The sequence below is a fragment of the Pseudarthrobacter sp. DSP2-3-2b1 genome (assembly GCF_049895945.1).
Taxonomy (GTDB): domain Bacteria; phylum Actinomycetota; class Actinomycetes; order Actinomycetales; family Micrococcaceae; genus Arthrobacter.
Genome location: NZ_JAFCTI010000013.1, coordinates 1 through 111,628 on the forward strand (window position 1 = coordinate 1; position 111,628 = coordinate 111,628).

Below are 111,628 nucleotides of genomic sequence, written 5' to 3' on the forward strand. Positions count from 1 at the left end.
CGGCTCCCACGTCTCGCTTCGCTTCGCCGCGGGGCCCTCGCCGCCGTGGGCCCACCCACCGGCTCCCACGTCTCGCTTCGCTTCGCCGCGGGGCCCTCGCCGCCGTGGGGGCCCCCCCCCCCGCCCCCCCCCCGGGGGGGGGGTTTATTTTATAACCCCCCCCCCCCCCCGCTTCTTGGTGCGCGCCTACCGGCTTGTGTAGCCAGCGTCCGCGTGGATGGTGGTCCCGGTGACGTAGGAGGACTGATCGGAGGCCAGCCACAGGCTTGCCTGGGCAATCTCGTCTGCCTGCCCGAACCGGTTCAGCAGGCTCAGCTGCGGCGCAAACTCTTCCGGATCGATGCCTGTTGCTTCGAGGGCTCCCCGGAGCATCGGGGTATCGATGGCTCCTGGCGCGACAGAGTTCACCCGGATGTTCTCAGCACCGTTTTCCAGTGCAGCCACCTTGGTCAGGCCCACTACGCCGTGCTTTGCGGCGACGTAGGCGGCGTTGTTTGGCTGCGGACGGAAACCGCTGACCGAGGAGATGTTGATGATCGATCCGCCGGTGCCCTGCTTCCGGAGCTGGATGAGCTCGTACTTGAGCGAGAGGGCAGTGCCCTTGAGGTCAACACCCATCAGCCGGTCCCAGTACTCCTCGTCGAGTTCATGCAACGGGGCGTTGTCCGGGGTCAGGGCGGCGTTGTTCACCGCAACGTCCAGGCGGCCATACTTCTCAACGGTCGCCTCCACCATGGCCTTGACCTGATCGCCCTTGGAGATGTCCACCTTCACGAAGAACGCAGTGCCGCCGGCAGCCTCGATGGCCTGGACAGTCTCCCGGCCCTTTTCCTCGTTGAAGTCAGCAACAACCACCTTGGCGCCGGCTTCGGCGAAGAGCTTGGCAGTCGCCTCCCCCATGCCCATGGCTGCACCGGTAACAATCGCGACCTTGTCCTGAAGAACTGGGAACGTCATGTTGGCTCTGCTTTCTCTCGGCAAATGTGGCTGTCTGGTTGGGCAGCTACTAACTTCAACCTACTCCCAACAGCCCAAATTCCATGCATTTGCATATTTCTGCGCAGCAGAATCTGCTTGCAACTGGCCGGGCCCCGCGGAAGTGTCAGCGCAGACTCACCGTCCTGCCGCCGTCGGGCATTACCCGTTCCTAGCTTTCCCGCAATGCCTTCTCACGCCCAGCTGCCCGCTCCTCTGCCGCCACCTGCTCGCCGGCGAGGTCCCGCTGGAACTCGGCGTAGCGGGTCAGGTGGGACGGGCGCTTGCGGATGATGAACCAAGCGACGCCGAGCATCACGAACCAGAGGGGCGTGACCAGGAGTGCCAGGAGCGTGTCCGGCTGCGTGGTCAGCGCCCAGAGCACAAACGCGAAGAACGCGAACACCAGCCACACCATGGGGATGCCGCCGGGCATCTTGAACTTGGAGGCCTCGTGCAGGTGCGGGCGGCGGGTCCGGAATTTGAGGTAGCTGGCCAGGATGATGGACCAGACAAACACGAAGCAGACAGCGGCCACGGTGGTGACCATGTCGAACGCCTTGCCGATGTCCGAGCCCGCGTACATGAGGATCACGCCGGAGAGCAGCAGGATGCACGAGAGGAACAGGGCGTTCTGCGGGACCTTGCGGCGGGACAGGCGGTTGAAGACTGACGGGGCGTCGCCCTCCTGGGCCAGGCCGTAGACCATGCGCGAGGTGGAGTAAATCCCGGAGTTGGCCGAGGACATGGCCGAGCTGAGCACCACCAGGTTCACCACGGTGGCTGCGGCGCCGAGGCCGGCCAGGGAGAACATGGCGATGAACGGGCTCTGGCCGGCCTGGAACTGGGTCCACGGCGTGACCGACATGAGGATGATCAGGGCGCCCACGTAGAACAGCAGCACGCGGATGGGGATGGAGTTGATGGCCTTGGGCAGGTTCTTCTCCGGATCCTTGGCCTCCGCGGCGGTGGTGCCCACCAGTTCGATCCCCACGAACGCGAACACGGCGATCTGGAAGCCGGCCACAAAACCCATGAACTCATTAGGGAAGAATCCGCCGTGGCTCCACAGGTTCGTGAAGGTGGCAGGGCCGGCGTCGGACTGGAAACCGCTGAAGATCATGAACAGGCCCACGATGATCAGCGCCGCGATGGCAATGATCTTGATCAGCGCGAACCAGAACTCGGTCTCTCCGAACGCCCGCACCGTTGCGAGGTTCAGGACCAGGAGGATGATCACGGTGGCGATGCCCGGGATCCACAGCGGCACGCCCGGCCACAGTTCCTCGGAGTAGGCGGCGATGGCGATCACGTCCGCGATACCGGTGATGACCCAGCAGAACCAGTAGGTCCAGCCGGTGAAGAAGCCGGCCCAGGGGCCCAGCAGGTCCGCGGCGAAATCGCTGAAGGACTTGTAGTGCAGGTTGGACAGGAGCAGTTCGCCCATGGCCCGCATGACGAAAAACAGCATAAAGCCGATGATCATGTAGACGAAGATGACGGACGGGCCGGCCGCGGAAATGGTTTTGCCGGAGCCCATGAACAGGCCCGTGCCGATGGCGCCGCCAATGGCGATCAGCTGGATGTGGCGGTTGCTGAGCTGCCGTTCAAGGTGCGGCGCCTCGGCGGTGGTGGTTTTACTGCTCACGTGCTTGCTCCTCGGGTTAATGCTGCTGGAGTGCTGCGGGGGAAGATGCGGGGCCCGCTTCATTGGGGACCGCATCGAGGTTGTTGAAGCTGTAAAGATGGATGCCGGCGATGGTGCCGGCTTGGTTGTTATTGCTTTTCAGCTCGGCCACCAGGGTGGCGGGCGAGTAGCGGTCACCGCTGAGCAGCTTGCGCGCCAGTGGTCCCTTCCCGCTGAGGAACTTCAGGGAACTTCCGACACCGATCTGCGTGGCCAGTGAGACCAGTTTGGTCCGCGGGACGGACCCCGCCACGCCCGCCCAGACGGGCAGCTGGACGCCTTCACGGCGCAGAAGCGCCGCATAGTCGCTGATTTTGGGCGCGGCAAAGCACATCTGGGTGACGATGGACGTGGCCAGGTGCTGCTTGGCCAGCAGGGCATCGAGCAGGTCCAGGGGCTGCACCTTCGGGTGGCCTTCCGGGTATCCGGCGATGCCCGCGCGCATCCGGCCGCCGGTGTACTGCGCGATGTCCTCGAGCAGCGGGAGGGCCTCTTCGTAGGTGCCGGCGGGCTGTTTCCTGTCGCCGCCGATCACGAACACCTCGCGGATGCCGGCGGAATCGCACTCGCGCATGATCCGGGTCATCTCGGCGCGGTCGTGGATGCTGCGGGCCGCGAGGTGCGGGATGACGGTGTACCCGAGGTCTGCCAGCTCCACCGCCTTCCTGACGGTCCGCTCGACGCCGTGGTGCGGCAGGCAGGTCACGGTGAGCGTGGTGCTCAACGGAACGTGGGCGCGGACCTGCTCAACGATCCCTGTTGACGGGACGATTTCGATTCTCGTGGGGAACATCTTTGGTCCTTTCTGGGTATCGCTTGGTGGCCGGCCGCTTAGCTGGCCCGGGCTGCGAGCAGTGAGCTGGCTTCCTGGCGGGTGCTGCCGGAGGACTCGATGTGGGCGAGCTCGGCCGGGATTTCCCAGCCCTTCTTCCGCATCGCGGTGGCCCACAGCCGGCCCGCCCGGTACGAGGACCGGACCAACGGGCCGGACATGACGCCGAGGAAGCCGAGCTCGGTGGCCTCGTCCTGGAGGTCCACGAACTCCTGCGGCTTGACCCAGCGGTCCACCGGCAGGTGCCGCTCACTTGGGCGGAGATACTGGGTGATGGTGATCAGGTCACACCCCGCCTCATGCAGGTCCCGCAACGCTTCGGAGATTTCCTCGCGGGTCTCACCCATGCCCAGGATCAGGTTGGACTTGGTCACCATCCCCAGGGCCCGGCCCTGGGTGATCACATCAAGGGACCGCTCATACCGGAACGCCGGCCGGATCCGCTTGAAAATCCGCGGGACCGTCTCCACGTTGTGCGCGAACACCTCAGGCTTTGAATCGCAGATCGCCGCGATGTGCTCGGGTTTGCCGGAGAAGTCAGGGATCAGCAGCTCCACACCGGTGCCCGGGTTCAGCTCATGGATCTTCCCCACCGTCTCCGCGTACAGCCAGACACCCTCATCGGCGAGGTCATCCCGGGCCACCCCCGTGACCGTGGCGTAGCGCAGCTGCATCGCCAGGACCGAGCGGGCCACCTTCGTGGGCTCGAACATGTCCACCGGGGACGGCTTGCCCGTATCAATCTGGCAGAAATCACACCGCCGGGTGCACTCGGACCCGCCAATCAGGAACGTGGCCTCCTTGTCCTCCCAGCACTCAAAAATGTTGGGACAGCCGGCCTCCTCACACACCGTGTGCAGGCCCTCCTTCTTGACCAGGTTCTTCAGCTGCACATACTCCGGCCCCATCTGGACCTTCGCCTTGATCCACTCAGGCTTCCGCTCCACGGGAACCGCCGAGTTACGCTGCTCAACCCGGAGCAGCTTGCGGCCTTCTGGTGCCAGTGTCATTTAGTTCTCTTCCCTTAGCATTGCGGCTAGCATTCGACCACGTTGACGGCGAGGCCGCCCATGGCCGTTTCCTTGTACTTGGAGGACATGTCCTTGCCGGTTTCGCGCATGGTCACAATGACCTCGTCCAGCGATACCCGGTGTGTCCCGTCGCCCCAGAGCGCCATCTTCGCGGCGTTGATGGCCTTGGCCGCGGCGATCGCGTTCCGTTCGATGCACGGGACCTGGACCAGCCCGCCGATCGGATCGCACGTCAGGCCCAGGTTGTGTTCCATCGCGATTTCGGCCGCGTTTTCCACCTGCTGAGGCGTGCCGCCCATGACCTCGGCGAGTGCTCCGGCCGCCATCGACGACGCCGATCCCACCTCGCCCTGGCAGCCCACCTCGGCCCCGGAAATGGACGCCTGTTCCTTGTACAGCACCCCGATGGCGGCGGCGGTGAGCAGGAACTTGACCACCACGTCGTCGCGGTCTTCCTGCGTTGCCTTGTCCATGCCGGGCGCGAAGTGCAGCGCGTAGTACAGGACTGCCGGGATGATTCCGGCCGCACCGTTAGTGGGCGCGGTGACCACGCGGCCGCCGGACGCGTTCTCCTCGTTCACGGCCAGGGCGATCAGGTTCACCCATTCCTGCCAGTACTTGGGGTCCCGGTCCTTGTCTTCCTTTTCGAGCCGCTCATGCCAGTCTGGCGCACGACGGCGGACCTTCAGTCCCCCGGGCAGCAAACCTTCGCGCTTGAGGGAGACCTGCACGCACTCCTCCATGACGGAGTAGATGTGCAGCAGGCCTTCGCGGATCTCCTCCTCCGAGCGGGAGGCGCGCTCGTTCACGAACATCACCTCACCGATGGACAGGCCCTTGGACTGGCACCGGCCCAGCAGCTCGGCAGCGGTCCGGAACGGCAGCGGCAGCTCCTTCTTGGACTCGTCGAGCTCCTGCAGGGCCGCGTCCTCCTCGCCCTCGCGGACAATGAAGCCGCCACCCACGGAGAAGAACGTGGCCTTGTGGAGGGGTTCGCCGTCTTTGTCCGTGACAGTGAACGTCATGCCGTTGGTGTGGCGCGGCAGGATGGTCAGCGGGCGCAGGATGATGTCCGTGACGCCGTACGGCAGCGGCACACCCTCCCCGCCGGCGCCGGCCAGGTTGAGGGTCCCGGTCTCCGCGATTGTGGCCAACCGCTCCTCCACCTCCGCCGGCAGGATCTTCTCGGGGTGGAACCCCTCCAGGCCGAGCAGGATGGCCGTCATGGTGCCGTGGCCATGGCCCGTGGCCGCGAGCGACCCGTACAGGTCAACCCGCAGCCCGGCCACCTTCGGCAGCGCACCCGAGGACTTCAGCTCCTCGGCGAACACCGCAGCAGCACGCATCGGGCCCACAGTGTGCGAGCTCGACGGTCCGATCCCGATCGAAAACAGATCAAAGACACCAACGGCCATTTGAGGTTCCTAACTAGGTCAAGCAGTGGTTCCGGCAGATGGTCCTGCCGGAAGGGGCTACAGCCCCGGGTACAGCGGGTGCGCAGCGGCGAGTGCCTCTACGCGGTGACGCAGCCCCGAAAGGTCCGCGCCGGCGTCGGCCGTCAATGCCTCGGCGATGATGTCCGCAACTTCACGGAAGGCAGCCTCGCCGAACCCGCGGGTGGCCAGCGCCGGGGTGCCGATGCGGAGACCGGAGGTCACCATCGGCGGGCGCGGATCGAACGGGACGGCGTTGCGGTTTACGGTGATGTCGATCGCGGCGAGGCGGTCCTCGGCCTGCTGGCCGTTCAGCTCGCAGTTGCGCAGGTCAACCAGGACCAGGTGCACATCGGTGCCGCCGGAAATCACGTTGATCCCCTTGGCCGTGACGTCCGGCTGGACCAGGCGCTCGGCCAGGACGCGGGCACCGAGCAGCACACGCTCCTGGCGCTCCTTGAACTCCGGCGATGCGGCGATCTTGAAGGCCACGGCCTTGCCGGCGATGACGTGCTCCAGCGGCCCGCCCTGCTGGCCCGGGAACACTGCCGAGTTGATCTTCTTGGCGATGGCGGGATCGTTGGAGAGGATGATGCCGCCGCGCGGACCGGCGAGGGTCTTGTGCGTGGTGGAGGTGGTGACGTGGGCGTGCGGCACCGGGCTCGGGTGCAGGCCTGCTGCCACCAGACCGGCGAAGTGCGCCATGTCCACCATCAGGTACGCATCGACGAGGTCCGCGATGCGGCGGAACTCGGCGAAGTCCAGCTGCCGGGCGTACGCGGACCAGCCGGCCACGATCAGCTGTGGCTTGTGCTCCAGCGCCAGGCGCTCCACCTCGGCCATGTCCACCGTGTGGGTGTCCTCGCGGACCTGGTACGGGACCACGTTGTAGAGCTTGCCGGAGAAGTTGATCTTCATGCCGTGGGTCAGGTGCCCGCCGTGGGCCAGGTTCAGGCCCATGATGGTATCGCCCGGCTTGATCAGCGCGTGCATCACCGAGGCGTTGGCCTGGGCGCCGGAGTGCGGCTGCACGTTCGCGAACTCGGCGCCGAACAGGGCCTTGACCCGGTCGATGGCCAGCTGCTCGGTGACGTCCACGTGCTCGCAGCCGCCGTAGTATCGCTTGCCCGGGTAACCCTCGGCGTACTTGTTGGTCAGCACCGAGCCCTGCGCCTGCATAACGGCGACGGCGGTGTGGTTCTCCGAGGCGATCATCTCAAGGCCGTTGCGCTGGCGGGTGAGTTCGTCGTCGAGCTTGACGGCGATCTCCGGGTCCAGCTCGCTCAGGTCCGCGTCCAGGGACGGGGAGATGACCTGCTCGAAGGTTTTGGTTGTTGCTGCCGCCGCGCTCACAGTTCGCCGCCGTTTGCTTCGGCGTATTCCTGGGCGGACAGCAGCGGGCCCTCTTCAGTCACGGAGACCTTGAAGAGCCAGCCTGCGCCGTAGGGGTCGCTGTTGATCAGCGCGGGATCGGCGGCGGCGTCGTCATTGATCTCCGTGACCTCGCCGGTGACCGGGGAGTACAGGTCCGAAACCGACTTGGTGGACTCAATCTCGCCGCAGGTCTCCCCCGCAGTCACAGTGGAGCCAACCTCGGGCAGGTCAACGTACACGATGTCCCCCAATGCCTCAGCGGCCACAGCGGACACGCCAATCACGGACGGACCGTCGCCATCCGTGGAGATCCACTCGTGTTCGACGGAGTACTTCAGTTCAGCGGCAACCTTAGCCATGTGTGTGTTTCCTTAAGTTTGGTGGGTGGTCGGTAAGTAAGTGAGAGAGCGTCCGTTCGAACCCCACATCAAGTGAGAGAGCGTCGGGTTGGTTCCCACATCAAGTGAGAGAGCGTCGGCCTAAAACGTGCATCAAGTGAGAGAGCGTCCGGGGTGGTGGGCCCCTTCGGGTCCGGCCTCCGGCAGCATGCGTCTAAGGGAGCGTCACGTCCGCCCAGCGGGCGTCTTCGCGACCGAGCATGCAGAGGAGGTCGGACCCGACGGGCCAACGGAACCGGACGTTACTTTGCGCGCTTGTAGAACGGGAGGGCGACGACTTCGAACGGCTCTGCCTTGCCGCGCAGATCGATGTCCAGGGCGGTGCCGATTTCGGTGTGCTCGATGTCGACGTAGGCCAAGGCCACCGGGTAGCCAAGCGTGGGTGAGGGCTGGCCGGAGGTCACTTCGCCCACCTGGACGCCGTCCTTGAGGACCGGGTAGTGGCCGCGGCCGGCACGCCGTCCGAGGCCCTTGAGTCCCACGAGTTTCTGCTTGGGACCGGCCTCCTTGACGGCTTCGAGCGCGGCGCGGCCCACGAAGTCGCCTTCTTTGGACTTGAGCGCGACGACGGGGCCGAGGCCGGCGTCGAATGGTGAACGCTCGAGCGAAAGCTCGTTGCCGTAGAGCGGCATGCCGGCTTCGAGGCGGAGCGAGTCGCGGGAGGCAAGGCCGCACGGGACGATGCCGAACTCTTCCCCTGCCTCGGCGACCTTCGCCCACAGGTCAGCGGCGGCGTCGTTCGGGATGAACAGCTCAAAGCCGTCCTCGCCGGTGTAGCCGGTGCGGGCCAGGATGACGTCATGACCGGCGATGGTGGGCTCGTTGAACGCGTAGTACTTCAGGTCCGTGATCAACGCGTGCTGGGCCTCCGCCGTCAGCTTCAGCAGGATGGCCTCGGCCTTCGGACCCTGGACGGCAACCAGCGACGTCTCAGCGGAAACGTCCTTGACGGTGACGTCGAAGTTGGCTGCGCGCTCGGCCAGGGCAGCGGCCACGGTGGGTGCGTTGCCCGCGTTGGGGACCACCAAGTACTTCTCGTCCCCAAAACGGTAGACGATCAGGTCATCGATGATGCCGCCGTCGGGGTTGCAGATCAGCGAGTACTTGGCCTTGCCGTCCGCCACCGCGGAGAGCTTGCCCACCAGGGCGTAGTCCAGGAAGGCGCCGGCCTCGGGGCCGGTGACCCAGACTTCGCCCATGTGGGAGAGGTCGAACAGGCCTGCCGCCTTGCGGACCGCGTGGTGCTCGGCCAGCTCGGAGCTGTACTTAAGCGGCATCTGCCAGCCACCGAAGTCGGTGAAGGAAGCGCCGAGCTTCTTGTGCTCTTCGTAGAGAGCGGTGTACTTCTCAGTCATGACGGGACCCTTCAGTTTTCGAATTCGGAGAGCGGCGGGCAGGAGCAGACAAGGTTACGGTCTCCAGCCGCGCCGTCGATGCGGCCAACGGGCGGGAAGTACTTGTCCTGACGGAGCGTGTGCACCGGGAAGGCGGCCTGCTCGCGGGGGTAGGAACGGTCCCAGTCGGAAGTCACGACGGCGGCTGCCGTGTGGGGTGCGTGGCGCAGCGGGGAATCAGCCACCGCAAAGTCGCCGGCGGCGACCTGGTCGATTTCCTTGCGGATGGTGATCATCGCCTCGATGAACCTATCGATCTCGGCGACGTCCTCGGATTCGGTGGGCTCCACCATCAGCGTCCCGGCGACCGGGAAGGACAGCGTGGGGGCGTGGAAACCGAAGTCGATGAGGCGTTTGGCCACATCCTCAGCCGTGACACCGGTTTTCGCGGTCAGCTCGCGGAGGTCCAGGATGCACTCGTGCGCCACGAGCCCGCCCTCGCCGGTGTAGAGGACCGGGAAGTACTCGTTGAGGCGGGCGGCGATGTAGTTGGCTGCGAGCAGCGCGGACTTGGTGGCTTCGGTGAGGCCCTCGCCGCCCATCATCTTCACATAGGCCCAGGAGATCGGGAGCACTCCTGCAGAGCCGAACCGCGATGCGGAAATCGCGACGCCGTGGCCTTCCTCGTGCGCTGCCTTGTTTGCATCGCCCGGCATAAACGGTGCCAGGTGTGCCTTCGCTGCCACCGGGCCCACGCCGGGTCCGCCGCCGCCGTGCGGGATGCAGAAGGTCTTGTGCAGGTTAAGGTGCGAGACGTCACCGCCGAACTTGCCCGGCTGGGCCAGGCCCACCAGCGCGTTGAGGTTGGCACCGTCAACGTAGACCTGGCCGCCCGCGGCGTGGATGGCGTCGCAGACTTCCCGGACATCGGCGTCATACACGCCGTGGGTGGACGGGTAGGTGATCATGATGGCCGAGAGGACGTCCTTGTGCGTCTCGATCTTGGCCTGCAGGTCTGCGTGGTCGATGGTGCCGTCAGCGGCCGTGGCCACCACAACAACCTTCATTCCCGCCAGGACGGCTGAGGCGGCGTTGGTGCCGTGCGCCGAGGCCGGGATCAGGCAGACGTTGCGCTGCTGGTCTCCGCGGGAGTGGTGGTAGCCGCGGATCGCCAGCAGGCCCGCGAGTTCGCCCTGGGAGCCGGCGTTCGGCTGGATGGACACGTGGTCGTACCCGGTGATCTCGGCGAGGTCGGCTTCGAGGCCGCTGATGAGTTCGCGCCAGCCCTCGGTCTGGGAGTCCGGGGCGAAGGGGTGGATGGAGGCGAACTCCGGCCAGGAGATGGCTTCCATTTCCGCGGTGGCGTTGAGCTTCATGGTGCAGGAGCCCAGCGGGATCATGGTGCGGTCCAGTGCCAGGTCCCGGTCCGAGAGCTTCCGGATGTAGCGGAGCAACTGGGTCTCGGAGCGGTGGGTGTTGAACACCGGATGCTGCAGGTACTCGGAGGTGCGCAGTACCGATTCGGGCAGTTCGAAGCCCTGCGCTTCTACAACAGGACCGGCGCCAAAGGCGACGACAACCGCTGAGAGGACCTCCGGCGTCGTGGTTTCATCAACGGACACGCCGACTGTGTCCGCATCGATAAGGCGCAGGTTGATGCCCCGGGCCTCGGCTGCAGAGATGACCTTGGCGGCCTTGCCCGGCACGCGGACCGTGATGGTGTCGAAGAAGGTGTCGCTGACCAGCTCGCGGCCTGCTTTGACCAGCGTGGCTGCGAGGGTGCGGGTGTTGTTGTGGACGGTTTCGGCGATTGCCTTCAGGCCGTCGGGGCCGTGGTAGACGGCGTAGAACGAGGAGACGATGGCCAGCAGTGCCTGCGCGGTGCAGATGTTGGAGGTGGCCTTCTCGCGGCGGATGTGCTGCTCGCGGGTCTGGAGGGCCAGTCGGTAGGCGGGGACGCCGGCGTTGTCCTTGGAGACGCCCACGATGCGGCCGGGGAGGGTGCGCTCCATGCCTTCGCGGACGGCCATGTAGGCAGCGTGCGGGCCGCCGAAGAACAGCGGCACGCCCAGGCGCTGGGTGGAGCCGACGGCTACGTCTGCGCCCTGCTCGCCGGGAGGGGTGATGAGGGTGAGGGCAAGGAGGTCGGCGGCGACGGTGACAAGGGCACCGCGTTCCTTGGCTTCTGCGATGACTGCGGACTGGTCCCAGACCCGGCCGGAGACGCCGGGCTGCTGGAGGACGATGCCGTTGATGTCGCCGGCGGGCAGTCCGTTGGAGAGGTCGGCGATTTCGACCTCGAAGCCGAGGGCTTCCGCGCGGCCCAGCACGATGGCGATGGTCTGCGGGAGGAGATCGGCGTCCAGGACCGTCTTGCCGTCCTTGGCGGTCTTGTTCTTGTTGGCGCGGCGCATCAGGAGCACTGCTTCGGCGACGGCGGTGGCTTCGTCCAGCAGGGAGGCGTTGGCTACCGGGAGGCCGGTGAGGTCCTGGACCATGGTCTGGAAGTTCAGCAGCGCCTCGAGGCGGCCTTGGGAGATTTCGGGCTGGTACGGGGTGTAGGCGGTGTACCAGGCGGGAGCCTCGAGGATGTTGCGGCGGATCACGGCGGGAGTGACGGTGTCGTAGTAGCCCTGGCCGATCATCTGCACAGCCGTCTTGTTCTTGCCCGCGAGCTTACGGAGCTCGGTGAGGACCTGGACTTCGCTCAGCGCGCTGTCCAGGCTGAGGGGGGACTCCTGGCGGATGGAATCGGGAACAGCGACGTCCACCAGGCCGTCAACACTGTCATAGCCAACGGCCTTGAGCATGGTGTCGATATCGGCCTGGCGGCGGGCACCGATATGCCGATCGGCAAAGGTGGTGGGGGACGACTGGACTGTCATGAAGGAACTCCATAATTCAGGTGGCGTGCTGGGTACGCCACATTGATTCGGGTTCCTCCCCGCTCTGTATTGGACCTGAGAGTTTCCGCGGCACCTGCCGTTCGCAGGGTGCTGCTTGCACCGTCGGTGAGCCCGTTGCCGGACTGCTTTCCAGAGTTGCCTAACCGCGGCGGTACGTGGGCCTGAGAGATTCCTGGGGAGGATTTGCTCCTACGGCGCCTGCTGAACGTACCGGCAGAACTCTCCCGCCGCAGATCAAAAGCATGCATCACGTCATCCGTGACACGCCTCACAGCTTAGCTTGGTTCCGGGCCGCCCGCAATTTTCCGGGCCGGGATCATCGTCACACCCCCCTCAATCCCCATCCCACCCCACCCTCTCTCCCACACACGCTCTCTCACTCGATGTACGTTTTTGGTGGACCCTCTCTCACTCCCCGTCGCTTCTCCCCCGACGCTCTGGCACTTGTTGTCGTTCTTTCCTGAACGCTCTGGCACTATCCGCCGCCTATCCCCTCACGCTCTGGCACCTTTCGTCGTTCTTTCCCGAACGCTCTGGCACTTGAGGCAGTGGGCGCTCATGCCTTGTTCCAGTGCGAGGGCATTGCAAGATCCGCGGGCAGAAGAGTTCCCCCGCTGCCCAAAGCGGCATTGAGCTGAGGCTGCGTCAGATACAAGGCTTTCGATAGATCGGCACCTTCAAGCCGGGCATCCCGCAAATCCGCTCCGAGCAGGTCTGCACCCGCGAGATCACTGCCGCGCAGATCGGCGGCAATGAGATAGGCACCTCTGAGGTCTGCCCCGCACAAGCGGCGGGACCTGAGATTCTTGCCCATAAGGTCCGCTCCCGGCTTCAGCGCGGAGTCCAGATGGTCGTCGCCGGTGGCAAAGTACGCAGCCCGCACCTCTTCGCTGACCTCCATCAGCATCGACCTCACCTGTGAGTGAAGCTCCGGAATATCGAGTGCAAGTAGTTCCGAAAGCTCGCCGCCGAGGGCTTGCTCGATCCTGTTCCTGAGCTGCGCCGCACGGCTTGAGGTGTCTTGATCGAAGGTCCGGGCCTGAGCCTCGGCCAGATACCAGAGCATTTCATGAAGCTGGCGGGCGGCCTTGAATGCAGAGAACATCTCGTCCCGGGTCTGAGGGCGCTCAAGCCAACTCTTTCCGTCGAAGAGTCCTTGGGAGACGTTTTGGCCTGCCCCGAAGCAGTCAAATACCGTGCAGCCGCGAAATCCCCGTGGTCGCAGACTGTCGTGGATGGTGCAGGAGAAATCCGGCGCCAGGTTCCGGCATGGCGAACCGGCTGGCTTGTCGAGGGCGAAATCTGCGGAACGGGAGAATCCAAAGGCCGTACAGCAGAGGGCAAAGCAGTTACCGCAGTCAGGGCGCAGGGACTGACGGTCGAGGGCAGGACCGGCAGGGTTGGCTGATGTTGTGTGCATTTTGTTCTTCCAGTGGTGAGTTCGATGTAGGGCCGGCGAGAGGGGAACTCCCTTTCGGGGTCCCCAATCCGGGCGCACAGAATCACCGCTCCTCTAAGGAGCGACGCGGAATCGCTGAAAGAGCTCTGGGTCACAGAGAACAATAAAATGTCACTGCCGTCAGATTACTCTGCAACAGCGTTGTTTCAAAAGGGACCGTAAGTGAGAGAGCGTTCCTCAGAGGCCCCGGGAACTGCCAGAGCGTTGCTCCTAAAGGGCCCTAAAGTGATAGAGCGTTTGGGACGGACGACGGCGGCACTCTCGGCACGCTTTTGGCTCGCCTCAGGCGCCGGGCGCGTACTCCCATGTCAGCGTGCCGTTCACCACTGAGTGTTTGGAGGAGAACACAGGCCGCCCGGTTTTGAGGCTGGTCAGTGTGTCCTCCAGGAGCACGTCAACTGACGGCCAGATCGCGGGGCGCCAGTCCGCCTCGCCCTTGAAGTACTCGCCCACGCAGCCGTGCTGGGACCCGCCCCTGAGATCCACAAACAAAAAGTCGCCGGAACCGTCTTCGGCGATGGGCAGGAAGGGCGGGATGAAAAAGGAAGCCCGGGTGCCGGCGTCGTCCGCTTCAGCCTTTGCCGGGTCGTAGGGCTTTTGAGGTTCAGGCAGAGGGACACCGCCGCCGGGCTGGTGGACCGCGCGCAAATTCCGGTAGAGGGGGGAGTTCTGTTCCCGCTCGAACTCGGCATTCGCGGCAGCACCGACCTGCGCCTCGATGCCCAGCAGCATGTGGCGCGTTCGCTCGGCTTCTTCGAGCGGAAGTGGCCGATACCGCGGGTAGATATAGCCCGCCGGCGAACGTTCCGCGCCGTCAGCAAGCCGGTAGAGGATGGACAGCCCGGCGGGCCAGCCGTTAGGCGCGTCCCCTTCCAGCAAGCGGATCAAGGGCTCGGCGGCCGGCGGCCGTACAGCGCCCGCCGTCTCCGGTGCGTTGGCACTTAGCCAGCGAGCGAGGCCCGCCCAGCTCTCCTCCACGCCCATCAGGGCAGGCTCAGGTCCGGGCTTTGCGCTTCACCCAGCCCCAGGCAGCCGTAGCCACCAGGAGCACCAGCCCGATGACGGCGAGCCAGAGCAGGCCCTCAATGACGAAGCCGAGGACCGACAGAACAAGCCAGATGACCAGCAGTGTGATGATTATTCCCATTCCGAAAGCCTATTACTTCAGCGGGGACCCGGCTCGTCGCCGCTCCGCACGCTTGGGATAACGGTGACGGAGCCGACGTTGCGCAGGGAGCGGCGGGCCCTCGCTTCCAGGGAATGCGCGACGGCGGCGAACTCCGCCAGATGCGCAGCGCCGTCGGCCGGGACCGTGATTTCGGCGTGCAGGCGGTGGCCGCTCCACCGCAGCCGGGAGGAACTTCCCGAGGGCGCGTACTCGCTGACCAGCGCGGCGAGCCGGTCCGACAGCGCGGGATCGACGCCGTCCAGTAGCCGGCGGCCGACGTCGCGGACGGTGCCCCACAGGAGCACGCCGATGGCAGCGGAAATGAGGAGGCCCACAATCGGGTCAGCGAGCGGGAAACCCAGCCAGATGCCGATGACGCCCGCGACGACGGCGAGCGATGTGAAGCCGCCGGTCCGCGCGTGGATCCCGTCCGCCAGAAGGGCGGCCGAGCCGATCCGGCGGCCCACCCGGATCCGGTAGATGGCCACGATCTCGTTGCCGGCAAAGCCCACCAGGCCGGCTGCCAGCACCCAGCCCAGGTTGTGAACGGGCTGCGGTTCGAAGAAGCGTCTGATGGATTCGACGGCGGCCACCACCGCTGAGAGGGCGATCATGGCCACGATGAACAGGCCCGCCAGGTCCTCGGCCTTGCCCAGGCCGTAGGTGAAGGTCCGGGAGGCCGGCCTGCGCCCGAGCACAAACGCGATCCACAGCGGAACCGCGGTAAGGGCATCGGAAAAGTTGTGGACCGTATCGGCCAGCAGCGCCACCGAGCCGCTGATCAGGACGATGGCCAGCTGGAAAAGCGATGTGGCGCCGAGCCCGATCAAGGAGATCTTGACGGCGCGGATGCCCTGGGCGCTGCTCTGCAAGGCATCGTCCACGGAGTCTGCGGCATCGTGGGAATGCGGAACGAAGAGCTGCTGGAGCCAGCCCTTGAACCCGGTGGCGTGGTGATGGTGTCCGTCGTGGTGCGGCTCATGGTGATCGTGGCTGTGGTCCCCCTGGTTGTGGTGGGCATCCTCACCGTGGTGATGGCCGCCGTCGTCCGTTTCCGCATGAACGGGGTGGCTCATTTGCCGGCCTCCGGCCGCGCGTGGGGCGCCATCCCGTGGGGCACCATCCCGTGCCCGGGCGCGTTTCCCAGCGCGTGCTCGGCCTGGTGAATGGCATCGGCCACCAGTTGCCAGGCATGGCCGTCCTCCAGCCGGTAGAACACCCTGGTCCCCTCCTGGCGGGTGGATACCATCCGCGCCAGCCGCATTTTGGCCAGGTGCTGGGACACGGCCGGGCCCGATTTTCCTGCGATCCCTGCGAGCGCGTTGACGGAGAGTTCACCCTCGCGGAGGGCCAGGATCAGGCGCACCCGGGTGGCGTCGGCGAGCATCGCGAAGACTTCGACGGCGAGCTCGACGTACTGGCTATCGGGTGCCAGGTCGGAAGCCTGCATATCTGCGTTCATACGCAGATACTGTCACTTCAGGGCAGGTGATTCAAGATGGTGGTGCCGGCGGCCACGATGTTTGGCCTTGGCGGTCCTTGCCCGGGCTTGCATTTCCTGCATGGCCGCGTCCAGTTCCGCAGGCCCTTCGGGCAGTTCGGCCAGGCGCAGGATCTCGGCCGCCACCGCCGCGAGCTTCACGTTGCGGTGACTGCTGTGCGTGACGAGCAGCTGGAAGGCCTCCTCGGAACCGACCAGCAGCCTGCCCATCAGGATGCCGCGGGCCTGGTCGATGATGCTGCGGGTGGCGGTGGCCGCGACCACCGCATCGCGGGCTATCTGATCTGTCTCGCGCCGCAGTGTGGAGGACAGGTCCAGCAGGATGCCCTCCAGCGCAATCACGTTGCCAGCCTCATCCTGGATCGCATCGCCGGAGGTGAGGACATGGCGGATCTGGCCTTTCGCGTCAGTGATCCGGTGGTACATGCAGAAATAACCGCCGGTCTGCAGGACTTTCGCCACGATCTCCTGGCACCGCTGCCTGTCGTCGGGATGCTTGTGGGAAAACAGGAGCTCCAGCGTAGGCACCACCTCACCGCGCTGGTAGCCGTGGATCTGGAACATCGTGTCTGACCAATGCAAGGTCTGCGATGGGAACTCCGCGCGGAAAGTGCCTGCCAGGCACGGGCCGTCGCCGAGGGCACTGGAATAGGTCATAGGGCTGTCGAGCCTTGCCATAAGGACGCCTCCAAACAGTATCCGGCCACCGCCATTGGCGGCTGAAATGCAACAATCCCCCAGTATGGACACGAAGCCGGCCGCATTGATAGCCAGCCCGGCCTCATTTGCGGATCCCGGGGCGCCAGGAGAGGCTTAAGGTCCTTGACTTGCATACCCCCTGGGGGTATCTTCAAAGTGTTGTCAGTGACGTGGTATGTCCCGGCAGGCGCCCAAGCACCAGCCTTCACAGCCGTTCAACCCCAGCACCCATTGATCCTCTCCGAAGGAATGGAACTGACATGCAAGAAACCCAGCACCACGCCCACGCCGGGATCCCCGCTGAGGGAGGCACCGCCGTCGGGCGCGCAGGGCACGGGCACGGCCCCGACGACGACCACGCCGTCCACACCCACGGCCAGCACGCCGGCCACAGCACGGCCATGTTCAAGAACCGGTTCTGGCTGACGCTGGTCCTGTCCGTCCCGGTGGTCTACTTCAGCCCCATGGTGGGCCACATCCTCGGCTACATGGCGCCCATGTTCCCGGGTTCGGCCTGGATCCCGCCCGTGCTCGGAACGGTCATCTTCCTTTATGGCGGCCAGCCATTCCTGAAGGGCGGCGTCCGCGAACTGAAGGACCGCCAGCCGGGCATGATGCTGCTGATCGCCATGGCCATCACGGTGGCGTTTGTGGCGTCGTGGATCACCAGCCTGGGCATCGGCGGCTTTGACCTGGACTTCTGGTGGGAACTGGCGCTGCTGGTGGCCATCATGCTGCTGGGGCACTGGATTGAAATGCGGGCTCTCGGCTCGGCACAGGGCGCCCTGGATGCCCTCGCCGCGCTGCTGCCCGACGAAGCCGACCGCATCACCGCCGACGGCACCGAGACCGTCCCGGTGTCCGAACTGCGCGAAGGCGATAACGTCCTGGTCCGCTCCGGCGCCCGCATGCCGGCCGACGGAACCGTGGTGGACGGGCAGGCCGAATTCGACGAGTCCATGATCACCGGTGAGTCCAAAACCGTCCCCCGCACCGTGGGCGATTCCGTGGTGGCCGGGACCGTCGCCACCGACAACAGCGTCCGCGTCCGGGTCACCGCCGTCGGCGAAAACACCGCACTGGCCGGGATCCAGCGGTTGGTGGCCGAAGCGCAGGCCTCATCCTCGAAAGCCCAGGCCCTGGCCGACCGCGCCGCAGCGTTCCTGTTCTACTTCGCCGCCGGGGCCGGCGTCATCACCTTCATCGTGTGGACCCTGCTGGGCAGCGTGCCGGATGCCGTGACCCGGACCGTCACCGTGCTGGTGATCGCCTGCCCGCACGCGCTGGGCCTGGCCATCCCGCTGGTCATCGCCATCTCCACCGAGCAGGCCGCCCGCGCCGGCGTCCTGATCAAGAACCGGATGGCCCTGGAACGCATGCGCACCATCGACGTGGTGCTCTTCGACAAGACGGGCACCCTGACCACCGGCGCGCCCGACCTGAAAGACATCGCGGTTGCACCGGGCACGGACCCGGACGCCCTGCTGGCCCTCGCCGCCGCCGTCGAATCGGACAGCGAACACCCCGTGGCCCGGGCGATCGTCCGCGCCGCGAGCCAGCGGAACCTTCCGCTTCCTCGCGCCACGGGCTTCAGCTCGCTGACCGGGCGTGGCGTCCTCGCCAGCGTGGACGGACGCACGGTGCACGTCGGCGGGCCCGCGCTCCTGCGGGAGCTCGGCGTCGTCGTGCCTTCAGCGCTGGCGGCCACGACGCGCGGTTGGATGGACCGCGGTGCCGCGGTGCTGCATGTAATTGACGACGGCGGCCGGGTACTTGGGGCGGTCAGTCTCGAGGATGCTGTGCGGGCTGAGTCGCGGCAGGCGGTGGCGGCCCTGCAGAACCGCGGCGTGAAGGTGGCCATGATCACCGGCGACGCCCGCCAGGTTGCCCAGGCGGTCGCGGAAGAGCTGCAGATCGACGAGGTGTTCGCCGAGGTCCTCCCCGCGGACAAGGACAAGAAGGTCGCTGAGCTGCAGGCCCGCGGCCTGAAGGTGGCCATGGTGGGCGACGGCGTCAACGACTCCCCCGCCTTGGCCCGGGCCGAGGTGGGCATCGCCATCGGCGCCGGGACCGATGTGGCCATGGAATCGGCCGGCGTGGTGCTGGCCGGGAACGACCCGCGCGCCGTCCTGTCCATGCTGGATCTTTCCCGTGCCAGCTACCGGAAGATGTGGCAGAACCTGGTGTGGGCCACCGGCTACAACGTCCTGGCCGTGCCGCTCGCCGCGGGCGTCCTGACGTTCGCCGGCGTGGTGCTCTCCCCCGCCGCCGGTGCTGTCCTGATGTCCGCTTCCACGATTGTGGTGGCCCTCAACGCCCAGCTGCTGCGGCGCATCAAACTCAACCCGGCGGAGCTCCGTTGACCACCATCAGACGCTCTCTCACATCCTGCAGGTTTTTCCCGGACGCTCTCTCACATCCTGCGGGTTTTTCCCGGACGCTCTCTCAGGGCGCCCGCGGGCACTATGCCGCAGCAGTGGCACTGGATCACGTTCATCTCGATGCGGCCGGGCATTCGGATCATTCCGTCGCCAGCGCGCCCCCTTGCACCTTGAAGGAGCTTTCAAATGAACACGAAGTTTAGAAGCATTTCGATCGCCGCCGCCCTGGCAGCCTCCCTCGGCCTGGCCGGCTGCACACCCGCCTCCGGCCCCGCCGGCGGGAACACCATGCCCGGCATGCATCACGGCAGCTCGAGCCCGATGGCAAGCATGATGCCGGACGCCAACGCCGACCATAACCAGGCGGACATCATGTTCGCCCGGATGATGATCCCGCACCATGCCCAGGCGGTGGAGATGAGCGACATCATGCACGCCAAACCGGACATCCCGGCCGAGGTCACCAGCCTGGCCACCCGGATCAAGGCCGCCCAGGCACCCGAAATCGAGCTGATGACGGGCTGGCTGAAGACGTGGAACCAGCCCACCGGGATGATGGACGGAAGCGGCATGCCCGGCCACTCAATGGGTGGAATGGTGGACGCGGAAGGCATCAGCAAGCTCAAGGCCGCCGCCGGGACTGACGCGGTCCGGCTCTTCCTGACCCAGATGATCGGCCACCACGAAGGAGCCATCATCATGGCGGAGCAGGAGATCTCGGGGGGCAAGTTCCCGGCAGCCATCGAGCTGTGCCGGGACATCGTCACCTCCCAGGCGGCGGAGATCGTGGAGATGAAGGAGCTGCTCGCCGGCCTCTGACCACCGGGACGCTCTCTCACTCGATGCACCGTTTTGCCGGACCCTCTCTCACTTGATGCGCGCGGTCCGGTAAATTTCTTGGCGTGATAACCATCGATCGGGATGACCCTGCCCGCGACGACGTCCACCAACTCCTGAGCCAACACTTGGCAGAAATGTTCGCCACCTCGCCGGCCGAAAGCGTGCATGCGCTGGACCCTTCGGCGCTGTCCGGACCCTCCATAAAGTTCTGGACAGCGCGGGAGGACGGCGAGCTCCTGGGCTGCGGCGCGCTCAAACTCCTCGGCACCCAAGCAGGGTCGGCCAAACTCGGCGAGATCAAGTCCATGCGCACCGCGGAAAATGCGCGCGGCCGCGGGGTCGCCACCCTGATGCTCACGCACATCCTCGCGGAAGCCCGGCGCGCGGGCTACGGGCACATCTATCTGGAGACCGGGACGGAAGACTATTTCGCTCCGGCGCGGAGGCTTTACGCCCGGAACGGATTCGCCGAGTGCCCGCCCTTCGCCGACTACGTGCTGGATCCGAACAGCGTGTTCATGGAGCTCCGCCTGTAAGAGGGGTGAGAGAGCGTCCGGGGAAAACCGACATCGAGTGAGAGAGCGTCGCCAAAACCCCACATCGAGTGAGAGAGCGTCGAGGTGGGGGGAGGGAGGGGCGCGGGCGTGTTAAGTTGAAAGATACGTCTGGCCGCACCGGTCCGGCGTCCCGGCTGGAAAGAGAAGCTCCGTGGCATCCCCCGCAACTGCCCCCGCACCAGTAAGGATCCTGACCGTCTGCACCGGCAACATCTGCCGCTCCCCTGTGGCCGAGCGGCTGCTCCAGGCGGGCCTGGACCAGGTGATGCCCGGCGGCTTCGTGGTGACCAGCGCCGGAACCCGGGCCATGGTGGGCGATCCCATGCAGCCCCTCTCCGGCGACATCGTCCGCACGTACGGCGGGAACCCGGACGGCTTTATCTCACGGCAGCTCACCAGCAAGATTCTGCGCGGCGTGGACCTGGTGCTCACCATGACCTCCGGCCACCGCGGGGAGGTCCTCCAGCTGGACGCCTCCCTGCTCAAACGCACCTTCACCATCCGCGAGTTCGCCCGCATGCTCGACGTCCTGGACGGCCGTACGGACAGTGCCGCGCAGCACCCTGAAGCGGACGACGGCGGCAGTCCCCTCAGTGCCAACACCGCCTTCTGGCGCGGGTTGCCTGCCCGAGCCGCCGCCGTCCGGCATCTCTCACTCCCGGCCGATTCCGCGGAGAACGACATCATTGACCCCTACCGGCGCAGCCCGGACATTTACCGCCAGATGGAGGACGAACTGGCACCCGCAATCGTGTCCGTCCTGCGCCATGCCCGCGTGAACCTCCCCGCCTGAACCCAGCCTCACTCTCCCTCCGTGAATCTCCCGCCGGACCGTCCTACCAAACCCGCGCGGCCGCCGTCGTACTTTCTTGCGGAAACGTTGCGGAAACGACACAGTCCGTGATGTAGCCAGAACCAGCCCCGTGGGCGGACACTAAGTCATGGTGAGCACCCCGGGCGGTCATGATCCCATCGGTCCAGGACGGTCTGGTCCCGATCCAGCGGTACCTGGCGGGCCAAAAGCCGGGCTGATACTGGGGCTGAAACGCCGGCAGATCCTCGCCCTGGTGCTGACGCTGGCACTCGTGGCCGTGGTGGCCGTATCCACCCTGATCTTCACCCGTCCGGCGCCGGAGGTTGCGGCCCCCGTTCCTGCTGTCACTGAAACCCCGTCCGCCACGCCAACGCCGTCGGAGCCGCCGCCCCCGCCGGCCCCCGCGGCTCCGCCGCCGCCTGAACCAATCCCCGAACTCCCGGCGGCGGCGATGAACATACTGGTGATCGGCAGCGACAGCAGGGCCAGCGCCCGCGATATGGAAGCCCACACCGCAGCCACCGGCGAGCCGCAGGACCAGCGCGCGGATGTGCTGATGGTGGTTCACGTCCCTGCTGACCGCCGAACCCTTTACGTCGTCTCGATCATGCGTGACACGTGGGTGGAAATCCCCGGGTACGGCGGCGCAAAGGTCAACACTGCCCTGCAGATCGGCGGCATCGACATGACGGCACGGACCGTGGAATCGCTGCTGGGCATCCGCCTTGACCACACGCTGATGCTGGACTTCAACGGTCTCAAGGCCCTCACGGACGGGCTGGGCGGAATCGATGTGAACGTGCCCTTCCCGTTCCAGTCCACGCACGATACCGGGCACGTCTTTTCCGCCGGCGTGAACCACCTGGACGGCCAGGCTGCGCTGGAGTTCAGCCGCGAGCGCTACGCCTTCGTGGACGGCGACTACCAGCGGGTGCAGAACCAGCGGATCCTGCTCCGGGCCATCCTGGCCAAACTGACCGCCGGCGGGGCGCTGAACGATGTCAACGCGGTCCGTTCGCTCGCAGGCTTCGCCGCCTGCTGCCTCACGGTCAACCGGGGTTTCGATCCCGTCCAGGTGGCCATCCTCGCGTACAGCCTGCGGAACCTCGACGTGAACGCCATCGGCACCATGACCCTGCCCACCGCCGGGCCGGGCTTCGTAGCCGGCCAGTCCGTCCTGTTCCCGGATTACGGCGGCGTCAACGCTGTGGGCGCCGCCCTGCGGGACGGCACGATCGGCCAGTACGCCGTGCCGTAACGGCGCTCCCGCGTGAGGTGCCGCCGTCGTCCGTTATTTTGCCGGTGCAGGTGGGTAACCCACTAAGTAATGCTTCCGCGCCCGCAACTGGACACGGAACGTGGACAAAGGGGTAAACGCGCATGGAAAACGATGGGATGACCCAGGCGGTCCGGGAGCCCGGGGCGGTGGAACTCATCCTGATCCGCCACGGCGAAAGCCAGGGAAATGTGGCGGCTACCGAGGCGTCGCTGGCGGGCGTCGAGGTGATTCCGGTGCCCGCCCGGGACGCCGACGTCACGCTGTCCCACACCGGGCAGGACCAGGCTCTGGCGCTGGGCAAGGCGTTGGCTGCGATCGCCGAAGAGTTAAGGCCCGACGCCGTGGTGTCGTCCCCGTATGTCCGCGCCCGCCAGACGGCGGAGATAGCCGTGGAAACCGCGCGCTGGCCGGTCACCGTGCGGACGGATGAGCGGCTGCGGGACCGTGAACTCGGCATTCTGGACATGCTCACCCGGCACGGCGTGGAGCAGAGACTGCCCGAAGAAGCCGAACGACGGCGGTGGCTGGGTAAGTTCTATTACCGGCCGCCGGGCGGCGAATCGTGGGCGGACGTGGTGCTCCGGCTGCGTTCGGTGCTCAACGAACTGAACAGCCTGGACAGTGGCCACCGCGTGATGCTGGTCTGCCACGACGCGCTGATCCTGCTGTGCCGGTACGTGCTGGAAGGGATGAGCGAAAAGGAGCTGCTGGACCTCGCCGCGGGCACCACCATCCTGAACGCCTCCATCACCAGGTACGTGCGCCCCGACGGCGCGGGCCCGTGGAAACTGGACAGCTTCAACGTGGCGGACCATTTGAGGGAGCATGGTGTGGAGGTTACGGAGCATGCCGGGGATGCCAGTGTCCATCCGCAGTGACGCCACCCCGGTCACCCCGTCCCTGCTGCGCGGTTGGCCGCTGCCTGCACCTGGGGAGGACAAGTACTCCCGCGGGTCCGTCCTGGTGATCGGCGGCGCCCGGTCCACCCCCGGCGCCGCCCTGCTTGCCGGCACCGCAGCCCTCCGCGCCGGGGCAGGAAAGCTGGTCCTTGCTGTGCCGGAATCGGTGGCCGTGCAGCTGGCCGTGGCCCTGCCCGAAGCTGGGGTGAAGGGGCTCCCGGAAAATGCCCAGGGCTCGTTGCGGCCTGACGGCCTGGACCGGCTTGCTGATGACCTTGAGAACTGCGATGCCCTGCTGATCGGGCCGGGCCTGGACGACATCGACCTCACCGAGGAACTGCTGGCAGCCCTGCTGGGAAACGGGTCCGCGCCGGTCTCCGTCCCGGTCTCTGGCGATGCCGCGATCATCCTCGACGCCTTCGCCCTGGGCTGCCTGCCCAGGCTCGAGGACCGGCTGGACCCGTGGCGGGGCCGGCTGGTCCTCACCCCCAACCCCACGGAAACGGGGGTGCTGCTCGGGCGGGACGTTGATGACCTCACGGCCGACGTCGTCGAGGTCGCCCGCCGCTATGACGCCGTGGTGAGCTGCCAGGGGCTGGTCGCGAGGCCGCCGGGCTCGGGGGCGCCGGGCTCGGGGGCGCCGCGCAGCGGGCCGGGCAGCGCGTCTGGCAGCGGGGCGCCGGAAGACGCCTCCCTCTGGGAGATCACCACGGGCTATGGCGGGCTGGGGACCTCCGGCAGTGGCGACGTGCTGGCCGGTGCGATCGCAGGGCTCCGAGCCCGCGGCACCACCAATGCGCAGGCCGCGTGCTGGGGCAGCCACCTCCATGCCGCGGCCGCCGACCGGCTGGCGAGCAGGCTCGGCCCCATGGGGTTTCTGGCCCGCGAACTGGCCGACCAACTGCCTGCCCTGATGCTGGAACTAAGTACCTGAGCCACTCCGACGTCTACTTGTGGTGTGCCGAGTGCTGGCGAGTTGAAATTAGAGTACTCACTACTCATGCATGCCGTCGCCCCTGCCACGTAGCGTCATTGAGTACTGCGGTACTCAGTCCGCAACGGCTTTTCGGGGGGCGGGTCAATGAGCTTGGAACTACACGCGGGCCAACCGCGCCAGCAGACCGGCGCCGGCGGACAATCCGTTGATGTGCTGCCACGCCGGGGCGTTAGTGTGCATTGGAGCAACGCCGCCCGGGGCCGCTCGGAGTTCCTGCTGGACTTCCGTGCCGACAGCGAGCGCGAATCGCTCCGCCTCCTTGCCTCCGCAGCAGTTGCAGAATTGGCCCGGGGTGCAGGCCGTGCCCTCGATTGCGCAGTGTCGCTGGTCCGGCCGGGACGGACACCACTGACGTCTGGTACCACCAACGCTGCAGCAAGCCTCGCCAGGTGGGATCAAAGCCACGGTGATGGCCCCGTGTCCCAGGCGATGCGTGGCCGGCTGGCGATCATCGCCAACGACTTTTCCAGGGATCCGCGGTGGCCCGCGTACTGGCTGCCGCTCAGGAACGCCGGCTACCGGTCCGTGGTTTCCGTTCCCCTGGCCCTGGGGCAGGGATGCTCCGCAGCGCTGACGCTGCTGGCCGCCAACACCAACCGCTTCACTCCCTTAGTCCTTGCGGATGTGGTGGCCTTCAGCAGCCTTGCCGGCAGGAGTTTCCTGATGGCGGCAGAGGTCAGGGCAGCCCTTTCCACGGCTGGCCACCTGCGCGCGGCCATGGAGGGCCGGACCTCCATCGACATCGCGTGCGGCGTCATCATGGGGCAGAACCGGTGCTCGTATGAGGACGCCTTCAACATCCTTGCCAAGGCATCCAGCCACCGGAACGTCAAGGCCAGGGTAGTGGCCGACGCCATCCTCAAGGACCTTCCAGGCGGACCTCCCGCCACCCATTTCAAGGGTTGAGCGGTAATGGGTCACGGGGAGGGACGGCCATGACGCAGCATGACGGCAACGTCGCGCCCCTCCTCGACCAGTCAGTGCTGAGCAGGCTGCGTGCCGAGCTCGACGACGATGAAGGCGTCTGGAAGGTGTTCGTGCAGAACTTCATCGCAGCCCTCCCTCAGCGGACTGAACGGCTGCGCCTGACGCTGACCACCGGTGACCTGACCGGTGCACTCGATGCCACGCTGAGCCTCAAGACTTCCAGTCAGATGGTCGGCGCGGAACGCCTCGCAGGACTGGCCTTGGACCTCGAGCGGGCCCTCCGTGATGAAGCCCGGGAGAACGAACCCGGCATAGTTTTGCCCCGGCTGGCCACAGAGCACCTGGGCACGATCAAGAAGTGCGCGCGGCAGACCACATATCTCCTGCAGGATTACCTGCATCCCAAAAAAGACAGGAAGTGAACGGGGAAACCCGGAACCTTCTAATACGCTTCTGTGATGCCTCTCCTTATCGCTCCAGACGCACGCTTCCATTCTTCGTGGCTGGAAGGAGCCGCAGAATTTGACGGCGCGCGGCAGGACGGCGCCGGCGCCGAGGACTGGCCGTTGGAGGAGCTCAACGATGGCGGCTCGTTCCGCCGTTTCGTCGACGCGCTCCTGGCCGACGCGTTGCCGGCGAGCCCGCGGAAGCCGGGGTACGTACCCTGCACCTATTTGTGGATCGTGGAGGGTGGAACGTTCCTTGGCTCGCTGGCCATCAGGCACAAGCTGAACGAATTCCTCCTCGAGCAGGGCGGGCACATCGGCTACAGCGTGAGGCCCTCGGCGCGGCGTCGTGGCCACGCGTCAGCCGCGCTGGCCGCAGCCCTGCCGGTGGCCCAGACGTTGGGCATCTCCCGGGTGCTGCTTACCTGCGATGAGGACAACGCAGGTTCCCGGGCCACCATCGAAAAGAACGGCGGGGTCCACGAGGACACACGCAGGGGCAAACGGCGCTACTGGATCGAGTGAATCAGTTGGCCGGTTCGCAGGACCTGGCCGGAGCGTAACGGAGCCAGTCCGGCAGGGCGGCCTTAAAGACGCTGCGGATCGCGGGGGTGCTGACAACGGCCCAGTCCACCTTGCCCTTGATCTCCGGCTCTTCCCTTTCCCACTCGAACCAGTTGAGCATTTTCAGCTGCGGGAACCGCGCGGCCGTTGCGGGGTCGAAGACCTGGCCCCACCAGGCCTGCTTGATGGCAAGCTCGTCCGCTCCCCCGGCTCCCGGGACAAAGAATGCGGCGGTCTCGGGGATGGCGACTGGCTTGCCGTGCGCCACGCCGTAGACCTGGTAAAAGTCCGGAAGCAGGGTTTCCTCACCGGTGTCTCCGGCGTAGTTGCCGGTGAGCTGATCCGCGAACTTCGTGGGTTCAGGAAGCTCGTTTTCACCCCAGGGGTAGACGGCACCCCAGTGGTACAGGGACATGCCCACCCAGTCCACGGCGTCGTCACCCGGGTAGTACGGGGCGTAGGGATCGTCGTTCATGGTCAGGGCCCCGTCCGCGTCGGTATCCAGGGCGGCGAATTCGGGGGTCCCGGCTTTGGCTTCGTACTGCCCCCCGGCGAACGGATACCCTGCGCCGTAGCCCGGCGCCCACATCATTGCCGAGCCCGGTGCACCCTTGTGGACGGCGTCGGCGAGCGTCCGGAAAGCCTGGACATACTGTCCGGGCTGCTGGGACCACAGATTCCAGGAGCCGTTCATTTCCGGCGCGAACCGCACGAGGACAGGGACGCCGTCGTTATTGAACTCTGCAAGATCCGCTGCCAGGGCAGCCGCGGATTCCGGGGTGACATCGACGAGGCCGCCCGAGGGCTCCAAGGTCAGCAGCATAATCTGCGAGTGGGCGCGGATCTGCACCACAACCCGCTGGAGTTCGGTCTTCCCGTCCGCGTTGTAGGGGAAAGCGGCGGAAGTTACGTTCACAGCAGGTTTATGCCCCAGTTCGTAGGCGTAACTGCCCAGTGACTTGGCGTGCCAGTCCAGATTCACGCCGAACAAAGCACCGCTTGCGGGCACCAACGCCGCCCGAGCGGGTACCTCACACACTGGTGCAATAGCCGCGTTTTGCCCGGCCTGGCCTTGCTGGTTCCGCGCCTCCGACCTGGCGGACAGGCTGTTGAAGATCGTGATCCCGCCAACAAGGGCAGCCACGAGGCCTATGATCACCAAGCCCTGCCGGATCTTCGGGGAACCCGTCCGGCCGCCGGGGCCGTTACCTTGTTCCGGAGCCGTCCCTGACATGCACGCCACCCCCATCTGGCCGCCGCTCCCCAACCTCATTGTCGGAAATGCTCGGCATTCCGCAGAATACGCCAGACCTGCCCGGCTTTCCAGTGTCTTTTGCCGCTGGCGGCTCGATGAGCATCTGCCTTCTAGCCATTTCCGGCCCGGATCTGCTGTTTGTCTGCCCCTGACGCTACACTGAATGAATCGAACATATATTCGAATAAAGGTGTGTTGTGGGCGTAACCGTAGGTCCCCGTGTGATAGATGCGGGCATGTCGTTGTTGTCAGTGCTGATCTCCCCTGTCCCCGTCGCCGCGGGGTTTCCCTCGCCGGCGCAGGACTACTTTGACGGCCGGATCGACCTGAATGAGCACCTGATCAAGGACATCACCAGCACGTACGTGGTGCGGGTTTCCGGGGACTCAATGGAGGGTGCAGGCATCAGCGACGGCGACGAACTGATCGTCAACCGCGCCCTCGAACCGCGCGACGGTTGCGTCGTCGTCGCGGTCCTTGACGGGGAGCTCACGGTGAAGCGGCTGCGGATTACGGGCACCGGCGTCGTGCTTCAGGCCGAGAACCCCGCCTACCCGGACATCCGGGTCCCGGCCCTGGCGGACCTGGTCATCTGGGGCGTCGCTACGCGGTGCCTTCATCATGTCTAGGCGGCTGGGCGGCAGGGTCCGGCGCGGGCGCGGCGGAAAGCCGCACCATGCGGAGCTCGCGCACCCCGTCCTCCACATTCACGGTACCGTCAGCCACGAACCCGTGCTTGCGGTAGAAGGCCTGCGCCCTCGGATTCGGATCGGCTACCCAGAGCGCCGCAGAATCCTCCGGCCCGACGACGGCATCCAGGAGGGCCGCGCCGGCGCCGGTCCCGTGCGCAGCAGCAACGACGTACAGCACATACAGGTGCGTGGCCCACGGCGAGCCCGGGGTTTGCGGGGGCCCGGCCATCGCGACCCCGATCATGACTCCGTCACGCTCGGCCACCGCCACCCGGTTGGCGCGGTAGCGCTCATCGCTGAGCGCGGCGGTCCAGAACCGTTCCCGGACGGCGGGCAGCTCAGGATCATCCAGCACACTGTCCGCCATCACACCGCGGTACGTCTCGCGCCACGACAACACAATCACTCGCGCCATCTCGGCGGCATCCTCGACGCGGGCGCGGCGGACCTTCACCGGGTTATCCATAGCCGAAACTCTACCGAGAGCAGCAGCCCTGTCCGGCCGCCAGTTTTCGTGCCGCAACAAGCCCTTAAACACAGGCCGGGGCCATGAGCAAGCCGGCCGCGATGCGGCAGATGCCGCAGATCGCCCATGTGGACGTGAACTGCTTCTACGCCTCCGCCGAGCGCGCCTTCGATCCGTCGCTGGAAGGCAAACCCGTGGTGGTGCTGTCCAACAACGATGGCTGTGCGGTCACGCGTTCCCCCGAGGCAAAAGCGCTCGGCATCGGCGTGGGTGAGCCCTGGTTCAAACTCGCCCCGAGGGCCAAGGAGTGGGGGCTGGTTGCCCTGTCCAGCAACTACGAGCTCTATGGGGACATCAGCGCCCGGGTGATGGAACTGCTGGGCCGCTACTCCGCGTGGCTGGAGGTCTACAGCATCGACGAGGCCTTCCTCGGCGTCAAAGGCACACCGGCTGAACTACTGACCCTCGGCAGGGCCATGAAAACCGCTGTCCGCCGGAATGTAGGCGTGCCGGTCTGCGTGGGGATCGCGACGACGAAAACCCTCGCGAAGCTGGCCAACCAGTGGGCGAAGAACAATCCTGCCTTCGGCGGGGTCTGCCACTGGGACTCGGTGCCCGCCGTCGAACGGGAAGGCCTGATGGGGCGCCTGTCCGTGGTGGAGATCTGGGGCGTGGCCACCCGACTGACCAAACGGCTGAACGTTCTGGGCATTTTTTCGATTCTGGACCTTTGCCGCGCCGATCCTGTCATGATCCGGGACAGGTTCTCCGTGGTCATGATGCGCACCGTCCTGGAACTGCAGGGAACGCCATGCATCCCCATGGAGGAGGTGCGGATCGGGCGCGACCAGCTGATCTTTTCCCGCTCGTTCGCCACCCCCATCACCACGGCATCCGGGATCCGGCAGGTCATGAGCGTGTACGGGCAGCAGGCCTCGGCGCGGCTGGCAAAACACGGGCTGCAGGCCAAAGTCCTCACCGCATTCGCCGGCACCTCACACTTCAACCCCAAGGACACCGCCTACCCCTCGGTGTGCATCCCGCTGCCGATGCCCACGGCGGACCCGGTGATCCTGACCAAGGCTTCGCACGCGCTGCTGCCACTCATCCATGAAGGCGTCAAGTATGCCAGGGCCGGCATCATGGTCACTGATCTGCGGCCCACCGGCAACCAAGCGCCCCTGTCAATGTTCGAGAACCCGCATGAGGAACGCCGCATCGGATCGCTCCTGGAGGACGTAGCCCGCCGGTACGGCCGCGGCTCCATCGGCCTGGGCCACGCCGGCATCCGGGGCGGGCCGGACTGGACGATGAAGCGGGACATGCTCTCGCCCCGCTACACCACCCACTGGGACGAACTGCCCCTCGTTAAGGCGGCCTAGGTGGGCACCAACAGAGAGGGCCACCCGGCCCGGCTACGCCGTCCGGGACAGGAAAGCCCGGATGGCGTCGGCCATCGGTTTGGCCTGGGTCCAGTGCAGGTAGTGCCCGCCTTCCAGGGTGAGGATTTCGTGGCGTTTGACGTTCTTCAAGAGGTTTTCTGTAGACGCAGTCTTGGTCTCCAGCGAGCCGGACTTGTCGTCGGCAAGGAACGCCAGCACGGGCAAGTCATCCGGGTAGGTGACTCCCCTGAGCGCTGCCGCGTTGTTGGCGATCCGGGCAGTCTCGTCCGCGACGGCGGGGTTCCCGTAGTTCCAGCTTCCCATCAGGCGCATGCGTTGCAGCTCGTCCTCGGTATACGCGTCGCTGTCCGGGTTGACCACGTCAGGGGCCAGCCACGCAACGGTGCGGACCAGGCCGGTGACCGAGAGAGCCCGTTCCCAGTTGAAGCCTCCCTCCGGTTCCGGTACCGGGCCGCTCCCGGGCTTCGGTATTGAGGCGTCGAGGTGGATCACTGCAGACACCTCGGCCGGATACCTGTTGGCGTAGTCGAGCATGTAGAAGCTGGCGATGGAATGCCCTGCGAGGACGTAGGGCTGCCTGACCTGGAGTTTGGTCAGTGCTTCATGAAGTTCGGTGCTGATGTTCTCATTCGTCCGCGGACCCGCTTCCATGTCGCTGTAGCCGTAGCCGAATCCCTCCACCACCATGGCGTCGAAGCCGCCCAGTTCGCGGACCAGCGGAGCGAAGTCGAGGCCCGGGGCAGGGGTTCCCAGGCCGCTGAGCAGGACAATCGGCTGGCCCCCGTTCCCAGTCCGGTAGACGTTCAGGGCGCCGCCGCTCACTGCCACGCGCTCCCCGTAGGGTTTGATGCTCGATTTCTCCGCCGGCTCCAGGATCAGGTTGATCACTGTGGAGGCGAGGACCAGCCCCAGGATGACAAGCCCCACGATGCCCGCGGCACGCAACGGGCGCCTGCGCTTTTTCCGGGCCCCTGAATCCGGAGCTTCGGTTGCCTTGGACGTCCTTCGAGCAAGTAGGCGCATGATGGGGCCTTTCCAAGTGGTGGACCCCAGCACCCTTGTGGGATGGCCCCCGGCGATGCCGGGGGCCACCGTAACGGGAGGTGCAGCGCTTGCTGCCGGTGCGCTCTTTAGCGCTGTGGCGTGCACGCAATGGCTAATCGCCCCAAAAGGCAGTCAACGATAGCGTCTGTACTTCCCGGTCCTGTGTTGTCTGAAGCTGGACTACGCGGCAATCTGCTGCTTTGCGCCCTTCGCCTCGATCTCAATTTTACGCGGTTTGGCCTTCTCGGCGACAGGAATCCGCACTGTCAGGACACCGGCGTCGTACGTTGCCTTGACGTTGTCCGTGTCCAGGGTGTCCCCGAGCATCAACTGGCGGCTGAACACGCCGCGCGGCCGCTCGGAGGCAATCAGCTCGGTGTTCCCGCCCACCGGCTCAGGGCGCTCGGCCCGCACGGTCAGGACATTCCGTTCCACGTCCAGATTCAATGAATCCAGCTTCACACCGGGCAGATCAAAGGCCACCACAAATTCCTGGTCCTCCTGCCACGCATCCAAAGGCATCGCTGCCGGACGCGCTGCCGTACCGAGCACCTGCTGGGCCAGCCTGTCCAGCTCACGGAACGGATCGGTTCGCATCAACATGGCTTCCCTCCTAGTAAGAGACGGTCCAACACATCCACCAGCCGATCTGTATTGGCTGATGTAGATTTTTTATAGCACTGGCGGCAGGTTGTTGCAAGACGCCCTGAAAGACATTTTTGTATTCCGCACCCGTTCTGTACCCGTAGGTCTTCCATACGCTAAGCATGCTTAGCATAATTGTTTGTGCTGGGACCAATTCACCGGAACAGGAGCAAGCACCATGGCAAATGTGCGAACCACCGAACACAAGACCACCCTCCAGCGCGCGGCCCAGGTGGTAGGAGCCGTCTTTCTGCTGGTGGGCATCCTGGGATTCATCCCGGGCGTGACCACTAACTACGAAAGCATGGCTTTCGCCGGACACGGTTCAGGTGCCCTCCTCCTGGGCATCTTCCAGGTGTCCATCCTGCACAACATCGTCCACCTGCTCTTCGGCGTGGCAGGCATCCTGCTGGCACGCACGCACGCGCAATCCCGGGCGTACCTGCTGTATGGCGGCGCGATCTACCTGGTCCTTTGGCTGTACGGCCTGCTGATCGGGCACGACACCCCGGCCAACTTTGTCCCCGTCAACAACGCTGACAACTGGTTGCATCTGGTCCTGGGCCTGCTGATGATCGGACTCGCGATCCTGCTGTCCCGGGAGACCACCGCGCGGCCCAACGCCGCAGGGGCCGGGCGCTAAAAGCCGGCTGAAGGGCTGAGCGCTGACAGCCTGGACACTGATAACCGGATACTGACAGCCGGCGCGGAGTCGGACTCCGCGCCGGCTCCGCACCGGGTTGGTAAGGCGCCGTATCAGCTGCCGGTAGTCAGCGACATGGCCGGGTCAGCTGCGCGTCGGATCCGGATGAAGTGGTGCGGGCCCCGGATCCGGGACGGGCAGCGGGCCTGGGGGTTCCGGCGTCGGGATGGGGCTTGGCCTTGCCGGGCCCGGGTGGCCGGGCTGGGTTGGGTCCGGCGAAAACGGGTCGGGGCCTGGTTCCGGCGGGAATGGCTCGGGTTCGTGCACTGGCGGGATGGTCATTGAACTTCCCCTCTCACGCTGGGCGGATGCGCCTTAGCGTGATCAGGATACGCCTGCCGCCTTTCTTGCTCTAGGAGGGTGAGCGCGGGGCCGCTGGCGAACTGCGGTTTAGTCTGCGGTTTTTCTGCGGATTCCCCCGGTACAGGGCCCGTGCGCCGCTGATAATTTCCGGGAATGGGCATTCTGTCGGCACTTCCGAGCGAGCGTTATCCGCCCAAACGTGCGCGCCGGCGTCGTCCGTTCCGGTCCTTAATGCTGATGCTTCTGGCCCTGGGGCTGATCATCCCCGCATTGGCCGGCGCCTACCTCCTTAACCTGGGCCGGATCATCGATTCCGAAACCACTAAGATCGCGAATGCCTTCCCGGACGAAGCCACCCGCCCGCAGCCGGCGGCGGCCACCGGCCCCCTGGGAAGGGGTGCTGGGTCTGCCGGCGCGGGGCCGGTTGCGGCGGGTTCAACAGCGGGTGCCGGCCGGTCCCTGAACTTCCTGGTGATGGGCAGTGACAGCCGCGGCGCCACCACCGAAGAGGCCACCGCGGGCACAGGCTCCAACCAGCGCGCAGACACCCTGATGCTTGTCCACCTTCCGGCTGACCGCAGCAAGATCTACTCCATCTCCCTCATGCGCGACCTGTGGGTGGGGATCCCGGAGCACGGTAAGGCAAAGATCAACGCGGCCCTGGCGTTCGGCGGCATCCCCCTGATGGTGCAGTCTGTGGAGTCCATTTTCGGCCAGCGCATCGATCACGTGGCCATGATCGATTTTGAAGGGTTCGTGGGCATGACCGACGCCCTGGGCGGTGTGCAGGTCAACATCCCGGCGCCGTTTGTGTCCGCCCACAAGCAGACCGCCTTCTCCGCAGGGCCAAACACCCTGGACGGCGAGCACGCCCTGGAATTCGTCCGCGAGCGCTACGCCTTCGCCGACGGCGACTACCAGCGGGTGCGGAACCAGCAGGCCTTCGTGCGGGCCCTGCTGGCCAAAAACCTCAGCGCCGAGACACTCCTCAACCCCGTCAAGGTCCACGGCGTGATCAGCTCCATGGCCCCGTTCATCAGCGTGGACAGCGGGCTGGATTCCGTCACCCTGGCAGCGCTTGCCCTGGAACTCAAGGACGTCCGGCCCAAGGACATGGTCATGTTCACGCTCCCCACCGGCGGCACCGGGACCTCCGCCGACGGCCAGTCGATCGTGCTGCCCGATCCGGCCGCAATCGGGGCACTCTCGGCCGCAATGGCCAACGGGACAATGGCTGACTATGTGGCCGCCAACGGCCTGGCGGGCGGAAACTGAGCGCCGCCGTCGTCCACTTGGACGCAGGGAGTGCAAGAGCGTCACCGGAAAAGCGGCAGGGAGTGCAAGAGCGTCGCCGGAAAAACGGCAGTAAGTGAGAGAGCGTGGGGGGGGTGGGCTCCCCCGGTAGCGAACGCGGACGCCATTGTCTGCCCGGCTCTATATATTGAAGGAATGACCCAGACTCCGCTGCAGGATTCCGCCAATTCCGCCGTCGCCGCTTCCGCCGGGCCGGTTGCGCCGCCCGTCGCCAAAAAGGTCCCGCACGAGCGGACGCACCACGGCGATACCTTCGTGGACAACTACGAGTGGCTGCGCGAAAAGGAATCCCCCGAGGTGGTGGCTCACCTGAAGGCCGAGAATGCCTACCAGGAGGCGGTCACTGCACACCAGGAGCCGCTGCGGGAGGCCATCTTCCAGGAGATCAAGGGCCGCACCCAAGAGACAGACTTGTCTGTCCCGAACCGGAAAGACGGCTGGTGGTACTTCAGCCGGTCGGCAGAGGGCAAGGAGTACGGCATCCAGTGCCGCGTCCGCGCCTCTGACACTGGCAACCCCGTGGCCGACTGGACTCCCCCGGCGGTGGAGGCCGGCGTCGGGATCCCCGGCGAGGAAGTGCTGCTGGACGGCAACGTCGAAGCCGAAGGCAAGCCGTTCTTCTCCGTGGGCGGCTCGGCCGTCACGGTGGACGGGAACCTCTACGCCTACGCTGTGGACAACTCCGGCGACGAACGCTTCACGCTCCACATCAAGGATCTGCGCACCGGCGAGCTGCTCCCTGATGTCATCGAGAACATCTTCTACGGCGTGAGCTTCTCTCCTGACGGAACGCGGATCTTCTACACGGTGGTGGACGACTCCTGGCGCCCGTACCAGGTCAAGTCCCACGTGCTGGGCACGCCGGTCACCGAGGATGAGGTGATTTACCAGGAGGACGACGTCGCCATGTGGCTGGGCTTTGAGCTCTCCTCCGACCGGCGTCACCTCGTGCTGGGCATCGGCTGCTCCGAGTACAGCGAGACCCGCCTGTTGCGTTTTGATGACCCGACGGCGGAACTCACCACGGTCATTTCCCGGGACGAGCGCGTGCTCTATGAGGCGGAGCCGTTTCTGCTCACCGGTCCGGGTGGCGACAAAGCAGAGCGCATCATCATCACGCACAACCGGAACGCCGTTAACTCCATGGTGTCCCTCGTTGACCCTGCCGAGCTCACCAAGCCGCTGGCCGAGCAGCACTGGGACACCGTCGTCGGGCATTCCGCCGACGTCCGCGTCAACGGCGCCGGCGTCACCTCCACACACCTGATCGTGTCAATCCGCAAGGACACCATCGAGCGCGTCCAGGTGATGGGCCTTGCCGGGCTTGGCACAGCCGCCCAGGAAGCACCGGTGGAGCCCGCCTTCGACGAAGAGCTGTACACGGCCGGAGTGGGCGGCTCCGACTACGAAGCGCCCGTGATCCGGCTGGGCTACACGTCCTACTTCACGCCGTCCCGCGTGTACGACTTCGTCCTGCCGACGCCGGCCCAGCCTGCCGGGGAACTGCTGCTGCGCAAGGAAAGTCCCGTTCTGGGCGGCTACGACGCCGGCGACTACGTTGCTACCCGTGAATGGGCGGATGCCGCGGACGGCACCAAGATCCCGCTCTCCGTGCTGCGCCACAAGGCAGTCAAGCAGGACTCGACGGCGGCCGGCCTGGTGTACGGATACGGCTCGTATGAGCTGAGCATGGACCCCGGCTTCGGCATTGCCCGGCTCTCACTGCTGGACCGGGGCGTGGTGTTTGTGATCGCCCACATCCGCGGCGGCGGCGAACTGGGCAGGCACTGGTATGAGGACGGCAAGAAGCTCACCAAGAAGAACACGTTCACCGACTTTGTGGATGCCACCGACTGGCTGACCGGTTCCGGCTGGGTGGATCCGTCCCGGATTGCCGCGCTGGGCGGGTCCGCGGGTGGGCTGCTGATGGGCGTCATCGCCAACCTCGCGCCGGAGAAGTACGCCGCGGTGGTGGCCCAGGTGCCGTTCGTGGACCCCCTGACCAGCATCCTTGATCCCGAGCTGCCGTTGTCCGCGCTGGAGTGGGAAGAGTGGGGCAACCCCATCACCGACCCCGAGGTCTACCGGTACATGAAGTCCTACACGCCGTACGAGAATGTGCGGGCCGTGGCATACCCCAAGATCGCGGCCGTCACCTCCTTTAACGACACCCGCGTGCTGTACGTGGAGCCTGCCAAGTGGGTCCAGGAACTGCGGAACAACACCACGGGTGCGGAGCCGATCGTCATGAAGATCGAAATGGACGGCGGCCACGGCGGCGCCTCGGGCCGGTACGTCCAGTGGCGCGAACGGGCATGGGACTACGCGTTCATCGCTGACTCGCTCGGCGCCACCGCACTGCTTCCGGGGGCCGGGCTGAAGTAGGACTTCCCGCCGCCCGGAGGCCCGGCTTCCGGGCGACGTGCCCTAGACCCCGCCGGGGTGTTACGCCAGCAGGTCCGCTTTGATAACTGGAAAACTGCCCATGTCGCTTAGTTGATTGAGGGGGATACAACCTAGGGCTTGTACAAGTTCTGGGTTGTTGTTATCGTAAATATGTCTTGGACAGTAGATCTGGAGAAGATCCAGAAATGGTTGGATGAAGACTCTTACGATGCAGTCGTTGCAGCGCTAGAAATCCTCGAAGACAAGGGTCCGAATCTGGGGCGCCCCCTCGTGGATACCATCCAACACTCGGACTACAGCAACATGAAGGAACTCCGGCCTGGGACCAAGGGCCGGGGAGCGATCCGCATCTTGTTTGCGTTTGATCCAAAGCGGCGCGCAATAATGCTCGTGGCCGGGAATAAGCAAAATAAGTGGAAATCTTGGTACAAGGAATTCATACCCAAAGCAGACAATCTGTGGAAAGAACATCTGGGGAGTATCAAAAATGACACCCGTATCACTAAGTGACCAACTCAAGCGCCGCCCTGCCAATCGAGGCGCAGTCGACGCGCTGAAAGCAGAGATGCTGCGTGAGGTTGAGGCCTATCGCCTAGCTGACCTCCGCAAAGAGTTGAACGTAAGTCAAAAAACCCTGGCGCAGCTTGCCCATATTAGCCAAAATCGCGTCTCTCAAATTGAACGAGGCGACATTGAGCATACGCAGATAGACACCATTCGAAAGTACGTTGAGGCCCTGGGTGGCACGATCGAGATTCGTGTCAAAATTGCTAACGAGAGCTACATACTCACATAGGCTCGTGAACCTCGGAACCCCCGTCAGGTCACGACAGTCACTGTCAGGTCCGCGAGGGTCCCGGCCGGAGACGTGCCCTAGACCCCGCCGGGGTGCTCGGCCAGCAGGTCCGCGAGGGTCTCAAGGTTCGCGCGCACCGTCCTGGCGTGGGCTTTCTCCACCAGCGAATCCGCCAACTTGCCGAACACGCCGCCAAAGCCGGAGTCCGCACTGACGCTGTAGACCAAGCGTGTCCCGTCGCCCTGCGGTTCCAGGCTGTTGGAGATGGCGAACTTGAAGTCCCCATCAACGGATTCGAAAGCCACCTTGTTCGGCGGCTCGATCTGGGTGGTTTCCGTGACCCAGTCGAAGTGCCTGCCCATGATCTTGCTTGTGCCCTTGGACCGGGTGCCTACCTCCACGGGGCCGTCTCCGATCTGTTCGGCACGCACTACGGACGAATCCCAGATGGGGATGTTCTCGCTCCTGATCAGAAAGTCGAAGACTTCCTGCTGCGGACGGGGGATGTAGACGCTTTCCTCGATGACGGCCATGTCGGTGCTCCTCGTCAAAAGCCTGGTGGCGGCTCGGCTCGGCCGGCCGGTAGGCTCAGCGCCAGTGTGGTCTGAACCGGATGGAGAGTCAACGCTGATTCCGTGACCTGTGAAACTAATCATGCTTACTATTGAGTTTCACGTCCGTGTTTCACGTCCGGTCCATCCGAAGGAGCAGGAATGCCGCTACGCAAGGGAACGTCCGTGGAATGGAACACGCCACAGGGGCCCACCCACGGGAAGATCGTGGAGAAGAAAACCAACGACTTCGAACTGGACGGGAACCAGCACCGGGCCAGCGAAGCGGAGCCCCAGTACGTGGTGGAGTCCGCCAAGACCGGCGCCCGCGCCGCCCACAAGGCTTCGGCCCTGACCGAGAAGGACTAGGCGCATGCCCAGCCAAAAGCACCACGAAGTGCTCGTCATTGGCGGCGGCAACGCGGGGATCTCCCTGGCTGCACGCCTGCACCGCTACGGCGTGAAGGACATCGCCGTGGTGGAACCCCGGGACCATCACCTCTACCAGCCGCTGTTCTCCCACATCGCGGGCGGAAGGGCGAAGGCGGCGGAGGCCATCCGCTCGCAGGCTTCGGTCATTCCGAAGGGAGTGGAATGGATCCGCGACGGAGCAGCGGGCATCAACGCCGCAGCGAACACTGTCACTTTGGCGTCCGGCACAGAGCTCACCTATGGCCAGCTGGTGGTCTGCCCAGGGCTGCAGCTGGACTGGGACAAGGTCCCCGGCCTGAAGGCGGCTGCCCACTCCCCGCACGGGGCGTCGCATTACGAGTTCGATCTTGCCCCCAAGGCCTGGACGCTGCTCAGCAGCCTGAAGTCAGGCACCGCCGTGTTCACCATGCCGTCAGGGCCGGCCAAGTGCGCCGGGGCTGCACAGAAGCCCATGTATCTGGCCTGCGATTATTGGCGGGAACAGGGGGTCCTCAAGGACATCCGCGTGGTGATGGTCCAGCCCTATCCCACCGTGTACGGCGTGCCGGGTGTGGATGAGGAGCTGAACCGAAAGGTAGCGGAGTACGGCATCGAGCTCCGGCTCAACAGCGAAGTCACCGCGGCGGATCCCAGCGCGCAGACTGTGCTGATCCGGGACAGCACCAGCGGCGCCACAGAGGAACTCCGGTACGACGTCCTGAACGCGGTCCCCCCGCAGTCCGCGCCGGACTGGCTGAAGGCAACGGACCTGCCTGCCCCCGGTGACGACGGCGGCTTCGTAGAGGTGGACACCGAAACGCTGCGGCACGTGCGCTATCCGAACGTCTGGTCCCTGGGCGACGCCGCGGCCACCACCAACTCCAAGTGTGGCGGCGCGCTGCGCAAACAGACCAAGGTTCTGGCGAAGAACCTGGTGGCCGCCCGGAAAGGCGCCCCGCTGAAGGAGAAGTACGACGGCTATGCGGTGTGCCCGTTCACGGTATCCCGGTCCTCGGTGGTGTTCGCCGAGTTCGACGCCGACTACCGGCCGATGCCCAGCATTCCCAAGGTGCCCACGTGGAAGGAAAGCCGGGCCTCCTGGGTGGTGGACCGTGACGTTTTCCCGCAGGTCTACTGGAACCTGATCCTCAAGGGCCGGGCCTAAGTACCAGGCGCCCTGTGCTGCCTGTCGTGGCGGGCGTAGTACGCGTAGACCAGCAAGGCGATCCCCGCCAAAATCATCACGGCCGGGACCACGAAGTCAGCGGGGATGAGCATCGCCGTGGCCTGCAGAGCGAAGATCACTCCCAGTACGGCCAGAACAGCAGCGGGTATCAAGGGCCATTTCATCCGGGCGTTGTGTCCGGCAGCGCGGACCGGGACGAGGGAAAGCACACCGAAGGTGGCTGCCAGGCCCATAAACAGGATGGCGGGGACGGCCATGGCCGGAAGTTCCTGCGGCAGGGACACAATGACCGCCAGAGTCAGCATCACCCCGCACGGGATCAGCGCCCACCAGTTGGCCGGCTCCCGCAGATAAACGGCGGCGAATCCGGCTGCCATGAAGAGGAACAGCAAACCTGCGCCTGAGCGGCCGCCCGTGAGCTGCGCGGCTCCGATGACGGCGGCCAGGCCCAGGAACACCGACCCGGGAATCGCTGCCCACCAATTCTCCCGGCTGCGGCTGAAGACGGAGAGGAACACCGCCCCGGCAGCGGCGAAGATCAGCGCCGGAACATAGCCGGCGGTCTCGGCAACGTTGAGAACGTCCAGCAGGAACAGCCCGCCAACCACCATCAGGACCACGCCCGCGATAATGCTTATGTTTGCCGGTTTCACCGTCTGCCTCCCGAAATTCGGCCTGGTCCCCGAAACCAGGCAGGCGGCCGAGCCGCCCCGCCAACTTCAGGCTAGGTCCGGCCCGAAACCGCACCTAGGGCACAAAGGCCCGCCTTCAGGACCGTCGGTTGCTCCAAGGAGGCCCTTTGGGGCGCTCAGAAGGGCTCTTACGGAGCAACCGATGAATGGACGACGGCGGCGGTCGCCTCCGCGATGGCGCGCTCCTCGTCGGTGGGAACCACCAAAACCGGGATGGCGGACTCCGGCGTGGAAATCACGCGCGGTTCCTTGGACCGCTGACCGTTCAGGCCGGCGTCGAGCTTTATCCCCAGGGCACCCAGTTTGTCCGCCACGAGGGCGCGGAACTGGTGCGAATTCTCGCCGATCCCGGCCGTGAACACCAGAGCCTTCGCGCCGCCCACGGCCACGTGGTAGCCGCCGATGTACTTGGCCAGCCGGTAGGACGCGACCGCGAGCGCGGTGGCCGCCTTGGCATCGCCGGCTTCGGAGGCTTCAACCACGGAGCGCATGTCGTTGTTGCCGGCGAGGCCCTTCAGCCCGGATTCGCGGTTGAGCATGGTGTCGAGGTCTTCCGGTGTCCAGCCGGCCCGGCCCAGGAACACCAGGATGGAGGGGTCCAGATCGCCGGAACGGGTGCCCATCACCAGGCCTTCGAGCGGGGTGAAGCCCATGGACGTGTCCACCGAATGACCGCCCAGGATGGCCGTGACGGAGGCGCCGTTGCCCAGGTGGGCGATCACGCCGTCGAACTCTTCCACCGGGAGTCCCAGCAGCGCGGCGGCGCGGTGCGTGACGTACTCGTGCGAGGTGCCGTGGAAGCCGTAGCGGCGGATGCCGTGGTTGGCGTAGAGCTCGTCCGGGACGGCGTAGCGCCAGGCATGCTCGGGCAGGGTGCGGTGGAAAGCGGTGTCGAACACGGCGACCTGCGGCATCTCCGGCCACTTCTTGCTGATGGCGCGGATGCCCAGCACGTTGGCCGGGTTGTGCAGCGGGGCCAGGGGGTTCAGGCGCTCGATGGCCCTGGTGATCTCGTTGTCGATCAGTACCGGCTCCCCGAACCGCTCGCCGCCGTGCACCACCCGGTGTCCCACCGCTGCCAGTTCAAGCTCGCCGAGTTCCTGGTGGATGGCCGCGTCAACCTGCTCCAGCGCCTCGGCGTGGTTCCGCGGGCCCTCGATTTCGCCGTCGCCGTCCCCGCCGTTGCCCATCCCGATCTTCTCGATCAGGCCCTCGGTCAGGACAGTGCCGGCTGCGACGTCGCGCACCTGGTACTTGAGCGAGGACGAGCCGGAATTGATGACGAGCACGAGCACGGGGGCCTCCTGAGCCTTGCTTGCGGGTTACTGCCACTATAGGGCGACGGCGCTTCCTGGGCGGGCACGCACCGGGGTGAAATCAGCCTCCCGCGATGTCCCGCAGGGTCTGCAGGTGCTCTTCCCAGGCTGTCCGCCCGCCTGGGGTCACACTCGCTGAAGTCCGCGGCATCTTCCCCGCAAAGCTCTTTCTGATCTTCACATAGCCAGCTTTCTCCAGAACAGCGAGCTGTTTGCTGAGGACGGAATCGCTGACCTGGATGGCGTCCCGCACATCCTTGAAATCCATCGATTCCGCTCCTACAAGGGCCGCCATGATGGAGAAGCGGACCGGTGCGTGGATGAGGTCGTTAAGCCTGTGGCGGGGATGGTCTCCGGCAGTACTCATGCCCGCAGCTCACGGAACGCCCCGGCCAGGCCAACTCCCGCCAGCACCACGGCGGCGCCCGCGTAGAACAAGAGGTTCCCGTCGCGGAACAGGCTTACCCCGACAGCCAGCGCTGCGCCATAGAGGGCGAAGTAGGCGAGAAGTGACGTGAGGAACCGCCGCGTGTAGCCGGCCTTCGTGGAGGTCTGGAACATGGGCCAGACACATGCAGTAACTGCGGCCCAGATACCGACGGCGGCGGCGAGTATGGGAGCGCCGTATCCGGTGTGCGAAACAATGTGCATGCCGATCATCAGCATGGATCCCAGGATGGCAAGGCTCGTGAAGACCATGGCGACGGGCCACGCCGCGGCGTTGATCGAGGTGGCGCCGATGGACTGGGCTTTTGCCAGGAGCTCCTGTGCCTCGGCAGGGGTGGGACTTGCCGTTGCCTCGTCCATGGTATTGCCTTTCTCTGGCGCTTCAGTAGTTGCCTTAGCCTAGGAAAGTACTTTCCATTCTGTCAAGTACTTTCCATGTGCCGTTGCGTCGGCTGCCGCAGCCTGCATAGAGTCGGCGGGCACGTTACATTCCGCAGAGAGGGACATCCATGCCGAACGACACCACTCAGCCCGAGAACTCAGACAGCAGCCCCGCCAAGGACCCCACCGGCGTCGAAGGCGCCAACCCGGCCCTGGACGACACCGGAAAGCCCAAGGCCGCGGAAGTGGGCGACGCGCCCGAGCAGCCGGAAAATCCGGAGAACCTCGACCTCACGCCCGAAGGGCTGTCCGACGAGCCAGCCAAGCAGGAGGACCCGGAGAGCGTGGCCAAACCCGAAAACAGCTAGGGCCCTAACCGTCCTGTTGTTCAGCGCCCCTGATGGTCGGCTTCCGGGGTGGCCGCCCGGTCCACGGCCTCCACGGAGATCAGCACGATCCCGAGGTCCCGGACCTTGGTGAGTACGCCATGGAGCGCCGCCTGATCTGCGACGAAACCGGAAAGCCTGGTGGTGCCGTCGCTTTCGTGGGTCAGCGTGAGGCCATCGAACCAGACTGACCAATGCTGGTCGAGGTGCCCGCCGATACGAATCTCGTAACCGGTGGGCACCTCTTGCTTTGGGGATCCCATCCTGCGGATCACTTCGCTCCTTCAGGATGGGCCGGCGAACCGACTGTGCCCCGCGAAGTCCGTGCCGCCGTCGTCCGCAGTCCGCTCCACAGCGAGTACCCCAGGCCGATCAGCGCCACACCGATGGGCAGGGCGAACAGCCTGTCGTTGATCTGCGGCAGCAGCGGGAGGAAGAGGGTTGCCACGGACCCGACGGCGAGCAGCGCCGCAGCCCACCGCGCAAGCACGTTGGCACGGAAGAGTGCGATGCCGAAGAGGAGGCCACCTCCGAGGAACGTGACGGCGGAGGCCATGTTCAACGCCGTCATCAGGCCAATGTCGCCTGTGACGGGGTCCCCCATGACCGTGGCGAAGACATCGTTGACGTAGCCGGGCGTGCTGCGGGCAATGGTGGGCAGGACAACCGCTCCGATGACCTCGACGCTGATCATGATGAGGTAGCCGGCGCCGAACACGAGGTAGCCGATCAGCCCCAGCACGCCTGCCTGCGTGACCTGGCGCAGGTACATGCCGGTGATGCCGATGAGGGACAGCCCGGCCATGAGCACCTTCAGGCTTTGGCGGACCGTGTACTCGGTGGTGGTGGCGAACCCGGCATCCAGCTGGGGATGGTTGATCTGGACGCCGATGAACAGCAGGCCCGCTGCGGCCGCGGACAGCCCGGCCCAGCGGGTGAGTTTGGTGGTGGTGATGGACATGTCTGGCTCCCTGAGTCTGCTTCCGGCGGCGGGCGCTGCCGGATAACTCCAAGGTAAGGACGGGCGGGGTGAGCCGGCATCACCCGATGATGTGACTGACCGGGTGACTATGTGCGGGCCGTTCAGATCAGGCCGCGGCCGCGCGCACGGCTCACCGCGGCCCGGCGGCTGGTGACGCCAAGCTTGGTGAAGATGTGTTTGGTGTGCGTGCGCAGGGTGTTGTGCGAAATGAACAGTGCGCGGGCGATCTCCGGACCGCTCAGCTCACTGTCGAGGAGCCGCAACACCTGCAGTTCCCGCTCGCTCAGCGGGTCAACGTCCGACGGCGGCGGCCCGTCTGGGCGCGCGGGCTGGGGTTGTTGCGGGGCAGCCAGGGTGAGGAGACGTTGCGCCTGGGCGGCAGCACCGCCGTCGTTCGTTGCTGCCTCCGGCGCTGCACGCATGGCCTCGCGCAGCAGCCCGGTCATGGCCGGCCCTTCGTCCAGGAACAGCCGCACGTACTCCTCCGGTTCGGGCGAGCCGGCAAACGCAGAACCGAGCGCCTCGAGGGCCTGCCGGCGCTGGCCCAGCACGTCATGGACAAGGGCCTGCAGCATCCGGATCTCCACCACGCTGCCGGCACGGCCGGACCCGGTGGCGCCGGCGAGCAACCGGTCCAGCAGGTCCACGGCATCGGCGGCGGCGCCGGTATCCGGGTGGGCCCTGTGCTCTGCAAGCAGAAGCCGCACCAGCGTGAGGTGGTTGTACTCCTGCATGTAGTCGGCGCGGTCTGTGACGGCGATGCCTGCCCTGCGCGCCCAGCGGGCAGCCTCGGCCAGGTTGCCCTCGCGTGTCCAGACCCTGGCCTTGATCGCCGGAACGGGCCGCACCTCCGGGAAGAACCCCGGCCGGAAAAGCTCCTCCGCCTGGTCCAGGTAGCCGAGGGCGCGGTCCGGCTGGCCTTCATCCTGGGCCACCAGCGCGCCCGCAACGAACCACCGGTAGCGGCTTTCGGTCATGGGACCTTGGGAGACGAACGCGGAGGCCACCTCGAGATGCCGCTTGGCGCCGGTGAGGTCTCCGGCCTGCCTGCAGATCTCACTCAATGCCACGTGCAGCTCGGCGCTTGCCCGCAGCATGGAGTCACCGCGGGCCTCGGCCTGCTGCAGCGCGTTCTGGCACATCCGGCGCGCCTCAGCTGGCCGGCCTGCAGCCAGCCACATATCGGCGAGTATTACGGTGCTGCTCAGCTCGTCGAGCAGGTTCCCGGCCGCACGAAGGCTGGACACCGCCTGCGTGAAGGTGTCCAGGGCTTCGCGCACGTCGCCGTTCGCCCACGCGGCCAGCCCCAGGAAGGCCGCCGCCGCACCCCGCGCAAAGTGGTGATCCGGGCCGGCGAGGTCAAGCGCGCGCCGGGCGTGCGCCGACGTGCCGGCCACATCACCCCTGGCCTGGGCGAGGGAGGCGCGGTACATCGCGATGGTGGCAGGCAGCATCTGGAGCTCCTGGATCTCAGCGCCGCCCATCCCGGCAGAGTCCCGGTCAGCCGGGTCCCGGTCAGCAGAGTCCATCCCAGCAGGGTCCCTGCCAGCCGGCGGGCGCTGCGGGTCCGCTAAAGCCCGGTCGGCGTCGTCGAGCCGCTGCTCCACCCCGGCGAGATCGCCGGACACCATCAGCATCCCGCCGTAAAAGACGCTCAGCAGCGGGCTGCGCCGGATGGCGGCGTCCGGAAGTTCCTTCAGCCAGCCGTGCAGCACGGCGTCCTGGCGGCTGCGCCGGAGCATCGGGACGGCCAGTTCGGCCAGGTGCGCTGCGCGGTCAAAGTCCTGGCCGGCCAAGGCATGCCGGACGGCGTCCTCCAGGTGCCCACGGGACTCGTACCAGTGGCTGGCACGCTGGTGCAGCAGCGGAATCCGGGCGGGGTCCTCACTGAGGAGCCGGCCCCGCAGGACGTCGGCGAAGAGGTGGTGGTAGCGGTACCACTCCCGTTTGTCATCAAGGGGGACCACAAAGAGATTGGCGCGCTCCAGGGCCAGGAGCATGGCGCTGCCGTCGTCCCGGCCGGTCACGGCATCACAGAGCGGGCCGGTGAGACCCTCGAGGACCGCTGTATGGAACAGGAAATTCCGGACGCGGTCCGGCTGGTGTTCCAGCACTTCCTCCACCAGGTAGTCCACGATGTAGCGGTCATCCCCGGCGAAGCGTGCGATGAACGCGGCGGCGTCCTTGCGATCCTGGAGCGAGAGTGCGGCGAGCTGGAGCGCGGCAATCCAACCCTCCGTCCGCTGGTCCAACGTGCTCACCTGATCTTCCGCCAGGCCCAGCCCCGCCACGTCATTGAGGTAGGCCGCGGTCTCGGCCGGCGTAAACCGGAGGTCTGCGGCACGGATCTCCACCAGCTCTCCCCTGACCCGCCAGCGGGACAAGGGCAGGTCAGGGTCCGCGCGCGTACTCACCACCACATGGACCTGCGGCGGAAGGTGCTCCACGAAGTAGGCCATGCCGGCGCCCACCGCGTGGCTGTCCACCGTGTGGTAATCGTCCAGCACCAGCCACACGTCCCCGGGAACCGCCGCCAGGTCGTTCACGAGGGTGGTGAGCACCAGCTCAGTGGCCAGGGGCGAGGACCCGATGAGCTCCAGCGCCGTGGACCCGATCCCGGGCACCACGCTTTGCAGCGAGGTGATAATGCCACTCCAGAAGGAGGCGGGTTCGCCATCCGCCGGGTCCAGGGAAAGCCAGGCAACCAGGCGGTCCTGGCCCGCGGTTTCACCCAGCCAGTCAGCCAGGAGGGCCGTCTTTCCGAAACCGGCAGGGGCGGACAGAAGCGTCAACCCGGAGGCGGCGCCCAGCCGCAGTTTCTCCCGCAGCCGCGGGCGTGCCACAAAACCCCGCCGTGGCGCGGGGATGTACAGCTTAGTGGCCATCATTGAACGTTTCATCTGATCCGTTCCAGCCTAGGCGACGGCGGCACCCGCTCAAGTGCCGCCGTCGGTCGCCAGCTGGATCGCGGTTGCCGTCAACCTGGCAGTCGGCGCCGGCTGGACCCAGGCGGATCGAGGAGATCTTTCTCTACGAACAGTGAGTGCGGCAGGAGCCCTTAGGATGCCGGGGACTGCGCCTGGATGGCTGTAATGGCCACGGTGTTCACAATGTCCTCCACGGTGCACCCTCGGGAGAGGTCGTTGACCGGCTTCCGCAGCCCCTGCAGGACAGGCCCGACGGCGACTGCACCGGAGCTCTGCTGCACCGCCTTGTACGTGTTGTTGCCGGTGTTCAGGTCGGGGAAAATGAACACCGTCGCCTGCCCGGCCACGGACGAGCCCGGCATCTTCGACTCCGCGATGGAGGCATCCACGGCGGCGTCGTACTGGATGGGGCCTTCGACGGCGAGATCGGGGCGGCGGCTGCGGACCAGTTCGGTGGCCTGCCGGACCTCATCCACGGCCTCCCCCGCTCCCGAACCGCCGGTCGAATAGGACAGCATGGCCACCCGCGGCTCCACGCCGAACTGCTGGGCGGTTTCGGCGGAGGCGAGCGCGATGTCAGCAAGCTGCTCCACGTTGGGGTCAGGGTTCACCGCGCAGTCGCCATACACCAGCACCCGGTCCGGCATCAGCATCAGGAACACCGAGGAGACGATCTTCACGCCCTCGCGGGTCTTGACGAATTCCAGGGCGGGCCGGATGGTGTGGGCCGTGGTGTGCGCGGCGCCGGAGACCATGCCGTCCACCACGCCCAGCTGGACCATCATGGTGCCGAAGTAGCTGACATCCTGCATGATTTCCAGGGCTTTGGGCACGTCAACGCCCTTGTGCGCCCGCAGTTCCGCGTACTTTTCGGCGAACTTCTGCCGGAGCTCGGACGTGGAGGGGTCCACGATGTTGATCCCGGACAGGTCGATCCCCCGGGACGCGGCGAGCTCCCGGACGTCGGACTCGGGGCCCAGGACGGTGAGATCGCAAACGTCGCGGCGGTGCAGGATTTCGGCGGCGCGCAGGATCCGCGGGTCCGTGCCTTCGGGCAGCACCACGTGCCGGCGCTGGGAGCGGGCACGTTCAATGAGGTCGTGCAGGAACCGCAGCGGGGTCATGCGTTCGGGGCGCGGCAGGTGCAGCCGTTCCACCAGCTCGGCCTCGTCCACGCGCTTTGACCACAGGCCCAGCGCGGACGCCACCTTGCGGCGGTGCCCGGACCAGATTTCGCTGCGGACCTCGGAGACGCGCTTTGCAGTCGTGTACGTGTCGTCAGTGGTGGCAAAGACAGGGAACGGAGCCTGCGCCAGGAGCGGGTAGATGTTGGCATCAGGGGCCAGGCCACCGGTCAGGATCAGCCCCGAGGGCACCGGGAATTCGGGCGAGAACGATGACGCCAGGCAGGCCACCATCACGTCCGCCCGGTCGCCCGGAACGATCACCAGCGCGCCGTCATCCAGCACGTTCAGGAAGTGGCCCACATTCATGGCCGCCACCTTGATGTCCCGCACATCGCGCTCCATGTCCGCCCGGCCGGCCACCTGCCGCACCCCCAGGGCCGCGGCCACTTCACCCGTGGTGGGGCGGGCAATTTCCTCCAGCTCGGGCAGCACGTACACCGGCCGTTTGGAGGCACCCGGCTTGATCTCGGCGGCGATCGCTTCGAGGAGTTCGGGATCGGCGCGGTTCACCATGATGGCCAGGAGTGTGCACTTCTCCGCCACGAGTTCCTTGCGGGCAACCTCGACGGCGGCGGCCGTCTCCGCGACCGTCCGCCCCTTCGCGCCCACCACGGCAACCACGGGGGCAGCCAGGTTGTTGGCCAGCCGGGCGTTGAGGTCAAACTCGACTGCGGCGTCCTGGCCGGTAAGGTCCGTCCCCTCCACGATCACCACGTCGCAGTGCCGGGAAATCTCGGCGAAGATCTCCACGCACCTGGCATCAATGTCGGCCCGCTTGCCCTCGGCCAGCAGCGCCCGCACCTCGGCGAACGTCAACCCGCCGCGGCACCTCTCGTCGTCGAGCGCGAAGCGTGCTTTCATCAGCGCCACCATGGGGTCCTGGGCGGCATCGGGGCCGTGGACCACGGGCTTGAAGAAGCCGATCCGGTCAGCGTGCCGGTGGAGGGTGTCGGCGAGGCCCAGGGCAACGAGCGATTTACCCGAGCCCGGAGTGGTTGCGCTGACGTAAATGCCTTTGGCCATGGTCCGCCCTTTTGGTGTGCTGGTGCAGGTCCAACCATCCTTGCACCTTCCGCCGAATAGAGGCCCGCCCTTGACACATACCCGGCCGATGGGATTACCTAATGAACATTCGGTAAATAAAGCTGGAGGCAATGACGCATGGCTGAATCTGCACTGTCCGGGACCACCCACCCCATCCTGGAGAACGACTATGCCTCTGAATGGATGGGGATCGAGGTCCTCGCACTCACCGACGGGCACGCCACCATCCGCATGACCCTCAGGCAGGAAATGCTGAACGGCTTCGGCATGGCCCACGGCGGAATGATCTTCGCCTTCGCCGATACCGCCTTTGCCCTGGCCTGCAACCCGGTCAACCCCGGCCCCGGGGACGCCGGCAGCATCACCGTTGCCGCCGGCGTCGACATCAACTTCCTCAAGCCCGCCTTCCGCGGCCAGGTGGTCACCGCCGTCGCAGACCGCCGCTCCAGCGCCGGGCGCAGCGGCCTGTACGACATCCAAATTTTCGCCGCCGACGCCGATGCGCAGCTTCCGGGGGAACTCATCGCCGAGTTCCGCGGACGCAGCCGCACCATCCCCAAGAAGTAGGACAACCATGACCCTCCACGCCCCCGAATCCCCCACGCAGGGGACCGCCGCCGCCCAGGCAACCGACGCCGTCCTGGACTGCGAGGAAACCATGTCCCGCGGCGAAATCGAGGCCCTCCAGCTCACCCGGCTGCAGCATACGGTGGCCTACGCCTACGACCGCGTGCCGCTCTACAAGCGCAAGTTCGATGCCGCCGGCATCCACCCCAGTGACCTCCGCGAACTGAGCGACCTAGGCAACTTCCCGTTCACCACCAAGGACGATCTCCGCGAGGAATACCCGTTCGGCATGTTCGCCGTGCCGCAGCACGAAGTGGCCCGCATCCACGCCAGCTCCGGCACCACGGGCCGGCCCACCGTCGTCGGATACACCAAGCAGGACCTCGCCGACTGGGCCAAACTCGTGGCACGCTGCCTGCGCGCCTCCGGCGTCCGGCCCGGCATGAAGGTCCACAACGCCTACGGCTACGGGCTGTTCACCGGCGGCCTGGGGGCCCACGCAGGCGCCGAGGCACTCGGCTGCACCGTCATCCCCATCTCCGGCGGACAGACCGAACGCCAGATCCAGCTGATCCAGGACTTCGAGCCCGAGGTCATCCTCGCCACCCCGACATACCTGCTGACCATCGCCGATGCGATGGCGCACATGGGGATCGATCCGACGTCGACCTCCCTGAAGTATGCCGTCCTGGGCGCGGAGCCGTGGACCGAGGAGATGCGGCATGAGCTTGAGATGACCATGAACATCAAGGCGTGCGATATCTACGGGCTGTCCGAGGTCATGGGCCCGGGCGTCGCCGGCGAGGCCGTGGAGACCCAGGACGGCAGCCACATATGGGAGGACCACTTCCGCCCGGAAATCATCGACGCGTTTAACCCTGTAGTCGGCAAGGAAAACGTGCTCCGCGACGGCGAACACGGTGAACTCGTGTTCACTTCCCTGACCAAGGAAGCGCTGCCGATCATCCGCTACCGCACCAAGGACCTCACCCGTCTGCTCCCCGGCACGGCACGCCCCGCGCACCGCCGGATGGGCCGCATCACCGGCCGCAGCGACGACATGATCATCCTGCGCGGCGTGAACGTCTTCCCGTCGCAGATCGAGGAAATCGCCCTCCGCATCCCCGAGCTCAGCCCACACTTCCAGCTCGAGCTCACCCGCCCGGAAAACCAGCGGATGGACCAGATGACCGTGAAGATTGAACGCCGTGAGACTTGCACTTTCGAGCAGAGCACGACGGCGGCACGCACCTTGCAGGAGCAGATCAAGATCCACGTGGGTTCCTCGTGCCGCGTGGACGTGGTGGAGCCGGGCTCGCTCGAGCGGTCCAACGGCAAGCTGCGCCGGATCTACGACCTGCGGCCGAAGAGCTAACTCCCCCGGCGGTCAGCGACCAGGACCAGGTTGCCGACGACGCCCCCGCCCTCCAACAGGGCGTGGGCGCGTCCGGCCTCCAGCAGCGGGAACCGGGCGGCGATCACCGGGCTGATCCGGCGCGCTTCGAGCAGTCCGTAGAGTGTGGCCCACGCGTCCATCAGTGGACGGCGGTCAAGCCGCCAGGAGGTGGTCCCGTAGAGGCGGATCCTCTTTCCACGCGGGATCATTCGGTGCCCGGCAGCCCTGGCCAGCAGGCGCAGGGTGGCTGCCGGGCTCCCGGGATTGGCGTACGCCACCAGCACGCCGCCGGGCCGCAGCACAGCCAGGCCACGGTCCACCCACCCGGGGCCGCCCACGCCGTCGAGCACGGCATCCACCCCGCCGGGTTCCAGACGGCGCACCTTTTCGACGAGGTCCTCGTCCAGCGCATCGAGGGCAACCACCCCGTGGGCCCGCAGCCAGGGGTGCTTCGCGGCGGTGTCCACACCGTAGATGCGCAGGTCCAGCAGCCGCCCGAGCTGCACGATGGCCGTGCCGATTCCACCCGCTGCTCCGGTGACGAGGACGGCCTGACCCCGCCGGATCCGGGCAACCCGGGAAAGTGCCTGGTGGGCCACGAGGTAATTCAGCGCCACGGCCACCACCTCGCCAGCATCAAGGCTGGGCGGGATCCGCATTATGGGGTGCGTGCTGACAAAGACATACTCGGCATAGCCGCCCTTTTCCATCATGGCCACCACCCGGTCCCCGGCGGCGAAGGCTGTGACGCCCGGGCCGATGGCGTCCGCCACTCCGACAACTGCGTAGCCGGGCACGAACGGGAACTTCGGTGGATACGTCGACAAGCCCTCACGCGCCTGCACATCAACCGCGCTCACACTGCAGGCATCCACCCGGATCCTGACCTCACCCCGGACGGGCGCCCGCAGCGTCTGGCGGACAACTTCCAGCACTTCCGGTCCGCCTTGGCGGGTGGCTTGGACCGTGCGGTACTCGCCGGGCACCTGATGCTGGTTCGGGCCGATTGCGACGGCGGTGGCGGGCTCCGGTGAGCGGCTTTTCACCGCCGAGCGGCGTCCCCGTGCCAATCCGCCCAGCTGCAGGTCACGGGTGCGGTTCCACACCGTCTGTTTGTCCACTGCAGGCATCCTTCCTCGGGCCGCTGCCCGGTGGGCTGCAGGTCGCGCGCCGATGCTTCGCCTTACCCACCAGCGTGATCCTCAAGGGCAAAGGCACCACAGTGCCGAAGGTCCCCGCCATGAACGGGCACGGAGACAGGCGTTCGTGCCGCTGCAGGAATTACCGAACGTTCATGAGAAAATAGCCGGTATGCCCCCTACAGCAGCCACCAGCAAGCGCGGCCGTCCCGGTTATGACCAGCAGTCGGTGCTGCTGATCGCCGTCGACGTCTTCAACAGGCACGGCTACGACGCCACGTCCATGGGCATTCTGGCCGAAAACCTGGGCATCTCAAAGTCCGCGATCTACCACCACGTTCCGTCCAAAGGCGATCTCCTGAAGCTCGCCCTGGATCATGCCTTGGGCGGGCTCGAAACAATCCTTGACCAGCCCGAGGCCCAGAGCGGTCCCGCGGATGCACGGCTGGAGTTCGTGCTGCGGCAGACTGTGGCTGTGCTGGTGGAGCGGCTGCCCTTTGTCACATTGCTCCTGCGCCTGCGGGGCAACACCGAGATTGAACGGGATGCCCTGGAACGGCGCCGCACCTTCGACCATAAGGTGGCTGGGCTTATTTCGGCGGCCCGCGAGGACGGCTCGCTGCGCCAGGACATTGACCCGCGCACCGTCACGCGGCTCCTGTTCGGCACCATCAACTCCATCGTGGAATGGTACAAACCAGGCGGTCCGCTTTCCCCCGAAAAACTGGCCGACGACGTCATCACCATCGCGTTCGACGGGCTCCACGCGAAGCCCTAAGGTTTGGCCCGGACAGTAGCGGGCGCATGTCGCCCCCCGCTACGGTTGAAGGAAGAGCCAGCGTCCGCAAGGAGGTTGTCAATGAAGCCGCAAGCCGCACCTTCGACGCACCGCACCATCCGCCGTCGGGCGTTGATCACTGCGGTGAGTTCTGCCCTGGCTCTGTCCGCCTGCACGGGCCTGCCGGCACCGGCGCCGCCGTCGACGTCGGATCCTACCGGTTCGTCCACCGCCTCGCAGGCGCCCACCCCCTCCATGGCCCCGCCCACCGCCTCGGACGCGAGCACGCCGATCACGAAAATTGTCGAAAACCTTTCCCCCTCGGTGGTGACCATCTTTCCCGCCGGCGGCGGCCTCGGCAGCGGCGTGGTGTACGCCGAGGACGGGCTGATCCTGACCAATGAGCACGTAGTGCGGGGCAGCACCGACGTGGAGGTCGGTTTCGCGGACGGCCAGCGAGTGAAAGGCACGGTAAGGGCCACCGATGCTGTCACTGACCTGGCCCTGGTCCAGGCGGACCGCCGCGGCCTGCCCAAACCCGCCTACCAGGCCACCCTGCCCAAAGTGGGTGAATGGGTGGTTGTCCTGGGCTCGCCGCTCGGCTTCGAAAACACGGCCACCGCGGGAATCATCTCCGGCCTGCACCGGTCCATTCCCGGCTCGGCCCGGAACAGCCTGTCCCTGGTGGACCTGATCCAGACCGATGCCCCCATCAGCCCCGGCAATTCAGGCGGTGCCGTGATCAACATGCGCGGCGAAATAGTGGGCATCAGCGAGGCGTACATCCCGCCCTCGGAAGGCGCTGTGGCTTTGGGCTTCGCCATCCCCGCCGCCACTGCCGTGGAAGTGGCCAACGAACTGCTCGCCGACGGCACCGCGGAGCACGCCTACCTGGGACTCACCCCCGGCGAACTGACCCGGCAGATCGCCGAGCAACTGGGAATCGACGCCCGCACCGGCGTCGTGGTCCTCGCCGTTGACGAGGACGGCCCCGCCGGCAAGGCAGGAATCCGTCCCGGCGACGTCCTGGAGTCCATAGAAGGCGTGGAACTCACCGCGCCCGAGAAGCTGCTGGCCGAGCTCAGGAACCGCAACCCTGGCGACACCGTTGGCTTCACCGTGAACCGGGAAGGCCAGGCTCTGGACCTCAAGGCCAACCTCACCGAACGGCCGGCAGGCCCCTGATCCTGAGCGTCAGAGCTGATACTCGACCTGGCTGCCGCCGAGGGTTTCATGGACGCACAGAATGTTGTGTTCGGTGTCCATGAACCAGGCGCACTTCTCAGAGTCCGTGGTACAGATGTGGTTTTCGGTTTTCAGGTTCGGCAGGTCATAGTCCTGGAACCGGACGCCTTTGGACTCCATGTCCTGGACGATCCGCTCGATGTCCCGCACCTCGAAGCTGAGGGCGGTGTGCTCGGAATGCTTTCCGTCCGAGACCGGCATCAGCTGCAGCATCGGGCCGCCTTCGGTGCCGAGTAATTCGCTTCCATCGTCCGTCATTCCGCGGTGCGGGAGGCCCAGTTTTTCGGTGTAGAAACTGCGGGCGCGCGCTGCATCATCGACAGGCAGGATGGTTGTGGCAGTGGTCAGGGCTAGGTTCATTTCGCCACCTCCTACGGGGGAAATTTTACGCCTGGGCGGCCCGGAAAGATCCGCCCCGCACCCCCAAACGCTCTCCCACTTAATGCGGCCAAAACGCTAACGCTCTATCACCGGGTGATAGAGCGTTAGCGGAAAACGCGCATTAAATGAGAGAGCGTCGGGTGGGTGGGTGAGAGAGCGTCGGGTGGGTGGGCCGGGGTGGGTGGGGTGGCTACTTTGCTACGAGGGTGAGGACGTCGTAGGTGGCCACGATGTCGTCGTTCTGGTTGGTCAGGACCGCGTCCCAGGCCACCTCGCCGTATTCGTCGGTCTCGCGCGGGGTGATCCGCTTGGCCGTCAGGGTGACCCGGATGGAATCCCCCGATGCCACCGGGGTGACAAAGCGAAGACCCTCCAGGCCCGAGTTGGCCAGGACCGGGCCCGGCGCCGGTTCCACGAACAGTCCGGCGCCCCACGCCAGCAGGAGGTAGCCGTGCGCCACGATGCCCGGGAAGAACGGGTTGGCTTCCGCGGCTTCCTGGTTGGTGTGGGCATAGAAGGTGTCCCCGGTGGAGTTGGCGAAGGCCGTGATGTCCTCGAGGGTCACCTGGCGCAGGTCGGAGCGGACGGCGTCGCCGATGCGCAGTGTTCCCAGCGGCTTCTGGAACGGGTGTGTCCCCTCCGTCTCCACGGTGAAGTTCCGGTCAGCCCCGGTGTGCCACACGCCGGTCACAGCCGTCAGCATGTTGGGCGAGCCCTGGATGGCGGTGCGCTGCATGTGGTGCATCACCGAGCGGATGCCGCCCAGTTCCTCGCCGCCGCCGGCCCGGCCCGGACCGCCATGGACCAGGTGCGGCACAGGCGAACCGTGCCCGGTGGACGAACGCGCGTCCTCGCGGTTGAGCATCAGGACACGGCCGTGGTGGGCGGCAATCCCGGTGACGAGTTCACGCGCTACGGCGGGATCGTTGGTGCACACCGATGCCACGAGGGAGCCGCCGCCGCGGGCGGCGAGGCGGACGGCGTCAGGGAGGTCCTTGTAGCCGATCACGGACGCCACCGGCCCGAACGCCTCCAGCGAGTGGATCGCCTCAGCCTCGGGATCATCCCAGCTCAGCACCACCGGCGACATAAACGCGCCCGCGTCCACCACTCCTGTCGCACCTCCCAAAGACGTGACCGACGGCGAATCGAGCGTTCCGTACGCCAGCTCACCGCCGGCGTCGAGCATTGACTGCACGGCGGCGCGGACGTCAGCGAGCTGCTCCACGGAAGCCAGCGCGCCCATGGTGACGCCTTCCGCGCGGGGGTCGCCGAGGACGATACGCTCCTCCACGCGCTTACCGACGGCGGAAATCACCGCTGACACCAGCGCCTCGGGCACAATGGCGCGGCGGATGGACGTGCACTTCTGGCCCGCCTTGGCGGTCATCTCGGTGACCACGGATTTGATGAAGGCATCGAACTCCGGTGTGCCCTCCAGGGCGTCCGGGCCGAGGATCGCGGCATTGAGGGAGTCCGTCTCCGAGGTGAAGCGGACGCCGCCCTGCACCACGTTGGGGTGCGATTTCAAGGACAGGGCAGTGGACGCGGAGCCGGTGAAAGCCACGAGGTCGCGGTAATCGAGGACGTCGAGGAGCCCGCGGACGGAACCGGAAATCAGCTGCAGCGAGCCCTTGGGCAGGATGTTGGATTCGATGATGGCCTTGACCACGGCGGCGGCCACGTACCCGGTGGGGGTGGCGGGCTTGACGATGGTGGGTACGCCGGCGATGAAGGCGGGCGCGAGCTTTTCGAGCATGCCCCACACCGGGAAGTTGAAGGCGTTGATCTGCACAGCGACGCCCGGGATGCGCGTGTAGATGTGTTCGCCGGCGAACGATCCGTCCTTGGACAGCACCTCCATGGGCCCGTCAACCACCACCTGGGAGTTGGGCAGCTCGCGCCGGCCCTTGGAGCCGAAGGTGAACAGGACGCCGATTCCGCCGTCGATGTCGATCATGGAATCGATCTTGGTGGCACCGGTCTGCGCCGAGAACGTGTAGAAGTGCTCGCGCCGGGCATTCAGGTACTGCGCGAGTTCCTTGAGCTTGAGCGCGCGCTGGTGGAAGGTCAGCTTGCCCAGTTCCTCCTGACCAACTGTGCGGCCGTAATCAACGACGGCGCCCAGATCCAGTCCGCTGGTGCTCACCTTGGCAAGGATTTCGCCCGTGCTCGCATCACGCACGGGGACAGCGTCAGTGGCCGCAGCGGCGTCGGGAGTCCACCAGGAGTCCTGCACAAAACTGGGAACGGTCTCGACGGTCTCGAGTGTGGCTTCGGCTGTTGCAGTGGTGGTCATCGTTGACGGGTCCTTCCAACGCGGGGCAAACACACACGGCCAGCGCTTTACTGACCGTTCGTTCGGTAACATGTCTACAGTACATGACTGCGCCGGGCTGCACACTGGAAGTTAGGCTTTGCGGGCACCCCCCATCAATCCCCTGAGGAGACTTCATGACCAAGGAATCACCGGACAGATCCTCCTCCGCGGACCTGTGGAAGATCACCCTGGGTGAACTCGACGAGAAGATGGGCGTGAAAATCGTCGAGGAATCCGTGGAACGCGTGGTGGCCACCATGCCTGTGGAGGGCAACCGGCAATCGTTCGGGCTGCTGCACGGGGGCGCATCGCTGGCCGTGGGCGAGGCAGTTGGCTCCTGGGCTGCGGTCATCCACGCCAGCACCCTGGGCAAAACCGCGGTGGGCGTGGACGTCTCCGCCACCCACCACCGCTCCGCCCGCGACGGCCAGATCACCATCACCGCCACACCGATCCACCTCGGCGGCACGCTGACCACGCACGAGGTCCTGATCACCAACGATTCGGGCCAGCGCCTGTGCACCATGCGCATCACCAACCTGCTGATGAAGCGGAAGTAGCGCCTCCGTTGCTCTATCAGACTTGGTTCTCAAACGGATTGCAAAGCGCCCGCAAGTGATAGATCAACGGTGGTTTTGCGCTGCCCGTTTCCGCTTTCGGGCCAGCGCCAGGAGTACGCCGCCGGCGACCAGTGCCAGGGCGGCAAGTCCGGCGGCCAGCAGTAGCCCGGAGGCCCCGGTCCGGGCAAGGTTATCAAGCTGAGGACGGACGACGACGGCGGCGTCACCCGCCGGGGACAACGCACCGAGGGATGCCGGAACGGCAGCCGGGGTTGGGGTTGGAACTGGGGCCGCGGCGGGCACCGGGACGCCGATGCTGAAAGACGCGGCGGCCGGCGCAGAAGCGACACCATCAACGGCTTGCATAACGGAGACAGTGTGGGTGCCCAGGCCCAGTTCGTCCGGGAACGGCACGCTCCAGCTACCGTCCCCCAGAACTCCCGCAGTGGCCACACGAAGTCCGTCGATGACAACCGCCACCTCAGCGCCGCCTGCCCCGCTCCCGGTGATGGTTTCCGGGAGTTCATCCTGCCTAAAGTGCTGCCCGTCGGCGATGATGGCAAAGACGGGGGCCGGTGGGATCACGATAAATGTAGCGGAGGCCACGGGGCTGTCAGCCAGGCCCGTGGACGACAGCACGGCGGACGTTCCGACGCTGCCGTAAGCCGCCGGACCGGTCAGGGAAACCGACCACTGCCCGTCCAGCCCGACCGTTCCTGATCCTGCCACCTCGCCCGACAGCATCACCGTGGCCCCGGGGGCACCGCTGCCCTCAAGGCTCCTGAGTTCCGTTAGGGGGTGAGTGGCCGGCGTCGTGATGGCGGGGGCCGCCAGCGGCGAAGGCGCCACGATTGCGGTCAGTGAGACTGCACCGGAGCGGCTGAATCCGTTGACCGCTTCAGCTGTGAACGTCAGGGGACCAGCCGGCAGCGGAGCCATGAAGGACCATTCGCCGGCGCCGTTCACCGGGACCTCCAGTGGTTGATGGCCGGCAACCGTGATGCGGACCTTTGAATTAGCCGCTATTGCAGTGGCAGGGGCGGCGGGAACACGTCCGGTGATGCTCGTGCCCGCGGCGAACGTGGAATCTGCCGGCCCGACGAGTTCCGGCTTGTTGAGGAAAAGTTCCAGTTGGTAGCCAGGCAACACCTTCAGGGCGTCTTCCAGCGTGGCGGCCACGGCGAAGTTCTCTACGACGTTGCCGTTCCCATCCGGAGTTTCACCGGCCGTGTGGGTGCCCACCGCGTAGTTTCCACTAAGCCATGGCCCGCCGGAATCGCCGCCGCTCGACTGGACATCGAAGGAGAGGAAGCCGTTGAACGCGCGCAGGTCGCCTGGATCGGTGGCGTGGCCGGCGCCTCCCGCAACGAAGATCCCCACCTCGGCGATGTGACCGCAGGACCAGCCCGAGGAGCGGCCGGAGCGGCAGACCGGCATACCCACGACCGGGGCGGAGGTTCCGATGATTTTGACGTCCGGCGCCGTGGGTGCACCCCAGGTGCTGGCGGCCGGCAACGGGTCCAGGTCTTCACGCAGGTCCCCGATAACGGCAATGTCCGTCCCCACGTTTCCGGGGTCCTCAAGGTTGCCGGGGCGCAGGACCGGCGAGTTACCCGGCCCTCCAAACTGGCTGAAACCAAACTGTCCGAGCAGGCCCGCCGGCGTCCCCTGGAATTCCAGGATGGCGGCCCCGGCGGCGCCGTCGTTGGCGCAATGGCCCGCTGTGAGGACTGCGGTCAGGCCGGAAGGGTCAAAGGCGGAGAACCCGGTGGAACAGACCCAGTTATCCGCGCGGTATCCCAAGCCTCCCGGAAGGTCCGCCTCGGGCGCAAGGCCAGCGCCGTCGTCGAGCGACACGTTGGCATACTTGGCGACGAATTCCGAGGCTGAGATCTTGGCGTTGTCCGTGGCGCCAGCGGTCCCGGTAGAGGTGCCTGTGGCGGCTTCCGGCGCGAACTCAGGAGAATTGACTCCGCCGGAACGGATGACGAACTTACCGCCCGACGTGACCACCGCCTGCAGTCCCTCCGGTCCTACCTCGCGGAGGTAGTCCTGGAAGAGCTGCTCTGTGGTGAACGCCAACTTCACGCCGCCGGAGCCCTGCTCCGGTGCCCCGGGGAGCGCGCTCGTGGCGGGGGCGGCGGGCGGTTGTTCCGGCCCGGCGGCCGGGGGCACCGCTGGTTCGATTTCCAGGCCCGGGATGGCGCCTGCAAGTTTAGCTGCGGCCGCACCCAGCTCCGGTCCGGAGCCGGTCACAATTATCTTTGCGTCCTGCAGCCTGACGCCGAGGTATCCGGGAACTCCGCGGAGCGCTGCCACCGTTTCGGCTGCTCGCTTGCCCAGCTCCCCGGCGGCCTTGAACTTCTCAGGGGTCATGCCCAGATCCCGCAGGACAGCTTCGTCAAGGCCCGCCGCGCTGGGGCCGACTTCGGAGTCTTCCGCTTTAGATCCGTCCCCTCTGCCAGGCCCTGCAGCGCTGGCGCCTGAACCGGCCGACGTCGTGCTTTCCGTTTCCTCTGACTCGGAGGCAACCGCAAAGGCCGGGACCGCGCCAAAACCCAGTGCAAAGGCCATGCCGGCGGCAGCTGCCGCTCCAAGAATGCGTTTCACGTCGGTTGCCGTCCCCTTAGTCCTACTCATCTACATCGCTCCGCCGTGCCACATAAGCGGCCACCACCGCGGCCACACACAATACTGCGCCGCCCACCATCAGGAAGATCTGGCCGGGGAGCCACTCGCCGGGAACGGTGCCGTCGCCCAGGCCGAAGTTCTCCTCCGAGCTCCCGAGATTTGAGTCCAAAACCGCCCACAACGGCCCGGCCACCAGCATCAACACTCCGGCCACTGCGAGTCCAGCGGCGGCATACTTCAGCGGGCTCACAGGCTTCACGGGGCTCACAGGCTGACCCGGCTGCCGAGCAGGGCCTGGACAGCCGCGAGGTCCGCCTGCGACAGGCCGTTCTGCAGCAGGAACGAGCGCGTATTTAGTTCCCGGGCGAACTGCACCACCGTCCGGCCGCGTTCTTCCAGCAGGGGGTCAAGTTCGTCGTTTTCCATGTAGCGCTCGCGCGCGTGCGGCGGGCCGTGTGTCCGGTAACGTTCGTTGATGCCGCGGGCAGCTTTGGCGTAGCCGATGGCGATCTGCTCGTCGGAGTCGCCGGCAAGGTCCTGCAGCATGGCCGCCACCATCCCGCTGCGGTCCCGGCCCGCTGCGCAATGAATGACCACCGCGCCTGGGGCCGACGCAACCACGCGGAAAATCTCCACGAATTTTTCCGGGAAGAGACGGACGTTGTGCAGGTAGTGGGCGGGATCGTTGAGGTAAGGCCCGCACACGGCGGTGAGCCGGTGATCGTCCGGGACTTCGGTGGGGGCGGAGACAATGTTGACGCCGGACCAGGCCGATTCAGCCACGGCGGGATCGGTGTCCCGGCGCTGCGCCTCATGGGAGTTACGGAGGTCCACCACGGTGCGGACGCCGTCGTCGTACGCGTTCCGCCAGCCTGATTCGGTGAGCCATTCGCGGCGGCCCATCCGGAAGACGCCCCCTGCGACGTGCCACGCATTCACGGCACCGTCCCAGCCCATGGCTCCCCCAGCTTTCTCCATCCGCAAAGCTAACCACACAGCCGCTGCCGCCTGCACGCCCGGGGGTAGGTACACGGGCAAGTAGCGGCGCAGAAAAACACGTACTCGGTTCCCGTGACCGGCCCCTACTCAGGGCGTAACGTGACACTACTTGCCTGTGTCACTTTGTTTGTTTGATCAGAAAAAGGGGAATTTCGATGGCAGCTTCAGCAGTACGACGGCGGCGCTCGGCCTTTGCGGCCGGTGTCGCCACTCTTGCAATGACCTTGAGTCTCTCGGCAGCACCCGCGCAGGCGGCGCCGTTCAACGAATATGTAGCTTTGGGCGACTCTTACGCCGCCGGAGTGGGGGCCGGGGAGTATGTGGACGTCGCTTGTGGCCGCAGCGCGAACGCCTATTCTGAACTCGCAGATGCGCTCAAGACCGTAAGAGACGTCACGAATGTGGCGTGCGGCGGTAGGACGACCCAAGGCGTGGTGAGCGAGCAGCTCGGAGTGCTGGACAGGCAGACTGATCTCGTCACCATCACTGCCGGCGGCAACAACCTGGACTTCGGCACGCTTGCTGCCGCTTGCGCGTCGGCTCTGTTCGGCGCACCTCCCAGCCCTGAGTGCAACGCCGCCGCGGGCGCCGCTATTGCAAAAGCCGAAAGCGGACAACTGGCCGGTGAGGTAGGCAGCATGATCCAAAGCGTCCACGAAGCTGCACCCAACGCAAGAATCGTCGTAACCGGATACCCCTACATCCTGGATCCTCTTCCGGCCGACCAGACCAATCCGATGTCCTTCAACTATGTGGCCACTCGACTGATTGACGGCTTGAATGGATCCATTGAGGCAGCCGCAGCAGCAGCGCCCAAGAGGGTTGACGTGGAATTCGTCGGAGTTACGGAGGCCTTTGCCGGCCACGGCGTATTGACCCCTGACTCGTGGATCAATCTGAACATTGAAGACCCACGCAGTTTCTTGCACCCGAATGCTGCGGGCTACCAGGCGTACTTCGCCGCCCTGAGCGCCGCTGGAGCCTTTAAGCCCTAGCGCCGCTTGGCCAGCCTGAACTGCAGCCCCGCGCGGACCATGGGCCATTCGTGCTCCAGGATTGAGAACACCACGTAATCCCGGAGCACGCCGTCCTTGGTCCGCGAGTGGCTGCGGAGCACACCGTCCTGTTTGGCGCCCAGCCTGGCAATGGCTTCCCGCGACTGGTGGTTGAGCCAGTGGGTCCGGAACTCGACGGCGGGGCATCCGAGGTTTTCGAAGGCATGGCCCAAAAGCAGCAGCTTGGAATCCGGGTTGGTGCCGGTGCCTTGCGAAGAAGCCGCATTCCACGTGTAACCGATCTCCACGCGGGGTGTGGCGGCGTCGATATTGCAGTAAGAGGTCATCCCAATAATCGGGCCCGGTCCGCCCGTAGCGGGGTCGATGAGGCGCGTGGTGAACGGCACCATGGACCCCGCCTCCTGCATGGCCAGCCGGCGGTCGATCTCCGCAGCCATCTCCTCCGGCGCGGGGACAGAGGTGTACCAGAGCTTCCAGAGTTCGCCGTCCCGGGCTGCGGCCACCAGGCCGTCATGGTGTTCCGAGCGCAAGGGCTCCAGGATGACGTGCTTGCCGGTCAGCGTGAGGGGTTCAATAAAAGTCACTGCACCAGCGTAGGCTCAACCTGTGCCGCCGGATACGCTGGGGGCAGCACCAACCGGCGAGCAAGGGAGTTGACGTGTCAGGTTCCAATCCGGACCCGCAGGATGACAAGATCACCGGCCTGGAACCGGGCGGCGGAGTGCCGCCGGGCGAAACTCCGCCGGGCGAAGGTTCCGTTGCAGGCACCCAGGAGCCCCGGCAGCGCGGCTCAGGAAAGGGTCAGCAGGTCTTCTGGCTCGGTGCGATCGGTGCCGGCGTCCTGCTGTTCCTGCTCTTCTTCATCGGCTACATCGTCGGATTCTTCGACTAAGACTTACCCGTCCAGTCGAAAAACCCCTTACCCGTTTTGCGGCCCAGTTCGCCGCGGGCAACCTTGTCCTTCAGAATCTGCGGCGGGGCGAAGCGCTCTCCCAGCGTCGACTGCAGGTACTCCGCAATGCCCAGCCGCACATCCAGGCCCACAATGTCAGTGGTGCGCAGCGGTCCGGTGGGATGCTTGTAGCCCAGGACCATGGCGTTGTCGATGTCCTCGGCGGACGCCACTCCCTCCTCCACCATCCGCATTGCCTCCAGGGCAATTGCCACGCCCAGCCTCGAGGAGGCAAAGCCCGGGGCATCGTTGACGACGACGGCGGTCTTGCCGAGTGCCTCCACCCACCTTTTGGCGGCGGCGGCGAGGGTAGGGGACGTCCGCTCCCCCAGCACCACTTCGATCAGCGTTGATGCGGGCACCGGGTTGAAGAAGTGCAGCCCCAGAAAGTTCTGCGGGCGCTTAAGTTCTTGGGCCAGGCCATCAACCGACAGGGAAGAGGTGTTGGAAGCGAGATACGCATCCGCCGCCAGCCGGTCCTCGATGCCGCGCAGGGAGGCCACCTTCAGGTCCCAGTCCTCCGGAACGGCCTCCACCACCAATTGCCGGTCCGCGAAGTCGTCGTAGTCCACGGTGACGGCAAGCCGCGACACCATTTCATCCAGGTTGCCGTCAGTTGCGCCCATCTCGATGCTCTTGGCTGCGGCAGACTCCACCCGCTCCCGGGCGGCCTCGGCCGATTCCTCATCGCGTTCCACCACCAGGACGTTTGAGCCTTTGAGCAGGAAAGCGTGGGCAATCCCTGCGCCCATGCGGCCGCCACCCAGGACTCCTACAGTGGCGGGAAGGTTCTCCGGGAGTCTTGAATTGCTCATGTTTGGTTCGCCTGTTCTACTTCAGGGGCGCTCTTGGCCGCTTTCTTGGCTGCGTTCTTGTCGAGGAACGCCTGCATCCTGTCGAACTTGGCCTGGGATTCGAAAAGGATTCCCTGTGCCAGCTGGTCGATCAGCGGGTGCGCTTCAGCCGGGGCGTGGAACACCGACTTGGTGATCCTCACGGCCAGTGGGTCCTGACGGCCGATCCTGTCGGCCAGATCGTGCGCGGCGTCCATCAGTGCCGGTGCCTCGTGGATTTCGGTGATGAGGTTGACAGCCAAAGCCTCGTCGGCCTTGAGCACGCGGCCCGCCAGGAGGATCTGTTTGGCCACCGGCTCGCCCACCAGTTCCTTGAGCCGCCAGCTCGCGCCGGCCGCAGCCAGGATCCCCAGCCCGGTCTCAGGGTTGCCGATCCTGACACCGGGCGTGCCGATACGGAAATCTGCGGCGTAGGCGAGTTCGGCGCCGCCGCCCAGGCAGTACCCGTCAAGGGCTGCAATCACGGGCATGGGCAGCTTGGCGATCCGGACGAAGATGGTGGAGTTGATGCCCTGCAGCGCATCGTCCCGGCGCCGTTCCCGCAGTTGGGCGATGTCCGCGCCGGAGGCAAACACTCCGTCCGTGCCCGCGATGATCAGGACCTTGGGGTGCTGTTCCAGCTCGGCACAGACCTGGTGGAGTTCATCCACCATGCGTTGGTCGATGGCGTTCCTGACGTCGGGGCGGTTGAGGAGGACCACCACGCGGTCGGCCCGCTCCTCAACCAGCAAGGTGGTGAAGTCGAGGGTACCGAGGTGTCCGGTGTTGCTCTCCGGGGCGGCGGGCATCAGACGCGCTCCAGCAGCATCGCGGTGCCCTGGCCGACGCCGATGCACATGGTGGCCAGCCCGATTTTCGCGTCCTCGCGTTCCATCCGGCCCAGCAGGGTGATGGCGATCCGTGAGCCGCTGGAACCGAGCGGATGGCCCAGGCTGATGGCGCCGCCGTCGTTGTTCACAATCTCCGGGTCCAGGCCCAGCCTGCGCATGCTGGCGAGCGACTGCGTGGCGAATGCTTCGTTAAGTTCGACGGCGCCGAGGTCACCGACGCTCAGTCCGCTCCGTTTGAGGACCTTCTGGGTGGCCGGGACCGGGCCGATGCCCATGATCTCCGGTTCGCAGCCGGCTGAGGCGCCGTCGATGATGCGGGCACGCGCGGTCAGGCCAAGCCGCTCGATGGCGGCCTCGGACGCGACGATGATGGCCGACGCGCCGTCGTTCAACGTGGAGGAGTTGCCGGCGGTCACCACGGAGCCGCCGGGCACTACCGGACGGAGCCCCGCGAGGACGTCCAGGGTGGTTCCGGCGCGGGGGCCTTCATCGGTGTCCACCACGGTTTCAGCCTTGCGGGTCCTGACCGTGACAGGGACGATTTCGTCAGCGAACCGGCCGGCGGCGATAGCGGCAAGGGAACGCTCATGGGAGCGGACGGCGAACGCGTCGGCGTCCTCACGGGTAATGCTGTCCACCCGGGCGACTTCCTCGGCCGTTTCCGGCATGGAGTAGGTCATCTTGCCGTCGCGGGCCAGACCGCCCTTCTGGAACAGCGGATTGACGAAGCGCCAGCCGATAGAGGTGTCGAAGATCTGGCCGGGCTTCGCGAACGCCGTGGCGGGCTTTTCCTGGACCCAGGGTGCCCGGCTCATCGATTCCACGCCGCCGGCAATGACGATGTCCGCGGCGCCGGCCTTGATCATCTGGCTGGCCTGGATGATGGCGCTGAGTCCGGACGCGCACAGCCTGTTAACGGTGATGCCGGGGATGTGGAGGGGAAGTCCGGCCAGGAGGGTGGCCATGCGCGCAACGTTGCGGTTTTCCTCACCGGCGCCGTTGGCGTTGCCCAGGATGACTTCATCGATGCTCTCCGGATCGAGCCCCGCGCGGCTCACGGCCTCGCGGATGACCAGCGCGGCCAGGTCATCAGGACGGACGGACGAGAGCGCCCCGCCGTACCTGCCCACAGGAGTGCGGACACCACCAACAAGAAAAGCCTCGACCATGAGAACATCCTTTACGCCAGAGAGTTATTTACCGACCGTTCGTTCTGTAAAGACTACACTGCCGCGTCAGTTTGTTGCAGCGTCAGTGAGGCGGGTACACGCAGTTCAGTATTCTCCCAAACGGCGGGGCTTTACCTATGGGTGATGTCCGGCTGCCGCGCTAGGCTAAGCGCATGGCAGCCAGCGACGGGCCGGTGAGTAGACGTACATTCATTGCAGTCACGCTCGGCGCTGCCGCCGTTGGTCTTGGTGCTGTTGCCGTTGGCACAGGTATGGGAAGCAACCTGCTCGGTGGTGGGGAAACCGAAGAACCCCCGCCGGGTGGCGCCGGGACTTCAGCGCCGGCCACGCAAGCGCCCGCAGCGCCCAGCTGGACCTCGGATGCCCGGGTAGCCGGGTTCGAGACCTTTGGGGGTGATCCGGCCGTCGATGAGCGCCTCGATGCGCTCGCGGCCTCGCATGTGAGCGTGGTGGTGATCGATTCCGACCTCTCCTTCTACCTGACCGATTCGCTGTTCGAGGAGAACGCAGCCTACATCGACACAGTGGCGGAGAAATGCCACCAGCGCGGCATGAAGATGGTGGCCTACTATCCAATGCTCGAGGTGCTCACGGAGGACGCACCGAACCAGGAACACACCATGTGGAAGGATCACCCGGACTGGGTGCAGCGCAGCATTGACGGGAACCCCAACCAGTTCGTGGGCGGCGAAGGCCGGGTGTTCTGGGTACCGCCGGGGACCGAGAGCGCCTGGCTCTGCCCCACCACCGCGTACCGCGAATATTTCATCAACCGGGTGAAGCGGCTCGCGCAGACTGCGCTTGACGGCTTGTGGGGTGACGTCCCGCTGCTCTCGGACATCGCCGGAGTGTGGCCCTGCACCAACGACACGTGCGCCGCGAAGTTCCTCGCCGAGACCGGACTCGCACAGCCCACCGGTGTGGATTGGAACAGTCCGGTGTTCCGCCGGTGGGTGGCGTGGCGCCATGGCGTCATCCACGAATTCGAGCAGGCGGTGCTCGCCGGGGCGCGTATGGTCCGGCCGGACTTCCAGCTCATCATCGAGACCGTCACGATGGACTACAGCAGCTGCACGGCACAGGGCCTCGACGGCGCCAGCCGCGACGACGGCGACATCCTCCGGGTTTGGGAAGTGGACTGCTCCAGCGACGAGACCGGCATGCGCGAGGCGCCGGCCGACGATTGGATCTCGATGGCGATCATGATGCGCCATGGCCGGGGTTGTGCGGGCAGCAACCCCAGTTGGGCGATCTCCTACGGCAAGCAGACCGACGACGCCGAGCGGGTCATGGCCCTCGCGATCACCGGCGGAGTACGGCCGTACGAGAGCCAGATTCCGGTCCTCAACCACACGGTGGGCGACGCTTGGCGCGGCAGGATGTACGGCTGGCTCAAGGACAACAACGACCTCTGGGCCGGCGTGAGCGCCAATCCGGTGGCGGTGATTTTCTCCAGCGTGAGCCGCGACTTTGTCGACAAGAACGCCGGCGTGGGACTCTACACCAGCACCAACTTGCCCGATCCCCTCTGGTGGGCGACCGAGCCGACGGACTCCGCCAAGACGCTGCCCTACCTGGCCGAATACCGCGGCATCTGCAAGGCCCTCATCCACGCGCACGCGCCGTACGACGTCATCACCACACCGCACCTCTCGGCGGCGCGGCTCGCGCCATACCCGCTGGTGGTGGCGCCGAGACCGGCAGCCCTTTCGGACGGTGAAATCGCCGAGCTGAAGGGCTACGTCGAGGCTGGGGGCACGCTCGTGGTCACGGGTGCCACAGATGCCGGCATCTTCGATGAGCACGGCGGGCTCCGGGCCCAGCCGGCCCTACTGCAGGCACTCGGCCTCAGTGCGGGCGCCAACTGGTTACGCACCCCGCACGGCCGCGGTGCAGTGGTGCTGGTGACCGCGCAGGTGGGGCAGGAATTTTACCAAACCACAGACGCCTCAGTCACGGCCGCCCTGGCGTTGATCATGGAGGAGAGCCGGCGGACCATCGTGACCAATGCGCCGCCCGCGGTGGTCATGGACCTCCGCCAGCACGAGGAACGCCAGCTGGATGTGGTCTTCGCCAACCTCCACGGCCTCGATACTGGCGGTTTCAATGGTCAGGGCGCCAGCTTCAAGGTCGCCATCCCCTGCGGCGGGAAAGTGCCCGGGCGTGTGACTATCACTCAGCCGGGGGACCCGGCCCCCGTAGATACACCGTTTACCCATGAGGACGGACGTGCCGTCTTCGATGTGACAGTGGGCGCGCTCTTGTTGGCGCGTATCTCACTTAGCTGAGGACGACTTGTCAGAGGACGACGACGCCCAGATGCCCGGCCAGCAGGGGCGCCAGCAGGCTCAGCTGATAGTCGTCAATCACCACGCCCGCCAGGCTGCCCAGGCCGCTGATGGTCCGGAAATCCGTGCCTCGCAGGTCGAAGTCCTTCAGCCGCGCGCCGGTGAGGTCCAGGGTCCCGATGGTGCAGTTTTTCAACGCTACCCGGGTGCCGGCGGCGGACCCCAGATCGAGCTCGTTGATGATGCAGTCGCTAATGACGACGTCCGTCAGTTTGGCTCCGCGCAGGTTAAGGAAGTCCAGCTTCCCGCCGTCGATCCGGACGGACTGCCAGCCGCTCTCATACAGCTCGGCGGAGCCCAACCGCGGATTGTTCAGCTGCACGTCCCGCCACGTGGAGCGGGCCGCCCGGAACACCGGGGCGTACAGCTCGGAAAGGACGCAGTCCCGGAAGGTGGCACCGCGAAGCTGGGTGTCGTTGAACGAAACGCCTTGGAATTCACACTCGGCGAAATCGGTGCCGCTCAGCTCCAGGCCGTCGGCCGCCGCCCGGCTGTACCGGACGCCGTCGTACCTTTCACCGCGCTGGAAGTCCGGCGCAGGGTCCTCGCGAAGATCTGCCAAGGTGACCGCTGAGAGACGGGGTGCCGTCACTTTCGGAGCCTTTACCGCCACTAGAGCGATTCAGCTTTCGCCGCGATTTCGGTCAGGTCCTTGGCCAGGGCCTTGCGGGTCATGCTCATGCCGATCTTCCCGAAGAGGGCCATGCCGACCTTGCTGAGCAGTGTGGGCTTGACCAGATCAGCACCAAAGGTCACGGTGAGCTCGGTTTCGCCGTCACGCCCGGCCAGGTTGAAGTGCGTGACGTAATCTGCTCCGCCCTGATGGGCCTTGACTACCGTGCTGCGGGGAGAGTCAGCCTCAGCCACCCACATCTCCACGGTTTCCGAGCGGCCCATCATGCTCCGGGTTTCCTTCCACCGGGTCCCCTGTCCGTAAGGCCCGTCGCTGAGCATCTGGATGGATTCGATGCTGGAGAGCGTGGCGGCGGAACCCGGGATGTCCGAGATGACAGCCCAGACCTTCTCTGGAGTGGCGCGGATGTGCTGGGTCAGGCTTGTGCTGTGGTCCATGCATTGAGCCTATCCGGGGGGCCCGACAATTCCACCCGGAGCCGCACTGCAGCTCGGCATCTCCGATCAGTAGCGCCAAAATCCACCCGGAAGTAGTAAGCATGCTTTGTGTTAGGGTGAAAATGCATTGTTAGACCAACCGGAAACGAAAGGCGGCCAGACTATGGGCCTCGGAGACAAGATCGGTAACGAAGCAGAGCACTTGGGCGGCAAGGCAAAGGAAGCAGCCGGCAACGCCACCGATAACGACCGGCTGCGCGCCGAAGGTCAGTCTGACCAGGTCAAGGCTGACGCGAAGAAGGTCGGCGAAGACGTCAAGGACACCTTCAAGCGGGATTAACCCGCAGCGCCCCACATCTGGACGGCGGTGGATTCCCATGGGGGGTTCGCCGCCGTTCTTTTGTCACTCACAACCGACGACGACGGCGGGCCGCCCCCGAGAGGGTGACCCGCCGTCGTCGTACTGCTTTAAGCCGTACAGCACTGTGCGTTACCGCTGGAGCGGAACCTAGCAGAAGAGCTCGCTCTTCGGTTCGTTGTTCCGGACCTTCTGCCAGCCCAGCCACAGGACCAGCGCGAAGAACGGGATGGTGGCCAGGGTCCAGAGGCCAAGGTGGAAGACCTCGCCGGTCTTGCTGGTCATGGTGTCGAAGCCGATCAGCACGGTGATGGCCAGCAGGGCAATCAGGCCGGCCCAGCTGGTCCAGATTCCGCCGGGCGCGGGCAGGGAGGAGACCTTGCCCTTCTTCTTGCGCAGCGCGATCTGGCTGGCGAAGATGGCACCCCAGGTGAAGATCACGCCGATCGACGCGGAGTTCAGCGCGAGATCGAACGCGTGGGAGCCGCCGAGCCAGATGTTCAGCAGGATGCCCACGAGGTAGACGCCGCCGATGGCCAGGATAGCGGCGTACGGCACGTGGCTCTTGGACATCCGGGTCAGCCACTCGGGGGCGTGCCCGTTGTTGGCCATGGTCCGGAAGATCCGGCCGATCGAGTACAGACCGGAGTTGCAGGAGGACAGCGCGGCGGTGATGACGATCATGTTCATGACATCGCCCATCCAGCCGAGGCCCATCTGGCCGAACACAGTGACGAACGGCGAGGTGCCGGCCACGTACTGGTCCGAGGGCAACAGCATGGCCAGCAGGGTCACGGAACCCACGTAGAACACCACGATGCGGAACACGACCGCGCGGATGGCCTTGGGCACTTCCTTGGCGGGATCCTGCATTTCGCCGGCGGTGATGCCCACGAGTTCGATGCCGTTGTAGGCGAAGATCACGGCGTTCAGGACCAGGATCATCACCAGGGCGCCCTTGGGGAACATTCCTCCTTCGGCAGCGAAGAGGTTGTTCACGGAGGCGTTGCCGTCGCCCACCTGGGCGTTGGTGATGACCATGAACGTGCCCACGGCCAGGAAGATCATGATGGCGCCTACCTTGAGGCAGGAGGCCCAGAATTCGAATTCGCCGAACGCCTTGACGCTCAGGAGGTTCACGCCCACCAGCAGCAGCAGCGCCGCGATGGCTGACAGCTCAACGGGGACGTTGGGGAAGAAGAACTGGAAGTACAGCCCGATCGCGATGAGCTCGGCGATGCCGGTCATGGCCCAGTTGATGAAGTACATCCAGCCGGAGAGGTACGCGCCCTTCTTGCCGAACATCTCGCCCGCGTAGCTGACGAACGAACCCGACGTCTGGCGGTACATGATGAGCTCGCCCAGCGCCCGCATCAGCAGGTAGGCGATGACGCCGGCAATGGCGTAGGAGAAGATGAGTGCGGGGCCCGTGGAGGCCAGGCGTCCGCCGGCACCCATGAAGAGGCCGACGCCGATCGCGCCGCCCATCGCGATCATGGTGACCTGGCGGCCGCTCAGGGACTTCGCATAGCCCTCGGCACTGAGGGTGGAGTCGACGACGGCGGATTGCGCCGTGCGGTTCTCAAGTTCTGTGGGGGTACTTTGTGGCACAACAATTCCTTGTGGGTAGGGGGATTGGCCGCAGCCCTAACATGGATGATTCCGATCACAAAATTCGGCTTTTCGGCCTTATGGCAACCGATTGTGAGCGGAATCTTCCGTGTTATCGAAACTTCGCGCGGCCTGTCCATCCTACAAGATGTCCCGGGGTGCAACGTGACGGGGGCTACACCGGGACCGTCTCCAGTACCAGATTCCGGTCGCCATCGGCGCTCACCTGATAGGTGCGCAGCGGGCTTGCGCCCGTGGTTGAACAACCCGTGGCCAGCTCAAACGCGTGCTGGTGGAGCGGACAGATCACCACCTCGTTATCGATGGTGCCGTCCGCAATCGGTCCGCCGCGGTGCGGGCAGACCGCGGCGAGCGCGCGGAGCGAACCGTCCCTGAGCCGGAAGACTGCTATCTGTTCGCCGTCCACCGCGAAGGCCCGCCCCTCCCCCAACGGGATCTGGTCAACGGGACCCAGGACATGGGTTGCGGTGCTGCTGTTCCCCTGGCCGATGCTCATCGGACCGGTACCTGCGGCAGGACCGTCAGCGGCAGTGACGTACGGAACTGGCCCGGAGTGAGGGGATCGTTGCGCTCGCTCCAGGGGTCCACGTAGGCATCAACCGTGGCCTGGATGGCGGCGTCGAGCTGGCCGGCAATTCCTTCTGCGTCCTCCACGATCACCGCGCGCAGGTGCTCGATGCCCACCCGGGGAACGAAGGCGTAGGTCCGTTCCAGCCAGTTGGCGCGTTCACGGTAGTACTGCATAAAGCGGCCGGTCAGGACCTTGACTTCCTCCGGGTCATCCACGGTGGCCAGCAGGTCCCCTTTCCGGATGTGGGCGCCCGCCGCTCCCCCGATGTAGATCTCCCAGCGGCCGCCCTCCACAGCCACCACGCCCACGTCCTTCACCAGCGACTCCGCGCAGTTCCGCGGGCAGCCGGACACCGCGAGCTTCAGCTTGGCCGGCGCTTCGATGCCCTGGAACCGGGATTCGATCTCGATGCCGAGCCTGGTGGAATCCCCCGTCCCGTAGCGGCAGAAGTCCTTGCCCACACACGTTTTCACGGTGCGGAAGCTCTTGCCGTAGGCGTAGCCGGAGGGCATGTCCAGGTCCGCCCAGACCTGCGGGAGGTCCTCCTTGGGGATGCCCAGCAGGTCGATCCGCTGCCCGCCGGTCAGTTTGATCAGCGGGACCTTGTGCTTCTCCGCGACGTCGGCAATGCGGCGGAGCTGCTGAACGGACGTGACGCCGCCCTTCATCTGCGGGACCACCGAGAAGGTGCCGTCGCGCTGGATGTTGGCGTGGACACGATCGTTGATGAAGCGGGCATCGCGTTCGTCGATGTACTGGTCCGCCAGCATCATCTTCAGCAGCGAGGCCAGCCCCATCTTGGACTTTGCGTCCTCGGCACTTCCCGGGGCCAGGGCCTGGAATACAGAGGAGACGGACCTGAGGCCGCGCTTGCGGATCTCCGCCATCAGCGCGGCTTTGTCCAGCGGTATCCCCGGGACGTAGTGGCTGGCGGCTGGGTCTTCCTCCACGGCACCGTCCGCGGCCCATTCCACCACCTGCTTCACCAGCAGCTTGCAGGAGCCGCAGCCTTTGCCGGCGCGGGTAGCGTCCATCGCACCGGCCAAGCTGTTGCAGCCGGCTTTGACGACGCCGACCAGCGCCTTCTTGCTGACCCCGTTGCAGTTGCAGACCTGCGCGTCGTCGTCCAGCTCAGCCACGCCGACGTCCTCCCCCGGTGTTCCGAGATCGAACATGAGCCCGATCCGTTCGGCCGGCAGGGGCATGCCGCGGTCGTAGGCCTGGGTCAGGAAGGCCACCTTGCGGCTGTCCCCCAGCAGGGTGGCGCCCACCATTTTGTTGTCCCGGACCACGATGGATTTGAAGATGCCCCGGCTGGGCTCGGAGAAGACGATGTGCTCGTCGGTATCGCGCTCCGGGCCTTGCAGGCCCATGGATGCCACCTCAACACCTGCCACCTTCAGTTTGGTGGCGGTGCGGGAACCCAGATAGGCCGACGTCGGATCGGCTCCGGTCACGTGGTTGGCCAGCACCACGGCCTGTTCCCAGAGCGGCGCCACCAGGCCATACACCTGCCCGCGGTGCTGGACGCATTCCCCCACGGCATAGATGAAGTCCTCGTCCTGGACGCGCAGCTGGTCATCCACCACAATGGCCCGTTCCACCGGCAGGCCGCTGAGCACGGCGAGGTCCACGTTGGGCCGGATGCCGGCGGCCACCACCACCATGTCGCACTCGATGTCCGGCCGGTCCCGGAGGCTCACCCCGGTCACCCTGTCGGCACCCAGGATGCCGGTGGTCCGGCTGCCCGTGTGGACGCCGATGCCCAGCGCCTCCACGCTGCGGCGGAGCACCGCACCGCCGTCGGGCCCCATCTGGGCGCTCATCAGGTGACCCGCGGAGTGGACCACCTCCACCTCGATACCGTGGCTCCGCAACCCATAGGCCGCCTCGAGGCCCAGGAGACCGCCGCCGATCACCACGGCCCGGCGGTGGTGCTCCTGCTGGGCGTGGGCCACCATTTTACGGGTGTCGTCGATGGTCCGGAAGCCGAAAATGCCGTGCTTCACGGAGCCGCCGGGCGTGTAGAGGCCGTCCATGGGTGGCATGTGGGAGCTGCTGCCGGTGGCGATGATCAGGACGTCGTACGGCGTGACCCGGCCGTCGTTGGAGAAGACGTGTTTGGTAGCTTTATCGATCCTCTCGGCCCGGACACCCGCGTGGAGGTCGATGCCGTTTTCCTGGTACCAGGACAGGGCGTTGAGGAAGATATCGGCGTCGCTTTCCTCCCCGGAGAGGACGTGGCTGAGCATGATCCGGTTGTAGTTCCCGTAGGGCTCGTCCCCGAACATGGTGATGCTGAACTGGTCCGCGCCGCCCCTTGCCAGGATCTCCTCCACAGCCCGGGCGCCGGCCATGCCGTTGCCGATCACCACCAGACGGCGCCTGGTTTCCGCGCCGGGCTTCCGCCCCTGCGTCCGGGCCTGCGGCCGTTCCGCGAGGCTGGTCATCAGTGCTCCACCATGCCGAGGTCGATGACCAGATGGCCGGAGACTGCCTCCGGTGCCACCAGGTACAGTTCGATCACCGTGCCGCCCTCGATGTCCTCCACCACCCGGAGCGGGACGTGGACATCGCCCTTGGCGCCGATCGGGAAATAGCGCATGGGGACGCCGTTGCGCATGAGAACGACGGTGACGAGCTCGCTGCTGGAGTTGCCGCCGCGGAAGTAGAGCGTCTGGTTGATCACGCCGTCGGGGACGTAGCGGGAGAGCTCGCTGTGGATGGGGACTGGCTTTTCCATCCCCACCCCCTGGAACGGGTAGATGCCCTGCAGGAAAAGGTTCTTGGTGATCACGTCAGGATCCTTTCGGCCGGCGGAAAGAATGGCACAGCCCCATCTTCTGCTGCCGATGTTTCCGGCCGCCCGTCACCCCGTAACTTTTCCTTTACGCAAACCTCACCGCCCGGGGCTCCGGCCGGCTGCCCGGGCCGGCTGCCCGCCGAATCCGCCGTCCGGCCGCCCCGCTTCAGGCCGGGCTCAGGCCGGGGCGAGCACGCCGTTGTCCATCGAATACCTGATCCAGCGGCCGGCATCGCCCGTCCGCGACTTCTCGCTCTTCCGTGCACACCGGGCAAACCATTCCCGCAGCGCCCGGTCATGGCTGACCATGACCAGTGTCCCCGCGAAGCCCTCCAGGACTTCCTCCAACTGCTCCACCAGGACAGGCGCCAGGTGGTTGGTCGGTTCATCAACGATGAGGGTGGAGTAGCCGCCCAGCAGCAGCCGCGCCAGGGCCAGCCGGCGCTGCTGACCCGCAGACAGGCTGCCCACCGGAACGTGGAACTCGCTGGTGCGGAACAGGCCCAGGCGCAGGAGGGCTTCGGCATGCTCATCGATGTTCCCGCCCAGACCGGCAGCGAAGGCCGGCAGCAGCCGCAGGCTTGGGCGTTCCGGCAGTTCGAGTTCCTGTTGCAGGTAACCGATCCGAGCCGGGCGCTCCACCATCCCCTCTGTGGGCTCCAGGGTCCCTGCCAGCACGGAGAGCAGCGTGGACTTTCCTGCCCCATTGGGGCCCGTGATCAGGATTTTGTCCCCGGCACCGGCCTGGAAGTTTGTGGCTCCCAGCCGCCCCGGAACCTGGACGCCGCGGGCCTTCAGGACCACCGACGTCGGCGGGAGACCTTCGGTGCCGGCGTCCGGCGTCGTGCGTCCTTCCGGCGTCCCGTCCATCGCCAGCTCCGCCATCAGCCGCAACGGCACAGGCGGACGGTCCACCGGGCTTGCTTCCAGCCGCCGCAGACGCTCCTGCGCGTTGCGGACCTTGCTGCTCGCTGCTTTCTGCCAGGTTCCGGCCTTGAAGTCGAATCCCACCTTGTCGTTGTCGCGCTTGCGGCCGTAGCCCATGGTCCCGGCCACGGTCTCCGCCTGGCGTTTTTCGGCCGCCATCTCGTCGATCCAGGAATGGTACTGCTGGACCCAGCGCTCGCGTTCGGCGGCCTTCTCGCGGAGGTAGCCGTCGTAGCCGTTGCCGTAGCGGGTCACGGCGAGGCGCTCGGCGTCGACCTCGATGATGGTGGTGGCGACCTTCCTGAGCAGCACGCGGTCGTGTGAGACCACCACCACGGTGCCGCGGTGGGCAGCCAGCCGGTCCTCGAGCCACGCGGTGCCCCGGGCATCGAGGTGGTTGGTGGGTTCGTCCAGGAGCAGGATGTCCGCCGGATCAGCCAGGACGCAGGCCAGCGCGACTCTTTCCTGCTCGCCGCCCGAAAGCGACCCCAAGGTCCGTTTCCGGTCCAGGCCGCCCAGGCCCAGCCGGTCCAGCGCGGCCTCCACCCGGGACTCGGCAGCGTAACCTTCGCGCAGCTGGTACTCGGTCTGCAGCCGGCCGTACAGTTCCAGGTCGTCGTCCTCGGCATCGGCGAGTCCGGCTTCCAAGCGGTCCAGCTCCGCCTCCAGCGCCCTCAGCGAAGCCAGGGAAGCGTCGATGGCGGCGCCCACGGTGAAGGACTCCGGCAGGCCATGCGTCTGGGCGAGGTAGCCCACCCGGCCGTGGCTGCCCGCGGTGCCTTCGTCCGGAGGTTCGAGGCCGGCCAGGATCCGGAGCAGCGTGGATTTGCCTGCGCCGTTTTCGCCCACGATGGCCACGTGTTCACCGGCGTTGATCACCAGATCGATGCGCTCGAGAAGCTGGCGGTCCCCGTAGCCGTGGGAAACGCCGGAAAGGTGGAGATGTTCAGTCACAGGAAGTCCTCGCAAGTTCCGCAGTGTGGCCGCCTGGGCTGAACCGGACGGTTCATCCAGCGCTCGACGGCGGCCCTGGTTTTCGGGGAACACTCCGGCGTGGCCGGGCTGCTGGTTAGGACTTCACCGCACCAGCGTGCCCCGCCCGACGCCGCGGCGTCAAGCCGCACGGCCGGTGACGGCGGCGCCCGGCCCAAGTCCGGCGCCGTACGCCACTTCGACGGTTCCCTGCACCCACGATGGCGACGAACGTCGAGTGTGCAGGGAACCATCGAAATGGGCGCCGCGACTTCGGCTTACACGGCGAGGACGGCCGCTTTCCGACGGCGGGCCTTGGCCAGCCGGGTGCCGATCAGGCCCTGCCGGGGGCTGAACAGGTAGACCGCGGCAAACACCACGCCTTGGGTAAGTACCACCATGGCGCCCGAGGCCGTGTCCAGGTAATAGCTGAAATAGATGCCGGCGATCGAGCACACGGCCGACACCACCGGGGCGATCACCAGCATGCGGTTGAAGCGGTCGGTCAGCAGGTAGGCGGTGGCACCGGGGATGATCAGCATGGCCACCACCAGCACCACCCCAAAGGTCTGCAGAGCCACCACGGATGTCAGCGCCAGCAGGCCCAGAAGCAGCGCGCCCAGCCGTTTCGGCGACAGCCCAATCGCGTGGGCGTGGGTGGGGTCGAAAGCGTAGAGCGTCAGGTCGCGGCGCTTGAGGATCAGGATGGCGAAGGCCACGACGCCCAGCACCAGCACCTGGATCAGGTCCGGGATGCTGACGCCCAGGAGGTTGCCGAAAATGATGTGGTTCAGGTCGGTCTGGCTGGGCGTGACGGAAATGAGCACCAGGCCCAGGGCAAAGAGAGTGGTGAACACGATGCCGATGGCGGCGTCCTCCTTGACCCGGCTGGTGTTGCGGACCACCCCGATCAGGGTCACGGCGATCAGCGCGAAAACCAGAGCTCCGAGCGCGAACGGGGCGCCCACAATGTAGGCCAGCACCACACCGGGCAGCACCGCATGGGAAACAGCATCGCCCATCAGCGACCAGCCGATCAGCACCAGCCAGCAACTCAGCACGGCACAGACGACGGCGGCGAGCGCCGTGGTGATGATGGCGCGGACCATGAAGTCGTAGCTCAGCGGTTCGAGCAGGATGTCCAGAAAGTCCATGGCTCAGCCCCTGTTCTCTGTGGGGACTACGGCCTGGGAACGGGCGGAGGGGTGCCGGCGGCCGCCCTCTTCCGGCAACTCACGGTTCAGCACGTCCAGGCCGAACGCCATGGCCAGGTTTTCCGGTTGCAGCACCAGTTCCGGGGCGCCGTGCATCAGTACGCGCCGCATCAGGAGGACCGCTTCGTCGCACAGTTCGGGGAGCGCGTGGAGATCGTGGGTGGAGATCAGGATGGTGCAGCCATCGGAGGCAAGCTCGCGCAGCAGCCGGGTAATGGTGGCCTCGGAGCGTTTGTCCACCCCCGCGAACGGTTCATCCAGCAGCATCATGGTGGCGCCCTGGGCGATGCCGCGGGCCACAAAGGCCCGCTTCTTCTGCCCGCCGGACAGCTGGCCGATCTGGCGGCCGGCGTATTCGCCCAGCTCCACCCGGTCCAGTGCTTCGTCGACGGCGGCCCTGTCGGCTTTGGACGGGCGCCGGGTGAACCCCTGGTGCCCATAGCGGCCCATCATCACCACGTCGCGGACAGACAGCGGGAACTGCCAGTCCACGTCCTCGCTCTGCGGCACATAGCCGATCCCGCCCTCCTTGCGCGCCTTCGACGGCGACTGCCCGCCGATCAGGACGCGGCCGGCGTCGGGCTTGATCATTCCCATGATCACTTTGAACAGTGTGGATTTTCCGGACCCGTTCATGCCGATCAGCCCGCAGATCCGGGCGGCGTCCAGGGTGAGTGACGCCGAATCGAGTGCCAGGACCTCACCGTAGTGGACGGTGACGTTTTCAACCAGGATGGCGGGGGTGTTCACGGCTTCGCCCCTGCTGACGCGCTGGTGGTGCCACCGGACGCGCTGGCGCCGGCCAGGGCTTTGGTGATGAGGTCGGCGTCGTACCTGATCAGGTCAAGATAGGTGGGCACGGGGCCGTCCGCTTCGGAGAGCGAGTCCACGTAGAGCGTGCCGCCGAACCTGGTCCCCGTGGCGCCCACCACCTGCTGCATGGGGGCGTCGGACACCGTGGATTCGCAGAAGACGGCGGGGACCTGGTTGGCCTTGACGTACTCGATGGCGCGGGTGATCTGCTGCGGGGTGGCCTGCTGTTCGGCGTTCACGGCCCAGATGTAGACCTCGCGCAGCCCGGCGTCGCGGGCCAGGTAGGAGAACGCGCCCTCGCACGTCACCAGAGCCCGCTGGTTCTCCGGGACCCCGGCCAGGCTGGCTTTCATCTCGTCCTGCACAGCCTGCAGCTCGGCTTTGTACGCGTCCCCGTTGGCTCTGAAGGCCTCGGCGTTCTCCGGATCCAGTTCGGCGAAGGCCTTCACCATGTTGTCCACGTAGATCTGGACATTCACCGGCGACATCCACGCGTGCGGGTTGGGCTTGCCCTGGTAGGAGTCCTCGCTGATGGACATGACCTCCACGCCATCGCTCACCACCGCGTGCGGCACGTCCAGGCCCTCGACGAATTGGGCGAACCACGCTTCGAGGTTCAGCCCGTTGTCCAGGATGAGATCGGCCTTGGAGGCTTTGCGGATATCGCCGGGGGTGGGTTCGTAGCCGTGGATTTCGGCGCCCGCCTTGGTGATGGACTCCACGGTGAGCTTGTCCCCGGCAACGTTCCGGGCGACGTCGGCCAACACCGTGAAGGTGGTCAGCACCACCGGCTTGTCATTATCGCCGTTACCGGACGCATCGCCCCCGCACGCAGCAAGAGTCAGGGACAGCACGACGACGGCGGCAGCGCCGGCTGCGCGGAAGCCCGCCGCTCCGCGCGCGAACGTTCGGGCGGCTACTTTGGCGCACCGAAACATAAATTTAGGCATACCGAATATTCTACGGGACCCCGAACTTGGCCCGCAATGTGGCGCCCACCTCGCCGCACCCGCACCCCACCGCTCCCGGCTAGGCTGAATGCATGGCCACCACACACCGGAAACCACCGGCGCCTCAGCCTGGGCTGTACAGGTTTTCGCCGCTCGATTTCACCACCATCGGCCTCTATGTGGCCATAGCCGGCTTCTTCGCCGTGGCAGGGGAACTGCTGATTCCTTTGTTGTTGCAGGTGGCCCCGAGTCCGGCAGCGGCGTCCTACGGCGTGAACCTGATCTTTTACGGCTCGGTTGGGCTCCTGGCCCTGTTTGCCGCACGCAAGGTAGCCGCCCGCGATCTCCGCGTCCTCGCCACCCGCCCGTGGTTCACGGTGCTGATGGTGCCCGCTGCAGTGGTGGTCATGATGATTCTCACCGCCCTGGTGGTTTCGGCCGCCGGAGGTGTGGAGACGTCCCAGAACCAGGCCGGCCTGCAGGCGCTGATGCAGCAGGTCCCGGCGTGGCTGATGGTCCCCGTGCTGGTGGTGATCGGCCCGTTCGTGGAGGAGTACCTCTTCCGGCACCTGCTGATCGGCAAGCTCAGCCGGCGGATCAATATCTGGCTGTGCTGCGTCCTGTCGGTGGTGCTGTTCGCCGCCATCCACATCGCCGGCCAGGAGGCCATTACCCTCCAGGCCCTGCTCCCCTACCTTGCTATGGGCGCCACGCTGGTCTTTGTCTACGTCTGGACCGGCAAGAACCTGATGTTCTCCTACTTCGTCCACGCGGCGAAGAACCTGCTGGCCGTCGTCTTCATCTACGCCATCCCGCCCGAGGTGTATGAGCAACTCCAGCAGGTCCAGCCGTAGCTGCCCCCTGCCTGATTTCCCCTACCGAACTCCCCTACCGCCGTGCCCGCGCACGCCGTACTTTGGAACGATGGGACTGATCACGCAAACAGTTGTTGACTGCCATAATCCGCACGAACTTGCCGACTGGTGGGCCGAAACCCTGGACTGGGCAGTGGAGCCCCAGGACGAAGCCTTCATCCGGTCCATGATCGACCAGGGATTCGCCACTGACGACGAAACCCTTGTCCACAAGGGCAAGCTGGTGTGGCGGACCGGTTCGGCCATCCGGCCTCCCGAGGAACTGGACTCAGCAGCCCCCACCCGGCGGATGCTGTTCCAGACCACGCCGGACGAGAAGATTGTGAAGAACCGCGTCCACTGGGATGTGCGGCTCGAGGACCGGGACAAAGATGAGGTCCGCCGCGAACTTGAGGCCCGCGGCGCCACCTTCCTCTGGACCGCCAATGAGGGACCGCACGAGTGGCATACCATGGCGGACCCTGAAGGGAACGAGTTCTGCATCAGCTGAGCCGATTACTAGACTTGTCCGGTGAGCAACCAAATTCCCGCCAAGGTGTCCGACGTCTTTGACCCCACCCGCTGGCGCACCGTGTCCGGCTTCGATGACTTCCAGGACATGACCTACCACCGCCAGGTGGAACGCTCCGCGGACGGCACAGTCGAGAAGGACCTGCCCACTGTCCGGATCGCCTTCAACCGACCCGAGGTCCGCAACGCCTTCCGTCCCGGCACTGTGGACGAGCTCTACCGCGCCATGGACCACGCCCGGATGTCCCCAGACGTTGCCACGGTCCTGCTCACCGGCAACGGCCCCTCCGCCAAGGACGGCGGGCATAGCTTCTGCTCCGGCGGGGACCAGCGGATCCGGGGCCGCGACGGCTACCGGTACGCAGAGGGCGAAACGAAGGAAACCATTGACCCCGCCCGCGCCGGACGCCTCCACATTCTCGAAGTCCAGAGGCTGATGCGCACCATGCCCAAGGTGGTCATCGCCGTCGTCAACGGCTGGGCAGCCGGCGGCGGGCACTCCCTGCACGTGGTGGCCGATCTCACCATCGCTTCCCGCCAGCACGGCAAGTTCAAGCAGACTGACGCCACGGTGGGAAGTTTCGACGCCGGCTACGGCTCCGCGCTGTTGGCCCGCCAGATCGGCCAGAAGGCCGCCCGTGAAATCTTCTTCCTGGCCCGCGAATACACGGCGGATGACATGGTGCGGCTGGGCGCGGTGAATGAAGCCGTGGACCACCAGAGTCTCGAGGACGTTGCCCTGGAATACGCCGCGGACATCGCCCGGCAGTCACCGCAGGCCATCCGTATGCTGAAATTCGCCTTCAACCTTGCCGACGACGGACTGGCTGGCCAGCAGGTCTTCGCCGGTGAAGCCACCCGCCTGGCCTACATGACGGACGAGGCCGTGGAAGGCAAGGAGGCCTTCCTGGAGAAACGGGACCCCGACTGGTCGCGTTTTCCGCACTACTTCTAAGCCCCGGACCACTCCCGGGCACGTCCCACTTTCCCCGCGTACTCCTAAGGCAGGACGGCACATGAATACCGGACCCCGCACCAGCGGCCCCCTCAACATCGACCCCGCGCTCACGGCCCTGGCCGCCGCCCTGCACGGCGAGGGACCCGCCGTCGAACTTTCCATTGGCCCCGACGGTCAGTTGGTGGTGGGCCACACCGTGACGCCCGGCTGCGATGACGCAGTGGCGGTGGTCCGCACGTCCGGCTCCACCGGCGCGCCGAAAGCCACCATCCTCACCGTCGAGGCGCTGGCGGCATCCTCGATGGCCACCGCGTTCGCGCTGAAGGGCGAGGGCCAGTGGCTCCTGGCCCTGCCCGTGCAGTATGTGGCCGGCGTTCAGGTATTGGTACGGTCGCTGTTCGCCGGCACCCGGCCGTGGGTGATGGACCAGTCCGGCGGCTTCACCCCCGAGGCGTTTACGGCCGCGGCCCTGGAACTGACCGACAAGATCCGGTTCACCTCATTGGTGCCGACCCAGCTGCAGCGGCTTCTGGATGCGCCGTCGCCGGACACGCTCGCCGTGCTGCGCCGGTTCAACGGCATCCTGCTGGGCGGCGCACCGGCGTCCGCCGCGCTCCTGGACACAGCCCGGGAGGCCGGCATCCGGGTCATCACCACCTACGGCTCCGCTGAAACCTGCGGCGGCTGCGTTTACGACGGCGTGCCGCTGGAAGGCGTGTCCGTCCGGGTGGCGGAGGACGGCCGGATCCTGCTGGGCGGCGACACGGTGGCCGCGGGCTACCTTGACTCGCCGGAAAGCACGGACACGTTCTTCGAGGAAGACGGCGTCCGCTGGTACCGCACCAACGATCTGGGCATTGTGGACGACGACGGCCGCCTGACCGTGCTGGGCCGCGCCGATGACGTCATTATAACCGGCGGCGTCAAGGTCTCTGCCGCCCATGTGCAGGCAGAGCTGGAAAAGTCCGACGGCGTCACAGCGGCTTTTGTGGCCGGCGTTCCGTCAGCGGAATGGGGCCAGGCCGTGGCAGCGTATGTGGCGCTGGCGGAGGGTGGAGACAGCGGCGGCGCGCCGGCGGCGGCGAGTGGGGATCACGCCGTCGTGCATGAACAGCAGTGGCATCAGCGGCTGGGCCTGCTGGCACCGAAAACGGTGCTGACCGCCCCCGAACTCCTGATGCTCCCCAACGGCAAGCCCGACCGCCTGGCGATGATCGAACGGCTCAACGCCCTGCACGGGGGAAAGTAGAGTAGAGCTGCACCGGCGGCCCGTTCGCAGCCGGCGCACCCCCACTGTTTCACCGTTTTCCCGACCCAACACGAGGTACTGACGTGGCCACAGCCGCACAATGGATCCAAGGCGCCCGCCTCCGCACGCTACCGGCTGCAATCGCCCCGGTACTGATCGGCACGGCCGCGGCCTATGAGATGGATTCCTTCCGCCCCGTTAACGCCGTCCTTGCCGCGCTGGTGGCGCTGCTCCTGCAGATCGGTGTGAACTACGCCAACGATTACTCCGACGGCGTCCGCGGCACCGATGAGGATAGGGTTGGTCCGCTGCGGCTGGTGGGTTCAGGCGCGGCCGAGCCCGAACTCGTCAAATATGCGGCGTTCGGAGCCTTCGGCATTGCCATGCTGTTCGGCCTGGCGCTGGTGATCGTCACCCAGAGCTGGTGGCTGATCCTGGTGGGAATCGGCTGCGTGATGGCAGCCTGGGGCTATACCGGCGGCAAGAACCCGTACGGTTACATGGGCCTGGGAGACGTTTTTGTCTTTGTGTTCTTCGGCCTCGTGGCAACGCTCGGCACCACCTACACCCAGGCGGGCCAGATCAACCTGCCGGCCATCATCGGTGCAATCGGCACCGGTTTGATAGCCTGCGCCCTGCTGATGGCCAACAACGTCCGGGACATTCCCACGGACACGCAGGCGGGCAAGAAGACCCTGGCCGTGCGCCTGGGCGACAAGCACGCTCGCGAAAGCTACGTCCTGATGCTCGCCGTGGCCATCTTCCTGGTGGTGATCTTGGCTCCGGGGCGCCCGTGGATGCTGATCGTGCTGCTGCTCATCCCCGCATGCCTGATGCCTGCCTGGCTGATGATCAACGGCCGCAAGCGCAAGAGCCTGATCCCGGTGCTGAAGCAGACTGGGCTGATCAACCTCGGATACAGCCTGCTCTTCTCTGCGGGTCTGCTGCTAAGCCACGGATTCTAGGCCCTGACGGCATCGCGGCTTAGGCTCCGGGGGCTTTCCCTCAGGATCTAGGCTTCGGGGGCTTTGCCCTCGGGAGTTTTGGGTCCGGACGTGCGGATGGTGAGGTCCGGGTTCGCGTCCAGCAGTCCGTCTTCGGCGTTTGCGTCAGCCATTTCGCCGGCGCTGCGCAGCGGCTTGGCCTTGCCGGAGAACCGGTTGTGGAGGGCGGCCGCGGCCTCATCCCGCTGTTTCTGGAAAAACAGGTAACTCACTGCGAAAGCGATCAGCGCAGCGCAAATGACTGACAGCAACGCTCCCAACTGCAGGAACATAAAAAGTACGAAGAGCGGCGCGAACAGCGCCAGCCGGATCAGGGAGTATTTCAGGAAAGCCACCACCCAAGTTTAGCCGCCTGCCTGAACGCTCGCTGCCTGCGGACGATAGACTTAATGGCATGCTCTTCCGTGTGGTTCTTGCCGTCGCTGTCCTCGTCATCTTTGTTTATGGCCTGGTGGACGTGATCCGCACTGACGGCCGCCTGACCCGCGGGATTTCCAAGCCGGCCTGGATCATCGTGATGATCGTCCTGCCGGTCGTTGGCGCCATCCTGTGGCTCCTGATCGGCCGCCCCCGCGGTAAAGGGCCGGCACGGCCGGCGCCCCGCCATCCCATCGCCCCGGACGACGACCCCGATTTTCTCCGCAACCTTGAAGTCCGCCGTCGTAAACAGGCGGAAACTGCCCGCCTCAAGAAGCTTAAGGAAGACCTTGAGGCGAAGGAAAAGTCCGACGGCGGCCCTGCAGGTTCCGGGCCGGACAGCCCGGGCCCCCATGCTGGAAAGGACAAGGGCCACAGCGGCGCAGCCGGTGACACGTCCACTCCAGACGCTGACACGCATGACACCGGAGACGTAAAGTAGGTCCCATGGCCCAGCACCCCGACGGAGAAGCCCAAATACCGGCAACGCCCGCGAGAACTGGGACACCACCACCGCCGCCCCCACCACGGCCTGGCCTCTCTTACGCAGCACCGGCACCGATCCTGGTCACTCCTCCCACTCCACGGAGCGTCGGAGTGGCGAGGACGTCCTGGTTGCTGAGCTTTGTTGCCGGGCTCGCTGTGCTCGTTGGCACCTTTTTCGCACGCGATTCAAACCTGGAGCGGCTCCGGGCTGTTGTTGAGGAAATGGCTCCGGGCGGAGACGCAGACGCCGTGACCACCTCCTCGGCCATTGTTTTTTGGGGCAGCCTCAGTGCCCTGCTCTTGGTCATCCTGCTCGAAGCAGCGGCCATTGCGGCTGTTTCCGCCCGCCACGGCTGGGGCCGCTGGCTGCTGATTCCGCTCCTGGCCGGCCATGCGGTGGCCATGGTGGTAGCCGCTGCGTTCCTTGTCCCCGAGGGCGACGCCGGCAGTTACGTTGTGCTGCTGTGGGGTGCCCAGCTGCTCCTGGCTTTCGTCGGCCTGGTAGCACTCTTTATGCCCTCCGCCGGCAGGTGGCTCAAGTTCAGGCAGCCCCGGCTATAGGCTTACCGCCTCCGGTGCGGGCGTACTGCCGCGGAGCTGCCGGGTGGAGAATTCGGCCACGATGCCCTCGCAGCTGCGCGTCACCACGCGGCAGGCCTCCAGGGCCGCCCGCTCAGTCAACGGGTTCTCCGCGATGGTCCGCCACCTTTTCAGGTAGCTCCGGGCCTCGGCAAGGATCTCCTCAGGTGGTGTCTCCGGAGCCAGGCCAACCCTGATGCCGGGCGCCGCTCCCCAGCCACCAATGAGCCGTTCGGCTTCCTCCGCCAACTCGTTGCTGAGGGAGATCCCCGTGGTGCGGATGGTGGCCAGCAGGCGGAGCTCGCGGAATTCATGGGCGTTCGCCTGAAGGCGTTCAAGGCCTACGGCCAGGCGTCCGGTTCCTTCCCGCGGCACAGTGCGGAGCAGGCTCTCCAGGCCCACCAAAGCGGTCCGGGCCTTCAGCGCCTCGGCACGGGCCTGGAACTGGCGGGCCACAAGGTCCAGCAGCGGATCCAGCCCGCTCCGCCGCGCGAGTTCGTGAGCCAGCGGTGTGGGTTCGGTGAAGCCACTCCGGATAAGCACCACGCCGAGCCGGATCCCAAACAACCCGTACCGCTCAAGCAGCGATGCCCTGGCCTCGGCGCTGAGGCCTTCCGGGACTGTAGCCCTGATGAACCGGTCCGCGGAGAGCAGCAACCGCTCCCGCCCGGACCGGTCCATCCCCGACAAGAGCCGCAAGGACTCAAAGTCGGCCTGGCGCATACTGCGGGCGCTTTGCGCCAGGAGCCCTGCTACCGGGACCACCCCCAATGCCAGCTTTCGCAGGCTGTGGTCCCGGCGATATCGCTCGGCGATATCGCCGGCAGACAGCAGGGAATCTATACGTCCGGCACCGATTTCATCGGCCCGGGACAAGACGGCCAAGGCGTTGACGGTTCCTGACCTGCCCGCCTCCGTGTCCCGGAACGACTCGAGGAACCGGAGGTCCGAAGCGTGCATATGACGCATCAGGTAGATCATCGCGTCGGCCTCCGAGGGCGCATCGGCAGGCGTCAGGAATTCGGTGGACCGGGCAGATACGTCCCCTGACAACGAGGCTATTCCCGGCGTATCGATCAGGGTGATCTCCCGCAGGCTCTGCGACGGCCATTCGACCACCAGGCGGTCCACATCCTCTGCGCGGGAGTCACCCAGGACAAACACCAGCCGGCCGTCCACCCGCTTGAAAGGCAGGATCCGCGGTTCGCCGTCAACAGGATAGAGCGTTATCCGGGGCGTGTGGCCGTAGCGGTACCACGTCACGATCCGCGTGCACTCGCCGGTATCGGTGGGGGCGATCTCCTCACCGATAATGGCGTTCAGCAGCGTCGACTTTCCCGCCTTGACCATGCCTGCCACAGCGATCCTCAGCGGCTCGGACAGACGCGTTGCAAACCCCTGCAACGACGCCACTGCCAAAGGGTCCTCAGAGTAGACGGCGAGCGCGTCCTGGATCAGGTCCGCCACTCCGGCGCTGATGGACGTGCTCATCTGCCCGCCGCAACCGCCTGTGCCGCAACCGTCTGCGCCGGTCCCGCCGAGTGCCTTCCCGCCGTCCGGGCGGCCGCCGTCGGACCGCCGGCAGGAGAACCGCCGGCCGCCGTCGGACCGTCTGCAGGAGAACCGCCTGCCGCCGCATTGTCAGTCCTGGCACTGGCCTTGGAACGGGCCTCCGGCGCGGACTGCGCCACCTCGGCGGCCACTACCTCAGCCGCGTGGTGCACGGCGTCAACCTTCTTCAGCTCCTCCTTGATCTGGCGGATCCGCATGTCCTTTTCAAGCCTGTAGACGCTGGCCGCTTTCTGGGCCGCCGTCACCGAATCGGCCAGCGAACGGTGGTGTTCATCTGCGATTTCGGTGAAATGATCGCGGGTGGAGCGCTGAACCAGCCGGAGCCGGTCCTTCAGCTGCTTGCCCACCTGGAACGTCACGTCATCAAGCTGGCGGCGGACCAGGGTCTTCGCCTCGCCCTGCCGGCGCTTCAGCCGCGCTTCCTTGTCTTCGCGGTACGCCTTGCGGCCCAGGAGCAGGCCGGCGCCGACGGAGAGGGGGTTGATCAGGGCCATGCCAAAAATGCCGGTCAGGAGGCCGAACATCAGGACGCCTCCGTAGGAGCCCCTCATTCCGATCAGCACCTTCTGCATCGGGTTGATGCGGCCGTCGTCGAGTCCTGGCATGTCGTCCACCGGGTCCAGTGCGTCCCCGGCGTCGGAGACGCGCAGCGCCGGCAGTGCCACTTCGTCCTCCGAAAAGTGCTCTGCCACCTGTGCGGCCAGCCACTGGGCACGCTCACTGGTCCACACGAAGGTGTCCGAGATGGCGGCAGCGGCACACTCTTCGAGCCACTTGGAAAACTGGGTCCAGGTGGGACCGGGGTCGCCCTGGTCAATCGCGGCCTCGGCCTCGCGCTGGATGCGGCGCAGGCGGTCCCGGAGGTCGTACTCCATGTCCGCGATCAGGTCACCGATGCCGTCGTTCAGGGTAATCTGCCAGCGTGCTGACCGTTTCCGCAGCTCGTCAGCCTGGGATTTCGCCTCTTCCAACGCCGCGATCATCCGTGGCGTGCCCTCGGGGTCTTCGAGCGCTCCCAGTTCCGACTGGAGCGACAGCCGCAGGTTCTCGGTGACGGAAAGCAGGTCCTGGCTCACGGAGCGCCGTTGCAGCCGTTCCGCCTTTCCCACGATTTCAGTTCGTAGGTGGCCTATCAGTCCGGGGAAGCCGGATTCCGCGTTCAGCTCCGTGTCCTGCAGGCGGGCCGCCTCAAGGCGCAAGTCCGAGGACAGCGGGTACAGCGGGATGTCAGGGGAGACCTGGGCGAGGTGGCCGCGGTCCAGTTCGGCTACTTTGCGCCATTCGGGGTACAGGTCCGTTTTGGACAAGACGCCCACCACGCTGGGCGTGATGCGCATTGCCTGCCGGAGGAACCTGATCTCGGGCTCGGTGTATTCCTGCGATGCATCCGAGACGAGGAGCATGGCGTCCGCCGATGGCAGGGCCGTCAGGGTGCTCAGTGTGTGGGTGGACCCCAGGCCGCCGACGCCGGGCGAGTCAACCAGGGTCAGGCCCCCGGCCAGCACTTTGCGGGGCAGGAAAACCTCTGCTGCCACCAGTTTCTTGGCATTTCCGGGGTTGCCGCGTTCGGAGACGTAGGCGGCCAGTTCGTTGATGTTGATGGGCTGGCGCTCGAGTTTGTCTTCTTCGCCGGGTTCCGCGTCTGCCTGTGGCAGCAGGATGGAGGCCGACGCCGGATCACCGTGCCGGACCAGGGTGGGGACCGAGGTGGCAATGTCGTCGTCCACCGGGCACACGGGCGCGTTCACCAGGGCGTTGATGAGTTTGCTCTTGCCTTGCTTGAACTCCCCCACCACGATCACGCGGATGTTCGGATCCTTGAGGCGGCGGAGCGTCTGGTCCAGGCGCTTTCGAAGGTCAGCCCGTTCGCCCGCGCTGACCAGCCCGATACCCTGCTCAACGAGCTTGATCAGCTGCGCCGTCGTAGCGGTCGCCGAGGACCGTGCTTGCCCTGGGGAGCCTGCCTTCGTTGCCAGACCTCCCGGTCGTTGCGTTTCAACCACAGCCAGTCCTTTGCTTCAAGTCTCAGTATGGGACGTTGGGGCTACCGCGGGAAGTGCCCGGCAGGGTTTTGAGTCCCTGCCAGGCACTTCCGCTACCCGGGACTGGTGTTAGACGTCGTTCTCGTCGGAATCTACCAACACGACGTTGTCTTCGACATCCAGGTCCAGCTCGGTGTTGACCGAGTTATCCTCGGTGAACTCGAGTTCGTTGTCGGCAACAACGATGTTGTCCTGGACCACAGTCGAGTTGTCCTGGAACGAATCCTCGACCTCTACGTCCACGTTCGTTTCCGTGGAAGTGGAGGTTTCGGTGGACGTGGAGTTGTCGGAGTTGTCCTGGAACGAATCCTCGATCTCGACGTCCAGTTCAGTGGTCGTTGAGTTGTCGGAGTTGTCCTGGAACGAATCCTCGATATCAACCTCGGTGCTCTCATCGTTGAACGACTCATCAATGTCAACGTCCAGGTCGGTGTTGACCGAGTTGTCTGAATTGTCTGAGTTGTCCACAGAGTTGTCGTTCCCCGAATCGTTGACGGAGTTGTCCGAGTTGTCGGAATTGTCCGAGTTGTCCGAGTTGTCGTTGAACGAATCCTCGACGTCGACATCCAGATCGGTGTTGAAGGAGTCCTCGATGTCCGTCTCCTCGTTGCCGATGTTGACGTCACCGCCGGCGCGGATCGAGTTGTCCTCGGAGTTATCCGTCGAGTTGTCCGTGTTGTAGGAGTCCTCGATGTTGTTGGAGTCCTCCATGTCCACGTCGTCGCCGGCAGCCACTGCGCGGTCACCGGAGGCCACTACGGAGTCGTTGTCGAACCACTGCCGCACGTCGCCGTCGGCCCAGATGTTCTGGTTGACGGACTGATCGACGATCGTGTCGCGGTCGTCCACCTCTGTTGTTGTGGTCGAGGTGTAGGAGTAGTGGTTGACCACGTGGTGGAGCTGCTGGACAGCATGTGCGTGGTCATCGCCGCCGGGGCGTCCGCCACCGTGTCCGCCGCCTCCCGGGTTGTGCCCGCCGGTGCCGCCGCTGCCGCCGCCGGTCCACGAGGTGTTGCCACCGGTGTTGTAGTCGCGGTCAAAGGAGGAGGCGTTAAGGGTGATGGGCGCGAAGTCCAGGATAACGGGCATCGCGGCGTCAACATCTGCGGAGCAGACTTCGCCCAGCCCGTGGTCTTCCAGGACCCTCTCCGGATTGTCCAGGAACTCCTCGGCTGCTTCCCGGCTCCCGAAAAGGCTCATCAGGAACTGGACGAGATCGTTGGCAAGTGTAGGCATTGGATGTCCTCATTTCTTCTCTGAGATGTGGATCGCCAGGTATCGTTACCGGGCTTGAATCAAACCTATGGTCCGGCCCATCAACCGGGCATCGGGTCGTTTCCCCCTACCGGCCAACCCGCCTTCAGTGCTTCGCCGGCCCCCTCATTAGGGGCACTAGGGGGTTACTCACGTGGGGGGTCTTCGGAGCCCAGTGCAAGGCGCAGCCGGACCAGCAGATCAGAGCGGTTTTCCGCACCAAGGCGGCGGCGCATCCGGGCGATGTGGTGCTCTGCGGTCCGTGGGGAAATGTAGATCGTTTCCCCTATTTCCCGGTACGTCTTGCCTTCGAGGACGAGCCTTGCCACTTCCTTTTCGCGCTCACTCAGCGCTGAACCGTCCTGCTGCCCTGCATCCATGCCGTGGTTCTCAGCACCAACGGGGCGCATCTCAGACCGTCCGGAGGAATTCGGGCCGGCGGTGTTTCCTTGCGGGTGGAGGTCCCGGGCGCAGGACAGCAGGCGCACCATGTCTTTCCGCTCGTCCGCCCGGGCCGCGGCGTGCCCGGCCAGCCGTGCACCTTCCCAGGGCATACCGACGGCGTTCAGGGCGCGTGCCGCTGTTTCCACATCGGCCGCCTGGAACTGTGCAGCGAGGACCGAAACCCAGGCCTTGCCTGCCCCGGCCAGTACCGAGGCGAGGTGGCTGTGGTGTGCCGCGCGTGCAAGGGCAGCAGCGTGGGGCGCCAGGTCCGCGGGGCTTTCGTTCAAGAGTGCGGCCTGGACAGCTGACCAGTGCATCGGCACGGCCCACAGCGGCGGCTCCCCCAGCTGCTGCAGGAGCTTCCATACTTCGTCCAGATAATGAGAGACCCGCCTGCTCTCGCGCAGGCGGGCCGCTGTGATCATCAGTTCCCCCCAGGGCAGCAGGCTGTAGAGGTCCACGGTTGTGTGAAGCATGGCTTCCCGTGCGCGCTCCCAAGCCATAACCAGGTCGTGGACCTCACCGCTTCTGCGGGCGAGGCCGACTTCAAGCGCTGCACAAAGGAACTCGTCGCGCGGGACCAGTGGCCACGGGTTTGCCTTTGAGGCTTCATTGATGGCCAGGCGTGCTTCCTCGGCGTTGTCCTGCTGCATCGCGGACCAGGCCTGAAGCAGGAACAGCCGGGGCTTGGCCGCATCCCCGCCCTGCCCTGCGGTGGCGGCTGCGCGCAGGATTGTCTCGGCGAGGTGCGGCTCTCCACTGTGCAGGGCCACCAGCCCGGCAAGGGCGCCTGGTGTCTCCGGGAGCGGGAGGGTGGTGCCGGCGGCCGTCAGCATATCGGAGGCGTGGATCAGGACCGGGAGTCCCTGATGCGGATCCGCCGCCAATGATTCCATCATTCCTTTGCCCATCTGCGCCAAGGCAGTGGCCAGAAGCGTGGGTGATTCGGGGCCGGCCCCGTCCGGAAACATCTTTTCGGCCCCGGCACGGTTGCCGCAGCCGATCATGGCAACTGCGGCCGGAGCCGCGGAAGGTCCTACCCGCTGCGGGCCGAGCCAGCTGTAGACGTCAGCGCTGCGTGCCAGCATCCCGCGTTGCGCCCAGACGGCGGCCGCCACGTCTATTCCGAGGCGGATGTCCGGCGGATCGGGGCATCCGAGAAGCCCGTCGATGATGCGTCCGGCATTGTCGAGGTCTCCTGTGGCCAACGCAGCCTGGGCACGGCGGGCGGCAGTGGCCAGTTCATCAGCCCCCGCCAACAGGGCCTCGTCATAGAGCTTGGCGGCGAGGTTTGGATCGTGTTCCAGCGCCTTGTCGCCGGCCTGCCCCAGCTCGGCGGCAACCCGAGGATCAGCTAACCCGCCCCGCGCAAGCTCCCGGGCAAAGTCGCCAAGGCAGCGGCCCTCCGCAGCGAACAGTCCAACCAATTCCCGTTGCAGGGCGTGGATGCGGGCAGTGGGCGTGGACGTCAGAAGGGCGTGCTGGACGGTACCCACCACCAAACCGTCAGGCTGCAGGAGGCCGGACGATTCCGCCCGGGACACTATTGCATCCAGGCTTTCGACGGCGCCGCCGGTCACCTTTCTCTCCAGCTCGCGTGGCAACGGGCCGGGGAGCGTAAAGCCAACAGACAAGGCCAGCAGGAGCTCCCGGACCACGGCGTTCTCGCCGCGGAGCTGCTCCGCCATGAACTGGCGGCTGCCGGATGCGGGGACGAGGTCTTCTTCCGCTGAAAGCTGATGATGGTCCATCATGCGTCAGTTCACGATCGCAGTCGGGGTCGGGTCAGCGGTGGGTGGGGGCGCAGGTGCCGAGGTCGGCTCCGGCGCGGGCGCAGGTGCGGATGCGGAGGTCGGAGCGACCGTCGGTGCTGGCGCGGGTTCGGGCGCGGGCGCCGGTGCGGGTGCCGAGGTCGGCTCCGGCGCAGGAGCGGGTGCTGATGATGGTGCTGGCGCCGATGATGGTTCGGGCGCTGGCGGCGGGGGCGTCGTCGGCGGCGGATCGCTCGGCGTGGTCGGTGGATCACTCGGCGTCGTCGGCGGCGGATCACTCGGCGTGGTCGGCGGATCACTCGGCGTCGTCGGCGGATCGCTCGGGGTCGTCGGCGGCGGATCACTCGGCGTCGTCGGCGGCGGATCACTCGGCGTCGTCGGCGGATCGCTCGGCGTTGTCGGATCCGGAGCAGGGGTCGTCGGCACAGGGGTGCCGGTGCCGATCACCGGATCAGGGGTAGGAGCGGACCCGCCGCCGGGAGCCGGGTTGGCGCCGCTGGGAGTTCCCGAACCGGCGGCGGCTCCGCCTCCGGCTGCAGCTGCGGCAGCCGTGGCAGCAGCCTCCGACGGCCTGCTGGTTGGCGAGGCCTCCACGTTGAGTCCCGCGGCACTGGACACCGGCCCGCTGTCCTTCTTCTTAGCGCTGGCCTCGATCCCCACCTGGTTTGGCACTACGCCGGCTTCTACACTGCCGATGCCGGAGCCGCCGGCGCCTGAACCGGACGGTTCTGAACCGCCGCTGCCTGGCGTAGTGCCGGGCTCTTTCGGCGCCTCCGGGGCGAGCATTGCTGTGAGGTTGCTCAATGCATCGGGGCTCTGGGCGGTGGTTGCCGTGAGCCCGGTAAGGATTGCTGCGGCCGCGGCCACCGCGGTCAGCCGGACAGAGGCACGGGGGGCATGGGCGCCCCCCTTGGTTCTGCCCCGGGCGCTGTGTGCACCAACGGCAGACGGACCGGCTTCGGTCTTACGGGACCAGCTGGGCCGGCGGCCCGCAACTGACAGCGCTTCGGCAGCCACCGGGCCGTCAGCGGCTGGCAGCACGGCCGCGGCTTTCGGCGGTTCAGCGGTGGCGTCGGGCTGCAGCCTGGACACCGCCGCACCAAGGCAGATGGACGATTTTGGATCAGCGTCCACCGCAATGGGGCGGTCCAGCTGTTCCGAAATCAGCTGCGCCACCAGCGGTATCCGTGACGACCCGCCGATCAAAAGGACGGCTGAGAGGTCGGCGGGGGTGAGTCCGAGCTCGTGGAGCGAATTCTCCAGCGCGTCCACGGTCTCGCGGATGGGCCCGTCAATCATGGCTTCAAATTCGGAGCGGACCAGCCTGACCTGCTGCTGGACCCCTGGAAGCAGGACCGAAATGCTCGCCTCACTGTCGGAGGAGAGGGCCTCCTTGGCCTCAACACACTCCCGCCGAAGCCGGGCGAGGGCTGCGAGCGTGCCGGGCGCGGTGGGATCAACGCCGGTGAGGGCTTCCCCCACGTGCTCTGCTACATGCCGCAGGACTGCTGCGTCGAAATCCGCACCGCCCAGCCCCTCAATCCCCTCGGGACGGCCGGCGAGCTCGAAGTGGCCTGCCCCGACCTTCCTAAGGACGGCCGTGTCAAAGGTTCCGCCGCCCAGATCGTAGACGGCAATGATGCTGCCGTCTTCCACCCGCACCTGCGAGGCGTAGTGAAGCGCCGCGGCTTCAGGCTCGCTAACGAGGCTGACGTTCGCAAGGCCTTTGGCGGCGAGCGCGCGGAGGATGAGCTCAGTGCGGTGCGCGCCCCAGGATGCGGGGTGGGAAAGAACGATGTCTGACGGCGGTGCGCCCTCGCGTTCTTCGGCACGGTCCGCGACCCAGCGTGCCATGGTGGCGAAGACTTCCTCGGCCGGGAGTGAGAGGGTGCCGACGGAAATCGGGACTTCATCCCCCACCCGGCGTTTGAACTCGCGGACCACGCGCTCCGGGGTGTCAAGGCCGCGGCGCTCGGCAGCCTCCCCCACAAGGACGGGACCTTCCTCCGGGTAGTAGACCACCGAGGGCACAGCCATTCCGCGGAGCCCCAAGGGAAGGCTCTCCGGAACTCGCTGTGCATCAGTACGGACTACGGCGGCGGCTGTGAAGCTGGTCCCGACATCTATGGCGAGAACGTAACTCATAGGAACCTCGGCAAGAACGCTGCGAGTTGTCTGCAAGCTTCATCACGGACAACTCCCACCACGTTAGCACCACCGTCTTCGCGGCGACACCCTTATTCATACATCGATTGGTGTATTACCCGCCCGGTACTAAGTTACGCAAAGAAACCCCAGTTCAGAGCCCCGAATAGGAGTGCAGCCCGTTGAAGAACTGGTTGACGATCGTGAAGTTGAAGACAACACAGAGGTAGCCGACCACCGAGAGCCAAGCGGCGCGGGTGCCGGTCCAGCCGCGGGTGGCCCGGGCGTGCAGGTAGCCTGCGTAGACCACCCAGATTACGAAGGTCCAGACTTCCTTGGTGTCCCAGCCCCAGAAGCGTCCCCAGGCTTTTTCAGCCCAGATGGCACCGAACATCAGGGTGAAGGTCCAGCCGATGAACGCGATGGCGTTGATCCGGTACGAGAGGTTTTCCAGGCTCAGGGCTGAGGGCACCAGCCGCATGAACCCGAGCTTGTCCGCACCGCCGGCAGCAATGGTTTTCTGCCGGTGGGACTGGACCAGCTGCAGGGCGGACATGGCGAAGGTGAGGGTGAAGAGAGCCGAGGAAAGGACGGCAATGGAGACGTGGATGATCAGCCAGTAGCTCTGCAGCGCCGGTACCAGGTGGCCCACGGGGGTCCAGTAGGCAACCGAAGCAGCCACCAGCATAATTATCGCCAGCCCCACTACAAACGTGCCGAGGAACCTCAGGTCGCGGCGGATCAGCACCAGCAGGAACACGGCCACCGCCACGAAAGCGCCCGTGGTCAGGAATTCATACATGTTGCCCCACGGCACACGGCCTGCACCCAGGGCCCGGGTGACCACGCCGGCGGCATGGATCAACGCGCCGAGGACGGTCAGCGCCACGGCCACCCGTGCAGGGGCGCGGCGCTCGGCCGCATAGCGCATGTCGGCGTCGGCGGTGAGACCGGCCCCTGAGGCATTGCGGCCTTCCCCGGAAACGGACGACGACGGCCGCTCGGCCCGCCCCACGGGTCCGGCTAGGTGCGAGGACCCGGCCCTGTCCGCCGCCGCGCCCGCGTCAACGGATTCGCCCGCGTCAACGGATTGGCCAGTGCCAACAGAGGCGCCAGAGGCTCCCGCCATCGCGGGCACCCGGGCTCCCGCGGCAGCCGCAGCCCGCAGGTCAACTGCGCGAAGCGCCTTGCTGCTCTTGGCGAGATCCCAGGCGAAAGCGATGAAGGCCACGGTGTACGTGCCGGCGGCGAGCAGCATAAAGAGCTCGCTGTACTGGCCCATGGTTTCGTTGATGGCAAAAGGCATTACTGGTCCTTTGTGGGTCCGGCGGGGCCGGCAGGGATGGTGAGCGAGTCTGCGCCATTATGGTCCTGGCGGCTGGGATTTTGCTGGGGATCGCCGTGCTCATCGGCAGGGTCCGGCTGGAGCTGCCATTCGTCGGCGAGGAGTTTGCGGATGGTGGCCGCTTCGGCCGCGAGACGGTGGTCTTCACCGCGGGCCAGGAGGCCGTACTCCACCATGGTCCGGCCGTCGTCGTGCGTCCCGGTCCGGATCCAGACGCGGCGGCGGTTGACGTAGAGGGAGACGATGAGCCCGCCCACGGCCAGCAGCGCGAAAATCAGGGCGTACAGCTGGCCGGGGTTGTGGTGGATATCCACGCCCACGTACCGTTTCACGCCGTCGAAGCTGATGCTGCCTTTGCCGTCCGGCAGGGTGTAGCTGCTGCCCGGGGCGAGGGTGATGCCGCCGGCGTCGAGGTTCCGGGCATTCAGCGGCGTGAGGTCCTTGACGTCGATCTCGAAGACGTTCTGGGGTGCGCCGTCGTCCAGGCCAAGATCGCCGTAGTACGAGTTCAGGGACAGCTGCGGGTTGAACAGGTCCGGATCGCCACTGAAGGACACACCTTCCTCGGTAATGAATGCGGTGGGGAGGAAGAACCCCTGGAAGCCGAGCTGCTCGGGCTTCGCGTCCGGGACCTTGATCACCAGGGAGGAGTAGTAGTTATCGCCCTGCAGCTTGGCCACCACGGGGCCTTGCATGGCAACGTTGCCGTCGCCATCGCGGATGGTGACCACCGGGGCGTAGCCGTTGCCTGTCAGGTAGATGCTGGTGCCGCCCAGGGTCACGGGTTCGTTGACCTTGAGGACTTCCTGCCTGGCCGGGGCGTCCGGGGTTTCCTTGGTGGTCACGTCAGCGGTGAAGTCGATGGGCTGGCCCACCTTGCCTTTGGATTCGCGGTCGAAGGTGACGGCGAACTTGTCCAGCTGGATGGAGTACGGCTGCAGCTGGCTGGACTGGAAGTTGGTTCCCGGGTTGAACTGGTCATAGCCCACCAGGGTGTTCACGAAGGTATCGCCCTCCACCAGGATGCGCTGACCGCTGTACCCGAACAGTCCGCCGATCGCCACGGAGACCAAAACCCCGATCAACGAGGTGTGGAACACCAGGTTCCCCACCTCCTTCGCGAAGCCGCGCTCGGCACCCAAAGACGGCCGCGCGCCGTCGTCGTCCCTCACCTCAACGCGGTAACCGCGCTTCTTCAGCAGTCCGGCGGCGCTGCGGATGGCGTCCGACGCCGGGAGGCCGGCTTCGGCGGGAACCACCAGAGTGCCGTACTCGGGGAGGCGGGAGAGCCGTTTGGGCGTCCGCGGCGGCTGCGAGCGCATGGCCTTGAAGTGGGCGATGGCGCGCGGCACTACACAGCCGATCAGCGAAATGAAGAGCAGGATGTAGATGGCCGAGAACCAGGCCGAGGAGTAGACATCGTAGAGCTGCAGGGTGTCCAGCAGCTTCCCGTAGTCCGGGTTGTCCTTAATGTACTGCGTCACCACCGACGGGTTGGCCGGGCGCTGCGGGAACAGGGAGCCCGGCACTGCAGCCACAGCCAGGAGCAGGAGCAGGAAAAGCGCGGTGCGCATGCTGGTCAGCTGCGTCCAGGCCCACCGAAGCATCTCCACCGGCCCCAGTGTGGGGAGGGCTGCCTCTGACTTGGCCGTGGCAACGGGAGCCGGGGACTTCTTGTTTGCTTTCACGCGCTCGCTCATCAGATCGGCAACTTCACATCGGTTTGGAACCAGTACTGCAGTTCGGTGACCCAGGTTCCCCAGACGCCGCTGGCCATCAGCAGGCCCAGCACCACCAGGATGCCCCCGCCGGTTCTCTGGATGGCCAGGCGGTGCTTGCGGAAGAAGGACATCACGCCCATGCCACGGCGCACAGCCAGGGCAATCAGGAGGAAGGGGATGCCCAGGCCCAGGCTGTAGACGAAAGCCAGGAAGGCGCCCTTTGCTGCGGAGGAACCGCCGGACAGGCTCAGGAGCTGCACGGCAGAGTACGTGGGACCAATGCAGGGGGCCCAGCCCAGGCCGAAGGTGATGCCCAGCAGCGGTGCACCCCACAGGCCGGCCGGCGGCTTGGCGTGGATCTTCGCGTCACGCTGCAGCCACCCGAAACCGCCCATGAACACCACGCCCATAATGATCACCAGGATGCCCAGGAGCTGGGTGATCCAGGCGTTCTGGGAGCCGGTGATCAGGGTGCCGAGCTGGCCGAATGCCCCGCCGAGCAGGACAAAGATCACCGAGAATCCAAGGACGAAGAGGCCGATGCCGGCGAGCATCCGGCCGCGCTTTTGCTTTTGCAGGTCCACGCCACTGAGGCCGGTGACGTAACCAAGGTAGCCGGGTACCAGTGGCAGCACGCAGGGCGAGAGGAAGGAAACCAGGCCGGCCAACAGCGCCACCGGGATGGCAAGCAGCAGCGAGCCGTTCAGGATGGCTTCGGCGAAGGGGCTGTTCACGGTCCGGGGCCGCCGCTACTCTGCCACGGCGGCGGTGATGAGGGCTTTGAGGGTGCCCCGCTGGATTTCGCCCAGGACGCGCGAGGCCACCCGGCCCTGCTTGTCCAGCACCAGCGTGGTGGGGACGGCGCCGGGAGGGACAATGCCGGAGACGGCCAGGAGCACACCGCCGTCCTTGTCATCAAAGCTGGGGTAGGTCAGGTTGAACGATTTGTCGAAGGCCTCGGCAGTGGCTTTTTCGTCGCGCAGGTTGACGCCGAAGAACTGTGTGCCCTGGTCCTTGAACTCTTGGTGCAGCTCTTCGAGGATGGGAGCCTCCACCCGGCAGGGGGCGCAGGCGGCAAACCAGAAGTTCAGGACAGTGACCTTGCCCTGGAAATCCGCGGGGGTCACGGTGGTCCCGTTGAACAGGGTGCCGTTGACGGCGACGGCCGCCTTGCGGTCCCCCGCGGCAAATTCGGTCACCGAGCCATCGCCTGCCACATAGTTCTTGTTGTCGCCGGCTTTGGCCTGCTGGGCCAGCGCATCCTCCTGCGCGCAGCCGGAAAGCCCCAGCGTGAGGGCAGTCAGTGCTGCGCCGCCGGCAGCGAGAACTGAGCGACGGGAGGTTGTGTGGCCGGGGGTGCTGGGTCCGTTTGTCACGGTCAGGCTCCCGGAGTGGTGGCGGCGCCGGGCAGAAGGGCGGCAGCGGGCTCACTGTACTCAACGCGCAGGAGCGAGCCGTCGTCGTCGAACACCAGGGAGGTGATGGACGTCAGCGTGCACTCGCGTTTGCGCGGGTCATGCCACAGCGGACGGCCCTCGGCGCTGAGCCGGGTGGCCCAGATGGGAAGCTGGTGGCTGACCATGATGGCCTCGGGCCCGTTGCTGCCAAAGTCTCCTTCAGCGAGTTCGATGGCGCGGAGCCGGGCGTCCTGGACGGCTGCCTGGACGCGGGCTGCCTGCGCCTTATAGGGCTCGCCCCAGGACGGCCTGAGCGGGTTGACCAGATGCGGCCAGTGCTTGGGCTTGCGGAGCTCGGCCTTGGTGACCTTCATGCCCTGGAAGTAGTTTTCGGCCTCGATGATGCGTTCGTCGGTGTGGATCTCGAGACGCAGCGCCTCGGCAGTGGGTACCGCCGTTTCCTGGGCCCTGACCAGAGGCGACGCGGCAAGGTAAACGATCCGCGCGCCCAAGGCGGCACGCTCACTGAAGTGCGCGGCGAGGGTCTGCGCCATCTCCTGGCCGAGCTCGGAGAGGTGGAATTCGGGCAGCCTGCCGTACAGAACGCCGTCGGGATTGTGGACCTCGCCGTGGCGGAGCAGATGGACAGTGGCTTGGGGCATGTTTACCAGTTTCTCAAAGATGGCGTGCGATCCGAAATCTTCTACATCCAGTAGAACTGAAAGTTTAGGAAAAATGTTCCGGACGGGGGTGACAAAGATGCAAATGCATGTATATAGTGGATGCAGAGGATGGTTGATATTTCAACTGATGAAGCATCAAGCTATCCGGCACTACCACCCGACAAACTCAAGGAGATACACCATGGCTCTTCCCACCGACGTCACCACCGGCACCTGGACCCTCGACAACTCACACAGTGAGATCGGCTTCACCGTCCGGCACGCAGGCATCAGCAAGGTCCGCGGCCAGTTCAAGGAAGCAACCGCAACCCTGGACCTCGCGGAGAACGTGGCTGATTCCAAGATCAACGCCACCATCCAGACCGCAAGCTTCGATTCCGGCGATGTGAACCGCGACGGCCACGTCCGCGGCGAAGACTTCTTCGACGTCGAGAAGTTCCCGGAAATCTCCTTCGTCTCCAACGGCCTGGTGGCCAACGGCAACAGCTACGAGCTGACCGGTGACCTCACCATCAAGGGTGTTACCCGCCCCGTCTCGCTCGAGACCGAGTTCAACGGTGTGGCAGTGGACCCGTTCGGCATGACCCGCGCCGGCGTCTCCGCCGAAACCACCATCAGCCGCAAGGACTTCGGCCTGACCTGGAACGCCGTGCTCGAAGCCGGCGGTGTGCTGGTCAGCGACAAGGTTGCCATCAACCTTGAGCTGGCGTTCATCGCCCCCGCAGCCTAAGTTCCCTCGTTCAGATCACACCCCGGCCGCCGGTTTTCCCCAGGAATCCCGGCGGCCGGGGTGCTGCGTTTAAGGGGTGCACTGATTAAAGGATGCTTGCGTTTATCCCGGATCACCTTGCCGGAATGGCCCGCTGCGGGACCGGCCGGGGGTACGGTGGAGGTAAGCCGTACTGGGGGCAGGGCCAGTGGACTGTACCCAGCAGCCGAACTGATATCCGACCTGCAAAGGACCGCTCATGAGCACCCCCTCCGTCCCGCCTCCCGTTCCGAATGAACCCGAGCCCGGCAACCAGCCCCCGGCACCCCGCTACGGCGAGAACAGCCCGCAGTTCGGGCAGCCCACTCCGCCGGCGCCGCAGTACGGACAAAACGCACCCCAGTACGGGCAGAATGCTCCCCAGTACGGACAAAACGCACCCCAGTACGGGCAGAACCAGCCCCAGTTCGGTCAGAACCCGCCGCAGTACGGCCAGGGCACGCCCCAGCCGCCGGTGTACGGCCAGCAGCCTTACGGGCAGTCCCCCTACGCCCAGTACCCCTCCGAGCAGCCCCAGGCTGGCGGAGCCGCGGGGATTCCCAAACTGGTGAACATCTCGTTCTGGCTCCTCATTGCGTCCGGCGCCATTTTTGTGATCTCGACGCTTTTGGGGATCAACACCCTCGACGATCCCCAGATGCGGGGCACGTTCGAAGAAGCCATGCGGAGCGGCGGGGGAGCCGGCGCGGATGTGACGTACGAGGACCTCCAGGGCGTCATCGCCGGAACCCTCGTGGCCTTCGCCATCATTGGCGCCGCACTGTACGCACTGGTGGCTTTCTTTGTCCGCAAGGGCAAGAACTGGGCCCGGATCCTGGGCACCGTTTTCGCCGCCCTCTCCATCTTCGGGCTCTTCGGTGTCCCCAGTTTCGCAACCCTGGGAACCCTCGCAGGCATCGCCGCCATCGTGCTGCTGTACCTGCCCGCCGCGGCTCCGTACTTCCGTAAGCAGCAGCCCTTCGCCAATCCTTACGGCACCCCGGGCAACCCCTACGGCCAGTAACCCCACCGCCGGCCCTACCTCCCGGCCAGGACGCTCTCTCACTTACCGCAGGAAAAACCCTAACGCTCTATCACTCTCTTCAGGAGAGTGATAGAGCGTTTTGGTTTGGGCGACGGGAAGTGACAGAGCGTTGTGGAAAACCGTGCAGAAAGTGCGAGAGCGTTTGGGGGGGCGAGGTGCGCGTATGTCGGCGCGCGGGGCGAGGGATAAAAGGGGGCGCGGGGCGAGGCAGTCGGCGCGCGGGGTAAAGCGTGGGGGTGAGGCGGGGACTTAGGCGGTCTGCTCGGGGGCCTGTTCCGGGGCCTGGGCGCGTTGAGCGTGGTAGGCCAGGATCTGCAGTTCGGTGGCCATGTCCACCTTGCGGAGGTTGACGCTGGCCGGCACCTGCAGCATCACGGGGGCGAAGCTCAGGATGCTGTGGACGCCGGCCGCCACCACGCGGTCGCACACCTTTTGTGCCACTGCGGCCGGCAACGCCAGGACCACCATGTTCGCCCCGGTACGGTGAAGCACCGTCTCAAGGTCGGCGACGTCGCTCACGCGCAGCCAGCCCACTTCATTGCCAACTACCATCTGGTCCGCGTCAAAAATTGCCACCACATCAAACCCGCGGGACTCGAATCCCCCGTACCGGGCCAGGGCCTTGCCCAGGTTGCCGGCGCCAACAATGGCAACCTTCCAGTCACGCATCAGGCCGAGGGCCGCGGAGATGTGGCGGCTCAGGTACTGCACCTCGTAGCCGACCCCGCGCGTGCCGTAGGAGCCCACGTGGGAGAGGTCTTTGCGCAAGGTGGAGGAGCTGACGCCGGAGGCTTCCGCCAGGGACTCTGACGACACCCGCTCCACACCCTCTGACAGCAGGGTGTTCAGGGCGCGCAGGTAAATGGTCAGCCGGGCCACGGCTGCGGGCGGGATTTGTTTGGCGGGGTCGGCGCCGTGCAAAGCCGGCGCTTCGGGGACAACCGGGGATGATTCCAGCGAAGATGTCACTGTCCCCTCCATCCCGTCGCGTTGTGCCTCCACTCTAGAGCCCCGCCGCCGGTGCCAACAAAGCCTGCGCCATTGTGCGTAACCGCGTCCTTACTGGGCCATGGCGCGTTGGAGAACCCGTGCCAGCCGGATTTCATCGATCTTCCAGAAGTCCCGCTGGATGCCGTCCACCAGCACCACCGGGATTTCCTCGGCGTACCGCTCCCGCAGTTCAGGAAGACCGTCCACCAACTGCTCGGTCCATTCAAGTCCGAGTGAGGCAGAAACGCGTTCGACGGCGTCGCGCGCCTCTGCGCACAGGTGACAGTCAGCTTTGGTGATGAGCACGATGTCCGGTTTCGCCATGCATTAACCGTATCCCCCTTTGGGCAGGACCGCGGGGCGGGGGCTGCGGCGCCCCGGGCATTGACTAGACTCGTGGACATGCCCGAGGAGAAGTACGTCGCTGTTCTCACGCAGCCGGATGCGATGCCGCAGACCAGTGAAGCCGCCTTCTTCGACGTCGACAACACCCTCATGCGCGGCGCCAGCCTTTTCCACGTTGCCCGCAAGATGCACCAGCGCGGCGCCTTCACCCTGACGCAGGCTGCCGGATTTGCCTGGAAGCAATTCAAGTTTGTGGCCCGCGGCGAGAACATGGACGACGTCCACGCGGTCCGCGATTCGGCCCTCACGCTCGCAGAGGGCATCACCGTGGAAGACGTCAAGGCCCTGGGCGAAGAGGTCTACGACGAGATGATCGCGTCCAGGATCTGGCCCGGAGCCAAAGCCCTCGCCCAGCAGCATCTCCGCGTGGGCAGGCGCGTCTGGCTGGTCACTGGCACGCCCATCGAGGTTGCCGCGGTGATCTCAAGCCGGTTGGGCCTCACCGGCGCGCTGGGCACCGTGGGTGAGATCGCTGACGGAATGTACACCGGCCGGCTGGTGGGCGACATCCTGCACGGCTCCGCCAAGGCTGTGGCCGTCCAGGAACTCGCAGACCTGGAAGGCCTGGACCTGAAGCGTTGCTGGGCTTACAGCGATTCGTACAATGACATTCCGCTGCTGACCCTCGTGGGGCACCCGGTGGCCATCAACCCGGATGCCAGGCTCCGCCGCCACGCACGCGACCACAACTGGCCGGTCTACGACTTCCGCTCCGGCCGCCGCGCCGCCACCCTGGGACTCAAAGCGGCCACAGCCTGCGGCGCCGTCTACGGCCTCTGGCGCGGCTTCGCCCGCATCCGCGGCCCCCGGGTCTAGCCTGCCGCGCAACGGTTGCCCTCGACGTTTCACGTAGGAGCGCATCGCGGCCGAACGAGCGACAGAGGTCGCCCAGCGACCGGCGGAGCTCCTTTCGGTCGTGTCTAAGCGACGGTGAAACGTGGATGGCAACCTCCCGAAGACACAAAAATGCCCGCTGCCGGGAAGGCAACGGGCATTTCACGCAGTCCGAAGTATCTCTACTTCTTATTGCGGCGCTGGTGACGGGTCTTGCGAAGCAGCTTGCGGTGCTTCTTCTTGGCCATACGCTTGCGACGCTTCTTAATAACTGAACCCACGAAAGTTCCTCACAAACTAGATGCAGTACCTGTCTGATGGAACTGGTCCGTGAGCAGAGCTACAGACTGAAACAACTGACAGATTCTTACAATGACGTAAAACGTTCCTTAACAGGGTACCGCTTCTTTGCGGCGACTACTGACGGCAGCCTTTCCAGGGGCTGAAACCAGCGACATGTGTGCCTGGACTGCAGCCTGACTTGCGTTGGTGCTGATCAGGCGGTTTCGGAGTGGCCGTCCACCACAGCACCCTTGAGGTACTGTTCGACGGCGCTCTCCGGCACGCGGTACGAGCGGCCGAAACGCACCGCAGGCATTTCACCGGAATGGACCAACCGGTAAACGGTCATTTTGGAGACGCGCATGACCTCGGCCACTTCGGCGACGGTCAGGAACTTCGCGTTTGAGAAGTTCTGTTCTGCGGACATTTCCCTATTCCTTTGCTGACGGATGACGTGCATTGACCCCAGCTGTGTTTCCATTGCGGTGTGCCGATGCTGAGCCATCCACCAACCATGTGATAGATACTCTAGAGGTTCATGGGGCTGTAGTGAAAGTCATTGCGGGTAATCATTCCGCCGAGCGCCGCTTGCGTGCGGACGCCGCCAGCTGGTTGAGCACAGATACGGATACCTCCCAGTCCATGCACGCGTCCGTGACGCTCTGCCCGTAGACCAGCTCGGACCGCCCGGCAGCATGTTCAGCCACGTCAAGGTTCTGGGCACCGCCCACCAGGAAGCTCTCCAGCATGACCCCTGCAATGGCCTGCGCCGACTGGCCGCCGTCCTCCAGCTGCGCACCGATTTCCAGGGCAACTTCCGCCTGCCGGTGGTGGCTCTTGCCGCTGTTGGCGTGGCTGGCGTCCACGATCAGCCGCGGGTTCAACGCCTTTACGGCGAGCTTGCCGGAGGCGCTTTTGACGTCGGCAGCCGAGTAGTTGGGCCCCTTGCGGCCGCCACGGAGGATCACGTGCGTGTCCGGATTCCCGGCGGTGGCCACCAACGCCGCCCGGCCCTCGCCGTCGATCCCCAGGAATGCCTGAGCGGCGCCGGCGGCACCGCATGCATCGATCGCAACCTGGAGGTCGCCGTCGGTCCCGTTCTTGAAGCCGATGGGCATGGACAGGCCGGACGCCAGCTGGCGGTGGATCTGGCTTTCGGTGGTACGCGCGCCGATGGCTCCCCACGAGATCAGGTCCGCCATGTACTGCGGGCTGATCGGCTCGAGGAACTCGGTGGCGGTGGGCAGTCCGAGGGCGGTGACCTGCTGGAGGAACTGGCGGGCGGTCCGGAGCCCGGTTTCCATGTCGTGGCTGCCGTCCAGGCGCGGATCGTTGATCAGGCCCTTCCAGCCCACGGTGGTGCGCGGCTTTTCGAAGTAGGCCCGCATCACGATCAGGAGGTCTTCCTTGTGCTTCTCCGCCTGGCTCACCAGCCGGCGGGCGTACTCCAGGCCGGCCTTGGGATCGTGGATGGAGCAGGGGCCAACAATGACCAGCAGCCTGTCGTCCACGCCGTCCATGATGGCCCGGACCTCATCGCGGCCGCGTTCGACGACGCCGGCCACCCGGGCGTCCAGCGGCAGCTCTGCGATGAGCGCCTGGGGCGTGGGCAGCGGCGTGAATTCGCTGACGCGGAGGTTGGACGTGGATTTCGCTGCGGCTGCGCCCGGAGCTGCGCCTGACTCTGCGCTGGCGGGAGTGGTGGTGAGGGCTGGTGCGGTGTTCATGTGGGGTCCTGTTCCGGAGAGGAAGCGGGCCCGAATTCAGAACCCGCCGGGAAATGGCGAAGGGCAGAGAATGATCTCTGCCCTGTTGGCTCTGAAGGTGATTGGATGCGTGTCAGTTAGACGCGGGCCCCTCCAGAGCCAACGAAAAATACGCATACCAACGGTTTGTCATAGCCACACCATAACCACGCCCCGCGCCACCGGCAAAATCCAGCCACCTGCCGGCGTCACACCAGGTGTCACACACGCCGGCACCGGCTCAGCCCAGGAGCTTGCGGAGGAACTGCAGCTGCCTGATCCAGTGGTGCTCCTGGCCGCCCTCGTGGTTGTTGAACCGGTAGACCTCGATGTCCTTGGCGGCCCCGCTCCCGGACGCGCCGCCAAAACCCGCCCCGTACGCGTTGAAGCTGGCGAACACCGTGGACGGCGGGCAGATATCGTCCATCTGCGCCGCTGAGTACAGGGCCGGGACGGTTGCCCACCGGGCCAGGTTGACGCCGTCGAAGTAGTTCAGCACGTCCAAAATAGGCTCGTAGCGTTCCCGGTGCCGGGCCAGGAAGGCCGCGATCTCGGGGTAGGGGCCCCTGGGCGTGATGTCGATGGCACGGGGGAAGTCCTGCAGGAAGGGGACGTCGGGCAGCGCGGCGATCACGCCGTCGAGCCTTCCGGCCACCAGCCCGGCCGTTGCAACCACGATGCCGCCGCCCTGGCTGACGCCGGCGAGGACCACGCGGGAGGCATCCACCTCCGGGTGGGACTGGGCGGCTTCCACAGCGCGGAAAGCGTCAACATAGACCCGGCGGTAGTAGTAGTCCTCGCGGCTGCCCACCCCCCTGGTCATCAGGCCCGCATAGGCTACGTCGCCGGCGGACGGGTGCGGGTCCGGGGTGTTGCCGAGCGTCCCGCCGTAGCCCTGCCCCCTGGTGTCCATAATGAACTGCGCATAGCCCGCCTGGGCCCACCTGGTGTCCTGGTTGACCAGGCCGCGGCCGCCCGAGTAGCCGGCGTAATGAACGACGACGGGGAGCGGGGTTCCGGGGGCACGGTTCGCCGGGAGGTGGAGCCAGCCTTTGATCGGCGCACCGCCGTAGCCGTTGAACGTGACGTCGAACGTGTCGATGACGGCGAGGTAGTTCTCCACCGGTTCGAACGCGGCCGCGAGCGGGTACGCCCGGGCCTGATCAATGGTGCTGTCCCAGAAGGCCTGCAGGTCAGCGGGCGGCGTGACGGCTGAGGTGTAACCGCGCAGCTGGTCGAGAGGCAGGTCAAAGAGTGGCATCAGGCGGGTCCTTCCTGGGGTTAAAGCGATTCTAGAGCCGGGCGAGCTGCGGGGTGAACGTCTGCAGGGCGTGGCTGTTGACCACCAGACGCCGCAGTTCCCTGAGCCCGCCGGTGATCTGCCCGGCCGCGCGGGCCTGGACCAGGATGTTGCCCAGTGCCGTGGCCTCGACGGGTCCTGCCACCACGCGTTTGCCCGTGGCATCCGCGGTGAGCTGGCAGAGCAGCCGGTTCTGTGAGCCGCCGCCCACCACGTGGACCACGTCCACAGCCTGGTCGGCGAGGCGTTCGGCGTCGCGGATGGTGCGGGCGTAGCCGGTGGCGAGGCTGTCCATGATGCAGCGGGTGATGGCCGTGGGATCATCCGCCAGGAGGTCCCCGGTGCGGCGGACGGCGGAGCGGATCCGGTCCGGCATGTTGTCCGGGGCGATGAAATAGGGATCGTCAGGGTTGATCTGCGGCCCGCCCGAAGGCAGTGCCGCAGCAGCGGTCAGCAGCGCGCCGAGCTCCGGGGTGAAGCCTTCCGCTGTCCAGGTCCGCTGGCATTCGCTGAGCAGCCAGAGGCCGCCCATGTTGCGGAGGTAGCGGATGGTGCCGTCCACGCCGCGTTCGTTGGTGAAGTTCGCTGCCCGGCTGGCCTCGGTCAGGACCGGGTGCTTGAGCTCCAGTCCCACCAGCGACCAAGTTCCCGAGGAAATGTAGGCGAAGTTGTTTTCCTGCGCGGGGACGGCGGCGACGGCGGACGCGGTGTCGTGCGAGCCGACGGCCACCACCTTGGTGCCGGCGGGCAGTCCCACGCGGGACGCGACCTCCGGCAGCAGGGTGCCCACGGTTTCGCAGGGTTCGATCAGCGGCGGGAACAGCTTTTTGGGCAGGCCCAGGGCGCTGAGGAACTCCGTGGCCCACTCCCCCGCCACGGCGTCAAACAGGCCGGTGGTGGAGGCGTTGGTGGATTCAGTCCGGCGCTGCCCGGTCAGGAGGAACGCAATCAGGTCCGGGATCAGGAGGGCCTGCAGGCCGTCCAGGTCCGGCTCGGTGGCCAGCTGGTAGAGGGTGTTGAACTGCAGGAACTGCAGGCCCGTGGTGCCGTAAAGCCGGGCACCGTCCAGTTTTTCGTGCACGGGTGCGACGGCGGCGCGGCTGCGGTCATCGCGGTAGCTGTACGGCTGCGCGGTGAGTTCGCCCTTCGCGTCTACCAGGCCGTAGTCAACAGCCCAGGTGTCGATGCCGATGCTCGTGATGGTTTCGTTCTTTGCCGCCGCTGCCGTGGCAGCAGCCGCGAGGCCCGTCAGCACCTCGGCGAACAGGGCGTCGAAATCCCAGCGGAGTCCGCCGTCGAGCTCCACCACACCGTTGGGGAAGCGGTGGACCACTTCGAGCTCAACGCCGGGGCCGCTCACACGGCCCAGGATGACGCGGCCGGAGGAGGCGCCAATATCCACCGCGGCGAAAACACTGCCGGCAGAGGCCTGGCCGGAGGGGCCAGCGGCGGACACCGCCCCGGCTGTTGCCGGGGCGGTGTCCTGTGCTGCTGTTTTGCTCATCGCAGGAAGGCTGCTGCCACACCGGCGTCCACGGGGATGTGGAGTCCGGTGGTGTGGGACAGTTCCGCGCTGGTGAGCACCGCTGCGGCGTTGGCCACGTGCTCGGGCAGGACTTCGCGCTTGAGCAGGGTCCGCTGGGCGTAGTACTTGCCCAGTTCCTGCTCGTCCACGCCGTAGACCGCAGCGCGCTTGGCGCCCCAGCCGCCGGCGAAGATCCCTGAGCCGCGGACCACGCCGTCGGGGTTGATGCCGTTGACGCGGATGCCGTGCTCACCGAGTTCGGCTGCGAGCAGGCGGACCTGGTGGGCCTGGTCTGCCTTGGTGGCGGAGTAGGCGATGTTGTTCGGGCCGGCGAAGACGGAGTTCTTGGAGGAGATGTAGATGACGTCGCCGCCCATTTCCTGGGCGATCATCACCTTCGCTGCGGCCTTGGAAACCAGGAACGAGCCCTTAGCCATCACGTTGTGCTGCAGGTCCCAGTCCTTCTCGGTGGTCTCCAGCAGCGGCTTGGAGATGGACAGCCCGGCGTTGTTGACCACCAGGTCCAGCCCGCCGAACGCGAGCACGGCGGCGTCGATCGCGGCGATGACCTGTGCCTCGTCCGTGACGTCTGCCTGGACACCGATGGCAACGTCCGCGCCGCCAAGTTCCGCGGCGACGGCCTGGGCGTTCTCAAGGTTCAGGTCGGCAATGACCACGCACGCGCCGTCGGACGCCAACCGAGTGGCGATTGCCTTGCCGATGCCCGACGCCGCACCGGTCACCAAAGCGATGCGGGTCGCGTGGGACTTGGGCTTGGGCAGGCGGGCCAGCTTGGCCTCCTCCAGCGCCCAGTACTCGATCCGGAACTTCTCGGATTCCTCGATCGGGGCGTAGGTGGAGATCGCCTCGGCACCGCGCATCACGTTGATGGCGTTGATGTAGAACTCGCCTGCCACGCGGGCGGTCTGCTTGTTCGCGCCGTAGGAGAACATGCCCACGCCCGGGATCAGGACAATCGCCGGGTCAGCGCCGCGCAGCGCCGGGGAATCAGCGTCGGCGTGGCGGTCGTAGTAGGCCTGGTAATCCACCCGGTACTCAGCGTGAAGTTCCTTCAGCCGGGCGATGGAGTCCTCGATGGACGCGTCGGCGGGCAGGTCAAGGATGAGCGGCTTGACCTTGGTGCGCAGGAAGTGGTCCGGGCAGGAGGTGCCCAGCGCACCGAGGCGCGGGTGCTCGGCCGCTGCGAGGAAGTCAAGGACGACGGCGTCATCACTGAAGTGCCCCAGCTGCGGCTTGTCGGTGGACGCCAGTCCCCGGATCACCGGGGCCAGCGCGGCGGCCTTGGCGCGGCGCTCGGCCTCGGGCAGGGCACCGTAACCGTCCAGCGCGGGGCCGAACGGTTCGGCCGTGCCGTTATCTGCGATGTACTTCTCGGCCTGTTCGATGATCCAGAGCGAGTTGGTTTCTGCTTCTTCAGAGGTGGCGCCCCAGGCGGTGATGCCGTGGCCGCCCAGGATGGTGCCGATGGCCTGGGGGTTGGCTTCCTTGATCGCGGCGATATCCAGGCCAAGCTGGAAACCGGGCCGGCGCCAGGGCACCCAGACCACTTTGTTGCCGAAGATCTTGGTGGTCAGGGCCTCGCCGTCCACTGCGGTGGCAATGGCGATCCCGGAATCCGGGTGCAGGTGGTCCACGTGCGCGGCGTCCACCAGGCCATGCATGGCGGTATCGATCGACGGCGCGGCGCCGCCCTTGCCGTGCAGGCAGTAGTCGAACGCGGCCACCATTTCGTCTTCGCGCTCAACGCCCGGGTACACGTTCTTCAACGCATTCAGCCGGTCCAGGCGCAGGACCGCGAGGTTCCCTGCCTGCAGCGTGCCCAGGTCCCCACCGGAGCCCTTGACCCACAAAAGCTCGACGTCCTCGCCGGTGACCGGGTCCTTCTCCGTGCCCTTGGCAGAGGTGTTGCCGCCGGCAAAGTTGGTGTTCCGCTTGTCCGCACCCAGGCGGTTGGAACGGGAAATCAGGTCTTCAACAGTCTTGTTAGTGCTCATGCTCTTATGCGCCCCATCCGGCTTGCTGGCCGCCGACGCGGTCCTCATTGATCTGTTTCTGGTAGCCGCTGGCCTTGAAGGCGGCCATCGGGTCTGCGGGCAGGCCGCGCTCTTCACGCCATGCGGCCAGGATGGGCCGGACGTCGGTGTAGAAGGCATCGTTGAAGACACCGTTGGCAGCCAGGACATCCCCGGAACGCTGGGCCTCTGCCAGGGCGGCGGTGTCCACCAGCATGGCGCGGGCCGTCATTTCCTGGACGTTCAGGACCGAGCGGATCTGGCCCGGGATCTTCTCTTCCAGGTTGTGGCACTGGTCCAGCATGAGGGCCACGCCGGAATCCTTGCCGAAGCCGCCGCCGCGGATGACCTCGTACATGATGCGGAACAGCTGGAACGGATCAGCAGCTCCAACGATCAGGTCATCGTCCGCGTAGAAGCGGGAGTTGAAGTCGAAGGAACCGAGCTTGCCCAGGCGCAGCAGCTGCATCACGATGAACTCGATGTTGGTGCCCGGGGCGTGGTGGCCGGTATCCAGGCAGACCATGGCTTTGTCCCCGAGGGCCAGGGTCTGCGCGTAGGACGTTCCCCAGTCCGGAACATCGGTGTGGTAGAAAGCCGGCTCGAAGAACTTGTACTCAAGGACCAGCCGCTGGTTCTCGCCCAGGCCGGCATAGATCTCCTGCAGGGACTCAGCCAGGCGGTCCTGGCGGCCACGCATGTCGTCCTGGCCC

107 protein-coding genes and 1 riboswitch (1 of these 108 cut by a window edge) are annotated in these 111,628 nt (G+C 66.0%); of the genes, 39 read left to right on the forward strand and 68 right to left on the reverse strand.

The window, feature by feature from the left end; genetic code table 11:
• Nucleotides 1-186 precede the first annotated feature (186 nt).
• The 15 genes from ACP7AX_RS15200 to ACP7AX_RS15270 form a co-directional block, all read right to left on the reverse strand.
• Entirely contained in the window at nt 187-957 is a 771-nt protein-coding gene (locus ACP7AX_RS15200; protein WP_426227507.1) for an SDR family NAD(P)-dependent oxidoreductase, read from the reverse strand.
• Between the two features lie 190 nt (nt 958-1,147).
• On the reverse strand, nt 1,148-2,686 hold the full coding sequence (gene cycA / locus ACP7AX_RS15205; protein WP_426227509.1) for a D-serine/D-alanine/glycine transporter: 1,539 nt from the start codon (nt 2,684-2,686) through the stop codon (nt 1,148-1,150).
• Nucleotides 2,640-3,455: a methylenetetrahydrofolate reductase gene (locus tag ACP7AX_RS15210; protein WP_426227511.1), complete on the reverse strand. Its 816-nt coding sequence runs from the start codon at nt 3,453-3,455 to the stop codon at nt 2,640-2,642. Before ACP7AX_RS15210 ends, cycA begins: the two co-directional genes overlap by 47 nt.
• 38 nt (nt 3,456-3,493) lie before the next feature.
• A complete protein-coding gene (lipA, locus tag ACP7AX_RS15215) occupies nt 3,494-4,504 on the reverse strand; it encodes a lipoyl synthase (RefSeq protein ID WP_426227513.1) in 1,011 nt (336 codons plus the stop codon).
• A gap of 26 nt (nt 4,505-4,530) precedes the next feature.
• Nucleotides 4,531-5,940 (reverse strand): L-serine ammonia-lyase, encoded by a 1,410-nt coding sequence (locus tag ACP7AX_RS15220; protein ID WP_426227515.1) that lies wholly within the window; start codon nt 5,938-5,940, stop codon nt 4,531-4,533.
• A gap of 57 nt (nt 5,941-5,997) precedes the next feature.
• Nucleotides 5,998-7,311, reverse strand: a complete 1,314-nt coding sequence (gene glyA, locus ACP7AX_RS15225; protein ID WP_426227517.1) for a serine hydroxymethyltransferase — start codon at nt 7,309-7,311, stop codon at nt 5,998-6,000.
• Entirely contained in the window at nt 7,308-7,691 is a 384-nt protein-coding gene (gene gcvH, locus ACP7AX_RS15230; protein ID WP_108598652.1) for a glycine cleavage system protein GcvH, read from the reverse strand. Before gcvH ends, glyA begins: the two co-directional genes overlap by 4 nt.
• 281 nt (nt 7,692-7,972) lie before the next feature.
• Nucleotides 7,973-9,085, reverse strand: coding sequence for a glycine cleavage system aminomethyltransferase GcvT (gene gcvT / locus ACP7AX_RS15235; protein ID WP_426227520.1), 1,113 nt, complete (start codon nt 9,083-9,085; stop codon nt 7,973-7,975).
• An 11-nt stretch (nt 9,086-9,096) separates the two neighbouring features.
• Nucleotides 9,097-11,949 carry an aminomethyl-transferring glycine dehydrogenase gene (gcvP, locus tag ACP7AX_RS15240; protein ID WP_426227522.1) on the reverse strand — a complete coding sequence of 951 codons (2,853 nt, stop codon included), beginning with the start codon at nt 11,947-11,949 and terminating at the stop codon, nt 9,097-9,099.
• A gap of 160 nt (nt 11,950-12,109) precedes the next feature.
• A riboswitch (glycine riboswitch) is annotated at nt 12,110-12,207 on the reverse strand.
• 319 nt (nt 12,208-12,526) lie between these two features.
• Entirely contained in the window at nt 12,527-13,468 is a 942-nt protein-coding gene (locus ACP7AX_RS15245) for a pentapeptide repeat-containing protein (RefSeq protein ID WP_426227524.1), read from the reverse strand.
• 243 nt (nt 13,469-13,711) lie between these two features.
• A complete protein-coding gene (locus ACP7AX_RS15250; RefSeq protein ID WP_426227526.1) occupies nt 13,712-14,413 on the reverse strand; it encodes a hypothetical protein in 702 nt (233 codons plus the stop codon).
• Nucleotides 14,414-14,423: 10 nt separating this feature from the next.
• Nucleotides 14,424-14,576 carry an LPXTG cell wall anchor domain-containing protein gene (locus tag ACP7AX_RS15255; RefSeq protein ID WP_131683775.1) on the reverse strand — a complete coding sequence of 51 codons (153 nt, stop codon included), beginning with the start codon at nt 14,574-14,576 and terminating at the stop codon, nt 14,424-14,426.
• Between the two features lie 17 nt (nt 14,577-14,593).
• Nucleotides 14,594-15,673 carry a cation diffusion facilitator family transporter gene (locus ACP7AX_RS15260; protein WP_426227529.1) on the reverse strand — a complete coding sequence of 360 codons (1,080 nt, stop codon included), beginning with the start codon at nt 15,671-15,673 and terminating at the stop codon, nt 14,594-14,596.
• Nucleotides 15,670-16,059 (reverse strand): ArsR/SmtB family transcription factor, encoded by a 390-nt coding sequence (locus tag ACP7AX_RS15265; RefSeq protein ID WP_426227531.1) that lies wholly within the window; start codon nt 16,057-16,059, stop codon nt 15,670-15,672. Before ACP7AX_RS15265 ends, ACP7AX_RS15260 begins: the two co-directional genes overlap by 4 nt.
• Nucleotides 16,060-16,071: 12 nt before the next feature.
• Nucleotides 16,072-16,755: a PAS and ANTAR domain-containing protein gene (locus tag ACP7AX_RS15270; RefSeq protein ID WP_426227533.1), complete on the reverse strand. Its 684-nt coding sequence runs from the start codon at nt 16,753-16,755 to the stop codon at nt 16,072-16,074.
• A 302-nt stretch (nt 16,756-17,057) separates the two neighbouring features.
• Here ACP7AX_RS15270 and ACP7AX_RS15275 point away from each other — a divergent pair, with 302 nt between their 5' ends.
• From ACP7AX_RS15275 to ACP7AX_RS15320, 10 genes are all read left to right on the forward strand, one after another.
• Nucleotides 17,058-19,160: a copper-translocating P-type ATPase gene (locus ACP7AX_RS15275; protein ID WP_426227535.1), complete on the forward strand. Its 2,103-nt coding sequence runs from the start codon at nt 17,058-17,060 to the stop codon at nt 19,158-19,160.
• 204 nt (nt 19,161-19,364) lie between these two features.
• Nucleotides 19,365-19,997, forward strand: coding sequence for a DUF305 domain-containing protein (locus tag ACP7AX_RS15280; protein WP_426227537.1), 633 nt, complete (start codon nt 19,365-19,367; stop codon nt 19,995-19,997).
• Between the two features lie 83 nt (nt 19,998-20,080).
• On the forward strand, nt 20,081-20,554 hold the full coding sequence (locus ACP7AX_RS15285) for a GNAT family N-acetyltransferase (protein ID WP_426227539.1): 474 nt from the start codon (nt 20,081-20,083) through the stop codon (nt 20,552-20,554).
• Between the two features lie 172 nt (nt 20,555-20,726).
• The gene (locus ACP7AX_RS15290) at nt 20,727-21,368 is read left to right on the forward strand and encodes a low molecular weight phosphatase family protein (protein WP_426227541.1); all 642 of its coding nucleotides are present in this window, start codon (nt 20,727-20,729) and stop codon (nt 21,366-21,368) included.
• Nucleotides 21,369-21,516: 148 nt separating this feature from the next.
• Entirely contained in the window at nt 21,517-22,647 is a 1,131-nt protein-coding gene (locus ACP7AX_RS15295; RefSeq protein ID WP_426227543.1) for an LCP family protein, read from the forward strand.
• A 122-nt stretch (nt 22,648-22,769) separates the two neighbouring features.
• The gene (locus ACP7AX_RS15300; protein ID WP_426227545.1) at nt 22,770-23,546 is read left to right on the forward strand and encodes a histidine phosphatase family protein; all 777 of its coding nucleotides are present in this window, start codon (nt 22,770-22,772) and stop codon (nt 23,544-23,546) included.
• The gene (locus ACP7AX_RS15305; RefSeq protein WP_426227707.1) at nt 23,524-24,501 is read left to right on the forward strand and encodes an ADP-dependent NAD(P)H-hydrate dehydratase; all 978 of its coding nucleotides are present in this window, start codon (nt 23,524-23,526) and stop codon (nt 24,499-24,501) included. The genes ACP7AX_RS15300 and ACP7AX_RS15305 overlap by 23 nt, the downstream gene beginning before the upstream one ends.
• A gap of 147 nt (nt 24,502-24,648) precedes the next feature.
• A complete protein-coding gene (locus ACP7AX_RS15310) occupies nt 24,649-25,470 on the forward strand; it encodes a GAF and ANTAR domain-containing protein (RefSeq protein WP_426227547.1) in 822 nt (273 codons plus the stop codon).
• A gap of 29 nt (nt 25,471-25,499) precedes the next feature.
• Nucleotides 25,500-25,913, forward strand: a complete 414-nt coding sequence (locus tag ACP7AX_RS15315; RefSeq protein WP_131683785.1) for an Hpt domain-containing protein — start codon at nt 25,500-25,502, stop codon at nt 25,911-25,913.
• Between the two features lie 36 nt (nt 25,914-25,949).
• The gene (locus ACP7AX_RS15320; RefSeq protein ID WP_426227550.1) at nt 25,950-26,462 is read left to right on the forward strand and encodes a GNAT family N-acetyltransferase; all 513 of its coding nucleotides are present in this window, start codon (nt 25,950-25,952) and stop codon (nt 26,460-26,462) included.
• 1 nt (nt 26,463) lies between these two features.
• Here ACP7AX_RS15320 and ACP7AX_RS15325 read toward each other — a convergent pair whose 3' ends face one another.
• Nucleotides 26,464-27,735, reverse strand: coding sequence for a glycoside hydrolase family 26 protein (locus tag ACP7AX_RS15325; RefSeq protein WP_426227552.1), 1,272 nt, complete (start codon nt 27,733-27,735; stop codon nt 26,464-26,466).
• 218 nt (nt 27,736-27,953) lie between these two features.
• Here ACP7AX_RS15325 and ACP7AX_RS15330 point away from each other — a divergent pair, with 218 nt between their 5' ends.
• Entirely contained in the window at nt 27,954-28,385 is a 432-nt protein-coding gene (locus ACP7AX_RS15330) for a LexA family protein (RefSeq protein ID WP_426227554.1), read from the forward strand.
• Here ACP7AX_RS15330 and ACP7AX_RS15335 read toward each other — a convergent pair.
• Nucleotides 28,360-28,914: a GNAT family N-acetyltransferase gene (locus ACP7AX_RS15335; protein WP_426227556.1), complete on the reverse strand. Its 555-nt coding sequence runs from the start codon at nt 28,912-28,914 to the stop codon at nt 28,360-28,362. The two genes, ACP7AX_RS15330 and ACP7AX_RS15335, sit on opposite strands and share 26 nt — an antisense overlap.
• Before the next feature lie 83 nt (nt 28,915-28,997).
• Between ACP7AX_RS15335 and ACP7AX_RS15340 the strand changes: the two genes are divergently transcribed.
• Nucleotides 28,998-30,296, forward strand: a complete 1,299-nt coding sequence (locus ACP7AX_RS15340) for a Y-family DNA polymerase (protein WP_426227558.1) — start codon at nt 28,998-29,000, stop codon at nt 30,294-30,296.
• Between the two features lie 33 nt (nt 30,297-30,329).
• On the opposite strand, the gene ACP7AX_RS15345 is transcribed toward ACP7AX_RS15340, so the two are convergent.
• Both ACP7AX_RS15345 and ACP7AX_RS15350 read right to left on the reverse strand, forming a co-directional pair.
• Nucleotides 30,330-31,340 carry an alpha/beta fold hydrolase gene (locus ACP7AX_RS15345; protein WP_131683788.1) on the reverse strand — a complete coding sequence of 337 codons (1,011 nt, stop codon included), beginning with the start codon at nt 31,338-31,340 and terminating at the stop codon, nt 30,330-30,332.
• 201 nt (nt 31,341-31,541) lie between these two features.
• Nucleotides 31,542-31,964 carry an Hsp20 family protein gene (locus ACP7AX_RS15350; RefSeq protein WP_131683789.1) on the reverse strand — a complete coding sequence of 141 codons (423 nt, stop codon included), beginning with the start codon at nt 31,962-31,964 and terminating at the stop codon, nt 31,542-31,544.
• A 220-nt stretch (nt 31,965-32,184) separates the two neighbouring features.
• On the opposite strand from ACP7AX_RS15350, the gene ACP7AX_RS15355 reads away from it, so the two are divergent.
• From ACP7AX_RS15355 to ACP7AX_RS15375, 5 genes are all read left to right on the forward strand, one after another.
• Nucleotides 32,185-32,649 (forward strand): DUF4383 domain-containing protein, encoded by a 465-nt coding sequence (locus tag ACP7AX_RS15355; protein WP_131683790.1) that lies wholly within the window; start codon nt 32,185-32,187, stop codon nt 32,647-32,649.
• A 516-nt stretch (nt 32,650-33,165) separates the two neighbouring features.
• A complete protein-coding gene (locus tag ACP7AX_RS15360) occupies nt 33,166-34,287 on the forward strand; it encodes an LCP family protein (protein ID WP_131683792.1) in 1,122 nt (373 codons plus the stop codon).
• Between the two features lie 174 nt (nt 34,288-34,461).
• Complete coding sequence (locus ACP7AX_RS15365) at nt 34,462-36,711, forward strand: S9 family peptidase (RefSeq protein ID WP_426227561.1); 2,250 nt, start codon at nt 34,462-34,464, stop codon at nt 36,709-36,711.
• A 171-nt stretch (nt 36,712-36,882) separates the two neighbouring features.
• Nucleotides 36,883-37,242, forward strand: coding sequence for a type II toxin-antitoxin system RelE/ParE family toxin (locus tag ACP7AX_RS15370; protein ID WP_426227563.1), 360 nt, complete (start codon nt 36,883-36,885; stop codon nt 37,240-37,242).
• Nucleotides 37,220-37,528, forward strand: coding sequence for a helix-turn-helix domain-containing protein (locus ACP7AX_RS15375; RefSeq protein WP_426227565.1), 309 nt, complete (start codon nt 37,220-37,222; stop codon nt 37,526-37,528). Before ACP7AX_RS15370 ends, ACP7AX_RS15375 begins: the two co-directional genes overlap by 23 nt.
• A gap of 77 nt (nt 37,529-37,605) precedes the next feature.
• On the opposite strand, the gene ACP7AX_RS15380 is transcribed toward ACP7AX_RS15375, so the two are convergent.
• Nucleotides 37,606-38,061, reverse strand: a complete 456-nt coding sequence (locus tag ACP7AX_RS15380; RefSeq protein WP_426227567.1) for an SRPBCC family protein — start codon at nt 38,059-38,061, stop codon at nt 37,606-37,608.
• A 180-nt stretch (nt 38,062-38,241) separates the two neighbouring features.
• Here ACP7AX_RS15380 and ACP7AX_RS15385 point away from each other — a divergent pair, with 180 nt between their 5' ends.
• The gene (locus ACP7AX_RS15385; RefSeq protein WP_131683795.1) at nt 38,242-38,448 is read left to right on the forward strand and encodes an HVA1 family protein; all 207 of its coding nucleotides are present in this window, start codon (nt 38,242-38,244) and stop codon (nt 38,446-38,448) included.
• Between the two features lie 4 nt (nt 38,449-38,452).
• Nucleotides 38,453-39,655, forward strand: a complete 1,203-nt coding sequence (locus tag ACP7AX_RS15390; RefSeq protein WP_426227570.1) for an NAD(P)/FAD-dependent oxidoreductase — start codon at nt 38,453-38,455, stop codon at nt 39,653-39,655.
• Here the strand turns inward: ACP7AX_RS15390 and ACP7AX_RS15395 are convergent.
• The 4 genes from ACP7AX_RS15395 to ACP7AX_RS15410 form a co-directional block, all read right to left on the reverse strand.
• Entirely contained in the window at nt 39,652-40,329 is a 678-nt protein-coding gene (locus ACP7AX_RS15395; RefSeq protein WP_426227572.1) for a hypothetical protein, read from the reverse strand. The genes ACP7AX_RS15390 and ACP7AX_RS15395 overlap by 4 nt on opposite strands.
• Before the next feature lie 167 nt (nt 40,330-40,496).
• The gene (locus tag ACP7AX_RS15400; protein ID WP_426227574.1) at nt 40,497-41,663 is read right to left on the reverse strand and encodes an acetate kinase; all 1,167 of its coding nucleotides are present in this window, start codon (nt 41,661-41,663) and stop codon (nt 40,497-40,499) included.
• Nucleotides 41,664-41,745: 82 nt separating this feature from the next.
• Nucleotides 41,746-42,051 carry a winged helix-turn-helix domain-containing protein gene (locus ACP7AX_RS15405; RefSeq protein WP_426227576.1) on the reverse strand — a complete coding sequence of 102 codons (306 nt, stop codon included), beginning with the start codon at nt 42,049-42,051 and terminating at the stop codon, nt 41,746-41,748.
• Nucleotides 42,048-42,491: a hypothetical protein gene (locus ACP7AX_RS15410; protein ID WP_131683800.1), complete on the reverse strand. Its 444-nt coding sequence runs from the start codon at nt 42,489-42,491 to the stop codon at nt 42,048-42,050. Before ACP7AX_RS15410 ends, ACP7AX_RS15405 begins: the two co-directional genes overlap by 4 nt.
• Before the next feature lie 149 nt (nt 42,492-42,640).
• Here ACP7AX_RS15410 and ACP7AX_RS15415 point away from each other — a divergent pair, with 149 nt between their 5' ends.
• Nucleotides 42,641-42,880, forward strand: a complete 240-nt coding sequence (locus tag ACP7AX_RS15415; RefSeq protein ID WP_426227578.1) for a hypothetical protein — start codon at nt 42,641-42,643, stop codon at nt 42,878-42,880.
• A gap of 20 nt (nt 42,881-42,900) precedes the next feature.
• Here ACP7AX_RS15415 and ACP7AX_RS15420 read toward each other — a convergent pair whose 3' ends face one another.
• The 4 genes from ACP7AX_RS15420 to pta all read right to left on the reverse strand — a co-directional run bounded on the left by ACP7AX_RS15420 (nt 42,901) and on the right by pta (nt 49,017).
• A complete protein-coding gene (locus ACP7AX_RS15420) occupies nt 42,901-43,161 on the reverse strand; it encodes a hypothetical protein (RefSeq protein ID WP_426227580.1) in 261 nt (86 codons plus the stop codon).
• An 8-nt stretch (nt 43,162-43,169) separates the two neighbouring features.
• On the reverse strand, nt 43,170-43,859 hold the full coding sequence (locus tag ACP7AX_RS15425) for a hypothetical protein (RefSeq protein WP_426227582.1): 690 nt from the start codon (nt 43,857-43,859) through the stop codon (nt 43,170-43,172).
• 122 nt (nt 43,860-43,981) lie between these two features.
• A complete protein-coding gene (locus ACP7AX_RS15430) occupies nt 43,982-46,765 on the reverse strand; it encodes a LuxR C-terminal-related transcriptional regulator (RefSeq protein WP_426227584.1) in 2,784 nt (927 codons plus the stop codon).
• Nucleotides 46,766-46,938: 173 nt separating this feature from the next.
• Complete coding sequence (pta, locus tag ACP7AX_RS15435; protein ID WP_131683805.1) at nt 46,939-49,017, reverse strand: phosphate acetyltransferase; 2,079 nt, start codon at nt 49,015-49,017, stop codon at nt 46,939-46,941.
• A 138-nt stretch (nt 49,018-49,155) separates the two neighbouring features.
• On the opposite strand from pta, the gene ACP7AX_RS15440 reads away from it, so the two are divergent.
• Together ACP7AX_RS15440 and paaK are read left to right on the forward strand one after the other, a co-directional pair.
• Nucleotides 49,156-49,605, forward strand: a complete 450-nt coding sequence (locus ACP7AX_RS15440; RefSeq protein ID WP_131683806.1) for a hotdog fold thioesterase — start codon at nt 49,156-49,158, stop codon at nt 49,603-49,605.
• A 7-nt stretch (nt 49,606-49,612) separates the two neighbouring features.
• Nucleotides 49,613-50,980, forward strand: a complete 1,368-nt coding sequence (gene paaK / locus ACP7AX_RS15445) for a phenylacetate--CoA ligase PaaK (RefSeq protein WP_426227587.1) — start codon at nt 49,613-49,615, stop codon at nt 50,978-50,980.
• Here paaK and ACP7AX_RS15450 read toward each other — a convergent pair.
• Complete coding sequence (locus ACP7AX_RS15450; RefSeq protein ID WP_426227589.1) at nt 50,977-52,122, reverse strand: zinc-binding dehydrogenase; 1,146 nt, start codon at nt 52,120-52,122, stop codon at nt 50,977-50,979. The two genes, paaK and ACP7AX_RS15450, sit on opposite strands and share 4 nt — an antisense overlap.
• 190 nt (nt 52,123-52,312) lie before the next feature.
• Here ACP7AX_RS15450 and ACP7AX_RS15455 point away from each other — a divergent pair, with 190 nt between their 5' ends.
• Together ACP7AX_RS15455 and ACP7AX_RS15460 are read left to right on the forward strand one after the other, a co-directional pair.
• Complete coding sequence (locus ACP7AX_RS15455) at nt 52,313-52,918, forward strand: TetR/AcrR family transcriptional regulator (protein WP_426227591.1); 606 nt, start codon at nt 52,313-52,315, stop codon at nt 52,916-52,918.
• Between the two features lie 81 nt (nt 52,919-52,999).
• Complete coding sequence (locus tag ACP7AX_RS15460) at nt 53,000-54,103, forward strand: trypsin-like peptidase domain-containing protein (RefSeq protein WP_426227593.1); 1,104 nt, start codon at nt 53,000-53,002, stop codon at nt 54,101-54,103.
• A gap of 9 nt (nt 54,104-54,112) precedes the next feature.
• Here ACP7AX_RS15460 and ACP7AX_RS15465 read toward each other — a convergent pair whose 3' ends face one another.
• Together ACP7AX_RS15465 and paaZ are read right to left on the reverse strand one after the other, a co-directional pair.
• Nucleotides 54,113-54,523, reverse strand: coding sequence for a VOC family protein (locus ACP7AX_RS15465; protein WP_131683810.1), 411 nt, complete (start codon nt 54,521-54,523; stop codon nt 54,113-54,115).
• 211 nt (nt 54,524-54,734) lie between these two features.
• Nucleotides 54,735-56,843, reverse strand: a complete 2,109-nt coding sequence (gene paaZ, locus ACP7AX_RS15470) for a phenylacetic acid degradation bifunctional protein PaaZ (protein ID WP_426227596.1) — start codon at nt 56,841-56,843, stop codon at nt 54,735-54,737.
• Nucleotides 56,844-56,998: 155 nt separating this feature from the next.
• Between paaZ and ACP7AX_RS15475 the strand changes: the two genes are divergently transcribed.
• Nucleotides 56,999-57,424: a hotdog fold thioesterase gene (locus tag ACP7AX_RS15475; RefSeq protein WP_131683812.1), complete on the forward strand. Its 426-nt coding sequence runs from the start codon at nt 56,999-57,001 to the stop codon at nt 57,422-57,424.
• A gap of 63 nt (nt 57,425-57,487) precedes the next feature.
• On the opposite strand, the gene ACP7AX_RS15480 is transcribed toward ACP7AX_RS15475, so the two are convergent.
• From ACP7AX_RS15480 to ACP7AX_RS15490, 3 genes are read right to left on the reverse strand one after another with little or no spacing between them, the layout of a single operon-like run.
• Nucleotides 57,488-60,064 (reverse strand): hypothetical protein, encoded by a 2,577-nt coding sequence (locus ACP7AX_RS15480; protein WP_426227598.1) that lies wholly within the window; start codon nt 60,062-60,064, stop codon nt 57,488-57,490.
• Nucleotides 60,057-60,314 (reverse strand): hypothetical protein, encoded by a 258-nt coding sequence (locus tag ACP7AX_RS15485; RefSeq protein ID WP_131683814.1) that lies wholly within the window; start codon nt 60,312-60,314, stop codon nt 60,057-60,059. The genes ACP7AX_RS15480 and ACP7AX_RS15485 overlap by 8 nt, the downstream gene beginning before the upstream one ends.
• Nucleotides 60,315-60,319: 5 nt before the next feature.
• On the reverse strand, nt 60,320-61,033 hold the full coding sequence (locus ACP7AX_RS15490; protein WP_426227600.1) for a tyrosine-protein phosphatase: 714 nt from the start codon (nt 61,031-61,033) through the stop codon (nt 60,320-60,322).
• 176 nt (nt 61,034-61,209) lie between these two features.
• On the opposite strand from ACP7AX_RS15490, the gene ACP7AX_RS15495 reads away from it, so the two are divergent.
• Nucleotides 61,210-62,049 carry an SGNH/GDSL hydrolase family protein gene (locus ACP7AX_RS15495; protein ID WP_426227602.1) on the forward strand — a complete coding sequence of 280 codons (840 nt, stop codon included), beginning with the start codon at nt 61,210-61,212 and terminating at the stop codon, nt 62,047-62,049.
• On the opposite strand, the gene ACP7AX_RS15500 is transcribed toward ACP7AX_RS15495, so the two are convergent.
• Nucleotides 62,046-62,654, reverse strand: coding sequence for a GNAT family N-acetyltransferase (locus tag ACP7AX_RS15500; RefSeq protein WP_426227604.1), 609 nt, complete (start codon nt 62,652-62,654; stop codon nt 62,046-62,048). The two genes, ACP7AX_RS15495 and ACP7AX_RS15500, sit on opposite strands and share 4 nt — an antisense overlap.
• A 74-nt stretch (nt 62,655-62,728) precedes the next feature.
• Between ACP7AX_RS15500 and ACP7AX_RS15505 the strand changes: the two genes are divergently transcribed.
• Complete coding sequence (locus ACP7AX_RS15505) at nt 62,729-62,962, forward strand: DUF6480 family protein (RefSeq protein ID WP_426227606.1); 234 nt, start codon at nt 62,729-62,731, stop codon at nt 62,960-62,962.
• On the opposite strand, the gene ACP7AX_RS15510 is transcribed toward ACP7AX_RS15505, so the two are convergent.
• Genes ACP7AX_RS15510 through ACP7AX_RS15520 form a run of 3 tightly spaced genes read right to left on the reverse strand, consistent with a single transcriptional unit; the run spans nt 62,959 to nt 65,875 of the window.
• On the reverse strand, nt 62,959-63,837 hold the full coding sequence (locus tag ACP7AX_RS15510) for a 3-hydroxyacyl-CoA dehydrogenase family protein (protein ID WP_426227608.1): 879 nt from the start codon (nt 63,835-63,837) through the stop codon (nt 62,959-62,961). The two genes, ACP7AX_RS15505 and ACP7AX_RS15510, sit on opposite strands and share 4 nt — an antisense overlap.
• A complete protein-coding gene (locus tag ACP7AX_RS15515; RefSeq protein WP_426227610.1) occupies nt 63,834-64,664 on the reverse strand; it encodes an enoyl-CoA hydratase/isomerase family protein in 831 nt (276 codons plus the stop codon). The genes ACP7AX_RS15510 and ACP7AX_RS15515 overlap by 4 nt, the downstream gene beginning before the upstream one ends.
• Entirely contained in the window at nt 64,664-65,875 is a 1,212-nt protein-coding gene (locus ACP7AX_RS15520) for a thiolase family protein (RefSeq protein WP_426227612.1), read from the reverse strand. Before ACP7AX_RS15520 ends, ACP7AX_RS15515 begins: the two co-directional genes overlap by 1 nt.
• Nucleotides 65,876-66,048: 173 nt before the next feature.
• Between ACP7AX_RS15520 and ACP7AX_RS15525 the strand changes: the two genes are divergently transcribed.
• A complete protein-coding gene (locus ACP7AX_RS15525) occupies nt 66,049-68,184 on the forward strand; it encodes an alpha-amylase family protein (RefSeq protein ID WP_426227614.1) in 2,136 nt (711 codons plus the stop codon).
• Nucleotides 68,185-68,194: 10 nt separating this feature from the next.
• On the opposite strand, the gene ACP7AX_RS15530 is transcribed toward ACP7AX_RS15525, so the two are convergent.
• Together ACP7AX_RS15530 and ACP7AX_RS15535 are read right to left on the reverse strand one after the other, a co-directional pair.
• Nucleotides 68,195-68,836 (reverse strand): pentapeptide repeat-containing protein, encoded by a 642-nt coding sequence (locus ACP7AX_RS15530; RefSeq protein WP_426227616.1) that lies wholly within the window; start codon nt 68,834-68,836, stop codon nt 68,195-68,197.
• Nucleotides 68,837-68,856: 20 nt separating this feature from the next.
• Complete coding sequence (locus tag ACP7AX_RS15535) at nt 68,857-69,315, reverse strand: SRPBCC family protein (protein ID WP_131683823.1); 459 nt, start codon at nt 69,313-69,315, stop codon at nt 68,857-68,859.
• 163 nt (nt 69,316-69,478) lie between these two features.
• On the opposite strand from ACP7AX_RS15535, the gene ACP7AX_RS15540 reads away from it, so the two are divergent.
• The gene (locus ACP7AX_RS15540) at nt 69,479-69,655 is read left to right on the forward strand and encodes a CsbD family protein (protein ID WP_131683824.1); all 177 of its coding nucleotides are present in this window, start codon (nt 69,479-69,481) and stop codon (nt 69,653-69,655) included.
• A 168-nt stretch (nt 69,656-69,823) separates the two neighbouring features.
• On the opposite strand, the gene ACP7AX_RS15545 is transcribed toward ACP7AX_RS15540, so the two are convergent.
• From ACP7AX_RS15545 to ACP7AX_RS15580, 8 genes are all read right to left on the reverse strand, one after another.
• On the reverse strand, nt 69,824-71,284 hold the full coding sequence (locus ACP7AX_RS15545; protein ID WP_131683825.1) for an amino acid permease: 1,461 nt from the start codon (nt 71,282-71,284) through the stop codon (nt 69,824-69,826).
• 175 nt (nt 71,285-71,459) lie between these two features.
• Nucleotides 71,460-71,801, reverse strand: coding sequence for a Rieske (2Fe-2S) protein (locus tag ACP7AX_RS15550; RefSeq protein ID WP_426227619.1), 342 nt, complete (start codon nt 71,799-71,801; stop codon nt 71,460-71,462).
• Nucleotides 71,798-74,326 (reverse strand): nitrite reductase large subunit NirB, encoded by a 2,529-nt coding sequence (gene nirB, locus ACP7AX_RS15555; protein ID WP_426227621.1) that lies wholly within the window; start codon nt 74,324-74,326, stop codon nt 71,798-71,800. The genes ACP7AX_RS15550 and nirB overlap by 4 nt, the downstream gene beginning before the upstream one ends.
• On the reverse strand, nt 74,326-74,673 hold the full coding sequence (locus ACP7AX_RS15560; protein ID WP_426227623.1) for a molybdopterin oxidoreductase: 348 nt from the start codon (nt 74,671-74,673) through the stop codon (nt 74,326-74,328). The genes nirB and ACP7AX_RS15560 overlap by 1 nt, the downstream gene beginning before the upstream one ends.
• Before the next feature lie 183 nt (nt 74,674-74,856).
• The gene (locus ACP7AX_RS15565; protein WP_426227625.1) at nt 74,857-76,560 is read right to left on the reverse strand and encodes an ABC-F family ATP-binding cassette domain-containing protein; all 1,704 of its coding nucleotides are present in this window, start codon (nt 76,558-76,560) and stop codon (nt 74,857-74,859) included.
• Between the two features lie 296 nt (nt 76,561-76,856).
• Nucleotides 76,857-77,732, reverse strand: coding sequence for a metal ABC transporter permease (locus ACP7AX_RS15570; RefSeq protein WP_426227627.1), 876 nt, complete (start codon nt 77,730-77,732; stop codon nt 76,857-76,859).
• Nucleotides 77,733-77,735: 3 nt separating this feature from the next.
• Complete coding sequence (locus tag ACP7AX_RS15575) at nt 77,736-78,542, reverse strand: metal ABC transporter ATP-binding protein (RefSeq protein ID WP_426227629.1); 807 nt, start codon at nt 78,540-78,542, stop codon at nt 77,736-77,738.
• On the reverse strand, nt 78,539-79,555 hold the full coding sequence (locus ACP7AX_RS15580; RefSeq protein WP_426227631.1) for a metal ABC transporter substrate-binding protein: 1,017 nt from the start codon (nt 79,553-79,555) through the stop codon (nt 78,539-78,541). The genes ACP7AX_RS15575 and ACP7AX_RS15580 overlap by 4 nt, the downstream gene beginning before the upstream one ends.
• Nucleotides 79,556-79,647: 92 nt before the next feature.
• Between ACP7AX_RS15580 and ACP7AX_RS15585 the strand changes: the two genes are divergently transcribed.
• The 5 genes from ACP7AX_RS15585 (at nt 79,648) to ACP7AX_RS15605 (ending at nt 84,112) form a co-directional block, all read left to right on the forward strand.
• Nucleotides 79,648-80,409: a CPBP family intramembrane glutamic endopeptidase gene (locus tag ACP7AX_RS15585; RefSeq protein ID WP_426227633.1), complete on the forward strand. Its 762-nt coding sequence runs from the start codon at nt 79,648-79,650 to the stop codon at nt 80,407-80,409.
• Between the two features lie 70 nt (nt 80,410-80,479).
• A complete protein-coding gene (locus ACP7AX_RS15590) occupies nt 80,480-80,920 on the forward strand; it encodes a VOC family protein (RefSeq protein WP_426227635.1) in 441 nt (146 codons plus the stop codon).
• A 21-nt stretch (nt 80,921-80,941) separates the two neighbouring features.
• Entirely contained in the window at nt 80,942-81,895 is a 954-nt protein-coding gene (locus ACP7AX_RS15595; RefSeq protein ID WP_426227637.1) for a 1,4-dihydroxy-2-naphthoyl-CoA synthase, read from the forward strand.
• A 61-nt stretch (nt 81,896-81,956) separates the two neighbouring features.
• Nucleotides 81,957-83,147, forward strand: coding sequence for an AMP-binding protein (locus ACP7AX_RS15600; protein ID WP_426227639.1), 1,191 nt, complete (start codon nt 81,957-81,959; stop codon nt 83,145-83,147).
• 83 nt (nt 83,148-83,230) lie between these two features.
• Nucleotides 83,231-84,112 carry a 1,4-dihydroxy-2-naphthoate polyprenyltransferase gene (locus ACP7AX_RS15605; RefSeq protein ID WP_426227641.1) on the forward strand — a complete coding sequence of 294 codons (882 nt, stop codon included), beginning with the start codon at nt 83,231-83,233 and terminating at the stop codon, nt 84,110-84,112.
• Nucleotides 84,113-84,159: 47 nt separating this feature from the next.
• Here ACP7AX_RS15605 and ACP7AX_RS15610 read toward each other — a convergent pair whose 3' ends face one another.
• Nucleotides 84,160-84,486: a DUF4229 domain-containing protein gene (locus ACP7AX_RS15610; RefSeq protein WP_426227643.1), complete on the reverse strand. Its 327-nt coding sequence runs from the start codon at nt 84,484-84,486 to the stop codon at nt 84,160-84,162.
• 59 nt (nt 84,487-84,545) lie between these two features.
• Here ACP7AX_RS15610 and ACP7AX_RS15615 point away from each other — a divergent pair, with 59 nt between their 5' ends.
• Nucleotides 84,546-85,010, forward strand: coding sequence for a PLD nuclease N-terminal domain-containing protein (locus tag ACP7AX_RS15615; RefSeq protein ID WP_426227645.1), 465 nt, complete (start codon nt 84,546-84,548; stop codon nt 85,008-85,010).
• Nucleotides 85,011-85,165: 155 nt separating this feature from the next.
• The gene (locus ACP7AX_RS15620; protein WP_426227647.1) at nt 85,166-85,615 is read left to right on the forward strand and encodes a hypothetical protein; all 450 of its coding nucleotides are present in this window, start codon (nt 85,166-85,168) and stop codon (nt 85,613-85,615) included.
• On the opposite strand, the gene ACP7AX_RS15625 is transcribed toward ACP7AX_RS15620, so the two are convergent.
• The 10 genes from ACP7AX_RS15625 to ACP7AX_RS15670 all read right to left on the reverse strand — a co-directional run bounded on the left by ACP7AX_RS15625 (nt 85,610) and on the right by ACP7AX_RS15670 (nt 99,987).
• Nucleotides 85,610-87,124 carry a dynamin family protein gene (locus ACP7AX_RS15625; RefSeq protein ID WP_426227649.1) on the reverse strand — a complete coding sequence of 505 codons (1,515 nt, stop codon included), beginning with the start codon at nt 87,122-87,124 and terminating at the stop codon, nt 85,610-85,612. The two genes, ACP7AX_RS15620 and ACP7AX_RS15625, sit on opposite strands and share 6 nt — an antisense overlap.
• Nucleotides 87,121-89,118 carry a dynamin family protein gene (locus ACP7AX_RS15630; RefSeq protein WP_426227709.1) on the reverse strand — a complete coding sequence of 666 codons (1,998 nt, stop codon included), beginning with the start codon at nt 89,116-89,118 and terminating at the stop codon, nt 87,121-87,123. The genes ACP7AX_RS15625 and ACP7AX_RS15630 overlap by 4 nt, the downstream gene beginning before the upstream one ends.
• A 198-nt stretch (nt 89,119-89,316) precedes the next feature.
• Nucleotides 89,317-90,483: an IniB N-terminal domain-containing protein gene (locus ACP7AX_RS15635; RefSeq protein WP_426227651.1), complete on the reverse strand. Its 1,167-nt coding sequence runs from the start codon at nt 90,481-90,483 to the stop codon at nt 89,317-89,319.
• A 164-nt stretch (nt 90,484-90,647) separates the two neighbouring features.
• The gene (locus tag ACP7AX_RS15640; RefSeq protein WP_426227653.1) at nt 90,648-92,699 is read right to left on the reverse strand and encodes a helix-turn-helix transcriptional regulator; all 2,052 of its coding nucleotides are present in this window, start codon (nt 92,697-92,699) and stop codon (nt 90,648-90,650) included.
• Nucleotides 92,700-92,702: 3 nt separating this feature from the next.
• Nucleotides 92,703-94,862, reverse strand: coding sequence for an Hsp70 family protein (locus tag ACP7AX_RS15645; RefSeq protein WP_426227655.1), 2,160 nt, complete (start codon nt 94,860-94,862; stop codon nt 92,703-92,705).
• 154 nt (nt 94,863-95,016) lie between these two features.
• Nucleotides 95,017-96,168: a c-type cytochrome biogenesis protein CcsB gene (ccsB, locus tag ACP7AX_RS15650; RefSeq protein WP_426227657.1), complete on the reverse strand. Its 1,152-nt coding sequence runs from the start codon at nt 96,166-96,168 to the stop codon at nt 95,017-95,019.
• On the reverse strand, nt 96,168-97,907 hold the full coding sequence (gene resB / locus ACP7AX_RS15655; protein WP_426227658.1) for a cytochrome c biogenesis protein ResB: 1,740 nt from the start codon (nt 97,905-97,907) through the stop codon (nt 96,168-96,170). Before resB ends, ccsB begins: the two co-directional genes overlap by 1 nt.
• Nucleotides 97,907-98,662, reverse strand: a complete 756-nt coding sequence (locus tag ACP7AX_RS15660) for a cytochrome c biogenesis protein CcdA (protein WP_131683848.1) — start codon at nt 98,660-98,662, stop codon at nt 97,907-97,909. The genes resB and ACP7AX_RS15660 overlap by 1 nt, the downstream gene beginning before the upstream one ends.
• Before the next feature lie 15 nt (nt 98,663-98,677).
• A complete protein-coding gene (locus ACP7AX_RS15665; protein WP_131683849.1) occupies nt 98,678-99,304 on the reverse strand; it encodes a redoxin domain-containing protein in 627 nt (208 codons plus the stop codon).
• A 2-nt stretch (nt 99,305-99,306) separates the two neighbouring features.
• Nucleotides 99,307-99,987, reverse strand: a complete 681-nt coding sequence (locus ACP7AX_RS15670) for a histidine phosphatase family protein (RefSeq protein ID WP_131683850.1) — start codon at nt 99,985-99,987, stop codon at nt 99,307-99,309.
• Between the two features lie 202 nt (nt 99,988-100,189).
• Between ACP7AX_RS15670 and ACP7AX_RS15675 the strand changes: the two genes are divergently transcribed.
• Both ACP7AX_RS15675 and ACP7AX_RS15680 read left to right on the forward strand, forming a co-directional pair.
• Complete coding sequence (locus ACP7AX_RS15675) at nt 100,190-100,738, forward strand: YceI family protein (RefSeq protein WP_131683851.1); 549 nt, start codon at nt 100,190-100,192, stop codon at nt 100,736-100,738.
• A gap of 238 nt (nt 100,739-100,976) precedes the next feature.
• Complete coding sequence (locus ACP7AX_RS15680) at nt 100,977-101,780, forward strand: hypothetical protein (protein WP_426227661.1); 804 nt, start codon at nt 100,977-100,979, stop codon at nt 101,778-101,780.
• A gap of 270 nt (nt 101,781-102,050) precedes the next feature.
• Here ACP7AX_RS15680 and ACP7AX_RS15685 read toward each other — a convergent pair whose 3' ends face one another.
• On the reverse strand, nt 102,051-102,782 hold the full coding sequence (locus tag ACP7AX_RS15685) for a redox-sensing transcriptional repressor Rex (protein ID WP_131683907.1): 732 nt from the start codon (nt 102,780-102,782) through the stop codon (nt 102,051-102,053).
• A gap of 78 nt (nt 102,783-102,860) precedes the next feature.
• On the reverse strand, nt 102,861-103,115 hold the full coding sequence (locus ACP7AX_RS15690; protein ID WP_426227663.1) for a glutaredoxin family protein: 255 nt from the start codon (nt 103,113-103,115) through the stop codon (nt 102,861-102,863).
• Between the two features lie 78 nt (nt 103,116-103,193).
• Between ACP7AX_RS15690 and ACP7AX_RS15695 the strand changes: the two genes are divergently transcribed.
• Nucleotides 103,194-104,012 carry an HAD family hydrolase gene (locus tag ACP7AX_RS15695; protein ID WP_426227665.1) on the forward strand — a complete coding sequence of 273 codons (819 nt, stop codon included), beginning with the start codon at nt 103,194-103,196 and terminating at the stop codon, nt 104,010-104,012.
• Between the two features lie 200 nt (nt 104,013-104,212).
• Here ACP7AX_RS15695 and ACP7AX_RS15700 read toward each other — a convergent pair whose 3' ends face one another.
• From ACP7AX_RS15700 to rhaI, 7 genes are all read right to left on the reverse strand, one after another.
• Nucleotides 104,213-104,311 carry a 30S ribosomal protein bS22 gene (locus ACP7AX_RS15700; protein ID WP_003792170.1) on the reverse strand — a complete coding sequence of 33 codons (99 nt, stop codon included), beginning with the start codon at nt 104,309-104,311 and terminating at the stop codon, nt 104,213-104,215.
• A 215-nt stretch (nt 104,312-104,526) separates the two neighbouring features.
• Nucleotides 104,527-104,739, reverse strand: coding sequence for a helix-turn-helix domain-containing protein (locus ACP7AX_RS15705; RefSeq protein ID WP_058931377.1), 213 nt, complete (start codon nt 104,737-104,739; stop codon nt 104,527-104,529).
• Between the two features lie 142 nt (nt 104,740-104,881).
• Nucleotides 104,882-106,039, reverse strand: coding sequence for a 3-deoxy-7-phosphoheptulonate synthase (locus ACP7AX_RS15710; protein ID WP_426227668.1), 1,158 nt, complete (start codon nt 106,037-106,039; stop codon nt 104,882-104,884).
• A 259-nt stretch (nt 106,040-106,298) separates the two neighbouring features.
• Nucleotides 106,299-107,318, reverse strand: a complete 1,020-nt coding sequence (locus ACP7AX_RS15715) for an acetylxylan esterase (protein WP_426227670.1) — start codon at nt 107,316-107,318, stop codon at nt 106,299-106,301.
• 31 nt (nt 107,319-107,349) lie between these two features.
• Nucleotides 107,350-108,861 (reverse strand): rhamnulokinase, encoded by a 1,512-nt coding sequence (locus ACP7AX_RS15720; RefSeq protein WP_426227672.1) that lies wholly within the window; start codon nt 108,859-108,861, stop codon nt 107,350-107,352.
• Nucleotides 108,858-110,897, reverse strand: a complete 2,040-nt coding sequence (locus tag ACP7AX_RS15725; RefSeq protein WP_426227674.1) for a bifunctional aldolase/short-chain dehydrogenase — start codon at nt 110,895-110,897, stop codon at nt 108,858-108,860. The genes ACP7AX_RS15720 and ACP7AX_RS15725 overlap by 4 nt, the downstream gene beginning before the upstream one ends.
• Nucleotides 110,898-110,901: 4 nt before the next feature.
• A protein-coding gene (gene rhaI / locus ACP7AX_RS15730; RefSeq protein WP_131683859.1) for an L-rhamnose isomerase crosses the window boundary here: on the reverse strand, nt 110,902-111,628 show its 3' portion. It continues 440 nt past the right edge of the window; only the last 727 of its 1,167 coding nucleotides appear in the window; its start codon lies off the right edge, out of view; it ends in the stop codon at nt 110,902-110,904.

What these genes read in the sequence shown, in the direction of transcription:
- ACP7AX_RS15200 (WP_426227507.1), bottom strand. Translation starts at nt 957, where the DNA reads ATGACGTTCCCAGTTCTTCAGGACAAGGTCGCGATTGTTACCGGTGCA.
- cycA (WP_426227509.1), bottom strand. Translation starts at nt 2,686, where the DNA reads ATGAAGCGGGCCCCGCATCTTCCCCCGCAGCACTCCAGCAGCATTAAC.
- ACP7AX_RS15210 (WP_426227511.1), bottom strand. Translation starts at nt 3,455, where the DNA reads ATGTTCCCCACGAGAATCGAAATCGTCCCGTCAACAGGGATCGTTGAG.
- lipA (WP_426227513.1), bottom strand. Translation starts at nt 4,504, where the DNA reads ATGACACTGGCACCAGAAGGCCGCAAGCTGCTCCGGGTTGAGCAGCGT.
- ACP7AX_RS15220 (WP_426227515.1), bottom strand. Translation starts at nt 5,940, where the DNA reads ATGGCCGTTGGTGTCTTTGATCTGTTTTCGATCGGGATCGGACCGTCG.
- gcvH (WP_108598652.1), bottom strand. Translation starts at nt 7,691, where the DNA reads ATGGCTAAGGTTGCCGCTGAACTGAAGTACTCCGTCGAACACGAGTGG.
- gcvT (WP_426227520.1), bottom strand. Translation starts at nt 9,085, where the DNA reads ATGACTGAGAAGTACACCGCTCTCTACGAAGAGCACAAGAAGCTCGGC.
- gcvP (WP_426227522.1), bottom strand. Translation starts at nt 11,949, where the DNA reads ATGACAGTCCAGTCGTCCCCCACCACCTTTGCCGATCGGCATATCGGT.
- ACP7AX_RS15250 (WP_426227526.1), bottom strand. Translation starts at nt 14,413, where the DNA reads ATGGGCGTGGAGGAGAGCTGGGCGGGCCTCGCTCGCTGGCTAAGTGCC.
- ACP7AX_RS15255 (WP_131683775.1), bottom strand. Translation starts at nt 14,576, where the DNA reads ATGGGAATAATCATCACACTGCTGGTCATCTGGCTTGTTCTGTCGGTC.
- ACP7AX_RS15260 (WP_426227529.1), bottom strand. Translation starts at nt 15,673, where the DNA reads ATGAGCCACCCCGTTCATGCGGAAACGGACGACGGCGGCCATCACCAC.
- ACP7AX_RS15265 (WP_426227531.1), bottom strand. Translation starts at nt 16,059, where the DNA reads ATGAACGCAGATATGCAGGCTTCCGACCTGGCACCCGATAGCCAGTAC.
- ACP7AX_RS15270 (WP_426227533.1), bottom strand. Translation starts at nt 16,755, where the DNA reads ATGACCTATTCCAGTGCCCTCGGCGACGGCCCGTGCCTGGCAGGCACT.
- ACP7AX_RS15275 (WP_426227535.1), top strand. Translation starts at nt 17,058, where the DNA reads ATGCAAGAAACCCAGCACCACGCCCACGCCGGGATCCCCGCTGAGGGA.
- ACP7AX_RS15280 (WP_426227537.1), top strand. Translation starts at nt 19,365, where the DNA reads ATGAACACGAAGTTTAGAAGCATTTCGATCGCCGCCGCCCTGGCAGCC.
- ACP7AX_RS15295 (WP_426227543.1), top strand. Translation starts at nt 21,517, where the DNA reads ATGGTGAGCACCCCGGGCGGTCATGATCCCATCGGTCCAGGACGGTCT.
- ACP7AX_RS15300 (WP_426227545.1), top strand. Translation starts at nt 22,770, where the DNA reads ATGGAAAACGATGGGATGACCCAGGCGGTCCGGGAGCCCGGGGCGGTG.
- ACP7AX_RS15305 (WP_426227707.1), top strand. Translation starts at nt 23,524, where the DNA reads ATGCCAGTGTCCATCCGCAGTGACGCCACCCCGGTCACCCCGTCCCTG.
- ACP7AX_RS15310 (WP_426227547.1), top strand. Translation starts at nt 24,649, where the DNA reads ATGAGCTTGGAACTACACGCGGGCCAACCGCGCCAGCAGACCGGCGCC.
- ACP7AX_RS15315 (WP_131683785.1), top strand. Translation starts at nt 25,500, where the DNA reads ATGACGCAGCATGACGGCAACGTCGCGCCCCTCCTCGACCAGTCAGTG.
- ACP7AX_RS15320 (WP_426227550.1), top strand. Translation starts at nt 25,950, where the DNA reads ATGCCTCTCCTTATCGCTCCAGACGCACGCTTCCATTCTTCGTGGCTG.
- ACP7AX_RS15325 (WP_426227552.1), bottom strand. Translation starts at nt 27,735, where the DNA reads ATGTCAGGGACGGCTCCGGAACAAGGTAACGGCCCCGGCGGCCGGACG.
- ACP7AX_RS15335 (WP_426227556.1), bottom strand. Translation starts at nt 28,914, where the DNA reads ATGGATAACCCGGTGAAGGTCCGCCGCGCCCGCGTCGAGGATGCCGCC.
- ACP7AX_RS15340 (WP_426227558.1), top strand. Translation starts at nt 28,998, where the DNA reads ATGAGCAAGCCGGCCGCGATGCGGCAGATGCCGCAGATCGCCCATGTG.
- ACP7AX_RS15345 (WP_131683788.1), bottom strand. Translation starts at nt 31,340, where the DNA reads ATGCGCCTACTTGCTCGAAGGACGTCCAAGGCAACCGAAGCTCCGGAT.
- ACP7AX_RS15350 (WP_131683789.1), bottom strand. Translation starts at nt 31,964, where the DNA reads ATGTTGATGCGAACCGATCCGTTCCGTGAGCTGGACAGGCTGGCCCAG.
- ACP7AX_RS15355 (WP_131683790.1), top strand. Translation starts at nt 32,185, where the DNA reads ATGGCAAATGTGCGAACCACCGAACACAAGACCACCCTCCAGCGCGCG.
- ACP7AX_RS15360 (WP_131683792.1), top strand. Translation starts at nt 33,166, where the DNA reads ATGGGCATTCTGTCGGCACTTCCGAGCGAGCGTTATCCGCCCAAACGT.
- ACP7AX_RS15365 (WP_426227561.1), top strand. Translation starts at nt 34,462, where the DNA reads ATGACCCAGACTCCGCTGCAGGATTCCGCCAATTCCGCCGTCGCCGCT.
- ACP7AX_RS15370 (WP_426227563.1), top strand. Translation starts at nt 36,883, where the DNA reads ATGTCTTGGACAGTAGATCTGGAGAAGATCCAGAAATGGTTGGATGAA.
- ACP7AX_RS15375 (WP_426227565.1), top strand. Translation starts at nt 37,220, where the DNA reads ATGACACCCGTATCACTAAGTGACCAACTCAAGCGCCGCCCTGCCAAT.
- ACP7AX_RS15380 (WP_426227567.1), bottom strand. Translation starts at nt 38,061, where the DNA reads ATGGCCGTCATCGAGGAAAGCGTCTACATCCCCCGTCCGCAGCAGGAA.
- ACP7AX_RS15385 (WP_131683795.1), top strand. Translation starts at nt 38,242, where the DNA reads ATGCCGCTACGCAAGGGAACGTCCGTGGAATGGAACACGCCACAGGGG.
- ACP7AX_RS15390 (WP_426227570.1), top strand. Translation starts at nt 38,453, where the DNA reads ATGCCCAGCCAAAAGCACCACGAAGTGCTCGTCATTGGCGGCGGCAAC.
- ACP7AX_RS15405 (WP_426227576.1), bottom strand. Translation starts at nt 42,051, where the DNA reads ATGAGTACTGCCGGAGACCATCCCCGCCACAGGCTTAACGACCTCATC.
- ACP7AX_RS15410 (WP_131683800.1), bottom strand. Translation starts at nt 42,491, where the DNA reads ATGGACGAGGCAACGGCAAGTCCCACCCCTGCCGAGGCACAGGAGCTC.
- ACP7AX_RS15415 (WP_426227578.1), top strand. Translation starts at nt 42,641, where the DNA reads ATGCCGAACGACACCACTCAGCCCGAGAACTCAGACAGCAGCCCCGCC.
- ACP7AX_RS15420 (WP_426227580.1), bottom strand. Translation starts at nt 43,161, where the DNA reads ATGGGATCCCCAAAGCAAGAGGTGCCCACCGGTTACGAGATTCGTATC.
- ACP7AX_RS15425 (WP_426227582.1), bottom strand. Translation starts at nt 43,859, where the DNA reads ATGTCCATCACCACCACCAAACTCACCCGCTGGGCCGGGCTGTCCGCG.
- ACP7AX_RS15430 (WP_426227584.1), bottom strand. Translation starts at nt 46,765, where the DNA reads ATGGCCACTAAGCTGTACATCCCCGCGCCACGGCGGGGTTTTGTGGCA.
- pta (WP_131683805.1), bottom strand. Translation starts at nt 49,017, where the DNA reads ATGGCCAAAGGCATTTACGTCAGCGCAACCACTCCGGGCTCGGGTAAA.
- ACP7AX_RS15440 (WP_131683806.1), top strand. Translation starts at nt 49,156, where the DNA reads ATGGCTGAATCTGCACTGTCCGGGACCACCCACCCCATCCTGGAGAAC.
- paaK (WP_426227587.1), top strand. Translation starts at nt 49,613, where the DNA reads ATGACCCTCCACGCCCCCGAATCCCCCACGCAGGGGACCGCCGCCGCC.
- ACP7AX_RS15455 (WP_426227591.1), top strand. Translation starts at nt 52,313, where the DNA reads ATGCCCCCTACAGCAGCCACCAGCAAGCGCGGCCGTCCCGGTTATGAC.
- ACP7AX_RS15460 (WP_426227593.1), top strand. Translation starts at nt 53,000, where the DNA reads ATGAAGCCGCAAGCCGCACCTTCGACGCACCGCACCATCCGCCGTCGG.
- ACP7AX_RS15465 (WP_131683810.1), bottom strand. Translation starts at nt 54,523, where the DNA reads ATGAACCTAGCCCTGACCACTGCCACAACCATCCTGCCTGTCGATGAT.
- paaZ (WP_426227596.1), bottom strand. Translation starts at nt 56,843, where the DNA reads ATGACCACCACTGCAACAGCCGAAGCCACACTCGAGACCGTCGAGACC.
- ACP7AX_RS15475 (WP_131683812.1), top strand. Translation starts at nt 56,999, where the DNA reads ATGACCAAGGAATCACCGGACAGATCCTCCTCCGCGGACCTGTGGAAG.
- ACP7AX_RS15480 (WP_426227598.1), bottom strand. Translation starts at nt 60,064, where the DNA reads ATGAGTAGGACTAAGGGGACGGCAACCGACGTGAAACGCATTCTTGGA.
- ACP7AX_RS15490 (WP_426227600.1), bottom strand. Translation starts at nt 61,033, where the DNA reads ATGGAGAAAGCTGGGGGAGCCATGGGCTGGGACGGTGCCGTGAATGCG.
- ACP7AX_RS15495 (WP_426227602.1), top strand. Translation starts at nt 61,210, where the DNA reads ATGGCAGCTTCAGCAGTACGACGGCGGCGCTCGGCCTTTGCGGCCGGT.
- ACP7AX_RS15510 (WP_426227608.1), bottom strand. Translation starts at nt 63,837, where the DNA reads ATGAGCAATTCAAGACTCCCGGAGAACCTTCCCGCCACTGTAGGAGTC.
- ACP7AX_RS15515 (WP_426227610.1), bottom strand. Translation starts at nt 64,664, where the DNA reads ATGCCCGCCGCCCCGGAGAGCAACACCGGACACCTCGGTACCCTCGAC.
- ACP7AX_RS15520 (WP_426227612.1), bottom strand. Translation starts at nt 65,875, where the DNA reads ATGGTCGAGGCTTTTCTTGTTGGTGGTGTCCGCACTCCTGTGGGCAGG.
- ACP7AX_RS15525 (WP_426227614.1), top strand. Translation starts at nt 66,049, where the DNA reads ATGGCAGCCAGCGACGGGCCGGTGAGTAGACGTACATTCATTGCAGTC.
- ACP7AX_RS15535 (WP_131683823.1), bottom strand. Translation starts at nt 69,315, where the DNA reads ATGGACCACAGCACAAGCCTGACCCAGCACATCCGCGCCACTCCAGAG.
- ACP7AX_RS15540 (WP_131683824.1), top strand. Translation starts at nt 69,479, where the DNA reads ATGGGCCTCGGAGACAAGATCGGTAACGAAGCAGAGCACTTGGGCGGC.
- ACP7AX_RS15550 (WP_426227619.1), bottom strand. Translation starts at nt 71,801, where the DNA reads ATGAGCATCGGCCAGGGGAACAGCAGCACCGCAACCCATGTCCTGGGT.
- nirB (WP_426227621.1), bottom strand. Translation starts at nt 74,326, where the DNA reads ATGACCAGCCTCGCGGAACGGCCGCAGGCCCGGACGCAGGGGCGGAAG.
- ACP7AX_RS15570 (WP_426227627.1), bottom strand. Translation starts at nt 77,732, where the DNA reads ATGGACTTTCTGGACATCCTGCTCGAACCGCTGAGCTACGACTTCATG.
- ACP7AX_RS15580 (WP_426227631.1), bottom strand. Translation starts at nt 79,555, where the DNA reads ATGCCTAAATTTATGTTTCGGTGCGCCAAAGTAGCCGCCCGAACGTTC.
- ACP7AX_RS15585 (WP_426227633.1), top strand. Translation starts at nt 79,648, where the DNA reads ATGGCCACCACACACCGGAAACCACCGGCGCCTCAGCCTGGGCTGTAC.
- ACP7AX_RS15590 (WP_426227635.1), top strand. Translation starts at nt 80,480, where the DNA reads ATGGGACTGATCACGCAAACAGTTGTTGACTGCCATAATCCGCACGAA.
- ACP7AX_RS15600 (WP_426227639.1), top strand. Translation starts at nt 81,957, where the DNA reads ATGAATACCGGACCCCGCACCAGCGGCCCCCTCAACATCGACCCCGCG.
- ACP7AX_RS15615 (WP_426227645.1), top strand. Translation starts at nt 84,546, where the DNA reads ATGCTCTTCCGTGTGGTTCTTGCCGTCGCTGTCCTCGTCATCTTTGTT.
- ACP7AX_RS15625 (WP_426227649.1), bottom strand. Translation starts at nt 87,124, where the DNA reads ATGAGCACGTCCATCAGCGCCGGAGTGGCGGACCTGATCCAGGACGCG.
- ACP7AX_RS15635 (WP_426227651.1), bottom strand. Translation starts at nt 90,483, where the DNA reads ATGCCTACACTTGCCAACGATCTCGTCCAGTTCCTGATGAGCCTTTTC.
- ACP7AX_RS15640 (WP_426227653.1), bottom strand. Translation starts at nt 92,699, where the DNA reads ATGATGGACCATCATCAGCTTTCAGCGGAAGAAGACCTCGTCCCCGCA.
- ACP7AX_RS15645 (WP_426227655.1), bottom strand. Translation starts at nt 94,862, where the DNA reads ATGAGTTACGTTCTCGCCATAGATGTCGGGACCAGCTTCACAGCCGCC.
- ccsB (WP_426227657.1), bottom strand. Translation starts at nt 96,168, where the DNA reads ATGCCTTTTGCCATCAACGAAACCATGGGCCAGTACAGCGAGCTCTTT.
- resB (WP_426227658.1), bottom strand. Translation starts at nt 97,907, where the DNA reads ATGAGCGAGCGCGTGAAAGCAAACAAGAAGTCCCCGGCTCCCGTTGCC.
- ACP7AX_RS15670 (WP_131683850.1), bottom strand. Translation starts at nt 99,987, where the DNA reads ATGCCCCAAGCCACTGTCCATCTGCTCCGCCACGGCGAGGTCCACAAT.
- ACP7AX_RS15675 (WP_131683851.1), top strand. Translation starts at nt 100,190, where the DNA reads ATGGCTCTTCCCACCGACGTCACCACCGGCACCTGGACCCTCGACAAC.
- ACP7AX_RS15680 (WP_426227661.1), top strand. Translation starts at nt 100,977, where the DNA reads ATGAGCACCCCCTCCGTCCCGCCTCCCGTTCCGAATGAACCCGAGCCC.
- ACP7AX_RS15685 (WP_131683907.1), bottom strand. Translation starts at nt 102,782, where the DNA reads ATGGAGGGGACAGTGACATCTTCGCTGGAATCATCCCCGGTTGTCCCC.
- ACP7AX_RS15690 (WP_426227663.1), bottom strand. Translation starts at nt 103,115, where the DNA reads ATGGCGAAACCGGACATCGTGCTCATCACCAAAGCTGACTGTCACCTG.
- ACP7AX_RS15695 (WP_426227665.1), top strand. Translation starts at nt 103,194, where the DNA reads ATGCCCGAGGAGAAGTACGTCGCTGTTCTCACGCAGCCGGATGCGATG.
- ACP7AX_RS15705 (WP_058931377.1), bottom strand. Translation starts at nt 104,739, where the DNA reads ATGTCCGCAGAACAGAACTTCTCAAACGCGAAGTTCCTGACCGTCGCC.
- ACP7AX_RS15710 (WP_426227668.1), bottom strand. Translation starts at nt 106,039, where the DNA reads ATGAACACCGCACCAGCCCTCACCACCACTCCCGCCAGCGCAGAGTCA.
- ACP7AX_RS15715 (WP_426227670.1), bottom strand. Translation starts at nt 107,318, where the DNA reads ATGCCACTCTTTGACCTGCCTCTCGACCAGCTGCGCGGTTACACCTCA.
- ACP7AX_RS15720 (WP_426227672.1), bottom strand. Translation starts at nt 108,861, where the DNA reads ATGAGCAAAACAGCAGCACAGGACACCGCCCCGGCAACAGCCGGGGCG.
- ACP7AX_RS15725 (WP_426227674.1), bottom strand. Translation starts at nt 110,897, where the DNA reads ATGAGCACTAACAAGACTGTTGAAGACCTGATTTCCCGTTCCAACCGC.